The sequence below is a fragment of the Duganella sp. P38 genome (assembly GCF_050859475.1).
Taxonomy (GTDB): Bacteria; Pseudomonadota; Gammaproteobacteria; order Burkholderiales; family Burkholderiaceae_D; genus Rugamonas.
Genome location: NZ_CP193936.1, coordinates 342554 through 453283 on the forward strand (window position 1 = coordinate 342554; position 110730 = coordinate 453283).

The 110730-nt window shown below is 64.0% G+C and carries 105 protein-coding genes, 1 tRNA gene and 9 pseudogenes (2 of these 115 only partly in view); 65 read left to right on the forward strand and 50 right to left on the reverse strand.

Annotated features, from left to right (window positions below; genetic code table 11):
- The 6 genes from ACRQ5J_RS01535 to map form a co-directional block, all read left to right on the forward strand.
- A protein-coding gene (locus tag ACRQ5J_RS01535) for a response regulator (protein WP_432380837.1) crosses the window boundary here: on the forward strand, positions 1-1441 show its final stretch. It extends 2444 nt beyond the left edge of the window; only the last 1441 of its 3885 coding nucleotides appear in the window; its start codon lies beyond the left edge, outside the window; it ends in the stop codon at positions 1439-1441.
- Positions 1442-1588: 147 nt separating this feature from the next.
- Positions 1589-3868, forward strand: coding sequence for a catecholate siderophore receptor Fiu (locus tag ACRQ5J_RS01540; protein ID WP_432380838.1), 2280 nt, complete (start codon positions 1589-1591; stop codon positions 3866-3868).
- A gap of 86 nt (positions 3869-3954) precedes the next feature.
- A complete protein-coding gene (locus tag ACRQ5J_RS01545; RefSeq protein ID WP_432380839.1) occupies positions 3955-4635 on the forward strand; it encodes a Fe2+-dependent dioxygenase in 681 nt (226 codons plus the stop codon).
- 106 nt (positions 4636-4741) lie between these two features.
- A complete protein-coding gene (locus ACRQ5J_RS01550) occupies positions 4742-6022 on the forward strand; it encodes an MFS transporter (protein ID WP_432380840.1) in 1281 nt (426 codons plus the stop codon).
- A 60-nt stretch (positions 6023-6082) separates the two neighbouring features.
- Positions 6083-6295, forward strand: a complete 213-nt coding sequence (locus tag ACRQ5J_RS01555; protein ID WP_432380841.1) for a ParD-like family protein — start codon at positions 6083-6085, stop codon at positions 6293-6295.
- Positions 6292-7062, forward strand: coding sequence for a type I methionyl aminopeptidase (gene map / locus ACRQ5J_RS01560; protein WP_432380842.1), 771 nt, complete (start codon positions 6292-6294; stop codon positions 7060-7062). The genes ACRQ5J_RS01555 and map overlap by 4 nt, the downstream gene beginning before the upstream one ends.
- Here map and ACRQ5J_RS01565 read toward each other — a convergent pair.
- The gene (locus ACRQ5J_RS01565) at positions 7059-7799 is read right to left on the reverse strand and encodes a hypothetical protein (RefSeq protein ID WP_432380843.1); all 741 of its coding nucleotides are present in this window, start codon (positions 7797-7799) and stop codon (positions 7059-7061) included. The genes map and ACRQ5J_RS01565 overlap by 4 nt on opposite strands.
- Positions 7800-7826: 27 nt before the next feature.
- Positions 7827-9656, reverse strand: coding sequence for a glutamine--fructose-6-phosphate transaminase (isomerizing) (glmS, locus tag ACRQ5J_RS01570; RefSeq protein WP_432380844.1), 1830 nt, complete (start codon positions 9654-9656; stop codon positions 7827-7829).
- Between the two features lie 133 nt (positions 9657-9789).
- Between glmS and ACRQ5J_RS01575 the strand changes: the two genes are divergently transcribed.
- Entirely contained in the window at positions 9790-10242 is a 453-nt protein-coding gene (locus ACRQ5J_RS01575; RefSeq protein ID WP_432380845.1) for an Lrp/AsnC family transcriptional regulator, read from the forward strand.
- Positions 10243-10388: 146 nt separating this feature from the next.
- On the opposite strand, the gene ACRQ5J_RS01580 is transcribed toward ACRQ5J_RS01575, so the two are convergent.
- The 4 genes from ACRQ5J_RS01580 to glmU all read right to left on the reverse strand — a co-directional run bounded on the left by ACRQ5J_RS01580 (position 10389) and on the right by glmU (position 14893).
- Positions 10389-11795, reverse strand: a complete 1407-nt coding sequence (locus tag ACRQ5J_RS01580; RefSeq protein ID WP_432380846.1) for a TonB-dependent siderophore receptor — start codon at positions 11793-11795, stop codon at positions 10389-10391.
- Complete coding sequence (locus ACRQ5J_RS01585) at positions 11738-12556, reverse strand: TonB-dependent siderophore receptor (RefSeq protein ID WP_432380847.1); 819 nt, start codon at positions 12554-12556, stop codon at positions 11738-11740. Before ACRQ5J_RS01585 ends, ACRQ5J_RS01580 begins: the two co-directional genes overlap by 58 nt.
- A gap of 66 nt (positions 12557-12622) precedes the next feature.
- On the reverse strand, positions 12623-13129 hold the full coding sequence (locus tag ACRQ5J_RS01590) for a sigma-70 family RNA polymerase sigma factor (RefSeq protein ID WP_432380848.1): 507 nt from the start codon (positions 13127-13129) through the stop codon (positions 12623-12625).
- A 399-nt stretch (positions 13130-13528) separates the two neighbouring features.
- Complete coding sequence (glmU, locus tag ACRQ5J_RS01595) at positions 13529-14893, reverse strand: bifunctional UDP-N-acetylglucosamine diphosphorylase/glucosamine-1-phosphate N-acetyltransferase GlmU (RefSeq protein ID WP_432380849.1); 1365 nt, start codon at positions 14891-14893, stop codon at positions 13529-13531.
- 27 nt (positions 14894-14920) lie between these two features.
- Here glmU and ACRQ5J_RS01600 point away from each other — a divergent pair, with 27 nt between their 5' ends.
- From ACRQ5J_RS01600 to ACRQ5J_RS01620, 5 genes are all read left to right on the forward strand, one after another.
- The gene (locus tag ACRQ5J_RS01600; protein WP_432380850.1) at positions 14921-15817 is read left to right on the forward strand and encodes a DUF6279 family lipoprotein; all 897 of its coding nucleotides are present in this window, start codon (positions 14921-14923) and stop codon (positions 15815-15817) included.
- 52 nt (positions 15818-15869) lie between these two features.
- Entirely contained in the window at positions 15870-16517 is a 648-nt protein-coding gene (gene rsmD, locus ACRQ5J_RS01605; protein WP_432380851.1) for a 16S rRNA (guanine(966)-N(2))-methyltransferase RsmD, read from the forward strand.
- A gap of 228 nt (positions 16518-16745) precedes the next feature.
- Entirely contained in the window at positions 16746-17249 is a 504-nt protein-coding gene (coaD, locus tag ACRQ5J_RS01610) for a pantetheine-phosphate adenylyltransferase (RefSeq protein WP_432380852.1), read from the forward strand.
- Positions 17250-17261: 12 nt separating this feature from the next.
- A complete protein-coding gene (locus ACRQ5J_RS01615) occupies positions 17262-17516 on the forward strand; it encodes a YfhL family 4Fe-4S dicluster ferredoxin (RefSeq protein WP_432380853.1) in 255 nt (84 codons plus the stop codon).
- Positions 17517-17640: 124 nt separating this feature from the next.
- The gene (locus tag ACRQ5J_RS01620) at positions 17641-18231 is read left to right on the forward strand and encodes a chalcone isomerase family protein (protein WP_432380854.1); all 591 of its coding nucleotides are present in this window, start codon (positions 17641-17643) and stop codon (positions 18229-18231) included.
- Positions 18232-18246: 15 nt separating this feature from the next.
- On the opposite strand, the gene ACRQ5J_RS01625 is transcribed toward ACRQ5J_RS01620, so the two are convergent.
- Positions 18247-18432 carry a hypothetical protein gene (locus tag ACRQ5J_RS01625; protein WP_432380855.1) on the reverse strand — a complete coding sequence of 62 codons (186 nt, stop codon included), beginning with the start codon at positions 18430-18432 and terminating at the stop codon, positions 18247-18249.
- Between the two features lie 150 nt (positions 18433-18582).
- Here ACRQ5J_RS01625 and ACRQ5J_RS01630 point away from each other — a divergent pair, with 150 nt between their 5' ends.
- The gene (locus ACRQ5J_RS01630; protein WP_432380856.1) at positions 18583-19563 is read left to right on the forward strand and encodes a LysR family transcriptional regulator; all 981 of its coding nucleotides are present in this window, start codon (positions 18583-18585) and stop codon (positions 19561-19563) included.
- 90 nt (positions 19564-19653) lie between these two features.
- On the opposite strand, the gene ACRQ5J_RS01635 is transcribed toward ACRQ5J_RS01630, so the two are convergent.
- A complete protein-coding gene (locus tag ACRQ5J_RS01635; protein ID WP_432380857.1) occupies positions 19654-21207 on the reverse strand; it encodes a methyl-accepting chemotaxis protein in 1554 nt (517 codons plus the stop codon).
- Positions 21208-21264: 57 nt separating this feature from the next.
- On the reverse strand, positions 21265-21720 hold the full coding sequence (locus ACRQ5J_RS01640; RefSeq protein ID WP_008443393.1) for an Lrp/AsnC ligand binding domain-containing protein: 456 nt from the start codon (positions 21718-21720) through the stop codon (positions 21265-21267).
- Positions 21721-21973: 253 nt separating this feature from the next.
- On the opposite strand from ACRQ5J_RS01640, the gene putA reads away from it, so the two are divergent.
- A complete protein-coding gene (putA, locus tag ACRQ5J_RS01645; protein ID WP_432380858.1) occupies positions 21974-25585 on the forward strand; it encodes a trifunctional transcriptional regulator/proline dehydrogenase/L-glutamate gamma-semialdehyde dehydrogenase in 3612 nt (1203 codons plus the stop codon).
- Between the two features lie 49 nt (positions 25586-25634).
- Here putA and ACRQ5J_RS01650 read toward each other — a convergent pair whose 3' ends face one another.
- The 3 genes from ACRQ5J_RS01650 to ACRQ5J_RS01660 all read right to left on the reverse strand — a co-directional run bounded on the left by ACRQ5J_RS01650 (position 25635) and on the right by ACRQ5J_RS01660 (position 29269).
- The gene (locus ACRQ5J_RS01650; RefSeq protein WP_432380859.1) at positions 25635-26348 is read right to left on the reverse strand and encodes a 5'-methylthioadenosine/adenosylhomocysteine nucleosidase; all 714 of its coding nucleotides are present in this window, start codon (positions 26346-26348) and stop codon (positions 25635-25637) included.
- A gap of 354 nt (positions 26349-26702) precedes the next feature.
- Positions 26703-27923: a putative bifunctional diguanylate cyclase/phosphodiesterase gene (locus ACRQ5J_RS01655; protein ID WP_432380860.1), complete on the reverse strand. Its 1221-nt coding sequence runs from the start codon at positions 27921-27923 to the stop codon at positions 26703-26705.
- A gap of 50 nt (positions 27924-27973) precedes the next feature.
- Positions 27974-29269: a PAS domain-containing protein gene (locus tag ACRQ5J_RS01660; protein ID WP_432380861.1), complete on the reverse strand. Its 1296-nt coding sequence runs from the start codon at positions 29267-29269 to the stop codon at positions 27974-27976.
- Between the two features lie 451 nt (positions 29270-29720).
- Here ACRQ5J_RS01660 and ACRQ5J_RS01665 point away from each other — a divergent pair.
- From ACRQ5J_RS01665 to ACRQ5J_RS01695, 7 genes and pseudogenes are all read left to right on the forward strand, one after another.
- Positions 29721-31330: pseudogene (locus ACRQ5J_RS01665) on the forward strand (GMC family oxidoreductase).
- A gap of 104 nt (positions 31331-31434) precedes the next feature.
- Positions 31435-32203 (forward strand): annotated as a pseudogene (locus tag ACRQ5J_RS01670) (ABC transporter ATP-binding protein).
- On the forward strand, positions 32203-32910 hold the full coding sequence (locus ACRQ5J_RS01675; RefSeq protein ID WP_432380862.1) for an ABC transporter ATP-binding protein: 708 nt from the start codon (positions 32203-32205) through the stop codon (positions 32908-32910). The pseudogene ACRQ5J_RS01670 and the gene ACRQ5J_RS01675 overlap by 1 nt, the downstream one beginning before the upstream one ends.
- 21 nt (positions 32911-32931) lie before the next feature.
- A pseudogene (locus tag ACRQ5J_RS01680) lies at positions 32932-34127 on the forward strand (ABC transporter substrate-binding protein).
- 136 nt (positions 34128-34263) lie between these two features.
- Positions 34264-35148: a branched-chain amino acid ABC transporter permease gene (locus ACRQ5J_RS01685; protein ID WP_432380863.1), complete on the forward strand. Its 885-nt coding sequence runs from the start codon at positions 34264-34266 to the stop codon at positions 35146-35148.
- Positions 35148-36122, forward strand: coding sequence for a branched-chain amino acid ABC transporter permease (locus tag ACRQ5J_RS01690; protein ID WP_432380864.1), 975 nt, complete (start codon positions 35148-35150; stop codon positions 36120-36122). Before ACRQ5J_RS01685 ends, ACRQ5J_RS01690 begins: the two co-directional genes overlap by 1 nt.
- Positions 36123-36129: 7 nt before the next feature.
- Complete coding sequence (locus tag ACRQ5J_RS01695) at positions 36130-38175, forward strand: 3-hydroxybutyrate oligomer hydrolase family protein (RefSeq protein WP_432380865.1); 2046 nt, start codon at positions 36130-36132, stop codon at positions 38173-38175.
- Here the strand turns inward: ACRQ5J_RS01695 and ACRQ5J_RS01700 are convergent.
- Positions 38172-39338: an iron-containing alcohol dehydrogenase gene (locus ACRQ5J_RS01700; RefSeq protein WP_432380866.1), complete on the reverse strand. Its 1167-nt coding sequence runs from the start codon at positions 39336-39338 to the stop codon at positions 38172-38174. The genes ACRQ5J_RS01695 and ACRQ5J_RS01700 overlap by 4 nt on opposite strands.
- Before the next feature lie 124 nt (positions 39339-39462).
- Between ACRQ5J_RS01700 and ACRQ5J_RS01705 the strand changes: the two genes are divergently transcribed.
- The 14 genes and pseudogenes from ACRQ5J_RS01705 to ACRQ5J_RS01770 all read left to right on the forward strand — a co-directional run bounded on the left by ACRQ5J_RS01705 (position 39463) and on the right by ACRQ5J_RS01770 (position 52162).
- Complete coding sequence (locus tag ACRQ5J_RS01705; RefSeq protein ID WP_432380867.1) at positions 39463-40227, forward strand: TSUP family transporter; 765 nt, start codon at positions 39463-39465, stop codon at positions 40225-40227.
- Positions 40228-40488: 261 nt separating this feature from the next.
- On the forward strand, positions 40489-42414 hold the full coding sequence (mnmG, locus tag ACRQ5J_RS01710) for a tRNA uridine-5-carboxymethylaminomethyl(34) synthesis enzyme MnmG (protein ID WP_432380868.1): 1926 nt from the start codon (positions 40489-40491) through the stop codon (positions 42412-42414).
- Positions 42411-43061, forward strand: a pseudogene (rsmG, locus tag ACRQ5J_RS01715) (16S rRNA (guanine(527)-N(7))-methyltransferase RsmG). Before mnmG ends, rsmG begins: the two are co-directional and overlap by 4 nt.
- A 167-nt stretch (positions 43062-43228) precedes the next feature.
- A pseudogene (locus ACRQ5J_RS01720) lies at positions 43229-43932 on the forward strand (ParA family protein).
- Positions 43933-43941: 9 nt separating this feature from the next.
- Complete coding sequence (locus ACRQ5J_RS01725) at positions 43942-44811, forward strand: ParB/RepB/Spo0J family partition protein (RefSeq protein WP_432380869.1); 870 nt, start codon at positions 43942-43944, stop codon at positions 44809-44811.
- Between the two features lie 303 nt (positions 44812-45114).
- Positions 45115-45480: an ATP synthase subunit I gene (locus ACRQ5J_RS01730; protein ID WP_432380870.1), complete on the forward strand. Its 366-nt coding sequence runs from the start codon at positions 45115-45117 to the stop codon at positions 45478-45480.
- A 21-nt stretch (positions 45481-45501) separates the two neighbouring features.
- Entirely contained in the window at positions 45502-46296 is a 795-nt protein-coding gene (gene atpB, locus ACRQ5J_RS01735) for a F0F1 ATP synthase subunit A (RefSeq protein WP_432380871.1), read from the forward strand.
- 58 nt (positions 46297-46354) lie between these two features.
- Complete coding sequence (atpE, locus tag ACRQ5J_RS01740) at positions 46355-46633, forward strand: F0F1 ATP synthase subunit C (protein ID WP_090188637.1); 279 nt, start codon at positions 46355-46357, stop codon at positions 46631-46633.
- A 42-nt stretch (positions 46634-46675) separates the two neighbouring features.
- Complete coding sequence (locus ACRQ5J_RS01745; protein ID WP_432380872.1) at positions 46676-47146, forward strand: F0F1 ATP synthase subunit B; 471 nt, start codon at positions 46676-46678, stop codon at positions 47144-47146.
- A 2-nt stretch (positions 47147-47148) separates the two neighbouring features.
- Positions 47149-47694, forward strand: coding sequence for a F0F1 ATP synthase subunit delta (locus tag ACRQ5J_RS01750; RefSeq protein WP_432380873.1), 546 nt, complete (start codon positions 47149-47151; stop codon positions 47692-47694).
- Between the two features lie 80 nt (positions 47695-47774).
- On the forward strand, positions 47775-49316 hold the full coding sequence (atpA, locus tag ACRQ5J_RS01755; protein WP_432380874.1) for a F0F1 ATP synthase subunit alpha: 1542 nt from the start codon (positions 47775-47777) through the stop codon (positions 49314-49316).
- 59 nt (positions 49317-49375) lie between these two features.
- Complete coding sequence (gene atpG, locus ACRQ5J_RS01760; RefSeq protein WP_432380875.1) at positions 49376-50251, forward strand: F0F1 ATP synthase subunit gamma; 876 nt, start codon at positions 49376-49378, stop codon at positions 50249-50251.
- Between the two features lie 30 nt (positions 50252-50281).
- Positions 50282-51682: a F0F1 ATP synthase subunit beta gene (atpD, locus tag ACRQ5J_RS01765; RefSeq protein WP_072782968.1), complete on the forward strand. Its 1401-nt coding sequence runs from the start codon at positions 50282-50284 to the stop codon at positions 51680-51682.
- Positions 51683-51739: 57 nt separating this feature from the next.
- The gene (locus tag ACRQ5J_RS01770; protein ID WP_432380876.1) at positions 51740-52162 is read left to right on the forward strand and encodes a F0F1 ATP synthase subunit epsilon; all 423 of its coding nucleotides are present in this window, start codon (positions 51740-51742) and stop codon (positions 52160-52162) included.
- Between the two features lie 64 nt (positions 52163-52226).
- Here ACRQ5J_RS01770 and ACRQ5J_RS01775 read toward each other — a convergent pair whose 3' ends face one another.
- The 4 genes from ACRQ5J_RS01775 to ACRQ5J_RS01790 form a co-directional block, all read right to left on the reverse strand.
- The gene (locus tag ACRQ5J_RS01775; protein WP_432380877.1) at positions 52227-52568 is read right to left on the reverse strand and encodes a helix-turn-helix domain-containing protein; all 342 of its coding nucleotides are present in this window, start codon (positions 52566-52568) and stop codon (positions 52227-52229) included.
- Positions 52534-52863, reverse strand: coding sequence for a type II toxin-antitoxin system RelE/ParE family toxin (locus tag ACRQ5J_RS01780; protein ID WP_432380878.1), 330 nt, complete (start codon positions 52861-52863; stop codon positions 52534-52536). Before ACRQ5J_RS01780 ends, ACRQ5J_RS01775 begins: the two co-directional genes overlap by 35 nt.
- A gap of 107 nt (positions 52864-52970) precedes the next feature.
- Complete coding sequence (rsgA, locus tag ACRQ5J_RS01785; RefSeq protein ID WP_432380879.1) at positions 52971-54020, reverse strand: ribosome small subunit-dependent GTPase A; 1050 nt, start codon at positions 54018-54020, stop codon at positions 52971-52973.
- 205 nt (positions 54021-54225) lie between these two features.
- The gene (locus tag ACRQ5J_RS01790) at positions 54226-54996 is read right to left on the reverse strand and encodes an AraC family transcriptional regulator (RefSeq protein WP_432380880.1); all 771 of its coding nucleotides are present in this window, start codon (positions 54994-54996) and stop codon (positions 54226-54228) included.
- A gap of 230 nt (positions 54997-55226) precedes the next feature.
- Between ACRQ5J_RS01790 and ACRQ5J_RS01795 the strand changes: the two genes are divergently transcribed.
- Both ACRQ5J_RS01795 and ACRQ5J_RS01800 read left to right on the forward strand, forming a co-directional pair.
- Positions 55227-55856 (forward strand): glutathione S-transferase family protein, encoded by a 630-nt coding sequence (locus ACRQ5J_RS01795; RefSeq protein ID WP_432380881.1) that lies wholly within the window; start codon positions 55227-55229, stop codon positions 55854-55856.
- Positions 55853-56554 carry a CPBP family intramembrane glutamic endopeptidase gene (locus ACRQ5J_RS01800; RefSeq protein ID WP_432380882.1) on the forward strand — a complete coding sequence of 234 codons (702 nt, stop codon included), beginning with the start codon at positions 55853-55855 and terminating at the stop codon, positions 56552-56554. Before ACRQ5J_RS01795 ends, ACRQ5J_RS01800 begins: the two co-directional genes overlap by 4 nt.
- Here ACRQ5J_RS01800 and speD read toward each other — a convergent pair.
- The 5 genes from speD to ACRQ5J_RS01825 form a co-directional block, all read right to left on the reverse strand.
- Entirely contained in the window at positions 56487-56819 is a 333-nt protein-coding gene (gene speD, locus ACRQ5J_RS01805; protein ID WP_432383565.1) for an adenosylmethionine decarboxylase, read from the reverse strand. The two genes, ACRQ5J_RS01800 and speD, sit on opposite strands and share 68 nt — an antisense overlap.
- A 116-nt stretch (positions 56820-56935) precedes the next feature.
- The gene (locus ACRQ5J_RS01810) at positions 56936-57112 is read right to left on the reverse strand and encodes a hypothetical protein (protein WP_432380883.1); all 177 of its coding nucleotides are present in this window, start codon (positions 57110-57112) and stop codon (positions 56936-56938) included.
- Entirely contained in the window at positions 57109-58578 is a 1470-nt protein-coding gene (locus ACRQ5J_RS01815) for a DUF4178 domain-containing protein (protein WP_432380884.1), read from the reverse strand. The genes ACRQ5J_RS01810 and ACRQ5J_RS01815 overlap by 4 nt, the downstream gene beginning before the upstream one ends.
- 12 nt (positions 58579-58590) lie before the next feature.
- Positions 58591-59628: an SPFH domain-containing protein gene (locus ACRQ5J_RS01820; RefSeq protein WP_432380885.1), complete on the reverse strand. Its 1038-nt coding sequence runs from the start codon at positions 59626-59628 to the stop codon at positions 58591-58593.
- Positions 59629-59640: 12 nt separating this feature from the next.
- Positions 59641-60027, reverse strand: a complete 387-nt coding sequence (locus ACRQ5J_RS01825) for a DUF350 domain-containing protein (protein WP_432380886.1) — start codon at positions 60025-60027, stop codon at positions 59641-59643.
- A gap of 138 nt (positions 60028-60165) precedes the next feature.
- Here ACRQ5J_RS01825 and ACRQ5J_RS01830 point away from each other — a divergent pair, with 138 nt between their 5' ends.
- The 4 genes from ACRQ5J_RS01830 to ACRQ5J_RS01845 all read left to right on the forward strand — a co-directional run bounded on the left by ACRQ5J_RS01830 (position 60166) and on the right by ACRQ5J_RS01845 (position 65723).
- On the forward strand, positions 60166-61677 hold the full coding sequence (locus ACRQ5J_RS01830; protein WP_432380887.1) for a polyamine aminopropyltransferase: 1512 nt from the start codon (positions 60166-60168) through the stop codon (positions 61675-61677).
- Positions 61677-63287, forward strand: a complete 1611-nt coding sequence (locus tag ACRQ5J_RS01835) for an NAD(P)-binding protein (RefSeq protein ID WP_432380888.1) — start codon at positions 61677-61679, stop codon at positions 63285-63287. Before ACRQ5J_RS01830 ends, ACRQ5J_RS01835 begins: the two co-directional genes overlap by 1 nt.
- A 126-nt stretch (positions 63288-63413) precedes the next feature.
- Positions 63414-64256 carry a PPK2 family polyphosphate kinase gene (locus ACRQ5J_RS01840; protein ID WP_432380889.1) on the forward strand — a complete coding sequence of 281 codons (843 nt, stop codon included), beginning with the start codon at positions 63414-63416 and terminating at the stop codon, positions 64254-64256.
- A gap of 12 nt (positions 64257-64268) precedes the next feature.
- A complete protein-coding gene (locus ACRQ5J_RS01845; protein WP_432380890.1) occupies positions 64269-65723 on the forward strand; it encodes an NAD-dependent succinate-semialdehyde dehydrogenase in 1455 nt (484 codons plus the stop codon).
- Between the two features lie 21 nt (positions 65724-65744).
- Here the strand turns inward: ACRQ5J_RS01845 and ACRQ5J_RS01850 are convergent, their stop codons facing one another.
- The gene (locus tag ACRQ5J_RS01850) at positions 65745-66734 is read right to left on the reverse strand and encodes an extracellular catalytic domain type 2 short-chain-length polyhydroxyalkanoate depolymerase (protein ID WP_432380891.1); all 990 of its coding nucleotides are present in this window, start codon (positions 66732-66734) and stop codon (positions 65745-65747) included.
- 192 nt (positions 66735-66926) lie between these two features.
- Between ACRQ5J_RS01850 and ACRQ5J_RS01855 the strand changes: the two genes are divergently transcribed.
- Positions 66927-67529: a glutathione peroxidase gene (locus tag ACRQ5J_RS01855; protein ID WP_432380892.1), complete on the forward strand. Its 603-nt coding sequence runs from the start codon at positions 66927-66929 to the stop codon at positions 67527-67529.
- 2 nt (positions 67530-67531) lie between these two features.
- Here ACRQ5J_RS01855 and ACRQ5J_RS01860 read toward each other — a convergent pair whose 3' ends face one another.
- A complete protein-coding gene (locus tag ACRQ5J_RS01860; protein WP_432380893.1) occupies positions 67532-67957 on the reverse strand; it encodes a hypothetical protein in 426 nt (141 codons plus the stop codon).
- A 36-nt stretch (positions 67958-67993) separates the two neighbouring features.
- Positions 67994-68419: a rhodanese-like domain-containing protein gene (locus tag ACRQ5J_RS01865; RefSeq protein ID WP_432380894.1), complete on the reverse strand. Its 426-nt coding sequence runs from the start codon at positions 68417-68419 to the stop codon at positions 67994-67996.
- A gap of 91 nt (positions 68420-68510) precedes the next feature.
- On the opposite strand from ACRQ5J_RS01865, the gene ftrA reads away from it, so the two are divergent.
- The gene (ftrA, locus tag ACRQ5J_RS01870; RefSeq protein ID WP_432380895.1) at positions 68511-69464 is read left to right on the forward strand and encodes a transcriptional regulator FtrA; all 954 of its coding nucleotides are present in this window, start codon (positions 68511-68513) and stop codon (positions 69462-69464) included.
- A gap of 25 nt (positions 69465-69489) precedes the next feature.
- Positions 69490-69849, forward strand: coding sequence for a DUF1428 domain-containing protein (locus ACRQ5J_RS01875; protein WP_432380896.1), 360 nt, complete (start codon positions 69490-69492; stop codon positions 69847-69849).
- 5 nt (positions 69850-69854) lie between these two features.
- On the opposite strand, the gene ACRQ5J_RS01880 is transcribed toward ACRQ5J_RS01875, so the two are convergent.
- Positions 69855-70919, reverse strand: coding sequence for an aldo/keto reductase (locus ACRQ5J_RS01880; protein WP_432380897.1), 1065 nt, complete (start codon positions 70917-70919; stop codon positions 69855-69857).
- A 117-nt stretch (positions 70920-71036) separates the two neighbouring features.
- On the opposite strand from ACRQ5J_RS01880, the gene ACRQ5J_RS01885 reads away from it, so the two are divergent.
- Positions 71037-71930: an AraC family transcriptional regulator gene (locus tag ACRQ5J_RS01885; protein ID WP_432380898.1), complete on the forward strand. Its 894-nt coding sequence runs from the start codon at positions 71037-71039 to the stop codon at positions 71928-71930.
- Here the strand turns inward: ACRQ5J_RS01885 and pabB are convergent.
- From pabB to ACRQ5J_RS01900, 3 genes are read right to left on the reverse strand one after another with little or no spacing between them, the layout of a single operon-like run.
- Positions 71912-73783, reverse strand: a complete 1872-nt coding sequence (gene pabB, locus ACRQ5J_RS01890) for an aminodeoxychorismate synthase component I (protein WP_432380899.1) — start codon at positions 73781-73783, stop codon at positions 71912-71914. The genes ACRQ5J_RS01885 and pabB overlap by 19 nt on opposite strands.
- Positions 73780-74361, reverse strand: a complete 582-nt coding sequence (slmA, locus tag ACRQ5J_RS01895) for a nucleoid occlusion factor SlmA (protein ID WP_432380900.1) — start codon at positions 74359-74361, stop codon at positions 73780-73782. The genes pabB and slmA overlap by 4 nt, the downstream gene beginning before the upstream one ends.
- A gap of 25 nt (positions 74362-74386) precedes the next feature.
- On the reverse strand, positions 74387-75139 hold the full coding sequence (locus ACRQ5J_RS01900) for an HAD-IA family hydrolase (protein ID WP_432380901.1): 753 nt from the start codon (positions 75137-75139) through the stop codon (positions 74387-74389).
- On the opposite strand from ACRQ5J_RS01900, the gene ACRQ5J_RS01905 reads away from it, so the two are divergent.
- Entirely contained in the window at positions 75138-76037 is a 900-nt protein-coding gene (locus ACRQ5J_RS01905) for a TraB/GumN family protein (protein WP_432380902.1), read from the forward strand. The genes ACRQ5J_RS01900 and ACRQ5J_RS01905 overlap by 2 nt on opposite strands.
- Positions 76038-76058: 21 nt before the next feature.
- On the opposite strand, the gene ACRQ5J_RS01910 is transcribed toward ACRQ5J_RS01905, so the two are convergent.
- Positions 76059-76133, reverse strand: a tRNA-Thr gene (locus ACRQ5J_RS01910).
- A 46-nt stretch (positions 76134-76179) separates the two neighbouring features.
- Complete coding sequence (gene argB, locus ACRQ5J_RS01915) at positions 76180-77106, reverse strand: acetylglutamate kinase (RefSeq protein WP_432380903.1); 927 nt, start codon at positions 77104-77106, stop codon at positions 76180-76182.
- 156 nt (positions 77107-77262) lie between these two features.
- Here argB and ACRQ5J_RS01920 point away from each other — a divergent pair, with 156 nt between their 5' ends.
- Positions 77263-77439, forward strand: a complete 177-nt coding sequence (locus ACRQ5J_RS01920; protein WP_432380904.1) for a cysteine-rich CWC family protein — start codon at positions 77263-77265, stop codon at positions 77437-77439.
- A gap of 21 nt (positions 77440-77460) precedes the next feature.
- On the forward strand, positions 77461-77817 hold the full coding sequence (locus ACRQ5J_RS01925) for a hypothetical protein (protein WP_432380905.1): 357 nt from the start codon (positions 77461-77463) through the stop codon (positions 77815-77817).
- On the opposite strand, the gene ACRQ5J_RS01930 is transcribed toward ACRQ5J_RS01925, so the two are convergent.
- A complete protein-coding gene (locus ACRQ5J_RS01930; protein WP_432380906.1) occupies positions 77818-78966 on the reverse strand; it encodes an extracellular catalytic domain type 1 short-chain-length polyhydroxyalkanoate depolymerase in 1149 nt (382 codons plus the stop codon).
- Positions 78967-78974: 8 nt separating this feature from the next.
- Positions 78975-79388, reverse strand: a complete 414-nt coding sequence (locus ACRQ5J_RS01935; protein WP_432380907.1) for a CopG family transcriptional regulator — start codon at positions 79386-79388, stop codon at positions 78975-78977.
- Between the two features lie 121 nt (positions 79389-79509).
- Between ACRQ5J_RS01935 and ACRQ5J_RS01940 the strand changes: the two genes are divergently transcribed.
- A complete protein-coding gene (locus ACRQ5J_RS01940; protein ID WP_432380908.1) occupies positions 79510-79692 on the forward strand; it encodes a DUF1289 domain-containing protein in 183 nt (60 codons plus the stop codon).
- A pseudogene (locus ACRQ5J_RS01945) lies at positions 79689-80596 on the forward strand (MBL fold metallo-hydrolase). The gene ACRQ5J_RS01940 and the pseudogene ACRQ5J_RS01945 overlap by 4 nt, the downstream one beginning before the upstream one ends.
- On the opposite strand, the pseudogene ACRQ5J_RS01950 reads toward ACRQ5J_RS01945, so the two are convergent.
- A pseudogene (locus tag ACRQ5J_RS01950) lies at positions 80582-81507 on the reverse strand (LysR substrate-binding domain-containing protein). The pseudogenes ACRQ5J_RS01945 and ACRQ5J_RS01950 overlap by 15 nt on opposite strands.
- Before the next feature lie 110 nt (positions 81508-81617).
- Between ACRQ5J_RS01950 and ACRQ5J_RS01955 the strand changes: the two are divergent.
- The 4 genes from ACRQ5J_RS01955 (at position 81618) to ACRQ5J_RS01970 (ending at position 83999) form a co-directional block, all read left to right on the forward strand.
- On the forward strand, positions 81618-82253 hold the full coding sequence (locus ACRQ5J_RS01955; protein ID WP_432380909.1) for an FMN-dependent NADH-azoreductase: 636 nt from the start codon (positions 81618-81620) through the stop codon (positions 82251-82253).
- Complete coding sequence (locus tag ACRQ5J_RS01960) at positions 82250-82789, forward strand: alpha/beta fold hydrolase (protein WP_432380910.1); 540 nt, start codon at positions 82250-82252, stop codon at positions 82787-82789. Before ACRQ5J_RS01955 ends, ACRQ5J_RS01960 begins: the two co-directional genes overlap by 4 nt.
- A complete protein-coding gene (locus ACRQ5J_RS01965) occupies positions 82747-82950 on the forward strand; it encodes an alpha/beta fold hydrolase (protein ID WP_432383566.1) in 204 nt (67 codons plus the stop codon). The genes ACRQ5J_RS01960 and ACRQ5J_RS01965 overlap by 43 nt, the downstream gene beginning before the upstream one ends.
- Before the next feature lie 95 nt (positions 82951-83045).
- A complete protein-coding gene (locus tag ACRQ5J_RS01970; protein WP_432380911.1) occupies positions 83046-83999 on the forward strand; it encodes an NAD(P)H-dependent flavin oxidoreductase in 954 nt (317 codons plus the stop codon).
- Between the two features lie 9 nt (positions 84000-84008).
- Here the strand turns inward: ACRQ5J_RS01970 and ACRQ5J_RS01975 are convergent, their stop codons facing one another.
- The 12 genes and pseudogenes from ACRQ5J_RS01975 to ACRQ5J_RS02030 form a co-directional block, all read right to left on the reverse strand.
- A complete protein-coding gene (locus tag ACRQ5J_RS01975; RefSeq protein WP_432380912.1) occupies positions 84009-85478 on the reverse strand; it encodes an amidohydrolase family protein in 1470 nt (489 codons plus the stop codon).
- An 82-nt stretch (positions 85479-85560) separates the two neighbouring features.
- Positions 85561-86466: a helix-turn-helix domain-containing protein gene (locus ACRQ5J_RS01980; protein WP_432380913.1), complete on the reverse strand. Its 906-nt coding sequence runs from the start codon at positions 86464-86466 to the stop codon at positions 85561-85563.
- A gap of 92 nt (positions 86467-86558) precedes the next feature.
- A complete protein-coding gene (locus ACRQ5J_RS01985) occupies positions 86559-86729 on the reverse strand; it encodes a hypothetical protein (protein ID WP_432380914.1) in 171 nt (56 codons plus the stop codon).
- A 55-nt stretch (positions 86730-86784) separates the two neighbouring features.
- On the reverse strand, positions 86785-87354 hold the full coding sequence (locus tag ACRQ5J_RS01990) for a hypoxanthine-guanine phosphoribosyltransferase (RefSeq protein WP_432380915.1): 570 nt from the start codon (positions 87352-87354) through the stop codon (positions 86785-86787).
- Between the two features lie 46 nt (positions 87355-87400).
- Complete coding sequence (locus ACRQ5J_RS01995) at positions 87401-88654, reverse strand: phenylacetate--CoA ligase family protein (RefSeq protein ID WP_432380916.1); 1254 nt, start codon at positions 88652-88654, stop codon at positions 87401-87403.
- A complete protein-coding gene (locus tag ACRQ5J_RS02000; protein WP_432380917.1) occupies positions 88651-89007 on the reverse strand; it encodes an MmcQ/YjbR family DNA-binding protein in 357 nt (118 codons plus the stop codon). The genes ACRQ5J_RS01995 and ACRQ5J_RS02000 overlap by 4 nt, the downstream gene beginning before the upstream one ends.
- Before the next feature lie 8 nt (positions 89008-89015).
- Complete coding sequence (locus ACRQ5J_RS02005) at positions 89016-89819, reverse strand: ABC transporter ATP-binding protein (RefSeq protein ID WP_432383567.1); 804 nt, start codon at positions 89817-89819, stop codon at positions 89016-89018.
- A 66-nt stretch (positions 89820-89885) separates the two neighbouring features.
- A complete protein-coding gene (locus ACRQ5J_RS02010) occupies positions 89886-91190 on the reverse strand; it encodes an ABC transporter substrate-binding protein (RefSeq protein WP_432380918.1) in 1305 nt (434 codons plus the stop codon).
- A gap of 20 nt (positions 91191-91210) precedes the next feature.
- Positions 91211-92269, reverse strand: a complete 1059-nt coding sequence (locus ACRQ5J_RS02015; RefSeq protein ID WP_432380919.1) for a branched-chain amino acid ABC transporter permease — start codon at positions 92267-92269, stop codon at positions 91211-91213.
- Positions 92269-93165, reverse strand: a complete 897-nt coding sequence (locus tag ACRQ5J_RS02020; protein ID WP_432380920.1) for a branched-chain amino acid ABC transporter permease — start codon at positions 93163-93165, stop codon at positions 92269-92271. The genes ACRQ5J_RS02015 and ACRQ5J_RS02020 overlap by 1 nt, the downstream gene beginning before the upstream one ends.
- On the reverse strand, positions 93165-93983 hold the full coding sequence (locus ACRQ5J_RS02025) for an ABC transporter ATP-binding protein (protein ID WP_432383568.1): 819 nt from the start codon (positions 93981-93983) through the stop codon (positions 93165-93167). Before ACRQ5J_RS02025 ends, ACRQ5J_RS02020 begins: the two co-directional genes overlap by 1 nt.
- A 14-nt stretch (positions 93984-93997) precedes the next feature.
- Positions 93998-95925: pseudogene (locus ACRQ5J_RS02030) on the reverse strand (AMP-dependent synthetase/ligase).
- Positions 95926-96130: 205 nt separating this feature from the next.
- Here ACRQ5J_RS02030 and ACRQ5J_RS02035 point away from each other — a divergent pair.
- The 6 genes and pseudogenes from ACRQ5J_RS02035 to ACRQ5J_RS02060 all read left to right on the forward strand — a co-directional run bounded on the left by ACRQ5J_RS02035 (position 96131) and on the right by ACRQ5J_RS02060 (position 100960).
- Positions 96131-97944 (forward strand): annotated as a pseudogene (locus tag ACRQ5J_RS02035) (aminopeptidase P family protein).
- A gap of 70 nt (positions 97945-98014) precedes the next feature.
- On the forward strand, positions 98015-98191 hold the full coding sequence (locus tag ACRQ5J_RS02040) for a hypothetical protein (protein ID WP_432380921.1): 177 nt from the start codon (positions 98015-98017) through the stop codon (positions 98189-98191).
- 8 nt (positions 98192-98199) lie between these two features.
- The gene (locus ACRQ5J_RS02045; RefSeq protein WP_432380922.1) at positions 98200-98946 is read left to right on the forward strand and encodes an MgtC/SapB family protein; all 747 of its coding nucleotides are present in this window, start codon (positions 98200-98202) and stop codon (positions 98944-98946) included.
- A gap of 1 nt (position 98947) precedes the next feature.
- The gene (locus ACRQ5J_RS02050) at positions 98948-99526 is read left to right on the forward strand and encodes a DUF924 family protein (protein WP_432380923.1); all 579 of its coding nucleotides are present in this window, start codon (positions 98948-98950) and stop codon (positions 99524-99526) included.
- A complete protein-coding gene (locus tag ACRQ5J_RS02055) occupies positions 99526-100353 on the forward strand; it encodes a Rossmann-like and DUF2520 domain-containing protein (RefSeq protein WP_432380924.1) in 828 nt (275 codons plus the stop codon). The genes ACRQ5J_RS02050 and ACRQ5J_RS02055 overlap by 1 nt, the downstream gene beginning before the upstream one ends.
- A 244-nt stretch (positions 100354-100597) precedes the next feature.
- Entirely contained in the window at positions 100598-100960 is a 363-nt protein-coding gene (locus ACRQ5J_RS02060) for a hypothetical protein (protein WP_432380925.1), read from the forward strand.
- Positions 100961-100980: 20 nt separating this feature from the next.
- On the opposite strand, the gene ACRQ5J_RS02065 is transcribed toward ACRQ5J_RS02060, so the two are convergent.
- Entirely contained in the window at positions 100981-101562 is a 582-nt protein-coding gene (locus ACRQ5J_RS02065) for a molybdopterin-dependent oxidoreductase (RefSeq protein ID WP_432380926.1), read from the reverse strand.
- Between the two features lie 43 nt (positions 101563-101605).
- Here ACRQ5J_RS02065 and ACRQ5J_RS02070 point away from each other — a divergent pair, with 43 nt between their 5' ends.
- From ACRQ5J_RS02070 to ACRQ5J_RS02080, 3 genes are all read left to right on the forward strand, one after another.
- The gene (locus tag ACRQ5J_RS02070; protein ID WP_432380927.1) at positions 101606-102202 is read left to right on the forward strand and encodes an alpha-ketoglutarate-dependent dioxygenase AlkB family protein; all 597 of its coding nucleotides are present in this window, start codon (positions 101606-101608) and stop codon (positions 102200-102202) included.
- 74 nt (positions 102203-102276) lie between these two features.
- On the forward strand, positions 102277-103986 hold the full coding sequence (locus ACRQ5J_RS02075) for a methyl-accepting chemotaxis protein (protein WP_432383569.1): 1710 nt from the start codon (positions 102277-102279) through the stop codon (positions 103984-103986).
- Positions 103987-104173: 187 nt separating this feature from the next.
- Positions 104174-104779: an outer membrane beta-barrel protein gene (locus ACRQ5J_RS02080; RefSeq protein ID WP_432380928.1), complete on the forward strand. Its 606-nt coding sequence runs from the start codon at positions 104174-104176 to the stop codon at positions 104777-104779.
- Positions 104780-104887: 108 nt separating this feature from the next.
- Here ACRQ5J_RS02080 and ettA read toward each other — a convergent pair whose 3' ends face one another.
- Together ettA and rarD are read right to left on the reverse strand one after the other, a co-directional pair.
- Positions 104888-106555: an energy-dependent translational throttle protein EttA gene (ettA, locus tag ACRQ5J_RS02085; protein WP_072782810.1), complete on the reverse strand. Its 1668-nt coding sequence runs from the start codon at positions 106553-106555 to the stop codon at positions 104888-104890.
- A 63-nt stretch (positions 106556-106618) separates the two neighbouring features.
- Complete coding sequence (rarD, locus tag ACRQ5J_RS02090; protein WP_432380929.1) at positions 106619-107494, reverse strand: EamA family transporter RarD; 876 nt, start codon at positions 107492-107494, stop codon at positions 106619-106621.
- Positions 107495-107701: 207 nt separating this feature from the next.
- Here rarD and ACRQ5J_RS02095 point away from each other — a divergent pair, with 207 nt between their 5' ends.
- Both ACRQ5J_RS02095 and ACRQ5J_RS02100 read left to right on the forward strand, forming a co-directional pair.
- Positions 107702-109582 (forward strand): potassium transporter Kup, encoded by a 1881-nt coding sequence (locus ACRQ5J_RS02095; RefSeq protein WP_432380930.1) that lies wholly within the window; start codon positions 107702-107704, stop codon positions 109580-109582.
- A 104-nt stretch (positions 109583-109686) separates the two neighbouring features.
- Entirely contained in the window at positions 109687-110577 is an 891-nt protein-coding gene (locus tag ACRQ5J_RS02100) for an FKBP-type peptidyl-prolyl cis-trans isomerase (protein WP_432380931.1), read from the forward strand.
- 39 nt (positions 110578-110616) lie between these two features.
- Here the strand turns inward: ACRQ5J_RS02100 and ACRQ5J_RS02105 are convergent, their stop codons facing one another.
- Positions 110617-110730 carry the 3' end of an ABC transporter permease gene (locus ACRQ5J_RS02105; RefSeq protein WP_432380932.1) on the reverse strand. Its footprint extends 2283 nt past the window's final position, so the window shows 114 of its 2397 coding nt (coding positions 2284-2397); its start codon lies beyond the right edge, outside the window; it ends in the stop codon at positions 110617-110619.

A 110730-nucleotide genomic window follows, 5' to 3' on the forward strand; every position in this document is an offset into this window, starting at 1 on the left:
GGCCAAGGAAATCCGCGCCGCCGCCAACGGCAGGCCGCAGTCGATCGTGGTGATGTTGAACGCCTTCGCCCGCGACCGCATCGAGGAAATCTCGCACGCGCCGGAGGCGGACGTGGTGCTGGTCAAGCCGATCACCAGCTCCAACCTGTTCGACGCGCTGCACCAGGCGCTGGTGACGCAGGGCGAGGGCGAACAGCAGGGCGCCGGCGACAACCATGTCGCCGGCAGCCTGGCCGGCGTGCACTTCCTGCTGGTCGAGGACAATTTGCTGAACCAGGCGGTGGCGCGCGGCATCCTGGAACACGCCGGCGCCACGCTGGACATCGCCGGCGACGGCCGCCAGGCGGTGGACCTGATGCGCGCCCGCGCCGCCGACTACGACCTGGTGCTGATGGACATGCAGATGCCGGTGATGGACGGCTTCACGGCCACCCGCCTGCTGCGCCAGGAACTCAAGCTGACGCTGCCGATCATCGCCATGACAGCCGGCGTGCTTGAATCCGAGCGCGAGCGCAGCCGCGACGCCGGCATCACCGACTTCATTCCCAAGCCGATCGAGGTCGAGGAAATGCTGGGCGTGCTGCAACGCCACCTGCCGGCGCGCGCCCGCCCGCCAGTCCCATCGCCGGCGCCGGTGGCGCTGGCCGCGCCAGTCGCGGCCGCCGTGCCGCCGGAAGACGAACTGCTGGCGGCCATGGCCGCCGCCGCGCCGCCCGCCGCACCGCCGCCGGTCGCGGTCGCAACCTCGGCCACAGCATCGGCATCGAGGCCGGGGCCGGGCGCCGAGGCGCCGACCATCCCCGCCTCCATCCCAGGCCCGGTGCCGGCCATGCCACCGGCGTCTGCCATGCCACCGGTGCCAGCGATGCCACCGGCACCAGCCATGCCAGCGGCGCCGGCTATGTCGCCGGTTCCAGCCATGCCAACGGTGCCGGCCATGCCGCCAGCGCCAGCCATGCCGTCGGTCCCAGCCGTGCCGCCGGCGCCGGTATTTGCCGTGCCGTCGGCAGTGCCGTTCACCGCCGCCGCCCCGGCGCCGCAGCCGCCCGTCACCCGGCTGGTGGCCCCCGCCACGCCCGGCGAAGCCACCGTCTTCAGCATGGACAGCCTGATGCGCGTCATGGGCAAGGACGCCAAAGGCCGCGCCGCCATGTACAAGATGGTGCAGGGCGTGCTGGACACCGGCATGACGCCCGTTGAACAGGCCGGCGAGGCGTTGCAGGAAGGCCGGCTGCGCGACGCCGCCCGGCTGTTCCACGGCCTGCGCGGCGCCGTCGGCGTGCTCGGCGCCAAACGCCTGATCCAGGCCACGCTGGCCGCCGAAGAAGCCATCCACGACCAGCGCGACGACGACATCGACGCGCGCTACCAGGCCGTGCGCGACGAACTGGCGCAAACGCTGGCCCAGGCCCGCGCCTGGCTAACCCAGCAACAATCCTGACCCGCATCCGCAGCTTTTTCGCCACACTTTGCGCAAATCACCACTTCTGTAAATCATATTGATAATAATTCGCATTTGCTTTTACGCGCCGAATTGCTACAATCTTACTGATTTTTACACTTACAACTTTCCAAAACAGAAAGAACCATGGCAATGATCAAGAGCCGTAAACACGCGCAAACGCGCTTCAACCAACACATGAGCGCGGCGCTGGCCGCGATGCTGCTGCCGGTCGCAGCCCACGCCGCTGAAGCGGCCGCGGCCCCGGAAGCCGACCAGGCCAAGCCGCAAACCCTGAAAGAAGTGCAAGTCAACGCCAGCCGCGAAAACGACTTCAAGGCCGAGCGCGCCTCGTCCGCCAAGTACACCGAGAAACTGGTCGACACCGCCCAGACCCTGACCGTCATCAAAAAAGAGCTGATCGAACAGCAGGGCGCCACCACGCTGACCGAAGCGCTGCGCAACACCCCGGGCGTCGGCGCCTTCTTCCTCGGTGAAAACGGCAACACCAACACCGGCGACACCATCTACATGCGCGGCTTCGACGCCTCGGCTTCGATCTTCGTCGATGGCGTACGCGATGTCGGTTCGATCTCGCGCGACACCTTCAACATCGAACAGATCGACGTGCTGAAAGGCCCGGCCGGCACCGACAACGGCCGCTCGACCCCGACCGGTTCGATCAACCTGGTCAGCAAACAGCCGACGCTGGAAAATGCTTACCAGGGCTCGCTGACGCTGGGCAGCGGCAAGCAACGCCGCGGCACCGCCGACATCAACCAGGTTATCAACGCCGACACCGGCACCGCCTTCCGCATCAACCTGCTGGACCAGGACAGCGAAAACGCCGGCCGCGACGTGGTCAAGAACAAGCGCTGGGGCGTGGCGCCATCGGTCGCCTTCGGCCTGAACGGTCCTACCCGCGTCTACCTGAACTACTACCACGTCAAGCAGGACAACATCCCTGACGGCGGCGTGCCGACCATCGGTCTGCCGGGCTACACCGCGCCAGCCACCACCGCCGCCGTGGCCAACATGACCACCGCGCCGATGGTCGATCCGGAGAACTTCTACGGCACCCGCCTCGATCACGACAACGTCACCGCCGACATGGCCACCGTCAAGGTCGAGCACGACTTCGCCGGCGGCGCCAAGCTGGCCAACACCAGCCGCTACGGCCGTAACAAGCAGGACTACATGCTGACCGCGTTCATGATGACCGCTGCCAACATGGGTGGCACCACGACCACCAACTACGACAGCTGGACCATGCGTCGCAGCAATCCGACCTTCAAGGATCAGCAGAACGAAATCCTGACCAACCAGACCACGCTGACCGCCAGCTTCGACACCGGCGCCGTCAAGCACACCGTGGTCGGCGGCATCGAGTTCACCAACGAGAAGCAGACCAACTACACGCTGGCGCTGGCCACCGGCCAGGCCCTGCCGGTCGCCAACTTCTACCACCCGAACGTCAACGACGTCGCCAACGTCAGCTATGCCCGCACCGGCGCCCGCAACCAGGGCGAGATCAGCACCCAGAGCGCCTATGTGTTCGACACCATCAAGTACGGCGACTGGATCTTCAACGCCGGCGCCCGCATGGACCACTTCAACCTGGACTTCAGCGCCATCACCGCCACCAACACCGTGACCGCGATGAGCGTGGGCGACAATCTGTGGACCGGCAAGCTATCGGCGCTGTACAAGCCGACCGCCGACAGCAGCGTGTACGCCCTGGTGGGCAGCTCGAAACTGCCGCCTGGCGCCGGCAACTTCACGCTGAGCACCAGCGCCACCAGCGCCGCCAATCCGAAGTTCGAGCCGCAGGAAACCAAAAACTACGAGCTGGGCACCAAATGGGACCTGCTGGACCAGAAACTGTCGCTGACCGGCGCCGTGTTCCGCACCGTGGTCAAGAACGAGGTCGAAGTCGATCCGACCAACACCGCCGTGGCCTACCAGAACGGCAAGAAGCGCGTGCAGGGTATTGAACTGGGCGTGGTTGGCGCCATCACCAGGGAATGGCTGGTCACCGCCGGCTACACCCGCCAGTCGACCAGCGTCGAAGTGGGCCGCACCATCACCGCCAGCGGCGAGAACCAGCTGACCTACACGCCTAAGCAGGCGTTCACCGCCTGGACCACCTACACGCTGCCGTTCGGCCTGCAGGTAGGCGGCGGCGCCCGCTTCAGCGACAAGCTGGCGCGCGGCACCGACGGCGCCATCGGCACCCCGAAATACGCCGATTCGTACTGGGTCTTCGACGCCATGGCCGCGTACACGATCAACAAGCACGTCGACCTGCGCCTGAATGTCTACAACCTGGGTGACAAAGAGTACGTGCAAGCGATCAACAAATCGGGTTATCGTTACACCCCGGGCACCCCGCGCTCGGCCAGCCTGACCGCGAACTTCAAGTTCTAAGCAGCGGTACCCGATTCCGTGTTGCTGGCCTCGCCGCTACGCTTGCCGCGTAGCGGCGAGGTTTTTTGCTTTGTAGGAGTTTCATCATGATGTTGCACATCCCCGGCGTGCTGACGCCCGAGCAGGTGGCCGACATGCGCCGCCGCCTCGACGCCTCGGACTGGATCGACGGCCGCGCCACCGTCGGCGCGCAGGGCGCCAAGGTCAAGCAAAACCGCCAGCTGCCGGAAACGTCGCCGCTGGCGCTGGAACTGGGCCAGGTCATCCTCGACGCGCTCAACCACCACCCGCTGTACTTCGCGGCGGCGCTGCCGCTGCGCACCATTCCGCCGCTGTTCAACAGCTACGCCGGCGGCCAGCATTACGGCGCGCACGTCGACGGCGCCATGCGCCGCATCCCCGGCAGCGGCCAGTGGGTGCGCACCGACGTCTCGACCACGGTGTTCCTGTGCGAGCCGGACGAATACGACGGCGGCGAGCTGATCGTCACCGACGCCTATGGCGAGCACGAGGTCAAGCTGCCGGCCGGCGACGCCATCCTCTACCCGTCGACCAGCATCCACCGCGTCGAGCCGGTCACGCGCGGGGCCCGCGTGTGCTCGTTCCTGTGGTCGCAAAGCATGGTGCGCGACGACATGCGGCGCGGCATGCTGCTGGAGCTGGACCAGAACATCCAAAGCCTGCGCGCGCGCCTCGGCGACTGCCCGGAACTGGTCGGCCTCACCGGCCACTACCACAATCTGCTGCGGCAGTGGAGCGAGGCCTGACCAGGCGTGCAACGATGCTGGCGTAAAAACAGCGCCAGCTGTTCCGGCAGCGTAGCGGCTGACATGCACTATACTCGCCGTCATTTTCTGCCGATACTGACGCGACATGACCTTCCTCTCCGCTAACCTCGCAGCGCCAGCCCGTATTCGTCGCCGCCAGACCCTGGCCCTGGTGCTGCTGGTGGTCTGCGGCATCATCAACTACCTGGACCGCGCCACGCTGGCGGTGGCCAATGAATACATCCGCGCCGATCTTGGCCTTTCGCTTGGGCAGATGGGCCTGCTGCTGTCGGCGTTCTCGTGGAGCTATGCGCTGTGCCAGCTGCCAGTGGGCGCGCTGGTCGACAAGATCGGCCCGCGCTGGCTGCTCGGCGCCGGCCTGGTGGTGTGGTCGCTGGCGCAGGCGGCCGGCGGCTTTGCCGCCACGTTCGGCTATTTCGTCATCGCCCGCATCGCGCTCGGCATCGGCGAGGCGCCGCAGTTCCCGGCGGCCGCGCGCGTGGTCAGCAACTGGTTCCCGATCCGCGCGCGCGGCACGCCGACCGGCATCTATAACTCGGCCTCGCCGCTGGGCGTGGCGCTGGCGCCGCTGCTGCTGGCACCGCTGATCGCTTCCACCAGCTGGCACTGGGCCTTCTTCGTCACCGGCGCCATGGGCATCGTCGCCGCGCTGGTGTGGGTCGGCCTGTACCGCGATCCGGTGCGCGCCGAATTGACGGCCGAGGAGCGCGCCTACCTTGAGGTGGACGCCGTCAGCGCGGCGGCGCCCAAGGCCGGCTTCGCGTCGTGGCTGGCCCTGTTCCGCTACCGCGTAACGTGGGGCATGATGCTCGGCTTCTTCGGCTCGGTGTACCTGAACTGGGTGTACCTGACCTGGCTGCCGGGCTATCTGCGCGCCGAGCGCCATATGGACCTGGCGTATGCCGGCATCGCCGCGTCGGTGCCGTTCATGTGCGGCTTTGCCGGCGCGCTGATCGCCGGCTGGGCGTCCGACCGCGTGGCGCGCGCTGCCGCTTCGCCGGTCAGCGGCCGCCGCAACGCGGTCGTGGTGTCGACGCTGGGCATGGTGGCCTTTACCATTCCTGCGGCGCTGGTCGACAGCAACGTGGTGGCGGTGGCGTGCATTTCGCTCGTCATCTTCCTGGCCAACGCGTCGTCGGCCTGCGCCTGGTCGCTGGCGACGGTGGCGGCGCCGCCGTCGCGCGTCGCCTCGCTGGGCGCGTTGCAGAACTTCGGCGGCTTCCTCGGCGGTGCGCTGGCGCCCATCCTCACCGGCTATATCGCCCAGACCTGGTCCTTCGTGCCGGCGCTGCTGACCGGCGCCGGCATCGCCTTCCTGGGCGCGATGTCCTACCTGTTCCTGGTGACCAGGCCGATTCCGGAATAACTTGCGGACGCGGCCAGGCTGAATATATACTTCGTATACGTTTCGTATATAGAGGTAGCCATGGGTATTGTGAACATCGACGAGGACCTGCACGACCAGATCCGCAAGGCCAGCGCGGTCTCGTGCCGTTCGATCAACGCGCAGGCGGCGTTCTGGATCAAGGTCGGCATGCTGGCCGAGACCAATCCGACGCTGTCATTCAACGACATCATCGCGCGCGAGCTGCACGCGGCCGGGGTCGATGCGCGCCACCTGAAAGCGGTGGCGACGTGACCAAGCGGCCGGCGGAAATCGCGCTGATGGCCGAGTCGGGCCGCCTGCTGGCCAGCGTCTTCAGCCGGCTCGACCAGCTGGACCTGATCGGCATGTCGACCATGCAGGTCAACGAGCTGGTCGACAGCTTCATCGTCAATCAACTGCAGGCGCGGCCGGCCAGCAAAGGGCAGTACGGCTACGCCTACGCGCTGAACGCGTCGCGCAACCACGTAGTGTGCCATGGCGTGCCGGCCGACAGCGATATCCTGCAAGACGGCGATATCGTCAACTTCGACATCACGCTGGAGAAAAACGGCTATATCGCCGACTCCAGCAAGACCTATCTGGTTGGCGCCGTCGCGCCGGCGGCGCAGCGGCTGGTGCAAATCACCTACGAGGCGATGTGGAAGGGCATCCAGGCGGTGCGCCCGGGCGCGCAGCTCGGCGATATCGGCTATGCGATCCAGCGCTACGCCCAGCGCCACGGCTATTCCGTGGTGCGCGAGTACTGCGGCCACGGCATCGGCCGCGAAATGCACGAGCCGCCGCAGGTGCTGCACTGGGGCCGCCCCAAGACCGGCCTGATCCTGCGTGAAGGCATGGTGTTCACCATCGAGCCGATGATCAACGAAGGCCGCCACGCCTGCCGCACCGAGGACGATGGCTGGACCGTGGTGACCGCCGACGGCAAGCTGTCGGCGCAGTTCGAGCATACGGTGGCGGTCACCGGCAGCGGCGTGCGCGTGCTGACGCTGCGTCCGGGCGAAACCGCGCTGCCGGCTTAGCGCTTGCCGCGGAAGGCGATGCGCTGGCGACTCACACCCTGGGTGACAAAGTCGGCATCGTCCGGAATTGGCGTGACAAAAAAGTCCCACTCAAAAATCGGCAGGAAGTTGAATTTCTTCGAGCGGAATATCCAGCGATTCCGCTTGAGCTCACTGTAACGGTCGCCCTTGAATTCGCGGTGCACCTGGGTGAACGGCAACAGGTGCTCGGCGAAGTCGGGGAAGTGCAGCGAGGGATTGTCGTCCTTGAATTTTTGGAAGCTATCGAACTGATCGCGGCAAATGACCTGGATCGCCGTTTCAGGAAAGTTATTGTGCTCTGTCCACAGGACATGCCATCCGCTCTGCGCCTGATTAATGAAATCGACCAGCCGCTGGCTCAGCAGGAATGCGTCCGACTCGATGTGCACGATCTTGTCCGCACCCAGCTCCTTGGCCACCGCAAGTGAATGCATGAAGCTGCGCCACCAGCCTGGGTAGTCCTTGATGTTCTGCCGGCCCAAATTGTTATCGAAGCGGATAATCAAATGCTCGTCGCGCTCGGCCGCCAACGGCGCGGCTGCCGACACTGTCTTGATGACGTCAGCCGGCGGCAGGAACGGCGAGCCGTCGTCGATCATTATCTTTTTAAACGCGTCCAGCGGCAGGTCGCGGTAGTAATCGAGCCAGCGCTGATAACGGCATTCCCACGCCTTGCTGTCCTTCATGAAGCTGGTACAAAATACGATTGTTTTCATTAATACTTACCATCTACCAGGAGTGTTTTACTCTACCGTCACCGACTTGGCCAGGTTGCGCGGCTTGTCGACATCGGTGCCGCGCGCAACGGCGGCGTGGTAGGCCAGCAGTTGCAGCGAGACCACGTGCAGGATCGGCGACAGCAGGCCGTAGTGTTCCGGCAGGCGGATCACGTGCACGCCTTCGCCCGAGGTGATGCGCGAGTCGACGTCGGCAAAGACGTACAGCTGGCCGCCGCGCGCGCGCACTTCCTGCATATTCGATTTCAGCTTTTCAATCAGCGCGTCGTTCGGCGCCACCGTGACCACCGGCATCTCTTCCGTCACCAGCGCCAGCGGGCCGTGCTTCAGTTCGCCGGCCGGATAGGCTTCGGCGTGGATGTAGGAAATCTCCTTGAGCTTGAGCGCGCCTTCGAGCGCGATCGGGTAGTGCATGCCGCGGCCGAGGAACAGCGCGTTTTCCTTGCGCGCGAAATCTTCGGCCCAGGCGATGATCTGCGGCTCCAGCGCCAGCACCGAGGCGATCGCCACCGGCAGGTGGCGCATGGCTTTCAGGTGCCTGGCTTCCTCCTCGTCCGTCAGGCGACCGTTGACTTGCGCCAGCGACAAAGTCAGCAGGAACAGCGCGGCCAGCTGCGTGGTGAAGGCCTTGGTCGAGGCCACGCCGACTTCGACGCCGGCGCGGGTGATGTAGGCCAGCTTGCATTCGCGCACCATGGCGCTGGTGGCGACGTTGCAGATGGTCAGCGTGTGTTCCATGCCCAGCGCGCGCGCGTGCTTGAGCGCGGCCAGCGTGTCGGCCGTTTCGCCGCTTTGCGAGATGGTGACCACCAGCGTGTTCGGGTGCGGCACGCTGTCGCGGTAGCGGTATTCGGAGGCGATCTCGACGTTGACCGGAATCCTGGCCACCGATTCGATCCAGTATTTGGCGGTCAGGCCCGAGTAGTAGCTGGTGCCGCAGGCGAGGATCAGCACGCGGTCGATCTGCTTGAAGACGTTGTAGGCGCCGTCGCCAAACAGCTCGGGCATGACGCCGGTGACGCCTTCCAGCGTGTCGCCGATGACGCGCGGCTGCTCGAAGATTTCCTTCTGCATGTAGTGGCGGTACGGGCCCAGCTCGGCCGCGCCGGTGTGTGCCTGCACGGTTTTGACGTCGCGCTGCGCCGGCTTGCCGTGGCTGTCGACGATCCACACGCGCCCCAGTTGCAGGTCGACCACGTCGCCTTCTTCGAGGTAGATGATCTGGTCGGTGGTGCCGGCCAGCGCCATGGCGTCGGAGGCAACGAAGTTTTCGCCATTGCCGATGCCGACAATCAGCGGCGACCCCTGGCGCGCAGCCACCACGCGGTGCGGCTCTTCGCGGCAGAACACGGCGATGGCGTAGGCGCCGGTGAGGCGCTTGACGGCCTGCTGCACGGTGTCGAACAGGTCGCCGTTGTACATGTGGTCGACCAGGTGGGCGATGACTTCGGTGTCGGTCTGGCTCTGGAAGACATAGCCGAGCGCGCTCAGTTCGGCGCGCAGCTCATCGTGGTTTTCAATGATGCCGTTGTGCACCAGCGCGATGCGCGCGGCGTCCGCCGACGGCGAGAAGTGCGGGTGGGCGTTGTGCGAGGCCGGCGCGCCGTGCGTGGCCCAGCGGGTGTGGGCGATGCCGGTGAAGCCTTGCAGGTGGGCGTCGTGGATTTGCGCTTCCAGGTCGGCCACGCGCGAGGTGCTGCGCGAGCGTTGCAACTGGCCGTTCACGTGCAGGGCGACGCCGCAGGAGTCGTAGCCGCGGTATTCCAGGCGTTTGAGGCCCTCAACCAAGATGGGAGTGATGTTGCGTTGCGCTACCGCGCCGACGATGCCGCACATAAGTTACCTCGTGAATTTAAGTTTAGAAGTCATCGTAGAGCAGGAGCGATGAAATATGCTTTCCAATTAGATTGATATTTGGCATAAAATTTCAACATACGGAACCAATGAAATAATATTTCACGAAAACTCTATGGATGAAATAGATCGTCGCATTCTGAACGCTCTTCAGATTGATGCCTCGCAAACGAATGCGGAACTGGCTGCTGCCGTGCACGTGTCGCCGCCGACCTGCCTGCGGCGGGTCAAGCATTTGCGCGAAAGCGGGGTGATCCAGCGCGAGGTGGCCATCGTGGCGCCGGAGAAGGTCGGCGCCAGCCTGACGGCGCTGGTGGAAATCTCGCTGGATGTCCAGGCCGCCGAGCGCATGACGGCGTTTGAGGTGCTGGTGGCCGATGAGGCGGTCGTGCTGCAATGCTACCGCGTGGCGCCGGGTCCGGATTTCGTGCTGGTGGTGCAGGTGGCGGACATGCCGGCCTATCACGCGCTGGCGCACCGCCTGTTCGCCAGCCATGCGAATGTGCGGAATGTGAAGGCTTACTTCTCCACTTTCCGCAGCAAATTCGAAACCCGCATTGCTGTGTGAACAAAGTTATACACGCTTATCCAAGCGATAAAAACAGCTTATCCGCATGCTTATACATGGCTTATACAGCGGTTTTCCTCAGCTTATACACCCGCTTCTCCACGTATTTTACACACGGTTAATCACAACTTTATCCACAAGCGGGATCAGAAGCTGACGGTCAGGGTCAGGCTGACATTGCGCGGCTCGCCCCAGAATACGCCGTCGTAGAAGCCGATGTTGCGGTAGTAGTGCTTGTCGGTCAGGTTGCTGATGTTTAATTGGGCACGCAGCTTGCGGTTGATCTCGTACCCGGCAAATACACTCAGCAAAGAATAGCCGCCTTGCCGGATCTTCGATACTTCGCCTGCCGGGGCGGTGGGACGGCCGTACCAGGATTCGCTCCAGGTCGAGCTTTGCGCCTGCACGCTGCCACCGACCTTCAGCCCGGGCAGCACGCTGTCCAGCTTGTACGAACTGGTCAGGCGGACCAGATGACGCGGCTGCGTTGGCTCGCCGCGCTCGCCTTCGGCAGTGGCCACGTGCAGATAGGTGTAGCCGCCGGCGACGTTCCAGTTCGGCGTAATCCGGCCCGAAACGTCGAATTCGACGCCCTTGGCGGTCAGGCCGTCGCCGTCGGCCACGTAGGCGTTGCCGCCATCGGGCAACAGGAAGCCGGCCGGCACCGAACGGTCCAGCACGGCGAGGTTTTTCTTCAGCGTGCGGAACACGGCGGCCGAGGCGTTCAGCTTCTTGTCGAAGAATTCGCCTTTGATGCCGAGTTCGCTGTTGGTGCCGGTTTCCGGGTCCAGCAGGCGGTTGTTCTTGTCCTTCGAGGTTTGCGGATTGAACAGCGAGGTGTAGCTGGCGTACAGCGACATCTGCTGGTTGAGGTCGTAGACCAGGCCGACATACGGCGTGATTTCATCGCTGGTTTTTTGCAGGTTGCTGCTGCCGGTGAATTTGCCGCTGGCGTCGAAGGCGGAATCCTCGGTGCGGTAGTTGCTGATGCGCGCGCCGGTAATCACGGTCAGCGGCTCGCTCAGGCTGAAGCGGCCGGCCACATAGGCGCCTCCCTGCCTGACTTCGGTTTCAGTATGCGTGCCGTCCGGCGTGAAGCTTGGCTTGGGAATATTGCCGGTCCAGTTGCGGTAGTCGGGAATCGCGGCCGGATACAGCACGGTCGAGGTGCCGCCCTGGCTGCTGTTGACCTGTTTGCCGCCGTTCCAGCCGACGATCAGCGTGTGCTGGCGGCCGAGCAGCGCGAACGGGCCGGTCGCATAGAGGTCGTAGTTGTCGTAGATGGCTTTGCCTTCGCCCCAGACGCCGGTCCACAAGCGCATGCCGGCGCCGGTGGCCGGATTCGGATAGCCGGCGCCGCCATTGGCCACGGTGGTGTTGTTGCGGCTGTCGGTGCGGGCGTAGCCTACGTGCAGCTTCCAGCCGTTGCCGAAGCGCTGGTCGATCGAGGCGAAGGCCGTGTGCTGCTTGTTGGCCCAGGTGCTCCACGGCGTGGTCAGCGTGAAGTTGCGCGGCAGGCTGGCCACCGTGCCGTCGAAGTTCCAGTAGGGCACTGCCCCCAGGTGGCGCCGGTCGGCTTGTTGCGCTGGAAGTCGATGCCGGCGGTCAGCAGCGTGCCGGGCGTCAGGTCGGCCTCGACAATGGCCAGGCCGACGGTTTTGCGCTCGTGGTACATGTCCATGTAGGAATCGCGGTCCTGGTGGGCGACCGCCACCCGGCTGCGCACCGCGCCGTCGGCCGTCAGCGGCACGGTCAGGTCGACCTCGGCGCGGCGGTCGTCCCAGCGGCGCAGGGCGATGCTGGCGCTGCCGGCCAGCGTTTTGCCGGGACGCTTGCGCACCATGTTGACGGCGGCCGACGGGTCGCCGGTGCCGCCCATCAGGCCGGTGGCGCCGCGCACCACTTCTACGCGGTCGTACAGCACCGTGTCCGACAGCGGCGCGTTGCTACCCTGCGGCATGCCGTCAATCTGGAAGTTGTTGATGGAGAAGCCGCGCGCGTAGAAGTTGGTGCGCTCGGTATCGGCCTGGCCGATCATGACGCCGGTGGTCAGGCCCAGCGCTTCGTCGATGCGGGTCAGGCCGAGGTCGTCCATGAAGGCGCGCGTGACCACGCTGACCGATTGCGGCGTGTCGCGGACCGACATTTCCATGCGGGTCGAGGTGCGGGCTGAACCGGCCGAATAGGAATCGTCTCCGGTGTTCTGGCCTTTCACTTCGACCTTGGTGATCTGTTCTTCGTCATCGGCGGCAAAGGCCGGAAAGGCGGCGCCCAGCGCCAGCGCCAGTGCGGTGATGTGCAGCTTGTGATGCATCTTGCATTCCCTTTTGTTGTGATTGGTAACCAGTAAGACCGGCGAGATCACAAAAGGGGACAGGCTTTATGCGCTCGCCATCAGACACTGCATGAAGGCGGCAGCCATGTAGCGCTTGACGGTGCGCACGGTGACGCCGAGGCGGACGCCGATGTCGCTGTAGCCGAGGCCCTCCAGCTGCGACAGCAAAAACGCTTCGCGCGCCTTGGGCGGCAGGCCGTCCAGCATGCGGTCGATGTCGTGCAGCGATTCGAGGATCAGCGCCCGTTCTTCCGGCGACGGCGTATGGCAGGGCGGCAGCTGGGCCAGCACTTCGAGGTAGGCGCGCTCCAGCGATTGCCGTTCGGCATAGTTGATCAGCAGGCGGTGGGCCACCGTGGCCAGGTAGGCGCGCGGCTCGCGCATCTGCCGGCAGCAGTGCTCGGGCTGGCACAGGATACGGACGAAGGTTTCCTGCGCCAGGTCGGCCGCATGGTCGGCGCCGTTGACCTTGCGGCGCAGCCAGCCGACCAGCCAGCTATGGTGGGCGGCGTACAGGGTGCTGACGTCGGAGCGGGGCGCGTTCTGATGCACAACTTGCCATTTATTGAATGAGAATTATTCTCATCGTAGCATTTTTGGCACTGGCTGGCCAATTCTGTTGTTTATCCCCCAGTTATCCTCCCACTATCCAAGCGGTTTTCCCCAGCCTTATGCACAGCGGTTTTCTCGGCAGAAAAGTTATCCGCCAGTTATCCGGCGCTTATCCAGCACTTGCTCAAGGGCTTACGCACAGAGTTATGCACATTTGCTGAAAAAGCAGGCTTACGGGCAACGCGCAGGGCGACAGGCAGACGCGGTATACCTCGCTTGCAAGTAAATGGCTTACTTACGCACCTGTTTTCCCGTTGCTATGCAGGGCTTACTCACATATTTATCCACAAATAAAACGGCGCCCGCAGGCGCCGTGGAGCAAGCCGGGAGAGGTCCCGCTTATTTTTTGATCTTGACCGGACGGGTCCAGTTTTCGATGGTGATCTGGCGCGGACGCGAAACCGTCAACTTTCCGGCCGGCGCATCCTTGGTCAGCGTGGTGCCGGCGCCCAGCGTGGCGCCCTTGCCGACGGTGACCGGCGCCACCAGCTGGCTGTCGCTGCCGATGAAGGCGTCGTCCTCGATGACGGTGCGGAACTTGTTGGCGCCGTCGTAATTGCAGGTGATGGTGCCGGCGCCGATGTTGACGCGCGAGCCGATGGTGGCGTCGCCGATGTAGGCGAGGTGGTTGGCCTTGCTGTGCGCAGCCACCTGGCCGTTTTTGATTTCCACGAAGTTACCCACATGGACGTCTTCCGCCAGCACCGTGCCCGGGCGCAAGCGCGCATACGGGCCGATCAGCGATGCCTCGCCGACCACCGCTTCCTCGATATGGCAGAACGGCTTGATCTGCGCGCCGGCCAGGATGCGGGCGTTGACGATGACGTTGTGGGCGGCGATGTGCACGCCGTCGCCGATTTCCACCTTGCCTTCAAACACGCAACCGACGTCGATGGTGACGTCGCGGCCGCAGACCAGTTCGCCACGGACATCGATGCGCGCCGGGTCCAGCAGCGTGACGCCCTGTTCCAGCAAGCGGTTGGCGATGTTGCGCTGGTGGATGCGCTCCAGCTCGGCCAGCTGCACCTTGCTGTTGACGCCGGCGACTTCCCACTGCGCCGCCGGCTGCGCCGACACCACCGGCACGCCATCGGCCACGGCCAGCGCGACGATATCGGTCAGGTAGTACTCGCCCTGGGCGTTCTCGTTCTTGATCGCGCCCAGCCATTGTTTGAGGCGCCTGGTCGGCGCGACCATGATGCCGCTGTTGATTTCCTTGATGGCGCGTTCGGCCTCGCTGGCGTCTTTTTGCTCGACGATGCGCACAATGTGGCCGTTCTCACGGACGATTCTGCCCAAACCGGTAGGATCGTCTTGTTCGACAGTCAAAATGCCCAGCTTGTCGGTGCCGGCGGCGTCGATCAGCGCCCGCAGCGAGGCGGCGCTGGTCAGCGGCACATCGCCGTACAGGATCAGCGTCGGGACGTTGTCGTCCAGCTCAGGCAGGCCCTGCATGACGGCGTGGCCGGTGCCCAGCTGCTGCTGCTGCAAGGCGGCGGCGACCGGCTCCGGCTGCCTGGCGAGCAAGGCCTGTACCGCTGCGGCGCCATGCCCGTAAATCACGCATAATCGGCTGGCGGACAGGCTACGCGCGGTGTCCAGCACATGCTGCAACAGCGGCTTGCCCGCCAATGGGTGTAACACTTTCGGCAGCGCGGACTGCATGCGCTTGCCCATGCCGGCAGCGAGGATAACGACGTTCATAGAGGTGCCAAAAGAGAGTGAGTGTAAATGCAAAAGTCTAACATGCCCCTGCCAGGCCGCCGGACGCTTTACGGCCTGTTGCTGATCGTTCTCATGTCCGTGCTGGCCGCCTGCAGTTCGCTGCGCCTGGCCTACAACAACGGCGATACGCTGCTGTACTGGTGGCTGAACGGCTATGTCGACCTGAACTCGGACCAGAAGGGCTGGGTCAAGGAAGATATCGACAAGCTCATCCACTGGCACCGCCAGACGCAGCTGCAAGACTACATCCAGATCCTGCAGACCGCGCAGCGCCAGCTGAGCGCCGGTCCGAGCCAGGCGGACCTGCAAAACGACTATGACGAAATCAAGAAGCGCACCGAGTCGCTGCTGTTGAAGGCGACGCCGGAACTGGCCGAGCTGGCGCGCTCGCTGCAACCGGAGCAGATCGCGACGCTGGAGCGCAAGTTCGCCGCCAACAACGCCGAGTTCCGCAAGAAGAACATGCGCGGCGACAAGGAAGCGCAGCAGCGCTACCGTTTCAAGAAGTCAATGGAGCAGTTCGAGCTGTGGTTCGGCAACTTCAGCGACGAGCAGGAGGCCCAGATCCGCAAGGCCTCGGACGCCCGCCCGCTGGACAATGAAATCTGGCTCGACGAGCGCACCCGCCGGCAAAACAGTATCCTGGCGCTGGTGCGCCGCGTGCAAAGCGAGAAGCTGAGCAAGGAAGCGACCCAGGCGGAAATTCAGAAGCTGATCAAGGACGGTTTCCGCCGCCTCGACAATTCCGAGCGCAAGGCTTTCTTCGACGCCGCCGAGGAAGCCAATATCAAGCTGGTGCTAACGGTCATCAATCTGTCGACGCCAGTGCAAAAAGCCCATGCGCAGAAACGCATGCAGGGCTGGATCGACGACTTCCGCAGCCTGGCGGCGGACCAGCGATAGGTGGCTCTATGGTATGATGGCCTGTTGAATCAATGACTTAGAACACAGCCTCATGCCAAGAAAGCCGCTCAGCAAGCCAGCCAAACCCGCCAAGGTCCCGGTCCACGGTCCGCAGCACGCCAACCAGGTCCGCATCATCGGCGGCCAGTGGAAGCGCACGCCGCTGCCGGTGCTGAGCGCGCTTGGCCTGCGGCCGACGCCGGACCGTGTGCGCGAGACGGTGTTCAACTGGATCAATCACCAGCGCGACGGCTATTGGGCCAACGCGCAAGTGCTGGACCTGTTCGCCGGCAGCGGCGCGCTGGGCTTCGAGGCGGCCAGCCGTGGCGCGCAAGCTGTGACCATGATCGACAGCAACGCGCAAGTGACGCGCCAGCTGGACGAGATCAAGACCAGGCTCAAGGCCGACAATGTGCAGATCATGCGCGGCGACGCCCTGTCGGTGGCGCAATCGGCCGCAGCGCGCGGCCAGACATACGACCTGATCTTCCTCGACCCGCCGTACCAGCAGAACTTCCTGGAAAAATCGCTGCCGCTGGCCGCCAGGCTGCTGAAAGAGGGCGGGCTGGTGTACGCCGAATCCGGGCTGGCGCTGGAGTTCGCCGACGGCGAGGCGCCAGAGTGGATGGCTGGCTGGGAGATCGTCCGCGCCGACAAGGCCGGGATGGTGTTCTTCCACTTATTAAAATATACAGCCTAAGCCACGTTAAAATACGCAGCCTTAGCCACGTCATTCCCGCGAAGGCGGGAATCCATACTCCGTGTGCCGATGTGGCGTTCCATGGATTCCCGCCTGCGCGGGAATGACGGGTAGGCTAAGTCAACCGTATTAGCGCCTAAAATCGCCTCAAGTTAAGGCAATTTTAAGTAAAACCGCTTTTTCAGGCATAATGCGCGTTCTATATTGGTGCATCTGCAGGGAGCCGCAATGGTAGTAGCTGTTTATCCAGGAACTTTCGATCCGCTGACCCGTGGTCACGAGGATCTGGTGCGTCGCGCATCGGGTCTGTTCGACACGCTCGTGGTCGGTGTCGCTGACAGCCAGAACAAGAAACCGTTCTTCTCGCTGGATGAGCGCCTGGAGATTGCCAACGAAGTCCTCGGCCATTATCCGAACGTCAAGGTGGAGAGCTTCTCCGGCCTGCTGAAGGATTTCGTGCGCGACCACGACGCGCGCGTCATCGTGCGCGGCCTGCGCGCCGTCTCCGACTTCGAGTACGAGTTCCAGATGGCGGGCATGAACCGCTATTTGCTGCCGGACGTCGAAACCATGTTCCTGACGCCGTCCGACCAGTATCAATTCATCTCCGGCACCATCGTGCGCGAAATCGCCATGCTGGGCGGGGATGTGTCCAAGTTTGTATTCCCATCGGTGGACCGTTGGCTGCAGAAGAAAATCGCCGCCAACAAGAACGCCGACCAGCCAAAGTAAGCGAGCTGAATCATGGCCTTAATGATTACCGACGATTGTATTAATTGCGACGTGTGCGAGCCGGAGTGCCCGAACGACGCGATCTACATGGGCGCGGAAATTTACGAAATCAATCCGGACAAGTGCACCGAGTGCGTCGGCCACTTCGACGAGCCGCAGTGCCAGCAGGTCTGCCCGGTCAGCTGCATCCCGTTCAATCCGGAGTTCCGCGAGACCAAGGACCAGCTGTTCGCCAAGTTCGAGCTGTTGCAGGCCGCCAAGGCCTGAGCGTCGTTCCCGCGCAGGCGGGAATCCATGCTGAGTGAGCTGGCACGCGTCCTATGGATTCCCGCCTGCGCGGGAATGACGTGCACGGTGGTATAGTCGGGTCACATCCATACCGGAGACCCTCATGAACCGTAGAACCACCCTGCACGCCCTGGCCGCGGCCGCGCTGTTTGCAGCCATGCCTTCCTTCGCCTTTGCCGCGGTCGACGTGGCCGGGGTCAAATTCGACGACACCATCACAGTCGCCGGCCAGCCGTTGAAGCTGAACGGCGCCGGCGTGCGCACCAAGGTCATCTTCAAGGTCTACGCCGCCGGTCTGTACCTGACGGAAAAGAAAACCACCGTGCCCGAGGTGCTGGCGGCGCCAGGCCCGCGCCGGGTGGCCATCACCATGCTGCGCGAAGTCAGCTCGGACGATTTCGGCAAGGCCTTCACCGACGGCATCAATGCCAACACCAGCAAGGAAGACCGCAACAAGATCCTGCCGCAGATTATGAAGTTCGGCGAAGTGTTCGCGCAGACGCCGGTGCTGAAGAAGGGCGACCAGTTGTCGCTGGACTGGACGCCGAACGAGGGCACCCAGTGCTACCTGAATGGAAAGAAAATCGGGGAATTGATGCCGGATGTGGCGTTCTACAACGCCGTCCTGCGCATCTGGCTCGGTGATAAGCCGGCCGACAGTTCGCTCAAGCCGGCGCTGCTCGGCGAAAAGTAATGCTGCGTCGCAGTATCAGGCCCGCGTCGCCAGCTGGCGGCGCTGTTCGCGGCTCATTTTCGGCTTGACCACCAGCACGGCGGCACGGGCCAGGCCCAGCAGCAGCGGCCTGAACAGCACAATCAAACCGCCGCTCACAGCGATCAGCAGCGCCAGCTTGATGGCGGCGAACACAGAAAAATCTTGTAATGCGGAAATCATGATGGACACAGTTTAGTTGTAGCCTTAGAATCTGCTATAACTATAGTGCGCCGCAACATAACTATCCAATTGCGATTCCCGATAACAATTATGCGTTTCGTGAATGCACTGTGCTATCGTCATTTCTCCAACATCTTTCCCTGAGCCGCCATGAGCTTTCTGACGCTGGACCTGAACTTGCTGCGCGTTTTCGACGCCGTGATGACAGAGCAAAATCTGACACGTGCCGCCGGCCACCTGGCCATGACGCAGCCTGCCGTTTCCAACGCCATCAAGCGCCTGCGCGAGAGCCTGGGCGATGAGCTGCTGATCCGCACCGCCTACGGCGTGAAGCCGACGCCACGCGCCGAATCGCTGTGGCCGTCCGTGCGCAGCGCGCTGGCCAGCCTGGAAGCGGCGGTGGCGCCAGAAACCTTCGATGTGTCCGCCGCGCACGCCACCTTCCGGATGGCGATGGCCGACGCCACCGCCGCCATGTGGCTGCCGTCGCTGATGCGTTCGATCGAGAGCGAGGCGCCGGGCATCAATGTGCGCATGGTGCCGCTGACCACGCGCGAGCCGCGGCCGATGCTGCTGCGCGGCGATATCGATCTGGCGGTCGGCTTCTTCCCGGGCGTGGCGGCGCAGCTGTCGTATGAAACCGGTTCGCCGATCCGTCACGAGCGTTTGTACTCGGGCAAGTACGTGTGCGTGATGCGCCGCGATCACCCGCTGGCCAAGGTCGAGCTGAATCTGGATAACTATTGCGCAGCGAATCACCTGCTGGTGAGTTTCTCCGGCCGTGCGCACGGCCTGGTGGACGAGGCGTTGGCGCAGTTGCAGCGCGAACGCCGCATTCTGCTGACGGTCAACCAGTTCTTCACCGCCGGCCGCGTCGTGGCCAACTCCGACCTGGTGACGGTGCTGCCGCGCCACCTGATCGCGGCAACCGGTATGACCGACGCGCTGGTGCACAAGGAATTGCCGTTCCAGCTGCCGGCGGTCCACCTCGACATGCTGTGGCACGAGCGCGATGCGCGCAGCCCGGCGCACAAGTGGCTGCGCACCCATCTGGAAAAGATGAATACGCAGACGCAGCGCGCGGTGAACACCGCGCCGGCGCCGACCCAGGCGCCAGCCTCAACCCGCTAACCGTCATTCCGCATCGGCGGACCGCCGCGCAGGCGGGAATCCATGCTGAGCACGCGTTCTATGGATTCCCGCCTCCGCGGGAATGACGAGTTAGTGGCTGGAGCGGTAGCCAATGCGGAAACCGCCCCAATGCTTGCCATCCACATAAATCGGCGCGGACAGGTCGTGCATCACCTCGCCGGTATCCCGCTTATACGTCTGTAGCAGGAACGGCTTGGTATTCGAGCCGCAGCGCTTGCCCGTGCGGTCGCTGAAAATCCGCTTGGTACGGTTATTGACGATATCGACATCGTAATTCCCCGTCAACGGCTGCGAAAACTTCTTATTATGCGTGGGGAAATAGCCGTTGTTATCGACCGCGCCGGCATACGCCAGCTGCGGCATCGCCTGCAGCAAGCCTTCCTGCAACGGCGGCAGCACGCGGTCGGTGAAATCGTCAAAGCGGGTCTTGTGCTTGGGCGGATCGGTATCCGGAATCGGCGTGTACTTGCGGTCCCACAACGCTTCCGCCGAAATCTGCCCGCTGGCGATGGCGCGCTCGAAAATCCTGCCGACCTCCGCCGCCGCCCGCTGCGCCGCCACGCGGATATCGTCATGCGAAGTCGCGATCGACGACTCGCCCAGCGCGCCGGTGATGATTTCCGCCCGTTCCGCCAGCGCCATCGCCGAGCTGGCCGCGCGCGGCAATTCCTTCTCGGTGGACAACAAGCTGTCGCGGATGCTGGCGATGGCGTGGGCGATTTCCTCGGTGGTGGCGACGTGCTCGCGCGAGGCGCGCGCGATCTGGCCGATCTCGTCCTCCGACACCCCCGACGATTGCTCGATATTGCCCAACAGCCCGTGCACGGTTTCCACATTGCCGGCCGCCTCGCTGACCTTGACCGCCAGCGAATTCATGCCGGTGGCGGCCTTCTCGGCCTGCTGGTTAATCTCGCGCACCATGGCGCTGATCTCGTCGGTCGCCTCCTTGGTGCGCAGCGCCAGCTGGCGCACCTCGCTGGCCACCACGGCGAAACCGCGGCCCTGTTCGCCGGCGCGCGCGGCCTCGATGGCGGCATTCAGCGCCAGCAGATTAGTGCGCGCGGAAATCTCGCTGATGGCCTCGGTGAAGCCGTAGATTTTGCGGGAGTTGGTTTGCAGCGCGGTCATCACGGCGGCGGCCGTCTGCGCATCCTCGCGCGCGGTGCGGATGCGTTGCAGGCCGTTGTCGGCCTCGGCGCGCCCGGCCACTGTTTCGCCGCGCACCTGGGCGGCGATCTTCGCGGCGCGCTCGGCGTTGGCGGCGATGCGCTCGGTGGTATCGGCATTCTGCGCGGAGCTGTGGACGATGCCGCCGGCGGTGCTGACATCGAGCTCGATTTTCTTTTTGACGGAATCGACGAAGTACGAGGTTTCCGCCGCGCCGATCATGATGGCGTCGATCTCGTCGCCGACGGTATGGGCGAAATGCCGCACGCCGCCCTCGTCGTTGCTCTGGCGCGACGCCCACCAGGCGATGCCGGCGCCGCCCAGCGCGGCCGGTATGGCCGCCGCCACCGGCCCCGCCCCGGCCAGGTTGAACAAGTAAGCGAGGCAGGTTCCACCTGCCGTCGCACCCAAAATCCACAATCCACGTTGCACCAACTTATGCTGCAAAAGCTTCATCTGTCCCCCGTTTAACAACAGGCGCCTTGGGCGTCTCCAAATTTTATTTCTGTGATGCTATTTTATGGGCAACTTGGTGGTATTCTTAACTTCTTCCATCACAGCATAGGTGTGTGTTTCACGGACACCTTTCTGAAGCAGGGTTTTACCCAGGAACTCGCGGTAGGCCGCCATGTCCTTGACGCGGGCTTTGACCAGGTAGTCGAAGCCGCCGGCAACCATGTGGCATTCCAGCACTTCCGGGATCACCTGCACGCTGTGCTTGAAGGCGTCGAACACTTCGGGCGTGGTGCGGTCCAGCACCACCTCGATAAAGACCAGCAGGGACACATCCAGCAACTGCGGATTGAGCTGCGCGGTGTAACCCATGATATACCCGGACTCGTGCAGCTTGCGCACGCGTTCCAGGCAAGCGGCGGGCGACAGATTCACCCGCGCGGCCAGCTCCACGTTGGAGATACGGCCATCGCTCTGCAACTCCATCAAGATTTTCTTGCTGATCTTGTCTAACATTTCCGGGAACTCCCAAATAAATATTATTTGGTTAAATTGTCTCACTAAAAACTATCTATTGCTAGCCCCCTGCATTACCAGAATTAATCCGAAAGAATACGCTCTACAATCGAATCATTAGCAGTCCCCAGAAAATCACGCTCGCCAGCCCCGCTGACGGGCGTGTTTTTGTACGTGGACCGGCTCAAAAAATTCTTTCTGAAAGTTCCCATGCAAGCAGTAAAACACTTCCGGTTTCACCCCGTTCGCCGCCTTGCAGGCCGAGATCCTGCGCGACCCGCTGCCGCTGCGCGCGGCAGTCACGGCGGCCTATCGCAAGGACGAAGTCAGCGCCGTTCAATGGCTGCTCGGCCAGTTGCAAAATCACGACGATGTCAGCCTCCAGCAGGCGCAGCAACTGGCGCACAAACTGGTCAGCCAGGTGCGCGCGCAGCGCACCCGCGCCTCCGGCGTGGACGCGCTGATGCACGAGTTTTCGCTGTCCTCAGAAGAGGGCGTGGCGCTGATGTGCCTGGCCGAAGCACTGTTGCGTATTCCCGACAACGCCACCGCCGACCGCCTGATCGCCGACAAAATCAGCAAGGGCGACTGGCGCAAGCACCTCGGCGAGTCGCCGTCGCTGTTCGTCAACGCCGCCACCTGGGGCCTGCTGATCACCGGCAAGCTGGTGTCGACCTCGAGCGAGGCGGGACTGGGCTCGGCGCTGACCAAGCTGATTTCCAAGGGCGGCGAACCGCTGATCCGCAAGGGCGTGGACCTGGCGATGCGCATGCTGGGCAACCAGTTCGTCACCGGCCAGACCATCGACGAGGCGATCAAGAACGGCCAGGCCAACGAGGCGCGCGGCTACCGCTATTCCTACGACATGCTGGGCGAGGCGGCGCTGACCGAAGCGGACGCGCGCAACTACTACGCCTCGTATGAAACCGCGATCCACGCGATCGGCAAGGCCTCGAACGGGCGCGGCATCCGCAACGGCCCCGGCATTTCGGTGAAACTGTCGGCGCTGCACCCGCGCTACAGCCGCGCCCAGCGCGCCCGCGTCATGGAAGAATTGCTGCCGCGCGTGCGCGAACTGGTGCTGCTGGCCAAGCACTACAACATCGGCCTGAACATCGACGCCGAAGAGGCCGACCGCCTGGAGCTGTCGCTGGACCTGATGGAAGCGCTGGCGCACGATCCGGCGCTGGCCGGCTTCGAGGGCATCGGCTTCGTGGTGCAGGCGTACCAGAAGCGCTGCCCGTTCGTCATCGACTACCTGATCGACCTGGCCAGGCGCAGCGGCCGCAAGTTCATGGTGCGCCTGGTCAAGGGCGCCTACTGGGACGCCGAAATCAAGCGCGCCCAGGTGGACGGCATGAGCGGCTATCCGGTCTACACGCGCAAGGTCTACACCGACGTCTCGTACCTGGTGTGCGCGCAGAAGCTGTTGGGCGCCAACGGCCTGATCTACCCGCAGTTCGCCACCCACAACGCGCAGACGCTGTCGACCATTTACACCTGGGCCAAGCGCGACGGCATCACCGACTACGAATTCCAGTGCCTGCACGGCATGGGCGAGTCGCTGTACGACCAGGTGGTCGGCAAGGACAACCTGGACAAGCCATGCCGTATTTACGCACCGGTCGGTACCCACGAGACGCTGCTGGCCTACCTGGTGCGCCGCCTGCTGGAAAACGGCGCCAACTCGTCCTTCGTCAACCAGATCGTCGACGAGGCGATCCCGATCGAATCGCTGCTGCGCGATCCGGTCGCCACCGCGCGCGAGCAGGGCGGCCTGCCGCACCCGGGCATCGCGCTGCCGCTGGACATGTTCGGCGCCGGGCGCCGCAATTCGGCCGGCTTCGACCTGGCCAATGAAAATGTGCTGCGCGAGGTTTCGGAAGCGCTGGCGACGCCGCGCAGCTGGCACGCCGCGCCGCTGCTGGCGGGCGAACTGAGCGTCGGCCAGCCGGTGCAAAACGTCACCAACCCGGCGCAACGCGGCGACATCGTCGGCCAACTGGTCGAAGCCAGCGCCACCGACGTCGAAGTCGCGCTGACCAGCGCCAGCAATTACGCCATGGACTGGCAGACCACCGAACCGTCGGTCCGCGCCGCCGCGCTGACCCGGGCCGCCGACCTGTTCGAAGCCAACGCCATGGAACTGATGACGCTGGCCATCCGCGAAGCAGGCAAATCGCTACCGAACGCCATCGCCGAACTGCGCGAGGCGGTCGACTTCCTGCGCTACTACGCGGCCGAGGTCGGCGGCGCCAGCAACACCTTGGCGCTCGGTCCGGTCACCTGCATCAGCCCGTGGAACTTCCCGCTGGCGATCTTCACCGGCCAGGTGGCGGCGTCGCTGGCGGCCGGCAACGTAGTGCTGGCCAAGCCGGCCGAGCAAACGCCGCTGATCGCGCACCGCGCGGTGCAGCTGCTGCACGAAGCCGGCATTCCGCGCGCCGCGCTGCAATTCCTGCCGGGCCGCGGCGAAGTGGTCGGCGCCGCGCTGACCGCCGACAGCCGCGTCAAGGGCGTGATCTTCACCGGCTCGACCGAAGTGGCGCAGCTGATCAACCGCACGCTGGCCAAGCGCGCCATTGCCGAAAACGCCGACATTCCGCTGATCGCTGAAACCGGCGGGCAGAACGCCATGATCGTCGACTCGTCGGCGCTGCCGGAACAGGTGGTGCAGGATGCGATTTCGTCGGCCTTCGACAGCGCCGGCCAGCGCTGCTCGGCGCTGCGCGTGCTGTTCCTGCAGGAAGACATCGCCGACAAGACCATCAAAATGCTCAAAGGCGCGATGCAGGAGCTGAAAGTCGGCTCGCCGGACCGTCTGGTGACCGATATCGGCCCGGTGATCGACGCCGAGGCGCAGCAAAACCTGCTGGCCCACATCAACAAGCTGAAGGCGACGGCGGTGGATTACTACTCGCTGGACCTGCCGTCGGAAGTTAGCGCGGCTGGCACCTTCGTGCCGCCGACCGTGCTGGAAATCCGCTCGCTGGCCGAACTGACGCAGGAAGTGTTCGGCCCGGTCATGCACGTGATCCGCTACAAGCGCGCCGACCTGCCGAAAGTGGTGGAGCAGATCAACGCCAGCGGCTTCGGCCTGACGCTGGGCGTGCACTCGCGCATCGATGAAACCATCGACTACATCGCCAGCCGCGCGCACGTCGGCAATATTTACATCAACCGCAACATCGTCGGCGCGGTGGTGGGTGTGCAACCGTTCGGCGGCGAAGGCAAATCCGGCACCGGCCCGAAAGCCGGCGGACCGCTGTACCTGAAACGCCTGCAACGCGGCGCCATCACCGCGCCGGTGCACGACCGTCACGCCACGCCGTCGCTGGACGCGCTGATCGGCTGGGCCAAAGCGCACGGCCACGACCGCGCAGCCAGCCTGGGCGAGCAATACAGCCGTTCGACCATGCTGGGCAGCCAGACCACGCTGCCTGGCCCGACCGGCGAACGCAACACGCTGGCGCTGGTGGCCCGTGGCGCGGTCGCCTGCGTAGCCGGCACGCTGGACGGCCTGCTGAACCAGATCGCCGCCGTGCTGGCGACCGGCAACGTGGCGCTGGTGTCGGGCCCCGGCATCGGCTTGCTGCCGGCCGACCTGCCGGCGGCGGTGAAGGACCGCATCCAGGCTGTTTCGAGCCTGGACAACTGCGAGTTCCAGATTGCGCTGGTCGAAGACATGCTGGCCAAGAGCCAGTACGGCACGCTGGCGGCCCGTAACGGGGCGCTGGTGGGCCTGATCGGCACGACCGAGGAGGGGAGCATACCGCTGTGGCGTTTGCTCGCTGAGCGCGCTCTATGCGTGAATACGACCGCAGCGGGCGGCAATGCCAGCCTGATGACGCTGGAAACCGCCTAACCTCCCCCGTCATTCCCGCGAAGGCGGGAATCCATGCTGAGCTAATGCTTCAAAGGCTCCAAGGATTCCCGCCTGCGCCACAACGACAAAAGTTACGAATCACATCAAAGGCGTAGCGCGAGGCCACGGTTTTGATGAAATGCATAAAGTCAACGGCAGCATCATCGTTGGCGTTGTCCGAGATCGTTCTGATCACGGCAAACGGAATTCCCAGTTCAAAACACACCTGCGCGACCGCCGCGCCTTCCATCTCCACCGCCAGCACATCCGGCAAAGCCGCCTTCAACGCCTGAATCTGCGTCGATTTGCCTATGAATTGATCACCGCTGGCGATCAATCCGCGATGAACGCGCGCAACTGGCGCAGCAGCGCCAGCCAGTTTTTCGGTCAAAGCAACGTCAGTGGCAAAGCTGGACAAGCCCGTCAGCGGAATTTCAAATCGGGGAAACAGCGGGCTGGCATCGAAATCGTGCTGGACCAGCGTATCAGCCACCACGATATCGCCGACTTTAACGTTTTTATCCCCGCTGCCGGCTACGCCGGTAAAGATGATGTGGGTAACTCCGAACTTCTCCACAAGGATTGCGGCTGTCATTGCCGCTGCAACCTTGCCTATACGCGATAAAACGCACACAGCGTCGATTTCCCACAGTTTCCCGGAGGTGTACTCCCTCATGCCGTGAATCTGCTTAGCGGGGCTGTAAAGGGCTTCTATGAGCCCATGCTGTTCTTCAGCCAACGCGCTGATGATCCCTAACCGCATACTTTTCCTTCAGATTTTTGGTTTTACCTGTGGAGTTCCAGCGCTTTTTCCACAACGCGTAGCGAAAAAAGTGAATTTTAAGGCGTTTTTACGTGTTTGGTGGGCAGTTGGAGGTGAAGCAGGCGCGTAGTTCGCGGTTTTAGTTGTTTACAAAAGGTTTATATAAACATAGTGGTAGTAGTAAACGTGTAAGTAGCTGTGGATAACTCGTGTATACTGTTTACAAATCATTTGTTTACAGCGTAAACAACCAGCTGAATAAGCGCTGTATCAGTTCAGGAACAATTTTTGGATAAAATATCGGCCTGTGGTCAAAGTCCATGCTTAGCCACATCTCATCCTGTGGATATCCAGTCACTTATTCACAGGCTCGACCTGTTTTTGTAGTTGTTTTTCCAATTCTTCACCTAAAACCGGCTCGGAAAGCACAAATCCCTGCCCGAAATCGCAGCCGGCGGCCGTCAATGCGCTCAGTTGTTGCTGGTTTTCTATGCCTTCGGCGATCACTTTGATGCCGAGCTTGTGCGCCATGACGATAATTGCCTCACAAATCAGCAATCCGTCGGCCGGATTGATCTTGATGTAGTCCACTTCAAAGCGTTTGAGGAAGGTCAGCGCGCAGCCGGCGCCAAAATCATCCAGGCAAATCTCCATATGCTCGTGTTCGAGTCTGAGATTGTTGTTGGCGGCGTCCAGCAGCAGCTTGTCGGTGACTTCGATGACGATGCTTTTCGGATTGAGTTGCAATTCGTGCAGACAATCCAGCCATTGCCGGTAGTTGCTGCCGTCATCGCGGAACTGCGAGGCCGATTTATTCACACACACCTGGAAGGCCGGCGAGGTCATGGCTTGCAAGCGCAGCGCCTGGCGCGCGGCTTGCTGGAAAACCCAGTCGTCGATGCCGGCGATCATGCCGCTGCTTTCCGCGACGGCGAGGAATTCCGCCGGGTTGAGCAGTCCGCGCACAGGATGTTCCCAGCGCACCAGCGCTTCCGCCTTGACGATGGCGCCGCTGGCCAGGTCGACGATCGGCTGGTACAAGACGCGCAGTTGCTCGTCGGCCACGGCCTGGCGCAATTCGTCCACCAGGCTGATGCGCGCGCGCGACGCTTCCTGCATCGACGGCGCGAAATAATGGAAGCGGTTGCGGCCCTGCTGCTTGGCAGCGTACATGGCCTGGTCGGCGTTTTTGAGTAATTTTTCAGCGTCGGCTGCGTCTTCCGGGTAGAGGGTGATGCCGATGCTGCTCGAAATTTCAGCAACTTCGTCGCCCAGCTGGAACGGTGTGCTCATTTTCGCCAGGATTGCATGCGCCGTGCGGGCCACATCGCCCGAATTGCGCAGTTCGCTGAGGATGACGGTGAATTCGTCGCCGCCCAGCCTGGCCACGGTATCGGTGCTGCGCACGCAGCTGAGCAGGCGGGTTGCCACTTCTTTGAGCAGCAGATCGCCCTTGTCGTGGCCCAGCGTGTCGTTGATTTCCTTGAAGTAGTCCAGATCGACGAAAACCAGCGCCATCGGCAGGTGCGAGCGGTCGGTTTTCTTCATTTCCTTGCGCAGATGCTCGTGGAACATGCGCCGGTTCGGCAAGCCGGTCAGCGTGTCGAAGTTGGCCTGGCGCCAGATCAGTTCTTCCGAGGCTTTTTCTGGGTGATATCGCTGAGCAAAGCGACGTAGCGGAAGGGCTTGCCCTGTTCGTCGTAGACGGTGTTGATCAGGATCGACACCAGGTAGTCTTCATCGTCCTTGCGGCGGTGCCAGAGTTCGCCTTTCCAGTGGCCGCTTTCGGTCACGCATTTGAAAATGTGGTCGAAAAATTCCTGTTCATTGCGGCCGGATGCCAGGTCGTAGGCGCGCTGGCCGACCAGCTCTTTCTCGGTATAGCCGCTGACCACGGAAAATGCCGGATTCACGGTGAGGATCAGGCCTTTTGCGTCCGTCACCATCATGCCTTCGCCGCTGTTCTGGAACAGCAGCGCCATTTCCCGGCTAGCACTGTACAACTTGCGGTAGCGCAGTTCGCGTTCTTCCTGCCGCGCGTATGTGCGCAGCGAGAAATGGCCGGCGCTGAGCATCAACAACAACAATATCGCCAGTCCGCCGCCGGCGATCAGGTAGTTTTGCTGCTGCAGGCGCGCGGTTTCGGTGTCGTTGCTGCCGACGACGACGATCAGCGGCAGTCCATCCACCACGCGGTAGCTGAAAATCCGGCTCAGATTGTCGATCACGCTGACGTTTTTATACGTGCCGGACGGTGCCTGTTGCGCGTGCGCAAACAAGGGCGAAGCCTTCAGATCCAGGCCGAAGGCATTTTCAAAATTCGGCACGCGGGCGATGACTTTGCCGCTGCCGTGGACCAGGCCGATTGAGATGTCCGAATTGAAGCGCGAGTTTTCGAATACCTGCGCGTAGCGTTCCACATTCAAGGGGGCGGCGATCACGCCGAGGAACTCGCCCTTGGCAGTTTCCACCCTGCGGCTCAGGAAAAACAGCTTTTTCTTGCTGACTTTGCCGACAGATGGTTCGCCAATGAAAAGTTGGCCTTGGGCGCTGTTGTTGACGTGGACTTTGAAGTAGTCGCGGTCGGCATACGAGGCGCCGATGACGCTGTCGCCGATGGAAGTGGCGATCGCGTTACCGTTCGGATCGATAAACGTGATCCAGTAATCGCTGTTGAAACTGGAACCGCGCGAAGACAGCAGGGCGGTCATCGTTGCCGGCGAGGTGCTTTGTTTGGCAGGCAGAACCTTGATGGCATTGGCGAAGCCGATCAGCGACAGGTCGACCGACTGGATCGAGTAGCTGACATGGGCTTCCATCGCTTTGACGTAATGCTCGGTTTGCTTCTGGATGAAACGCTCGCGTTCCAGGTAGGAAGTGCGGAACTGGCTGATGACGACAGCAATGGCAAGGATGGCCATTGACGACAGGCCGGTGATCAAACGTCGCCGAAACCGCAGATATGCAGGCGACCGGGGTTTTTTGTGCGGTGAGGACAAAAACTTCTCCGGTTGTAGCTGTTTATTTGACAAGTCCAGTATATCGGAGGTTCTAAGGTTTACACTAAGGATGTAGATATAAAAATAGTGATAGTTGTTAACAACTGCACTTTTCTGTGGATAAGTCACCAATTTGAATTAGAATCAGGCGTTTACGGGCTGCATAAGCCGGCGCGTAAAACCGTGTATGAGCGGAGAACTGTTTTGGGATAAAAAAGTCGTCCCCAAAATTCTTTGTTTACTCACATTTCGGACCTGTGGATATCCCTACGCTTATCCACAGCTGAAAACAGCGGGCATGGCGTTTCCGTGGTCCATGCCGGGCATGCGTTCTATGGATTCCCGCCTGCGCGGGAATGACGGGAGACTGTTTTTGGAATCAGCAGGCGGCTACGACTACATCATCATTGGCGCCGGCTCGGCTGGCTGTGTACTGGCCAACCGGCTCAGCGCCGACAAAGACACCGAAGTCCTGCTGATCGAAGCGGGCGGCCGCGACGATTATGTGTGGATACACATCCCGGTCGGCTACCTGCACTGCATCGACAATCCCCGCACCGACTGGAAGTTCCGCACCGAAGCCGATGCCGGCCTCGGCGGCCGCAGCCTGCTCTACCCGCGCGGCAAGGTGCTCGGCGGCAGCTCCTCGATCAACGGCATGATCTACATGCGCGGCCAGGCCGGCGACTACGACCGCTGGGCCGCACTGACCGGCGACGACAGCTGGCGCTGGGAGTCGGTGCTGCCGCTGTTTAAAAAAGCGAGGACTACCACGGCGGCGCGTCGGAATTTCACGGCGCCGGCGGTTTGTGGCGCGTGGAAAAACAGCGTTTGTCGTGGCAGATACTGGACGCGTTCCGCGACGCGGCGGAGCAGGCCGGCATTCCGAAAGTCGACGATTTCAATCGCGGCGACAACGCCGGCTGCGGTTATTTCGACGTCAATCAAAAACGCGGCATCCGCTGGAACACCGCGAAAGCGTTTTTAAAACCGGCCGCGCGCCGGCCAAACCTGACCGTCATGACCGGCTGTCACGTGGAACGTTTGCAGATCGAAAACGGCGTCTGCACCGGCGTGATTTTTACCGGCGGCGGCACGCAATTCACCGCTACCGCGCACAAGGAAACCCTGCTGGCCGCTGGCGCCGTTGGCAGTCCGCAGATTTTGCAATGCTCCGGCATCGGTCCCGCGCAACGTTTGCATGAGCTCGGCATCAAGCCGGTTGCCGACCTGCCGGGCGTGGGCGAAAACCTGCAAGACCATCTGCAACTGCGCATGATCTACAAGCTGGGAAAAAATGCCCGCACGCTGAATACGATGACGTCCAGCTGGTTCGGCAAGATGCGCATCGGCCTCGAATATGCGATGTTCCAGAGCGGGCCGATGTCGATGGCGCCATCGCAGCTGGGCGCGTTCGCGCGCTCCAGCGCCAGCGAGCCGACGCCGAATCTGCAGTACCACGTGCAGCCGCTGTCGCTGGAAAAATTCGGCGATCCGCTGCATGTTTTTCCGGCCTTTACAGCCAGCGTCTGCAATCTGCGGCCGACCTCGCGCGGCCATGTGCGGCTTGCCAGCGGCGATCCGTACGCACCGCCGAAAATTGCGCCAATGTACTTGAGCACGCCTGAAGACCGCCAGGTCGCCGCCGCCGCTTTGACGCTGACGCGCAACATCGTCGCCGCGCCGGCCATGAAAAAATACGCGCCGGAAGAATATAGACCGGGTTTCCATTACCGTACCGAGGAAGAATTGGCCGAGGCCGCGGGCGCCATCGGCACGACGATTTTTCATCCGGTCGGCACCTGCAAAATGGGCCGCGCCGACGATCCCGCCGCGGTGGTCGACAGCCAGCTACGGGTGAAAGGCGTGGAAAAACTGCGTGTTGTGGATGCGTCCGTCATGCCCTTCATCACCTCCGGCAACACCAACTCGCCGACCATCATGATCGCTGAAAAAGCCGCTCAACTAATCCGCGCCGCTTAAATGTAGATCAAAAATTCATCGTATTTATACTGTATTGTTAGCGAATTTGTTACTGTGTATGATCTAGAAAATTGGTACTTTGAAAAGAATAACAGGGAGACAGGATGTCCGACGTTATCTTGGAAACAAAGCACTTGACCAAGGAATTCAAGGGTTTCACCGCGGTCAATGATGTGAATCTCAAAGTACAGCGCGGCCACATCCATGCGCTGATCGGCCCCAACGGGGCAGGCAAAACCACATGCTTCAATTTGCTGACCAAGTTTCTCGTCCCGAGTTCCGGTCAGATCCTGTTCAACGGCGCCGACATCACGGCCGCCAGGCCGGCGCAGATCGCCCGCATGGGCGTGATCCGTTCCTTCCAGATTTCCGCAGTCTTTCCGCACCTGACGGTGTTGCAGAATGTGCGCATCGGCTTGCAGCGCCAGCTCGGCACCAGCTTTTTTCTGGCAGAGCGAGCGCGCGCTGAACCAGCTCAACGAGCGTGCCATGCAGTTGCTGGCGGAAGTCGATCTGAGCGACTTCGCCGACACCATCACCGTCGATATGCCTTACGGCCGCAAGCGCGCATTGGAAATCGCCACCACGCTGGCGATGGAGCCGGAGCTGATGCTGCTCGATGAGCCGACCCAGGGCATGGGCCACGAGGATGTGCACCGCGTAACCGAGCTGATCAAAAAAGTGTCGGCCGGGCGCACGATTCTGATGGTCGAACACAATATGAAAGTGGTGGCCGGGATCTGCGACAAGATCTCGGTGCTGCAGCGCGGCGCCATGCTGGCCGAGGGCACGTATGCCGAGGTGTCGACCAACGCGCAGGTGATGGAGGCGTACATGGGCACCGAAGCGGCGGTGCTGGAAGGAGCGCACTGATGACGGCCGCCCTGGAAATTTCGAACCTGCAAGCGTGGTATGGCGAATCGCACATTCTGCACAACGTCAACATGACGGTGCAGCCGGGCGAAGTGGTGACGCTGCTCGGCCGCAACGGCGCCGGCCGCACCACCACGCTGCGCGCCATCATGGGGCTGACCGGTGCGCGCAAAGGCTCGATCAAGGTCAACGGCGCTGAAGCGATCGGCTTGCCGACGCACAAGATCGCCCACCTCGGCATCGGCTATTGCCCCGAAGAGCGCGGCATTTTTTCGTCGCTGTCGGCCGAGGAAAACCTGCTGCTGCCGCCGCAGCTGAACGGCGCCGGCAAGGGCATGCAGATCGCGGAAATCTACGGCATGTTCCCCAATCTGCAAGAGCGCAGGCACAGCCAGGGCACGCGGCTGTCCGGCGGCGAGCAGCAGATGCTGGCGGTGGCGCGCATCCTGCGCACCGGCGCGCGCCTGCTGCTACTCGATGAAATTTCCGAGGGCCTGGCGCCGGTCATCGTGCAGGGGCTGGCGCGCATGATCACCACGCTGAAAGCGAAGGGCTACACCATCGTCATGGTGGAACAGAATTTCCGCTTCGCCGCGCCACTGGCGGACCGGTTTTATGTGATGGAACACGGGCAGATTGTGGAGACCTTTGTTGCATCGGAGTTGAGCGCCAAGATGCCGGTGTTGACCGAGCTATTGGGTGTGTAAAACCTTGGTAGGAGACAGACAATGAAAATCAAAGCCATCACACTGGCAGCCGCCGCTTGCGCATCGTTGTCCGCGCAGGCGCAGATTTCCAATGACACCGTGAAGATCGGTTTCATCACCGACATGTCCGGCCTGTACACCGACATCGATGGCGCCGGCGGCGCCGAGGCCATCAAGATGGCGATCGCCGATGCGGGCGGCAACATCAACGGCAAGAAGATCGAGTTCATTTCCGCCGACCACCAGAACAAGGCCGACATCGCCGCCTCCAAGGCGCGCGAATGGTTCGACCAGCAGGGCGTGGACATGCTGATCGGCGGCACCAACTCCGGCGCCAACCTGGCCATGGCCAAGGTGGCGGCCGAGAAGAAAAAATCTTCATCTCGATCGGCGCCGGCTCGGCGCGCCTGACCAACGAGGAGTGCACGCCGTACACGGTGCATTACGCCTACGACACCATCGCGCTGGCGCGCGGCACCGGCGGCGCCATCGTCAAGCAGGGCGGCAAGAACTGGTATTTCATGACCGCCGACTATGCGTTCGGCCAGTCGCTGGAAAAGGATACGTCCGACCTGGTGAAGGCGGCCGGCGGCAAGGTGCTGGGCTCGGTCAAGCATCCGTTGTCGGCGTCGGACTTCTCGTCCTTCCTGTTGCAGGCGCAGTCGTCGGGCGCGCAGATTCTCGGCCTGGCCAACGCCGGCGGCGACGCGATCAACTCGATCAAGGCCGCCAACGAATTCGGCATCACCAAGAAGATGAAGCTGGCCGGGCTGCTGATCTTCATTAACGATGTGCATTCGCTGGGCCTGAACCTGACCCAGGGCATGTACCTGACCGACGGCTGGTACTGGGACCAAAGCGCCGAGACGCGCGCATGGTCCAAGCGCTATTTCGACAAGATGAAGAAGTCGCCGTCGATGCTGCAGGCCGCCGACTATTCGGCCGCCGGCAACTACCTGAAGGCGGTGAAGGCGGTCGGCACCGATGACTCCGACAAGGTGATGGCTTACCTCAAGGCGAACAAGATCAACGATGTGTTCACCAAGAACGGCGTGATCCGGCCGGACGGCCGCATGGTGCACGATATGTATCTGATGGAGGTGAAGAAGCCGTCGGAGTCGAAGTATCCGTGGGATTACTACAAGGTGGTGGCCACCATTCCGGGCGAGCAGGCTTACGCCACCAAGGCGGAGACCAAGTGCAGCTTGTGGAAATAGCGTTATGCCCGCGAAATAACGGCATCGCGAAATAACGTCATTCCCGCGTAGGCGGGAATCCATGGAACGCTGGCTCAGCATGGATTCCCGCCTGCGCGGGAATGACGGTTCATATGATCTTTCTATCTGGATTCCCATGGAAATCTTCGGCTATCCCTTGCCCATGATCATGAGCCAGCTACTGCTGGGCCTGGTCAACGGCTCGTTCTACGCGATGCTGTCGCTGGGCCTGGCGGTAATCTTCGGCCTGCTCAATGTGATTAACTTTTCCCACGGCGCGCTGTACATGATGGGCGCGTTCCTGGCGTGGATGGGCATCGAATACTGGGGCCTTAACTACTGGGTCATGCTGGTGCTGGCGCCGCTGATGGTCGGCGTGTTCGGCGTCATCATCGAGAAGACCATGCTGCGCCACCTGTACCGGCTGGACCACCTGTACGGCCTGCTGCTGACCTTCGGCATCACGCTGCTGGTGGAAGGCGTGTTCCGCTCGTTCTACGGCGTCTCCGGCCAGCCGTTCCAGGTGCCCGAGGCGCTGGCCGGCGCCACCGACCTCGGCTTCATGGTGATGCCGAACTACCGCGGCTGGGTGGTGCTGGCCTCGCTGGTGGTGTGCCTGTCCACCTGGTTCGTCATCGAGAAGACCAAGCTGGGCGCCTACCTGCGCGCCGGCACCGAGAATCCCAAGCTGGTGGAAGCGTTCGGCATCAACGTGCCGCTGATGGTGACGCTGACCTATGGCTTCGGCGTCGCTTTGGCGGGCTTTGCAGGCGTTCTGGCGGCGCCGATCATCCAGGTGCAGCCCCTGATGGGGCAGAACCTGATTATCGTCGTATTCGCCGTTGTGGTGATCGGCGGCATGGGGTCGATCATGGGTTCGATCCTGACCGGCCTGGCGCTGGGCGTCATCGAGGGGCTGACCAAGGTGTTTTATCCGGAGTTTTCGTCGACCGTGGTGTTTCTGGTGATGGTGGTGGTGCTGCTGCTGCGTCCGGCAGGGCTGTTCGGTAAGGAACGATGATGAACAAGAAAATTGGCTACCTGATTGCGTTGGCGATTGCCGTGGCGGCGCCGTTCGTCGGCTACCCGGTGTTTCTGTCCAAGCTGTTGTGCTTCGCGCTGTTTGCCTGCGCCTTCAACCTGCTGATCGGCTTTACCGGTTTGCTGTCGTTCGGCCACGCGGCCTTCTTCGGCATGGCCGGCTATGTGGCCGGCAACGCGCTGAAGCACTGGGGCCTGCCGTTCGAGCTGGGCGTGCTCAGCGGGGTCGCCGCCGGCGCCCTGATCGGGCTGGTGATGGGCGCGCTGGCGATTCGCCGCCAGGGCATCTACTTCTCGATGATCACGCTGGCGCTGGCGCAGATGGTCTACTTCGGCGCGCTGCGGGCAGGGGAGTTCACCGGCGGCGAGGATGGCTTGCAAGGCGTTCCACGGGGCCGGCTGCTTGGCGTGGTCGACCTCAGCAACGACACCACGCTGTACTTCGTCGTGCTCGGCATCTGCGTGCTGGCGTTCGCGCTGATCGTGCGCACCGTGCATTCGCCGTTCGGCCAGGTGCTGAAGGCGATCAAGGAAAACGAGCCGCGCGCGATCTCGCTCGGCTATGACGTCGACAAATACAAGCTGCTGGCCTTCGTGCTGTCGGCCGCGCTGGCGGCGCTGGCCGGCGCCACCAAGACCGTCGTGCTGGGCTTTGAAACCTTGACCGATGTCCATTGGACGATGTCCGGCCTGGTTATTCTGATGACACTGGTTGGCGGCATGGGCACGCTGGCCGGACCTATGATTGGCGCCATCATCATCATCGCGCTGGAAAACAAGCTGGGCGACTGGGGCACGCTGCTCGCCCGCGTCACCGGCATCGAGTGGTTTAACACCATCGGGGAAGCGGTCAACATGGTGGTTGGCCTGATCTTCATTATTTGTGTGCTGTTGTTCCGGCGCGGGATCATCGGTGAAGTCATCGCCCTCGCAGGAAAGAAGAAACCTGTATGAGGACGCTATGCAAATCAAAACCATTGTGCTGGCGCTGGCCGGCATCACACTCGCCGCCTGCGGCTCGCGGCACGAGCACGACCATCCGGAAGACCTGAACAGCAAGCCGGCCTACCTCGGCGACATCAGCAGTACATCCTACGACGGCGCCAGCGACGACTTGCTGACCGCCGGCCTCGGCAAGACAGGACTGGCGGCCGCGCCGCCGGCCTACGCCGATCCCGCCCATCCCACGCCCGCCGAGCTGCGCCGCAACGCCATCCACAGCAATTACCGCGCCGTGCTGGACATTGCCGCCAACAGCGGCTACGGCACGCTGTACGGGCCCAATGTCGACGCCAAAGGCGTGGCCGGCACGGGCGAGGGCAAGATCGCCGGCAGCGAGCATATTGCCTACACCGACGATAACGTCACGCTGATGGTGCAGGTTCCGGCCGGTTTCGACGTGAAGCAGCCCTGCATTGTCACCGGCACGTCGAGCGGCTCGCGCGGCATCTACGGCGCCATCAGCACTTCGGGCGAATGGGCGCTGAAGAACAACTGCGCCGTGGCCTACAGCGACAAGGGCGGCGGCACCGGCCTCTACACTTTCGACGACGATAGCGTGAACTTGCAGAATGGCGTGCGGGCCACGCGCGCGGCGGCCGGCAAGAGCGCCACTTTCGCGCCGCCGCTGGGCGACGCCGAGCGCGCCGCTTTCACCGCCGCCTATCCGGGCCGCATCGCCTTCAAGCACGCGCACTCGCAGCAGAACCCGGAAAAGGACTGGGGCAAGTACACCTTGCAGGCGGTGGAGTTTGCCTTCTACGTGCTGAACGAAAAGTACGGCACGCTGGCGCGCGACAACAAAAGCCACATCGTCACGCTGACGCCGAGGAACACCATCACCATCGCCTCCAGCATTTCCAACGGCGGCGGCGCGGCCCTGCTGGCGGCCGAGCAGGACACCAAGGGCCTGATCACCGGTGTGGCTGTTGGCGAGCCGCAGATCCAGCCCAAAACCAGCAGCGGCTATACGGTGCGGCAGGGCGCGCTGGCGGCGCCGGGGCAGGGCAAGGCGCTGTTCGACTACGCGACCTATGCGGCGCTGTACCAGCCGTGCATCGCCGGACCCGCCGCGCCGGGACGTTGCTCTGCGCTGGCGGCGAAAGGGCTGTTAAATGGCGCCGATGCCACGGCGCAGCAGAATGACGCCAGGGCCCGGCTGCGAGCCTACGGCTGGCTGGAAGATTCCGATCCGCTTCAGGCCGCACACGCCGGCACCAACGTGCTGGTGGCCGTCACCTATGCCTACGCCTACGGCAAGTTTTCTGTTACAGACAAAGTGTGCGGGTTGACATTTGCGCCGGTCAACGCGTCTGGCGCGCCGGTGCCGTTCACGGCCGAGCAAAAGGCGGCCAGCTTCGCCGCGCAGAGCGGCATCATCGGCAGCGTGGTGTATGAGGACGCGGTGGGCGGGGCGCAGGCTTACCAGATCGGCGTTTCGCCCGGCAGCGGCGTTGCCGACCAGTCGCTGGACGCCTTCCTCTGCCTGCGCTCGCTGGCGGTTGGCGTCGACGCGGTCAGCGGCGCCCCGCTGGCCGGCACGCTGGCGACGCAGAGTGCGCGCATCCGCGCCGGTATCGCCGAGGTGCAGGCCGGGGGCAACCTGAAAGGCAAGCCGGCCATCATCGTGCATGGCCGCAGGGATACGCTGATTCCGGTGAACTTCGCTTCGCGCGCTTATGTCGGCCTGAACGCGGCGGCCGAGGGCGCCGCAAGCAGGCTGCGCTATATCGAGGTGACCAATGCCAATCACTTCGACTCGTTCACCAATGCGCTGCCGCAAAGCGTGGTGCCGCTACATCCCTATTTGTTCCGCGCGCTCGATGCGTTGCTGGCCCATCTGCGCAACAGCGCCACGCCCTTGCCGCCGTCGCAGGTGGTACGCACGGTGGCGCGGCTGGATAACACCACGCCGCTAACCGCCGCCAACCTGCCGGCGTTTGCCGCTGCGCCGGCGGCCGCCAACGCGATTGCGGTCAGCGGCACGACGGTCACGGTGCCTGACTAAAGCGCGGCGGCGTAGATCGCCATCGCATCGTCGCGCGTGACGGTGCGAGGGTTGTTGCCCAGCAAGCGGGTCTGGAGCATGGCGTCATCCGCCAGCCGGTCCAGGTCCGCCTCCTTGATGCCGACCTGCTGCAGCGTGCGCTCGATGCCGGTGACAGTGGCGATTTGTTGCATGGCGATAGCCAATGCCTCCGCGCGCGCCTCGGTCGAACCGCTGGCGGCCGGCACGACTATCTCCGCCAGTTCGGCGTACAGGCTGGCCGCCTCGGGCGCATTGAATCGCAGCACGTGCGGCAGCACCAGCGAATTCGACAGTCCATGTGGCACGTGAAAAATCCCGCCGATAGGGTAGGCCAGCGCATGCACCGCCGCCACCGGCGCGTTCGAGAAAGCCTGCCCGGCCAGCATCGCACCGAGCAGCATGGCCTGGCGCGCGGCCAGGTTGCTGCCGTTTTCGCAGGCGGCAATCAGATTGGCCGACAGCAGTTGCAGCGCCTTGCGCGCCAGGATGTCGGATAGCGGATTCTTCTTGTGCTTGCTGGTGTAAGCCTCGATCGCATGCACCATGGCGTCGATGCCGGTGGCTGCAGTCACTTGCGGCGGCAAGCCCATGGTCAGCTCCGCGTCCAGCAATGCCAAATCGGCATAGAGCTGCGGCGCGACCACGCCCATTTTTGTGGTAGCGCCGGTGGTGACGATGGCGATATTGGTTACTTCCGAGCCGGTGCCGGCGGTGGTGGGAATCTGCACCAGCGGCAGCCGCGTGCCCTGCACATTGCCGATGCCGTAGATGGCGCTGATCGGCTGCACGCTGGCCGCCAGCACGGCGATCAGCTTGGCCACATCCATCGAACTGCCGCCGCCGAGGCCGATCACAATATCGGTCTGGAACCTGCGGGCAGCATCCACCGCCTCCAGCACCACGGCCTCCGGCGGATCGGCCACCACCTTGGAATACACCTCGACGGCCAGGCCGGCGGCGCGCAGGCTGGCTGCCGGGGCCTCGACCAGGCCAGTTCTGAGGAAGCCCGGATCGGTGACGAGCAGGGCGCGTTTGGCTGCGGGAAAACGTTGGGCGATGTGCTCGCCGAGCCGTCCGGCGCCGCCCAGTTCGGAGACGATATGGGCGACGGTGCTGAAAGCAAAAGCGGGGAAATCAGTCATGACGTGGCATCCGTTCAGTAGTGAATTCTGCGACAAGCTTACCCCAAGCCATGCCGGATGCGCATAAGCTGGCGCACATTTCTTCCGTACAATAGAGCCTTTGCACGTTGGGGATGACGGGATCATGGTGGACTTCTGGGTGTTGGGTATTGCTGCGTTCGGCGCAGGTCTGGTCGATGCGGTGGTGGGCGGAGGAGGGCTGATCCAGCTGCCGACCATGTTCACGGTGTTTCCCAACATGGCGCCGGCCACGCTGATCGGCACCAACAAGCTGGCCAGCATCTTCGGCACCAGCGTTGCGGCGGTGAGTTACGCGCGGCGGGTAGCGATCGCCTGGTCGGTGGCGACGCCGGCGGCGTTGGCGGCGCTGATCTTCGCCTTCCTTGGCGCCTACACCGTTACCCATGTCTCGGCCGACTTCATGCGCACCGCGCTGCCGGTGGTGCTGGTGCTGGTGGCGATCTATACCTTTGCCAAGAAGGACTTCGGCAGCGTCCACGCGCCTATCCACACCGGCGCCAAGGAGCAGTCGCTGGCGCTGGTGGTCGGCGCGGCCATCGGTTTTTATGATGGCTTCTTCGGCCCCGGCACCGGCAGCTTCCTGGTGTTCCTGTTTGTGCGGGTGTTTGGTTTCGACTTCCTCGGTGCCTCGGCGGTGGCCAAGGTGGTGAATGTGGCGTGCAACTTCGCCGGGCTGGTGTGGTTTGGCTACGCCGGCCACCTGATCTGGCAGCTGGGCCTGACGATGGCGGTGTGTCAGATTGCCGGTTCCCTGATCGGCTCGCGGATGGCGATGAAGCATGGCAGCGGCTTCGTGCGCAAGTTGTTCCTGGTTGTGGTGTCAGTGCTGATCGTCAAGACTGGCTACGATGCGTGGCTACGTTGGTAACACTGTTCCACGTGAAACATTAACCACCCGTCATTCCCGCGTAGGCGGGAATCCATAGAGCGGTCGCATGATCCCAAGCTCAGTATGGGTTCCCGCCTTCGCGGGAACGACGGCGATAGTTGGATGGTATAGGGCACTTCGGTGCCCTTTTTCATTGTTTCACGTGGAACACAGAGAAGAATATTTTTGCCTAAAAAAGTCGCAGCATCAAAAAAACTCTATAATTTGACCTTGATCCCTTCGCTTCACTTTTTCCACACTATGTTATTCCCTACCAAATTCGACGTCATCGTTGTCGGCGGTGGTCACGCCGGCACCGAAGCAGCGCTTGCTTCCGCCCGCATGGGCCAGAAGACGCTGCTGCTTACCCACAACATTGAGACGCTGGGTCAGATGTCGTGCAACCCATCCATCGGCGGTATCGGCAAAGGCCATCTGGTCAAGGAAGTCGATGCACTGGGCGGCGCCATGGCGATCGCCACCGATGAATCGGGCATCCAGTTCCGCATCCTGAACTCCTCCAAAGGCCCAGCCGTGCGCGCTACCCGCGCCCAGGCCGACCGTATCCTGTACAAGGCAGCGATCCGTTCGCGCCTGGAAAACCAGCCGAATCTGTGGCTGTTCCAGCAGGCTGTCGACGATCTGATGGTGGAGGGCGACCGCGTGGTCGGCGCCGTCACCCAGATCGGCCTGAAGTTCCTGGCGCCAGCCGTGGTGCTGACCGCCGGCACCTTCCTCGACGGTAAAATCCACGTCGGCCTGAACAACTACTCGGGCGGCCGCGCCGGCGATCCGCCAGCCGTGTCGCTGTCCGCGCGACTGAAAGAGCTGAAGCTGCCGCAGGGCCGCCTGAAGACCGGCACGCCGCCGCGTATCGACGGCCGCAGCATCGATTTCACCCAGATGACTGAACAGCCGGGCGATCTGGATCCTGTGCCAGTGTTCTCGGTAATGGGCAACGCATCCATGCACCCCGAGCAGATGCCATGCTGGGTGACGCACACCAACAGCAAAACCCACGACATCATCCGTGGCGGTCTGGACCGCAGCCCGATGTACACCGGCGTCATCGAAGGCGTTGGTCCGCGCTATTGCCCGTCGATCGAGGACAAGATTCACCGCTTCTCGTCCAAGGAATCGCACCAGATTTTCCTTGAACCGGAAGGTCTGACGACCCACGAATTCTATCCAAACGGCATCTCCACCAGCCTGCCGTTCGACGTCCAAATCGAGCTGGTGCGCTCGATGAAAGGCCTGGAAAACGCCCACATCCTGCGTCCCGGCTACGCCATTGAATACGATTATTTCGACCCGCGCGGCCTGAAAGCGTCGCTGGAAACCAAGGCCATCAATGGCCTGTTCTTCGCCGGCCAGATCAACGGCACCACCGGCTACGAAGAAGCCGCCGCACAAGGCTTGCTGGCCGGCGTCAACGCCGCGCTGCAAACCCAGGGCAAGGAAGCCTGGACGCCGGCGCGCTCGGAAGCCTACCTCGGCGTGATGGTGGATGACCTCGTCACGCAGGGCGTAATGGAGCCGTACCGCATGTTCACCAGCCGCGCCGAGTACCGCCTGAGCCTGCGCGAAGACAACGCCGACATGCGCCTGACCGAGATCGGCCGCAAGCTCGGCGTGATCGGCGATGCGCAGTGGGAAGCCTTCGACCGCAAGCGCGAAGCGGTGGCCAAGGAGCTGGAACGCCTGCGTTCCACGTGGGTGAATCCACGCATTCTGGAAGCGGCTGAATCGGAGCGCGTGATCGGCCAGGCCATCGAGCGCGAGTATTCGCTGGCCGATCTGCTGCGCCGTCCGGGCGTGGCCTACGACACGCTGATGACGCTGAAAGGCGCCGACGGCCGCGCGCTGGCGGGACCTGGCGAAAGCGACGAGGCGGTCAAGGAACAGATCGAAATCCAGCTCAAATATTCGGGCTATATCGACCGTCAGACGCGTGAAGTCGAGCGTCACGAACACTACGAAAACCTGAAGCTGCCGGAGAATTACAACTACCTGGACATCACCGCGTTGTCGGTGGAAGTACGCCAGAAGTTGCACGCGCAGCGCCCGGAAACGCTGGGCCAGGCATCGCGTATTTCGGGCGTGACGCCCGCGGCGATTTCGCTGCTGCTGGTGCACCTGAAGAAGGCTGGGTTTGGTGGTTTTGTGCAGAAAGATGAGGCGGCATGAAGGTGTTTGACCGTGGCGTAATCGCGGATGTTTTGAAACAAGGCATCGATCAACTGCCGCTGGCGCTGGACGCGGCGCAGGTAGAGAAGCTGCTGGATTATCTGGCCCTGCTGAACAAGTGGAATGCAGTCTACAACCTGACCTCGGTGCGCGATCCACTGGAAATGGTGAAGCTGCATTTGCTCGATTCGCTGGCGGCAGTGCCGGCCTTTGCCGGCGCCGCAAACGTGCTGGACGTCGGGGCAGGGGGCGGGCTGCCGGGCATGGTACTGGCGATCAGCCGGCCGGACATGAGGGTGTCGATGATCGACACGGTACACAAGAAGACCGCCTTCCTTAACCAGGTAAAGGCCGAGCTGGAACTGGGCAATGTGACCGTGTAGTACGAAGAAGGTGCAGGAGCTGGAAGTGAAGACCAAGTTCGACGTCATCACTTCCCGGGCGTTCGCGGATCTGTCGGATTTCGTCAACTGGTCCGGGCACCTGCTGGCGGAGGGGGGCAATACATCGCCCTGAAAGGCACGGCGCCGGCAGAGGAGCGGGAGCGACTGCCGGCACCATGGAAAGTGCAGAAACTGGAGCCTTTGGCAGTGCCGGGGCTGGACGCGGAACGCCACCTGGTGTTCATCAAGCCAGAAACAGTATAAACGGTTTATACGGTATAAATGGTTTATATCATATAAATAGTATAAATCGTTTATATCGTTTATACAGTATAAATCAAAAGCATCAACACACATAAGAATTACATGGCAAAAATTTTTGCGTAGCAAATCAAAAGGGCGGCGTAGGCAAGACCACCACCACGGTTAATCTGGCGGCCGGCCTGGCAAAACTGAACCAGCGCGTGCTGCTGGTGGACCTCGACCCGCAGGGCAACGCCACCATGGGCGCCGGCATCAACAAGGCCGGGTTGAAGGCATCGACCTACGAGGTGATGCTGGGCACGGCCGACGTGGCGGCGGCGCGCCAGCGCTCGAGCCTGGCCACTTCGACGTGCTGCCGTCGAACCGCGAGCTGGCCGGCGCCGAAGTGGAGATGGTGGAACTCGACAACCGCGAACGCCGCCTGAAGGAAGCGCTGGCGCTGGTGGACAAGGAGTACGACTTCATCCTGATCGATTGCCCGCCGGCGCTGTCGATGCTGACGCTGAACGGCCTGTGCGCCGCGCACGGCGTCATCATCCCGATGCAGTGCGAGTACTACGCGCTGGAAGGCCTGTCGGATCTGGTCAACACCATCAAGAAGGTGCACGCCAACCTGAACCCGGACCTGAAGATCATCGGCCTGCTGCGCGTGATGTTCGATCCGCGCATGACGCTGTCGCAGCAGGTGTCGGCGCAGCTGGAGCAGCACTTCGGCGACAAAGTCTTCAAGACCATCATCCCGCGCAACGTGCGCCTGGCCGAAGCGCCGTCGTACGGCGTGCCGGGCGTCACCTTCGATCCGTCGTCCAAGGGCGCGCAGGCGTATATCGCCTTCGGCGCCGAGATGGTCAAGCGCATCAAGAAAATGTAAGGCAATCACATGGCAACCAAAAAACTCAAAGGCCTCGGTCGCGGCCTCGACGCGCTGCTGGGCGGCAATGGCGACATCAACACGGCGGACGCCAACACGCCATCCGAACTGAAGGTCACGCAGATGCAGGCCGGCAAATACCAGCCGCGTACCCGCATGGACGAGGGCGGCCTGCAGGAGCTGGCCGCCTCGATCAAAACCCAGGGCATCATGCAGCCTATCCTGGTGCGGCCGGTCGGCAAGGACAAGTACGAGATCATCGCCGGCGAACGCCGCTTCCGCGCCGCGCAGCTGGCGGGGCTGGAAGTGCTGCCGGTGCTGGTGCGCGATGTCGACGACCAGGCCGCCGCCGCGATGGCGCTGATCGAGAACATGCAGCGCGAGGACCTGAACCCGCTGGAAGAGGCGCAGGGCATCCATCGCCTGATCACCGACTTCGCTTTCACGCACGAGCAGGCGGCCAACGCGGTCGGCCGCTCGCGCAGCGCGGTGTCGAATCTGCTGCGTCTGATGAATCTGGCAAGTCCGGTGCAGACCATGCTGATGGCCGGCGATATCGATATGGGCCACGCCCGCGCGCTGCTGGCGGTCGATGCGGCTACCCAGATCAACCTGGCCAATACGGTGATTGCCAAAAGATTATCGGTGCGGGAAACCGAGAAGCTGGTGGCAAAAACGCTGGAGGAATTGAAGGCGTCGCCGAAGGAGGCGCGTGTCAAGGAAAAGTCCGGTGACATCACGCGTCTGGAAGAAGAATTGTCTGATCGGTTGGCGACGCCGGTGGTGTTCAAGATGGGCGCCAAGGGCCGCGGTCAGATGATTATTGACTTCGCCGATCTGGATATTCTTGACGGCGTGCTCGCTCGTCTGCGCGCCTGAGCCGTCTGCGCACATCACCCGCCTGTGCGCGCAACCCGTCTGTGCGCGTAACCCGTCATTCCCGCGCAGGCGGGAATCCATGCTGCGCTAATGAACACGCTGTCCATGGGTTCCCGCCTGCGCGGGAACGACGGATTTCGATTTGATTCCAACTTGGTGCAAAGACTGCGGAAATGTTTCTAAAAGCGTCTCATTCGTGCACAATATGCTCTGCTGCGGTGCAGCATGTTTGACGTGATACATGAAAGACACATATAATCACGCGTCTTTTGGGGTTTAATCGGTTTTTAAGGAGTCTCGGCAGTGAGTAGTTCGACGAGCATTTCGAAACCGGTGTTCCGCATTGTTGCCCTCCAGTTCGCCATCGCCACTGGATTCGCCTTGCTCGCCTGGAATCTCGGCGGAGTACACAAAGCTTGGTCGGCCGCCTATGGCGGAGCCATCGCAGTCATCGGGAGTCTGATGTACGCGATGATTGTTGCGCGCGGTTCCAACGACGCCAAAATTGCTTTGCGCGCGCATGTGCGCGCCGAAGTGACAAAGATTTTTATCACGGTGGTGCTGTTTGTGGCGGCACTCGTGGTGTTTCAGTCGGCCTCATGGTTATGGCTGATCTTGGGTTTCGCGGTGGCAACCTTGGCTTACTGGTTTTCACTGCTCGCAATTTAATCACCAAAATCTTATATTTTTATGACCACTGAAAACGTCGGGCACGAAGCGCCCACTAATATCGAGTACATTCAGCACCACTTAAGCCACCTGAAATCGGCCGACGGCATGTTTAACCTGGACACGTTCTGGGTTTCGGCCATTCTGGGCCTGGTTTTCCTCGGTGTGTTCTACATGGCCTCGCGCCGCGCCACCGCCGGCGTCCCTGGCAAGCTGCAAAACTTCGTCGAAGCCGTGATGGAACTGGTCAACGACGTGGTCAACTCGGCGTTCCACGCCAAGAGCAAGGTCATCGCGCCGCTGGCGATCACGATTTTCTGCTGGGTCTGGCTGCTGAACGCGATGGACTTCCTGCCGGTCGACCTGCTGCCGAAAATCCTGAGCTTCTTTGGCGTCCACAAGCTGCGCGTCGTGCCGACCGCCGACGTCAACCACACTTTCGGCATGTCGTTCGGCGTCATGCTGTGCATTATTGGTTTCTCGATCAAAGCCAAAGGTCTCGGCGGCTGGGGTAAAGAGCTGCTGACCGCGCCGTTCCACGCGCATGGCTTCATGGCCATCATCCTGGCGCCGGTCAACCTGGTCTTCCAATTGATCGAGTTGCTGGCCAAGCCACTGTCGCTGTCGCTGCGTTTGTTCGGCAATATGTATGCCGGCGAACTGCTGTTCATCCTGATCGCTCTGCTGCCATGGTGGGCACAGTGGCTGCTCGGTGGTCCGTGGGTGATCTTCCACATCCTGGTGGTGACCCTGCAAGCGTTTGTATTCATGGCGCTGACGGTTGTGTATCTGGCCATTGCGGTTGAGAAGCACTAAATTTTCGTTTTAACTTTTTAGTATCTGTAGTCTTTTTTAAATCTTAGGAGAAATTTCAATGCAAGCTCTGATCGCACAAGTACAAAGCATGACCGTTCTGGCAGCCGCTATCATCATCGGCCTGGCCGCTATCGGTACCGCTCTGGGTTTCGCCATTCTGGGCGGTAAATTCCTGGAAGCTTCGGCTCGTCAACCAGAACTGATGCCACAACTGCAAACCAAACTGTTCGTGATCGCCGGTCTGCTGGACGCGATCTCGATGATCGGCGTTGGTATCGCTCTGCTGTACACCTTCAGCAACCCATTCCTGGCCGCTCTGCAAACCGTCGCTCAGTAATCTGCTCCACCCTAGGAGAAACTTTTAGTTAGGAGCATAGGTATGGACATCAATATGTCTCTTCTCGGCCAGATGATCACCTTCGCGGTGTTGGTCTGGGTCTCGATGAAGTTCGTATTTCCATCGCTGAACGCAGCGCTGGATGAGCGTGCCAAGCGCATCGCCGATGGTCTGGCCGCTGCCGACCAGGGCCAGCAAGCCATGGTAGCCGCTGAGAAGCGCGCCGCCGAAGCGCTGTCCGGTGCACGCGAAGAAGCTTCGCAACGCGTTGCCGACGCTGAAAAGCGCGCGCAACTGGTGGCGGAAGAAATCAAAGCGAATGCACAAGCAGAAGCCGACCGCATCATTGCGCAAGCTAAGGCTGAAGCCGAGCAGCAACTGGCGACGGCGCGCGAAGCGCTGCGCGCTCAGGTGGCTGACCTGGCTGTGAAGGGCGCCGAGCAAATCCTCAAGCGCGAAGTCAACGCCTCGGCCCACGCCGATCTGTTGTCGCGCCTGTCTGTCGAGCTGTAATCATGGCAGAAAACGCAACCGTCGCCCGTCCCTACGCGGAAGCTTTGTTCCGCGTAGCCCAAGCAGGTAAGGAATCGTTCACCCTCGCGGCGTGGTCCGAGCTGGTCGCCGAACTGGCCCAGATCGGTGCCCACCCCGAGGTGCAAGCATTCGCCCGCAACCCGAAAGCGTCGGCCAGCGATATCGTCGCCGCCTTCAAGGCCCTGGTGAAATCCCCGCTGAACACGGAAGCCAATAACTTCCTGGCGATGCTGGTGGAAAACGGCCGTATCAGTCTGCTGCCGGAAATCGGCGCGCAATTCCAGGCGTTGAAAAACGCCGAGGAAGGCGCCGCAGACGCCGACATCACCAGCGCCTTCGAACTCGACGCCGCGCAAGTGAGCACGCTGGTCGCGACGCTGGAAAAGAAATTCAGCCGCAAGCTGAACCCGGTAGTGACCGTGGATCCAGCCCTGATCGGTGGTGTACGCGTGGTGGTCGGCGACGAAGTGCTGGACACTTCGGTGCGCGCCAAGCTTGAGCAAATGCGTGTTGCACTGGTCGCCTGAGTTCACGCTCGGCGACCGGCTTAGAACAGATTCTTCATCTCGCGCAAGCTGAGAGAAACCCTATTTAGGAGTTAGTTAGTATGCAACTCAACCCATCTGAAATCAGCGAGCTGATCAAGAGCCGTATTCAAGGCCTTGATGGTGGCGCTGAAGTACGTAACCAAGGCACGGTGATCTCCGTGGCCGACGGTATCGTCCGTATCCACGGCCTGTCGGACGTGATGCAGGGCGAGATGCTGGAATTCCCGGGCAACACCTTCGGCCTGGCAATGAACCTGGAGCGCGACTCGGTCGGCGCCGTTATTCTGGGTGCTTATGAGCACATCTCGGAAGGCGACACCGTCAAGACCACCGGCCGCATCCTGGAAGTGCCGGTCGGTCCGGAACTGCGTGGCCGCGTGGTCAACGCGCTGGGCCAGCCGATCGACGGCAAAGGTCCGGTCGATGCCAAGCTGACCTCGCCTATCGAAAAAATCGCCCCGGGCGTGATCGCCCGCGAGTCCGTGTCGCAACCGATGCAGACCGGCCTGAAGTCGATCGACGCGATGGTGCCAATCGGCCGTGGCCAGCGTGAGCTGATCATCGGCGACCGTCAGACCGGTAAGTCGGCAGTTGCGGTTGATGCGATCATCAACCAAAAAGGCCAGGGCATGACGTGCATCTACGTCGCCATCGGCCAGAAAGCGTCGACCATCAAGAACATCGTGCGCTCGCTGGAAGAGCACGGCGCGCTGGAGTACACCATTGTTGTGGCCGCCTCGGCGTCGGAATCGGCTGCGATGCAGTACATTTCGGCCTACTCCGGCTGCACCATGGGCGAATACTTCCGCGACCGCGGTGAAGATGCGCTGATCGTCTACGATGACCTGTCGAAGCAAGCTGTTGCTTACCGTCAGATCTCGCTGCTGCTGCGCCGTCCACCAGGCCGCGAAGCTTACCCAGGCGACGTGTTCTACCTGCACAGCCGTCTGCTGGAACGCGCAGCGCGCGTGAACGCCGACTACGTGTCGGCCTTCACCAACGGCGCCGTCACCGGCAAGACCGGTTCGCTGACCGCACTGCCGATCATCGAAACCCAGGCTGGCGACGTTTCGGCGTTCGTGCCAACCAACGTGATTTCGATTACCGACGGCCAGATCTTCCTGGAAACCTCGCTGTTCAACGCCGGTATCCGTCCTGCGATCAACGCCGGTATCTCGGTGTCGCGCGTTGGTGGCGCCGCCCAGACCAAGGTCATCAAAAACCTGTCCGGCGGTATCCGTACCGACCTGGCACAGTACCGTGAACTGGCTGCGTTCGCGCAGTTCGCCTCGGACCTGGACGAATCGACCCGCAAGCAGCTCGACCGTGGCGCGCGCGTGACCGAACTGCTGAAACAGAAGCAGTACTCGCCACTGTCGATCTCGCTGATGGCCGCTTCGCTGTTCGCCGTGAACAAGGGCTACCTGGACGACGTCGAAGTCAAGAAAGTACTGTCGTTCGAAGCCGGCCTGCATGCTTACCTGAAGACCAAACAAGCTGACCTGCTGTCGAAGATTGAATCGTCGAAGCAACTGGACAAAGACGGCGAAGCCGCTCTGTCCGCTGCCATCGCCGACTTCAAGAAATCCGGCGCATTTTAAGTTAGCTTGGCGCTCCGGCTGAACCCGGAGCGCCTTCAGCGCAGAAGGAGTAAGGACTCATGGCAGTAGGCAAAGAGATACGTGGCAAGATCAAAAGCGTAGAAAATACGAAGAAGATCACCAAGGCGATGGAAATGGTCGCCGCATCGAAAATGCGCAAAGCGCAGGATCGCATGCGCGCCGCCCGTCCCTACAGTGAGAAGATTCGTAATATCGCTGCTAATCTGGCCAACGCAAACCCAGAGTACACGCACCCGTTCCTGGCCGATGAAGCCAAGGAAACGGCCAAGGCGGTTGGTTTCATCGTGGTCACGACCGACAAGGGTCTGTGCGGCGGCATGAACACCAACATCCTGCGTCTGGTGACGAACAAATCGCGTGAGCTGGAAGCTGCGGGCAACAAGATTGCCGCGGTAGCGATTGGTAATAAAGGTTTGGGTTTCCTGAACCGCGTCGGCGTGCCGGTGGTTGCGCAAGTGACCCAGATCGGCGACACCCCGCACCTGGAAAAACTGATCGGCCCCGTCAAAGTCATGCTGGAAAAATTCCAGAGCGGCGAGGTGGATGCGGTTTACCTCTGCTACACCAAGTTCATCAACACGATGAAACAGGAACCGGTAGTGCAGCAACTGCTGCCGCTGCCAGCTGCCACCAAACAGGCGGACGCAGGTAATCACAACTGGGATTACATCTACGAGCCGGATGCAGCGACTGTCATCGATGAACTGCTGGAGCGCTATGTAGAAGCGCTGGTGTACCAGTCGGTGGCGGAAAACCTGGCGTCCGAGCAATCGGCGCGGATGGTGGCGATGAAGGCGGCCAGCGACAACGCAGGTAGTGTGATCGGTGAATTGAAACTGATCTACAACAAGACCCGCCAGGCCGCGATTACCAAAGAACTCTCCGAAATCGTCGCCGGTGCGGCAGCGGTTTAAACGAATTTAACTATATTTGAAGGAACGAACATGGCTGATGGCAAAATCGTTCAGTGTATCGGCGCGGTGGTTGACGTTGAGTTTCCACGCAACGCAATGCCCAAGGTATTTGATGCCTTGAAGATGGAAGGCTCCGAGCTGACGCTGGAAGTACAACAACAACTGGGTGACGGTATCGTGCGTACCATCGCTCTGGGTTCGTCGGACGGTCTGCGTCGCGGCATGCAAATCCAGAACACCGGCAAGCCAATCATGGTGCCAGTGGGCAAAGCGACCCTGGGTCGTATCATGGACGTGCTGGGCAACCCGATCGACGAATGCGGCCCGGTCGCTCACGACCAGATCGCCTCGATCCACCGCGCTCCACCAGCTTACGATGAGCTGTCGCCATCGCAAGACCTGCTGGAAACCGGCATTAAAGTTATTGACCTGGTCTGCCCGTTCGCCAAAGGCGGTAAGGTTGGCCTGTTCGGTGGCGCCGGCGTCGGCAAGACCGTGAACATGATGGAACTGATCAACAACATCGCTAAAGCACACTCGGGTCTGTCCGTGTTTGCCGGTGTTGGCGAGCGTACCCGTGAAGGTAACGACTTCTACCACGAAATGGCTGACGCCAAAGTGGTTGACCTGGAAAACCCGGCCAACTCGAAAGTGGCGATGGTCTACGGTCAGATGAACGAACCACCAGGCAACCGTCTGCGCGTGGCGCTGACCGGCCTGACCATGGCGGAAGCGTTCCGTGATGAAGGCAAGGACGTGCTGTTCTTCGTCGACAACATCTACCGCTTCACGCTGGCCGGTACCGAAGTGTCGGCACTGCTGGGCCGTATGCCGTCGGCAGTGGGCTACCAGCCGACGCTGGCCGAAGAAATGGGCCGTCTGCAAGAGCGCATCACCTCGACCAAGACCGGTTCGATCACCTCGATCCAGGCCGTGTACGTGCCAGCGGATGACTTGACCGACCCGTCGCCAGCGACCACCTTCGGCCACTTGGACTCGACCGTCGTTCTGTCGCGTGACATCGCCTCGCTGGGTATCTACCCTGCGGTCGACCCGCTGGACTCGACCTCGCGCCAGCTGGACCCGCTGGTCGTCGGCCAAGACCACTACGACACCGCGCGCGCCGTTCAGGGCACGCTGCAGCGCTACAAGGAACTGCGTGACATCATCGCGATTCTGGGCATGGACGAGCTGGCGCCGGAAGACAAGCTGCTGGTGGCGCGCGCACGTAAGATGCAGCGTTTCCTGTCGCAGCCGTTCCACGTTGCTGAAGTGTTCACCGGCGCGCCTGGTAAGTACGTGTCGCTGAAGGACACCATCAAGGGCTTCAAGATGATCGCCTCGGGCGAACTGGATCACCTGCCAGAGCAAGCGTTCTACATGGTCGGCACGATCGAAGAAGCCATCGAAAAAGCCAAGAAACTCAACTAATAGTTGAGTTGTTCGCCGCGGCCGCAAGGCCGCGGCGATCCACCCGATAGGACAGACATGGCAAACACTATTCACGTTGACGTGGTTTCCGCCGAGGAGTTGATCTACTCTGGCGAAGCCGAATTCGTCGCGTTGCCGGGTGAGCAGGGCGAGCTGGGTATCTACCCGAAGCACACGCCGCTGATTACCCGTATCCGTCCGGGCGCGGTGCGCATCCAGATCCCAGGCAAGTCGGAAGAAGAGTTCGTCTTCGTCGCCGGCGGCCTGCTGGAAGTGCAGCCGGGCACGGTGACGGTGCTGGCCGACACCGCGATCCGCGGCGCCGACCTGGACGAGGCCAAAGCGGCCGCGGCCAAGAAGCGCGCCGAGGAAACGCTGGCCAACAACAGCTCGGGCATCGACTACGCGAAAGCGCAAGCCGAACTGGCAGCGGCCATCGGCCAGCTGGCAGCGATCGCCAAGCTGCGCGAAAAGCGCTAGGGCAACGCAACAGCAGCATCAACAAAAAAGGCAGCCTCGGCTGCCTTTTTTATCGATAGCTTTTTTACTTTTGCGTGGCCTCCTTTGGCCGGGCGCGTGTGAGGGTCAGGAAGACTGCGGGCTCGTCGCGCGCGATAGCAATCAAGGGCAGGGCGGCAGTATCTGGCGTGGTTCGTCGTTGTTCCCAATCTTCCAGTGTGGAAGTACTCACACCGAGACATTCGGCAAACTCTGCCTTTGACAATCCTGTATTTTTTCTCGCAGCGATGATGGGGGAGTAGACAACGCGGCCTAGTCCGGCCTCGATCTCTTTTGCAGCTTGTTTCAGCTCTGCATAAAGGTCACGTGTCGCTTCGTACGTTTCAAGTTCTTCATCGCTTAACGGCAGAGATTTTTTCGTAGTCATGGCGTAAATCCTTCAGATTTGCTGGCGTCAGATTGGCGGTCACCGATTTTGCGTAGATGGTGATCAGAATGATCTCCCCCAACGCGTTGCGGGTGAAATAGATGACTCTTACGCCGCCTGACTTTCCTGAACCCTTTTTCCCCCAGCGGACTTTTCTGACGCCGCCGGTATTTGGTATTACAACGCCAGCAAAAGGATTTGCCGCGAGGTAGCCGATGAATTCATTGTAGTCCTCTTCCAGCCAATAGCGCGGCCAGAGGCGAGTGAAATCGGCAAGTTCGACGATGGTATGCATCGATGGACTCTAGCGCGTCGAACCATCGTCGATTTTGATCTGGCACATCCAGATAAAAGATGGGCTTCCATGCTGGGCCGGATGGCGCCGTCGTGCCCACGCTGTTTTTACACTTCGCCTTTCTTTTCCCTCACGCGGGCCTGGGCGGCCCGGTGCAGCACTTTCCACTTCGCCACTTCGGCGACGCGGTCGAGCGGCGTTTGTTCGCTGCGCCGGGCTTCGCGGAGCAGCTTGTGGTAGTTGTGCAGACGGTCGGCGTCCACCACGCCGCGCACCGCGCAGCCGGGCTCGGTGGCGTGGCGGCAGTCGCGGAACTGGCATTGCGAGGCCAGCGCCTCGATGTCGTCGAAGCTTGCTGCGATGCTGGCCTGGTCGGCGTCCGGCTGCCAGCTGCGCAGGCCCGGCGTGTCGATGATGCAGGCGCCGCTCGCGCACCGATGCAGCGAACGTGATGTAGTCGTGTGCCGGCCCCGGTGGTCGCTGTCGCGCACGCTGCCGGTGTGCTGGCCGGCTTGCGCCAGCGTATTGGTCAGCGAGGATTTGCCGGCGCCCGATGATCCCAGCAATACCAGCGTTTGCCCGGCGCCCAGCCACGGCGCCAGTTGCGTGACGACGCTGTCGCTCAGCGTATTGACCGCCAGCAGCGCAATGTTGCGGGGAAGCCGGTCGCGCAATAGCGCCATGCGCTGTTGCGTGTCCGTGGCGACATCCGCTTTGCTCAACACCACCACCGGTTCCACGTTGGCCGTCTTGACGATGGCCAGGTAGCGTTCCAGCCGGCGCGGATTGAAGTCCTTGTCCAGCCCCATCACCAGCAATGCCGTGTCGACATTGCTGACCAGGCTGTGATGACGGCCATCGTGGCCGCGCCGGGCGATGTGGGTCACCGGCGGCACCACCGCGCAAAGCCAGTGCTCGTGGCCGAGCGTGGTGCTGAGCGCCCAGTCGCCAACGGCTGGCGTAGCGTCGTGAACCGAGCGCAGCACGCGGGCGCGGAATTCGTCGTGGCCGTCGTGCATGGTCAGCCAGTCGCGCTGGATTTCAGTGATGCGGGCCAGCCGCGCGTCCGCCGGTGTCTCCGGCAAAAGGTGAAGCTGGCTGGCGAGAGTTTGGGTAAATCCGATACGGCGCAGTGATGCGAAATCGATGTCGATCATGATGTTGATTCCAGTAGGACGAGCGATACCCTTCGCGGCGAGGCGACGGGCGACGAGTACGGGAAGTCAGCTGCGCGATAACGCGCGGATCAACAAGCGGATGGGCGTATCAGGCAGCCGACAGGAGGGCAATGTCTACGTGGCGCATTTTGTGGTCTCCTGTGCTTGAGTGGAGCAGCCAGTGTCGCACCGCGCGGCGCTGGCGTCAATCCTGGCAGCTGCGGCGGTAATCGGCGGGCGGCTTGCCGACCAGTTTTTCGAAATCGGTGGTGAAGTGGGACTGGTCGTAGTAGCCGAGCTGCTGCGCCAGCGCGGCCAGGTCGATATCGCTGCCTTTGGCCAGCAGGTCGGAGGCGTCCAGCAGGCGGTTGCGGCGGATCACCCATTTCGGCGTGGCGCCGACATAGTCCTTGAACAGCATTTGCAGCTTGCGCACGCTGATGCCGACGTGGTCCGCCAGCTGCTGCACTTGCGTGATGTCGGCGTGGTGTTCGATGGTGCGCAGAATTTCGGCGATGCGTTCGGTCACCGGATCGATAGAGGGCAGGGCGCTGCGGATGATGGCGCTGGCGGCGGCCACCATGCCGGCGTCGTCGGCCGCGCCGAGCACGCGTTGCTCGGCCCCGGCGTCGTCGCAATCGAACACGGCCGACAGCGGCAGCTCGCGGTTGGTGGCGCTCTGCACCGGCTGGCGCAGGAAGCCGCGAAACGCGCCCGGCCGGAAGCGCAGGCCCAGCACGCGGCCGCTGCCGCGTAGCGTGTATTCAAAGGCGCCGGTCATCACGCCGAACACCGCTGTGCGGCCGGCGTCGAATACGACATGGATGCACGGCGAGGGCAGGGTGCGTTGCACGTGTACCACGCCGTCCGGCAGCGTCCACGCCACCAGCCAGAAGTGCTCGATAAATGGGGCGAGGTCGGCGTCGGGCAGGTAGCGTTCCAGCCGAAAGACTTTTTCCCCGGCCGCGGGGTTCACCACGCCGCGTGTTGGACGCGGTACACTTTGCAGCGTTGTCATAGATTTGGACTGTCAGGGGCCAGCCGCGTCATTCCCGCGCAGGCGGGAATCCATGCTGAGCTTGCGCTGAGACGTTCTATAGATTCCCGCCTGCGCGGGAATGACGGGGCGAGGTTTTCGCGTTTTTACAAGACCATCATCTTAGCAAGCGTTATCGTGGCTTTTCCACTACCACTTCGGAGAAACACATGAATCAGCAAATTACGTTGTATCACTGCCCGCACTCGCGCTCGACCGGCGTGCTGACCTTGCTGGAGGAGTTGCGCGCGCCGTACGAGCTGCATGTGATGAACATGAAGAAGGGCGAGAACCGCGCCGCCCCTTACCTGGCCGTCAACCCGATGGGCAAGGTGCCGGCGATCCGCCATGGCGACGCCATTGTCACCGAACAGGTAGCCATCTATCTCTACCTGGCCGACCTGTTCCCGCAAGCGAAGCTGGCGCCGCCGCTGGGCGATCCGCTGCGCGGCCCCTATCTGCGCTGGATGGCGTTCTACGGCAGCTGCTTCGAGCCGGCCATCGTCGACCAGTGGATGAAGAACAAGCCAGCCGACAAGCAGGCCTGCCACTACGGCGATTTCGATACCATGTTCAGCACGCTGGTCGAGCAGCTGGGTAAAGGCCCATACCTGCTGGGCGAGCAGTTCAGCGCGCTCGATGTATTGTGGGGCACGGCTTTCGGCTGGATGATGATGTTCGGCTTGGTGCCGAAGCTGCCGGTGATCGAACAATATGTGGAGCGCGTGAACAGCCGTCCGGCCGCCATCGCCGCCCGCGAGAAGGACGCGGCGCTGGCCGCCGAACAGGCCGCCGCATGACCGCAACGCTGGCAGGCCTGCTGCTGGCGATGGGCTTGCCCTCGCTGTTTGCTTTCCTCAAGCGCGGCAAGGGCGCTATCGAGCAATGGCCGCACCTGATCAAGGCGTGGGGCAGCTGCCTGGCCTTGCTGGCGCTGGTACTGCTGTGGGAACGGCGGCCGCTGGCCAGCATCGGCATCGCCTGGGGCAATTATCTGGCCTGGCTGATCGGCGCCGCGCTCGGGCTGACGATCCTGGCCACGTCGGTGATATCCATTCTTCAGGCCAGCAAGGGCGGCAAGCCGGCGCTGCCGGAAGATTCCGCCGAGGGCTTGAACCGGCTGGCCGGCACGCCGGCGTGGTTCCGCTGGGCGGTGGTCATCACCGCTGGCGTTACCGAGGAAATCATGTTTCGCGGCTATCCGGTCGAGCGCCTGCATGCGCTGACCGGCAATCTGTGGATCGCCGCGCTGGTGCCGCTGACGGTGTTTACGCTGGCGCACCTGGGCGGCTGGTCGTGGGGCCATCTGATTGGCGTGCTGTTCGGCGGCAGCTTGCTGACCGGGCTGTATTTATGGCAGCGCGACCTGATCGCCTGCATGATCGCCCACGTGCTGATCGACTCGCTGCTTATCTTCCTGCCGGCGCTGCTCAGGAAACTGGCGGCCCGCGACGCGCGGTGTGCACGTGAGCAGAGCTCGGCTGTAAAGCCTTCTTGATGAGAGCGAGCGCTAACTCCGGCTGCGCGCTGCCGCACATGAAGATGTCGGCGGCGGCAAAGCCGCACTCCGGCCAGGTGTGGATGGTGATGTGCGATTCGGCCAGCAGCACCACGCCGGTGACGCCCAGCCCTACGCCAAATCCGTGGAAGTGACTGAACAGCACGCGTGCGCCGGCCGCTTCGGCGGCGTCGCGCAGCAGGCTTTCCAGCGTCGCGCAATTGCTTAATTTTTCGGCAGAGATGCCGTTCAGGTCGGCCAGCATGTGGTGGCCCGTCGGCGCGTGGGTGGGCAACTGCGCGGCGGCCGGATGTTGCGCCGGCGCCGGTGCCGACGCATGCCCGCGGTCGGTTGAGGCTGCCGGCGGCAGCGATTCGCGCTTCACTTGTGGCCTCCGCCGCCCGAACCGCCGCCCCAGCTGCCGCCGCCACCGCCGGTGTGCGAGCTCCAGGCGCTGCCGCGCGAGGAGCCGCTGCCCGCGCCGCCGCCCATCCGGCTCCAGCTGCTGCCGGCGCTGAACAGCACCACGATAATCGCGTAGATGAAAAATCTAGTCATGCTTGGTCATTATTATCGAGGAAGGTCGCCGGCAGGTAGATCGCCAGCGCGGCGATCGCGCTGAGGAACCAGGTGTCGCCAAAATTGAACAGCAGCGGTATCGCGTTCACCGCCAGCATGAACCAGATGATGTACTTGGCTGTCGTCCGGTGGCGGTTGTTGCCAAACGGCCTGGATCTGGACGGCGCCTTGAGCTTGCCCTTGAAGGCTGGGCCGAACCACAGCGCCAGCTGGTCGGCCGACGCCGGCGACGAGCGCGACCACGTCATTTCCTGCGGCGTGATCTCGGCGGCCAGCCGCAGCTGGCCGGCCTGGAACTCTTCCACCTGCATCCTGTCGCCGACGCTGACGCGCCAGTTGAAGGCGCCCACCGCGTACGTCACCACCGCGTTGTAGTCGTACAGGCGGGAAAAAGTCACTTTATCCACAACCACCTTGCCGGCGCCTGGCGTGTACGCCAGCGGCCAATCGGACAGCACATTGGCGCCCGACCAGCCTTCATCGGTTTCCACCAGCCACGAGAAGCCGGCGCGCGGGCCGTACATCAGGTATTCGTTCCACTGCGTACCTTCGTCGTCGGCGCGGCGCATCATGCCGATGATGGTGAAGTCCTGGTTGTTGATTTTTGCGGTCGCGCCCAGTTCGATGGTCAGCGGCACCTTGGCCACGCGCTCGCCGGCCGCCACCACCTGCGCCTTCGGGCTGGCGGCGTCGATTTGCGTGGCGCACGCCGGGCACACCAGGTTGGCCGTCACGCCCGGCAGGTATTTGATCGGGCTGCCGCAGGCCGGGCAGTCCAGCGCATCGAGCTTGCCGCGATAGCGGCCGGCGGCGCGCTGGATGGTGTCGTCGTCGCGCAGCAGCTGGCATTGCAGGCTGTCCAGCGTGACCGACAGGCCGGTGTAGACGACTGGATCGGGGCCGTCGGAATAATCGAGCGTGATGAATTCGCCGCCACGGCGGAAGTCCGCCACGCGCGCCTGGTAGCCGTCGCCGACCTTGAACGGCAGCTCGCCCTGGCCGCCGACGCAATCGGCCACGCGCACCTCGGCCGCAATGTACAAGCCGCCGCCGATCTTGTAGCTGCGGCCGGGCGCCAGGTCCTCGAAGGCCTGGGTCTGGGTTTCGCCCTGGTATTCGGCGGTGATGGTGTACATGCCGGACGAATCGCCCAGCCACGAAGTTTTGCCGTCGTCAAAGAACAGGAACCACTCGTTCCACATCCCCGCCGAATAGCGCAGCTGGATGCGGCCGACCACGGTGAACGCGCGCCCGCCCAGCACGCCGGCGGTGCCGATCTGGATCGGCGAATAGTCCTCCAGCACGGACGACATCTTGCCCAGGTCCTTGACCGCGCCTTCGTCCTTCAGAACGCGCGTGCTGCAATACTCGCAGACCGCCATGACCGAGGCGTGCGAGCGGAATCTGACTTCCGCGCCGCAGCTGGGGCAGGAAACTATTTGCATGCAGTGCTAGCCTTAGCCGATCAGTTTTTTCAGTAGTTCGGCTTTGCTGCTGTCGTAGTCGGCGGCCGAGATCAGGCCTTTGTCCAGCAGGCCTTTGAGCTTTTCCAGCCGCGCTTCGATCGAGTCTTCCGCTGGCGCGGCCGGCGCCCCGGCCGGTGCGCCGGCTTGCGGCGCCAGCGTGCTGCCCAGCGTCTGGCCGATCACCTGGCCCACCGTCATCCCCGCACCGAGGCCGGCGCCGATGCCGGCCAGGCCGCCCTCGTTGCCGGCCGCCAGCGGAATCGCGCTGGCCACCTGGTATTTGGTGAAGCCGGCCATCTTGTCGGCGCTCATGCCGCCCTTCATGCCGGCCGAGATGCGCTCGTCCAGCGCCGCCTGCAGTTCTTCCGGCAGGCTCACGCTGGTCACGTTGAATTCATCGAGTGCGATGCCGTAACGGGCGAAGGCGGTGGTCAGGTCGCCCTTGACCTGCTGCGCCATCAGCGCCTGGTTGGCCGCCATGTCGAGGAACGGCACTTGCGACGCGCCCAGCGAGCTGGCCATGGTCGCCATCAGGATGCCGCGCAGCTGGTCTTCCACCTCGTCGCGGGTGTAGATTTCGCGCGTGCCGCTGATTTCGGTGAAGAAGGCGCGCGCATTGGTCACGCGGTACGAATACATGCCGAAGGCGCGCACGCGCACCATGTCGAAATCCTTGTCGCGGATGGTGATCGGCTGCGGCGTGCCCCATTTGCGGCCGGTCTGCACGCGGGTGCTGAAGAAGTACACGTCCGACTTGAACGGCGAATCGAACAGCTTGTCCCAGTTTTTCAGGTTGGTCAGCAGCGGCAGGGTTTGCGTGGTCAGCGTGTGGGTGCCGGGGCCGAACACGTCGGCGATCTGGCCCTCGTTGACGAACACCGCCACCTGCGACTCGCGCACCACCAGCTGGCCGCCGTTCTGGATTTCCTGGTCGGCCATCGGATAGCGCCAGGCCAGCACGCCCTCGGTGTCCTCGTTCCATTGCAGTACATCGATAAACTGCTTCTTGATAAAGCTGCCGATACCCATGATGGTCCTCGCTTAGGAAATGCAGGCGCCGTTGATGACGCCGATGGAAATGGAAATCGCGCCCAGCAGGCCGCCGAAGGCGCCGTTGTTCGCTTCAATCTGGTCTTTGGCCATGTTCAGCACGCGCGTGGTGATGGCGTAGGCCAGGCCCTGGATCACCATGGCGCCGAAGGCCCAGGCGAAGAACTGCTGGTAGTCCAGCGTATGCATCAGCGCCGAGCCGATGGTGATGGAAAAACCTATCAGCGCCCCGCCCAGCGATAGCGCGGCCGCGTGATTGCCCTCGCGGATCAGCTTCACCTCGTCGTAAGGCGTCATCCACGTGTAGGCTTTGAAGAACACGGCCAGCAGCAGGGCGGCCAGTAGCAGGTGGATCAGATAATTCAGGACGGCGGGCACGGCGCACTCCGGTAGCGTCATTCCCGCGCGGGCGGGAATCCATGGACGGCGTGCCTGGCCGCTCGGTATGGATTCCCGCCTGCGCGGGAATGACGGATAATAAAATGTTTAGTTTAATATTAATGCAAACAGATAGAAATGAACAAAAAAATTCTGATTCTGTCGGTTTTCGTGGTGGCCTCCTGCGGACTGGCATATGAACTGATCGCCGGCGCGCTCTCCAGTTATTTGCTGGGCGATTCGGTGCTGCAATTTTCCACGATTATCGGATGCTACCTGTTTGCGATGGGTGTCGGCGCGCACTTCTCCAAGTATGTGAAGGATGAAGACGTGCTGGCGCGCTTCGTCGATATCGAGCTGGCGGTGGGCCTGGTGGGTGGGCTGTCGGCGGCGGTGCTGTTCCTCACCTTCTCGTGGATGACGGCGCCGTTCCGCACCATGCTGTACACGATGGTGTTCCTGGTCGGCGCGTTTGTCGGCATGGAGGTGCCGCTGGTGATGCGCGCGCTGAACGCGCGCCAGACCGAATTCAATGAGCTGGTCAGCAAGGTGCTGACCTTCGACTATCTGGGCGCGCTGGCGGTGTCGGTGCTGTTCCCGCTGGTGCTGGCGCCGTATCTGGGGCTGGTGCGCACCGGCTTCATGTTCGGCATGCTGAATGTCGGCGTGGCCCTGTGGACCATCAGCGTGTTTCGCGCAGAGCTGAAAAACGTCACCGGCCGCATGCTGCGCGCCAGCGCGGTGCTGTGCGTGCTGGTGTTCGGCTTCGCCTTTGCCGACAAGCTGACGCACTGGGGCGAGCATGGCCTGTTCGGCGACGAAATCGTCTACGCCACCACCACGCCGTATCAACGGCTGGTCATCACGCGCTGGAAGGACGATACGCGCTTGTACATCAACGGCAACCTGCAATTCTCGTCGCGCGACGAGTACCGTTATCACGAGGCGCTGGTGCATCCGGTGTTGGAGGCGCTGCCGTGGGCCAGGCGCGTGCTGGTGCTGGGCGGCGGCGACGGCCTGGCGCTGCGCGAGATCCTGCGCTACAAGAATATCGAACACGTCACGCTGGTTGATCTGGATCCGGCCATGACGGCCGCCTTCACCCAGCGCGCGGAACTGGTCAAGCTCAATCACGGCTCCTTCAGCGACAAGCGCGTGCGCGTGATCAACGCCGACGCGGCCATCTGGCTTCAGCACAACGACGATATGTTCGACGCGGTCATCGTCGACTTCCCCGATCCGTCCAGTTTCGCGCTGGGCAAGCTGTATTCGGTGCCGTTCTACGGCATGGTGCGCAAGCACCTGGCGGCCAATGGCTTGATGACGGTGCAATCGACCTCGCCGTTCTTCGCGCCGCACGCCTACTGGACCATCGACGCCACGCTGCGCGATGTCGGCATGAAGACCTGGCCTTATCACGCCTATGTGCCGTCGTTCGGCGAATGGGGCTTCATCCTGGCTTCGCCGCAGGCGGCGTACACGCCACCGGCCAGCTACCGCCTGCCGATGCGCTACCTGAACGCCGACACTACGCGCGAGATGTTCATCTTCCCGCCGGACATGAAGCCGCTGCCGATGGCGCCCAATCGTCTCAACACCCAGTCGCTCGTGCACGAATTCGAGCAGGACTGGCGCCAGGTGATCCGCTGATGTTGCGCCGTTCTTTCCTGGTCTGGGCCGGCGCCACCGGCGCCACGGTGGCCGGCAGCGGGCTGGCGTTCCAGCGCTGGCAGGAGGTCACGCCCACGCTGCACTACGTCGGCCGCGACGAGGGCCACTTCCTGCGCGACCAGCGCGCGCTGCCAGCGCCATCGCAAGTTATCCACACCGATGTGGCGATACTCGGTTCCGGCGTTTCCGGGCTTACCGCCGCGTGGAAGCTGAAAAAGCTCGGCAAGCACGATGTGCTGATGATTGACGGCCCGCAGCCCTACGGCAACGCGGCCGGCGGCGCCTTCGGCGAATACGAGTACCCGACCGGCGCGCACTATCTGCCGCTGCCGTCGCCGGAATCCGTGCACGTGCGCGAAATCCTCGCGGACCTTGGCATCATCCAGCAAGATCCCTACGGCGAAAAGCCTCGCTACGACGAGCGCTTCATCCTGCACGCGCCGGAAGAGCGCCTGCTGCACAACGGCCATTGGCAGGAAGGCTTTATTCCCACGGAAGGCGTGGCGCAGTGGGAGCTCGATGAGCACAAGCGCTTCTTCGATGAGGTGCACCGCTTGCGCCAGATGCATGGCCGGGATGGCCGCCGCGTGTTCGTCTTCCCGACCGTGATGTCGTCGGAAGATCCGGAGTGGCTGGCACTGGACCGCATCACGCTCAAGCAGTGGATGGAGCAAAACGGCTACAAGTCGCCGACACTGCACTGGTATCTGAACTACTGCTGCCGCGACGACTACGGCACCCGCTACGACAAGGTGTCCGCCTGGGCGGGCCTGCACTACTATTGCAGCCGCTGGGGACAGGCGGCCAACGCCGGCGACGGCGCCTGGCTGACATGGCCGGGCGGCTTGCAGCCGCTGGTTGCCGGCATCGAGAAGCTGGCGGCGGTCAGGCGCATGGCCGGCACTGCCGTGTCGCTGAAGAAAACGGCGGAGGGTGTCGAGGCGCTGTGCTTCAAGCTGGAAAACGGTAAGCCGGCCAGCTATCTGGTGCGCGCCCGTAAAGCCATTTGCGCCATGCCGACCTATGTGGCCGCGCGGGTTGTGGATAACATCGGCGCATATGGTTTCGACGCGGCCAGGCACGCGCCGGAGTACGCGCCGTGGATGGTGGCGAACTTCCTGCTCAAGCGCTTCCCCGAAGAGTTGCCGAGCCAGCCGCTGTCCTGGGACAACGTGGTGTATAGCGAGCCGGGACTGGGCTACGTGGTTTCGACGCATCAGGATATCCGTGTGCAGCCGCCGCCGAAGACGGTGTTCAGCGCTTATGTGGCGCTGTCCGACCGCAAGGCCAGCAGCGCGCGTCACTGGATGGCGTCCGCCAGGCCGGAGGAGCTGCTGGCGCTGGCCAGCGCCGATTTGAAAACTGCCTACGGCGGACAGTTCGCCTCTTGCGTCGAGCGGGTCGATATCACGCTGCGCGGCCATGCGATGGCGGTGCCGTGGCCTAACTTCCGCAGCAACGCCGGCATGAAGGCGCTGCGCGAGGTGGACGGGCCGATTCTGTTTGCGCACGCTGACTTGTCGGGGTTTTCGGTGTTTGAGGAGGCGGCTTGGTGGGGCATTCGCGCCGGCGGCCTGGCGGCCCGGTAGCCCGTCGTTCCCGCGCAGGCGGGAACCCATAGGCCGCGTGCCTGCCATCTCAGCATGGGTTCCCGCCTGCGCGGGAACGACGGGTGGGTGGCGGCACGGTCGGCGTCAAAGTGCTATGCTGAATCCATGACCCATAATGCCCGCGAGCGCTTTCGCGCCACCCACAAACTCAAGCTGCGAGACAAGGACGCCGACGACACCGCGTTCTCGACCCGCGCCGCCAACCCCAAGCTCGGCAAATCGCGCGCCAAGACGCTGGACCTGGAACGCACCGCCGCGCTGATCGAGCGCATCTCGGCCTTGCAGGACAAGCTGTACGCGCAGCACAAGCAGAAGGTGCTGCTGGTGCTGCAAGGTACGGACACCGCCGGCAAGGACGGCGCCGTGCGCGCGCTGTTCAAGGGCATCAACCCGATGGGCTTGCGCGCGGTGGCCTTCAAGGCGCCCACCTCCAATGACCTGGCGCACGATTACCTGTGGCGCATCCACCAGCACGTTCCGGTTGACGGCGAGATCGCCATCTTCAACCGCAGCCACTACGAGGATGTGCTGATCACCAGGGTGCAGGGCTGGATCGATGACGACGAATGTGCGCGACGTTACGCACAGATCCGCGATTTCGAGCGCATGCTGGCGGAAACCGGTACAGTCATCATCAAGGTGTTCCTGCATATCTCGAAGGAGGAACAGCGCGAGCGCCTGCAGGAACGACTGGACGACCCGGACAAGCAGTGGAAATTCAATCCGGAAGATATCAAGCAACGCGAAAAGTGGGACGACTACCAGCGCGCCTATGAAAAGGCGATCCGCGAGACGGACGCGCCGCACGCGCCGTGGTATGTGGTGCCGGCCAACTCCAAGGTCCATCGCAACCTGGTGATCGCCAGCCTGCTGCTGGAGACGCTGGAAGGCATGGAGCTGAGTTACCCGCCGCCGCATCCGGACCTGTCGTCCTTCACCGTGGAGTAAGGAGAATGCCTGATGCTGCAATTGAAAGACGCGAGCCTGCTGCGCCAGCAGGCCTATATCAACGGCGAATGGACTGACGCCGACAGCGGCAAGACGCTGCCTGTCACCAATCCCGCCACCGGCGAACAAATCGGCACCGTGCCGGTGATGGGCGCCGCCGAAACCAGGCGCGCCATCGACGCCGCCAACGCCGCCTGGCCGGCGTGGCGCAAGAAGCCGGCCGTCGAGCGCGCGCGCATCCTGCGCAAGTGGAATGACCTGATCCTTGAAAACACCGACGACCTGGCGCTGCTGATGACGGCCGAGCAGGGCAAGCCGCTGACCGAGTCGCGCGGCGAGGTGGCGTATGGGGCCTCGTTCATCGAGTGGTTTGGCGAGCAGGCCAAGCGCGTGGCCGGCGACACGCTGGCGTCGCCATGGCCGGACCGCCGCATCCTGGTGACCAAGGAACCGATCGGCGTGTGCGCCGCCATCACGCCATGGAACTTCCCGATCGCGATGATCACCCGCAAGGCCGGGCCGGCGCTGGCGGCCGGTTGCCCGATGGTGCTCAAGCCGGCCGAGGCCACGCCGTACAGCGCGCTGGCGCTGGCGGTATTGGCCGAACGGGCCGGCGTGCCGCCCGGCGTGTTCAGCGTGTTGACCGGCAAGTCGAAGGATATCGGCGGCGAGATGACCGCCAATCCGGTGGTGCGCAAGCTGACCTTCACCGGTTCCACCGAAGTGGGCCGCCTGCTGATGGAGCAGAGCGCGCCGACCATCAAGAAGCTGTCGCTGGAACTGGGCGGCAACGCGCCGTTCATCGTGTTCGACGATGCCGATCTGGATGCGGCGGTCGAAGGCGCCATCGCCTCCAAGTACCGCAACGCCGGCCAGACCTGCGTGTGCGCCAACCGCATCTACGTGCAGGATGGCGTGTACGAGGCGTTCGCGCACAAGCTGGTGGCGGCGGTGGAAAAGCTCAAGGTCGGCAACGGCGTCGAGGAGGGCGTGACGCAAGGGCCGCTGATCGACGCCAAGGCGGTGGAAAAAGTCGAGCAGCACGTGGCCGATGCGCTGGCCAAAGGCGGCCGCCTGCTGTTGGGCGGCAAGCGTCACGCGCTGGGCCACAGCTTCTTCCAGCCGACCGTGATCGCCGATGTCAGCGACGACATGCTGGTGGCCAGGGAGGAAACCTTCGGCCCGCTGGCGCCGCTGTTCCGCTTCACCACCGACGAGGAAGCGGTCGCGCTGGCCAACAACACCGAATTCGGCCTGGCCAGCTACTTCTATTCGCGCGACGTCGGCCGCATCTGGCGCGTGGCCGAGGGGCTGGAAAGCGGCATGGTCGGCGTCAACACCGGCCTGATTTCCACCGAGGTGGCGCCGTTCGGCGGCGTCAAGCAGTCCGGCCTGGGGCGCGAGGGCTCGCACCTCGGCATCGAGGATTACCTGGTGGTCAAATACATCTGCCTCGGCGGCATATAAGGGCGATGGCGGCGCCGCCGCTCAGGCGGTCCACCATGCGCTTGACGGCCGCCATCTGGCGGCCTGTTTTTGCGCGTAGCGCGTGTCGTCGTGCGCCCACCAGTCCCAGCACGCCTTCGGATTGGCCAGGGTGGCCGAGGTTTGCGGATACAGGATCAGCAATCGGTTGTTGTCGGCCCAGGCGTTGTAGCCGGCGCGGCGCACAAACTGGGCGCCGATGTGGTCCGGGCTTTGCTGGCAGCCGTGGAAGGCCACGTGCAGCCGGCAGCCGCCGCCGCTTTCGCACGACGGCGGAATGTACAGATAGCCCACGTCCGCCATGCCGTGCCAAGTCGGCAGCGCGATGAACTCCGATTGGTCGAAGGCGATGAAGCGGCCGGCCAGGCTGGCGCTGCGCGCGGCCAGTGGGCCGTAGATCCAGTTCAGCAATTCGCCGGCGGCGTCGTAGTTGCAGTTGTTGATGTAGGGTGAGCCCAGCACCGAGCAGGCGTTGCCATAGCTGTCGGTGGGCATCGCGTGTTCGGCCGCGAGGTTGCGCTTGTAGGCGATGCGGTTGGCGTCGATGTAATGGCGGTAGTAAGTCAGCAGGTCGTTGCTGACCGCCTGCGGCACCACGCTGTCCAGCGTGCCGGAGAACATCCAGATGCGGTGGCCGGCCAGCGCGCTGGTCGGGTCGATGGTCTGCATGGCGGCGAACCAGTCGGTGATGGCGATCAGGTTCTGTACGCGGGTGCCGCCGGGACGCACGCGGCAGGAGAATAATTCTTCGTTGCAGCTACAGGTGGTGGTGGCGGTGAACACGCTGCCCTGCGCGCAGAAATACGGACCGCCGGCGATGATGCCGGCGCCGATCACCGTGCGCGAGAAGGCCACCTCGAACTGCACCGCCATGTAGGCGCCGGACGAGAGGCCGGACACGCTGACCTGCTGCGCGCGCAGCGCCGGCAGCGGCACCACTTGCGCCTGCGCGGCGCCGGTCCACAACAATATACATAGCCATAGTTTTCGCATGACCGCCTCCCCGTCGTTCGCGCGCAGGCGGGAACCCATGCTGAGACGGCCTTTACGCGGTCCATGGATTCCCGCCTGCGCGGGAATGACGATATGCCGGCGGGGCGCATTTTGCTTAATCCAGGCCAATCGTGCGATGGGAACTAAATTGGACTAGAATGGATTTTTTTCCATTCTTTCCAGCCCGACACCATGTCCAAAACCTTCGCCCTGTGCCTCGTCTCCTCGCTGACCGTGCTGGCCAGCGCCTCCGCGTTTGCGCAAGCGCCAGCTGCTGCCGCGCCAGCCGCCGCCGTGGCGTCGGCGCCGGTCAGTTGCCCGGCCATCCTCAAGCAATCCTTCAAGCGCCTGCAGGACGACGCGCCGCAGGACCTGTGCCAGTACGCCGGCAAGGTGATCCTGGTGGTCAACACCGCCAGCTACTGCGGCTTCACCAACCAGTACGAAGGCCTGGAAGGCCTGTACGCCAAATACGGCAGCAAAGGCCTGGTGGTGCTGGGCTTCCCGTCGAACGACTTCGGCCAGCAGGAGCCGGGCAGCAGCAAGGAAATCGCCGATTTCTGCTACAACACCTACGGCGTGAAATTCCCGATGTTCGCCAAGTCCGTGGTGTCGGGCAAGGAGCCCAACCCGCTGTTCGCCAGCCTGATCAAGGCGACCGGCAAGGCGCCGGCGTGGAACTTCCACAAGTACCTGATCGACCGCCACGGCAATGTGGTGAACAACTTCGGCAGCAAGGTCACGCCGGGTGACAAGCAACTGGTCGGCGCCATCGAAAAGGCGCTGGGCTCCTGAGCTTAGCGCGCGGCCTGGCGCAGCTCGGGCGGCAACTGCCTGACCGGGCAATAGTGGTAGGTGGTGACGTTGCCGGCGATATCCTGCGTGAAGGTCGACGAATTTTTCACCGTCACCTGCTGGTGCTGAATCCGGCGCGGCGCGATGCCGGCGCCGGCGTCGATGCACGACTGCGCCACCGTGTAGACGCTGCCGCGGCGCTTGCCGACCTTGGCCTTGCAGGCGCGGGTGTGGGCGGTGGAAATGCCCTTGCCGTCATAGCTGCGGATGGCGGCGTTGGCCGGCGCGCGGCACTCCGAGCCTTCCGCAACATAGATGCCATGCTTCAAACGATACACGCCGCCGGATTTCGGGCTGGCCGCGGCCGCCATGCCGGCGGCCGCCATCAGCATGGCGAATGCCGCCCATCGTTTGCATGTGTTGTGCATTGCTCATCCTTCCCTTCCGTGACAGACAGCCGCAGTCTATAGCGTCGCCGGCGGATTGTCGCGTACGTTTGCGGCGCTGGTCAGGGCAAAGCCTTCATCGCGCCAGCCGGTGATGCCGCCGGTCATCAGCTTGACCGGCCGGCCCAGTTGCGCCAGCCGCACGGCGGCGCGCGCCGCGCCGTTGCAGTGCGGGCCGGCGCAATACACCACGAACAGCGTGTCGGCCGGGAAGCCGGCGAGCTTCGAGGCGATGATCTTGCGGTGCGCCAGGTCGAGCGCGCCGGGCACGTGGCCGGCTGCGTATTTTTCCGTGCCGCGCACGTCGAGCAGCACGAAGTCCTGCCGGCCGCCGGCGAGGGCGTCGTGCACGTCCCAGCAGTCGGTTTCGTAGCGGAAGGCGGCTTCAAAGTGGGCCAGCGCGGCAGCGCTGTCGGCGGCGGGAACGGCGGTAACGACGGACATCGGTTTCTCCTGTGAGGTGGAGCGCTCATTGTGCGGCCGCGCCGTCGGCGCCAGAAGTGGCGCGTATGCCAATCTACGGTAAGATTGCGCCATGAAAAAACACCTCGTTGTGGCGCTGGCCTACGACCGCCTGTGCACGTTCGAGTTCGGCTGTACGGTCGAACTGTTCGCGCTGGAACGCCCCGAGCTGGGCGTCGACTGGTACGACTTCGCCGTCTGCGCGGTGGAGCAGGGGCCGATCCGCGCGGCTGGCGGCGTCACGCTGCAGGCGCCGTATGCGCCGGAACTGCTGGCGCGCGCCGACACCATCGTCATCCCCGGCTGGCGCGATGCCGACGAACCGCCGCCGCCGCAACTGCTGGCGTGGATACGCGCGGCCCACGCGCGCGGCGCGCGCCTGTGCTCGATCTGCTCGGGCGTCTTCGTGCTGGCCGCCGCCGGCGTGCTGGACGGCCAGCGCGCCACCACGCACTGGCGCTACGCCGACCGCCTGGCGCAACGCTATCCGCGCATCGAGGTGCAGCCCGATCACTTGTATGTGGATAACGGGCAAGTTATCACCGCCGCCGGCTCGGCTGCCGGGCTGGACATGCTGCTGCACCTGGTGCGGCGCGATCATGGCGCCAAGGTCGGCAACCGGGTGGCGCAGCGGCTGGTGGTGGCGCCGCATCGCGAGGGCGGGCAGGCGCAGTTCCTGCCGCGTCCGATGGCGCAGGGCGAGCAGGGCCGGCTGTCGCGGCTGATGGACTGGCTGCGCAGCCATCCGGCGCAGCCGCACACGGTGGCCAGCATGGCCGGGCGCGCGGCCATGAGTCCGCGCACCTTGCAGCGCCAGTTCCAGCAAGCCACCGGACTCGGCCCGGTGGAATGGCTGATCCGCGAACGGGTCGCCATCGTCAAGGACATGCTGGAGGAGCCGGAGGTGCCGCTGGCGCAGATTGCCGAGCGCGCCGGCTTCGGTTCCGAGGAAAGCTTGCGCCACCATTTCCGCCGTCTCACCGCCACCACACCGGGCGCTTACCGCAAACGCTTCGTGCTACGCTAAACGCCTCACCATCAGGGAGGCTGCTATGGCATACGTTGACGGTTTTGTGACACCCGTGCCCAGGAACAATCTTGAGGCGTACAAGAAGATGGCGCTGGCGTGCGGCGCCGTGTGGAAGGAACACGGCGCGCTGGAGTTCCGGGAAACGGTGGCCGACGACGTCAAGCCCGGCAAGCTGACCTCCTTCCCGCAAAGCGTGAACTTGCAGGACGATGAAGTGGTGGTGTTTTCGTGGATCGTCTACGAATCGCGCGCGAAGCGCGACGAGATCAACGACAAGGTCATGAAAGACCCGCGCCTGGCCGCCTTCATGGACCCCGCCGGCATGCCGTTCGACGGCAAGCGCCTGGTGTACGGCGGGTTCGAGATGATCGTCGACCTGTAAGGCCCTCAGCGGCGCTGGGTCACCTGTGCGGCGCCGAAGATCAGCTGCTGCGCCATCGGCCGGCCGATGAAGCGTTCCGGGAAGATCGGCGCCGGCGCGCTGGCGGCGTTCAGGCGCGCCAGCTGGTCGTCGCTGAGCACCACGTCCAGCGCCCCCAGGTTGTCTTCGGCCTGGGCCGCCGTGCGCGCGCCGAGGATCGGCGAGACGACGGCCGGCTGCGCCAGCGTCCAGGCGATGGCCACTTGCGAGCGCGATACGCCCAGCTCGGCGGCGACCTGCCCCACCACCCCGGCGATATCGAGCGAGCGCTGGTTCAGATGGCCGGTGGAGGCGATCACACCCTTGCGGTCGCTGGCGACATCGGCGCCGTTGTCATCGGACAGGTCTTTGCGGCTGTACTTGCCGGTCAGGATGCCGCCGCCCAGCGGCGACCATGGCAGCACGCCCAGTCCCATCGCTTGCGCCATCGGCAGCAGTTCGTGCTCGACGGTGCGCTCCACCAGGCTGTATTCGATTTGCAGCGCCACCAGCGGCGACCAGCCGCGCAGGTCGGCCAGCGTCTGCAACTCGGCCACCCGCCAGGCCGGCGTGTTGCAGATGCCCAGATACAGCACCTTGCCCGCGCGCACCAGATCGTCCAGGGCGCGCATCACCTCGTCCGGGCGGGTGGTAAAGTCCCAGGCGTGCAGGTACAGCAGGTCGATGCGGTCGGTGTCGAGCTGGCGCAGGCTGGTTTCGACCGAGCGCACCAGGTTATAGCGGTGATTGCCGCCGGAGTTGATGTTGGCCGCATCGCGCGCCATGGTGAACTTGGTGGCCAGCACCAGGCGCTCGCGCTTGTCCCTGGCGAAGCCGCCGAGGATGCGCTCGGAGGCGCCATTGGTGTAGTTGACCGAGGTGTCGATGAAGTTGCCGCCGCGGTCGACATAAGCGTCGAAGATGCGCCGCGCTTCGGCATCGTCGGCGCCCCAGCCCCAGTCGGAACCGAAGGTCATCGTGCCCAGCGACAGCGGCGCGACGCGCAGGCCGGAACGGCCGAGCAGGCGGTAGTGGTCAAGTTGGGTCGTCATGCTGAAATCTCCTCGAAGGGTTGCGATGACAACGATTGTCGGCATTCCGGCCCCTGCCGCGGTAGCATGATTTCCCGTCATGCTTGCACGATCGTCCGGATGTGCACATAATGGCTTATGGCCCATCTTGAATCATTCCGCGATGCAATTGCCCGTCACGCGCCAGAAGATGGCACGTTTGCCTGCGCCATTCCGGGCCTGAAGCTGATCCGGTGCGCCGCGCCGACGATGCCGATGCCGGTGGTGTACGAGCCGACCGCCTGCTTTGTCGCGCAGGGCCGCAAGCGCGCCACGCTGGGCGCCAGCGTGTTCCACTACGACCCGAGCAGCTATCTGGTGGCGTCGGTCGGGTTGGCGGTGATGGGCACGGTCATCGAGGCGAGCCAAGCGCAGCCCTACATGAGCGTTCAGCTCGATCTGGACCCGGCGCAACTGGGCGAACTGGCGCTGAGCTATCCGCGCCCGGCCGCCAGCGCGCCGACGACCGGCCTGACGCTCAATCAGATGACGCCCGGCTTGCTGGACGCGGCCACGCGGCTGGTCGCCTTGCTCGATACGCCGGACGATATCGCCGCGCTGGCGCCGCTGGCCCTGCGCGAAATTCTGTACCGCCTGCTGACCGGCCCCAGTGGCGGCGCCATCTGCGCGATGACGCAATCGGATAGCCGGCAGAGCCAGATCGCCCGCGCGATCCTGCGGCTGCGCGCGCATTTCAAGGACGGCTGGCGGATCGATGATCTGGCCGGCGTCGCCGGCATGAGCCGCTCGGCGTTCCACCAGCATTTCAAGGCCATGACCGCCATGAGCCCACTCGAATTCAGAACCCAGTTGCGGATGCAGGAAGCCCGGCGCCTGATGGTGAGCGATGGGCTGGACGCGGCCAACGCCGGCTACCTGGTCGGCTACGACAGCCCGTCACAGTTCAGCCGCGATTATGCGCGCCTGTTTGGCGTGCCGCCGGCCAGGGATGCCGGGCGCTTGCGCTCGGCCAGTCAGGCCAGCGTGGCCTGAAGCGCGCCGCGCAGGGCGTTGCAGACGATGATCTCGTCGGCCGCCTGCAGCATGGCGCGGGTGATGGTGGCTTCGCGCGCCTGCCAGTCCGGATCGTCCAGCAGCACGCCGCGCATCACGCCGGGCAGGATGCCGGCGCTAAGCGGCGGCGTCAGCCATTGGCCGCCGATGCGGACGAAGACGTTGCTGCGGCCGCCTTCGGTCAGTTCGCCGCGCTCGTTGAAGAACAGCGTGTCGAACGCGCCCTGGGCTTCGGCGTCGCGCCAGGCGGCGTCGTAGCGCTGGCGGACGCTGGTTTTGTGGCGCAGGAACAGGTCGGCGCTGCTGGTGCTATCGCCGGCCAGCAGCACGCGCACCGGTTCGGCCAGCGGCGTCAGCGGCGCGTGCTGCACCGAGAAGGCGCCAGAGGGCGCGAGCGCAAGTCGCAGGCGGTAGGCCGCGTGGAGCGGCGCCAGCATCGCGCAGGCAGCGTCCAGATAGGCGTGCGCCGCCTTCTGGTCCCAGGGGAAGCCGAAGTAGGCGGCCGACGCGGCCAGGCGCGCCAGGTGGCGCGCGCGGTGACGCACGCCGGCGGCCGGCGTGGCGTGCATCGTTTCGAAAAGTTCGAAGTCGTTTTGCAGGCCGGTGAGGAAGCGCGCCTTGAGGCTGCATTCGGCGTATTCGCCGGCGGCGTCGCTGTCGAAGACGATGCCGGCGCCGACGCCCATTTCGCCGCGCCGTACGCCGTCCGCGCCGGGCGGCTGCAAGGCCAGCGTGCGGATCGGGACCGACATGCAGAAGTCGCCGACCCTGCCATCGTCGCGCGGATCGAACCAGCCGATGGCGCCGGTGTAGACGCCGCGCGCGTCCGCTTCCAGCTCGCCGATGATTTCCATGGTGCGGCGCTTGGGCGCGCCGGTGATCGAGCCGCAGGGGTAGAGCGCGTCGAAGATGTCGGCCAGCGTGGCGTCGTCGCGCAGTTGCGCGGTGATGGTGGAGGTCATTTGCAGCACGCTGGCGTAGCGCTGCACCTCGAACAATGCCGGCACCTGCACGCTGCCGGTGACGGCGACGCGGGCGATGTCGTTGCGCAGCAGGTCGACGATCATCAGGTTCTCGGCGCGGTTTTTCGGATCGGCGGCGAGGCTGGCGGCGCGCTGGCTGTTGTCGGCCTGCCGCGCCGGCGGCGCCGCCGGCGCCGTGCCCTTCATCGGCCGCGCCGTCAGCTTGCCGCCGGCGTGGCGCACGAACAGCTCGGGCGACAGCGACAGCACGGCGCTGCCGTCGTCCAGCGCGATCAGCGCGCCGTAGGGGACCGGCTGGCGGCCGCGCAGGCGCGCATACAGCGCGTGGATGCCGCCAAACGCGTCAAAACGCAGCCTGAAGGTGTAATTGACCTGGTAGGTGTCGCCGGCCGCGATGTAGTCGTGAATGCGCGCCAGCGCCGCGCTGAACGCTTGCTGATCGATGTTGGGACGGAGGTTGGCCACGCCGGCCGGCCGTTCGATCGGGAAGGAGCGGGCGGCCAGCCAGTCGCCAACTTCGGCGGCGGTCAGCCGCGCGCATTCCTTGAACAGCAGGATCTGCGCCAGCGGCGCGCCGGTTTGCCGCGCCGCCGGCATGGGGGCAGCAGCTGCGGGCGCGCCCCGCGGGGCCAGCCCCAGCAGCGCTGCGCCCAGCTCGTAGCTGCACACGCTGACGGCGTATTCGCCGCGCGCCAGCGCCGCCTGCATCTGCGCCAGCAGCGACGGCCATTGCGCGATGTCGTCGCAGCGCAGCGTGGCGGTGTGGCCGGTGTACAGGCGCGAGCGGCTGCCGGCCTCGGTGGCTTCCGGGCTGGCGTCGTCCAGCAGCGCGAATACTTCGGGGTTCATGCCGGCGATAACAGCAGGGTGATATGCAGCGCCGCATCCTGCGACGGATTGTTTTTGAAGCCGCTCTTGGCGTAACGGTGCCAGCGGCCGATGACAAAGCTGGTCAGCATCGCCGCGCGCGCGGCGGTGTCGGCCTCGTGCGCCTGGCCTTCGCTGGCGGCCAGGCGCAAGGCCTGCTTCAGCGCCAACTCGACGCGGTCGTAGAACTGGTTCATGCGCAGTTGCAGGCGCTCGTCCTCGTTGACCAGGGCGTCGCCGATCAGCACCCGCGCCATGCCCGGATTCTGGCTGGCGAAATTGAGCAGCATGGCGGTGATGTCGCGCGCCTGCGCCAGGCCGTCGCTCTGGCGCTCGGCGATCTGGTTAATCAGGCCGAACACGCTCGATTCGATAAACTCGATCAGGCCCTCGAACATCTGCGCCTTGCTGGCGAAGTGGCGGTACAGCGCCGCCTCGGAAAACTCCAGCTTGCGCGCCAGCGCAGCGGTGGTGATCTTCTCGCCCTTGGGTTGTTCCAGCATCTCCGCCAGCGCCTGCAGTATCTGCAAACGGCGCTGGCCTGGCGGTGTGCTTGCCATATGATCTCGCGGTTAAATGGGTTGGTCAGCGCAGCTGGTGCAGGCGTGACGGCAGGTTCCGGACAGATTTTACTTTGACATCGACATAAGCGGGGCGAATCAGCCGTTTTTGCGGATGCGCCAGGCCGGCCGTGTCGCCGATGGTGAGGTACTGCGTGACCCATGCGGTGCGCATGCCGAGCTGGCGCGCGCTGCGCAGGTTGGCCAGCGTGTCCTCCACCAGCACGCAGCGGCGCGCGGTCAGCTGGTGGCGGCGCAGCAGCTTGCGCAGCATCAGCTTCGACGGCTTGGGGCGCATGTGCCGGTGCACCGTCATCGCCTCCACCGCGATGTGATGATTGAAGTGCCGCTGCAGGCCCAGATGCCTGAGCACCTGCGACGAATAACGGTGCGGCGCGTTGGTCAGCAAAATTTTGCGGCCCGGCAGGCGGCGCAGCAGCTGGCGCAGTCCGCGCTCGGCGCGGATCATGGCGTGGAGGTCGTCGAAGCGGTGGGTTTCATCGAGAAAGTGCGCGGCCTTGACGCCGTGGTGCTTGACCACGCCCAGCGTGGTGGCGCCGTAGCGCCGCCAGTACAGGGTGCGCGTGGCGTTCACCAGTTCATCGCTGGCGGGCGTCACGCCATCTCCCAGCAGACGCGCGAGATAGCTGTTCATGCCGGCCATGATCGCGGGGAAGATGGCGTGCGAAGCGTTGTGCAGGGTGTTATCGAGATCAAACAGCCACACGGGCGAGGAGCGGGTAATATTCACGTCATCTCTACCAACAAAGGAAATCATGCAGCGCCAGATTATAGTGATGTTCTGCAGTTTGTTCCTGTTTGCCTTCGGTTCCGCATGGGCGGCGGAGCCGGGCCCGGCGCCCAGCCGCGGCGCGCTGTTCAACGTGCAGCAGCACGGGCAGACGCTGTATTTGTTCGGCACCATCCACGTCGGCGCCAAGGACTTCTACCCGCTGGAGCCGCGCCTGGCCGACCTGCTGAAGCAGGCGCCGGTGCTGGCGCTGGAAATCGATCCGCTGGGCGATCCGCAAAAACTGGCGCGCGCGGTGCAGCAGCATGGCCTCAGCGCCAAGGGCTGGTCTGGCCTGGCGCCGGCGTGGCGCCAGCGGCTGGAGCGCCTGCTCAGGCAGTACAACATCGACCCGCAGGCGGTCGCGTCGATGAAGCCCTGGCTGCTGGCGACCATGCTGACGGTGAGCGAGTTCGCCGCGCAGGGCTACGACGCCGCGCTGGCGGTGGACGCCCACCTGGCGAAACAGGCGCACGCGGCCGGCCAGAAGGTGGTCGAGCTGGAATCGGCCGACGGCCAGATGGCGCTGTTCGACAAGATGACGCCGGCCGAGCAGCTGACCTTCCTGCAGGAGGCGATCAGCGGCATCGAGGACCAGGAACAGGCCGACCAGGCGCGCCAGATCGCCCAGGCCTGGCGCAGCGCCGACGCCGCCGCGCTGGACGCGCTGGCGCTGAAGGCGGAGCAGGACGCGACCTTCTCCGGCCGTTTCGTGCAGAAGGTGCTGCTCGAAGGCCGCAACCCGGCGCTGGCCGACGGCATCGTCAAGCTGATGGGGCGCGAAAACAACAGTGTGGCGGCGATCGGCGTGCTGCACCTGGTGGGCAAAACGAGCGTGCCGGAACTGCTGCGCAAGCGCGGCCTGAGCGTCGAACGGATTTACTAAGCGGGGAGGGTGCTGCGGAAGTGGTGCCCTTGACGTGGATTGAACACGTGGCCTCTCCCTTACCAAGGGAGTGCTCTACCACTGAGCTACAAGGGCATACAAATGTGGCGGTTTCACCGATTTCCGGCGCAACCGCCTTTTTTCAGTGAGACCGGATCATAGTGCCAAAAGCTTGCTCGGTCAAGACTTCCAGCAACAAAGAGTGCTCAATGCGGCCGTCGATGATGTGGACGGTGTTGACGCCGGACTTGGCAGCATCCAGGGCTGATGAAATTTTAGGCAGCATGCCGCCGGAAATCGTGCCGTCGGCGAACATTTCATCGATTTCGCGCGCCGACAGGTCGGTGACCAGGTTGCCCTGCTTGTCCTGCACGCCGGCGATGTTGGTCATCATGATCAGTTTTTCGGCTTTCAGGATCTCGGCGATCTTGCCGGCGACCACGTCGGCGTTGATGTTGTAGGCCTGGCCGTCCTGGCCGAAGCCGATCGGCGAGATGATCGGGATGAAGGCGTCGTCCTGCAGCGCCTTGACCACGGCCGGGTTGATGGCGTCGATTTCGCCGACGAAGCCGATGTCCAGCGTCTGGCCCGGGTTGTCCTTGTCCGGCATGGCCATCTTGCGCGCGCGGATCAGGCCGCCGTCCTTGCCGGTCAGGCCGACCGCCTGGCCACCGTAGTGATTAATCAACATCACGATGTCCTGCTGCACTTCGCCGCCCAGCACCCACTCCACCACTTCCATGGTTTCCTCGTCGGTGATGCGCATGCCCTGGACGAAGGTGCCTTGCTTGCCGATTTTCTTCAGCGCGTTGTCGATTTGCGGACCGCCGCCGTGCACGACTACCGGGTTCATGCCGACCAATTTGAGCAAAATGACATCGCGCGCGAAGCCGTGTTTCAGGCGTTCGTCGGTCATGGCGTTGCCGCCGTATTTGATGACGATGGTTTTGCCGTGGTAATTGCGGATGTAGGGGAGCGCTTCCGCCAGAATTTGCGCCTTGATCCGTGGTTCAACGGCGGTCAGGTCGTCGGCGTCATTGCCTAGGTTCAGATTGGTCAGTTGGGTCATGGCGATTCCGGTAGAAAGATTTTGGGCGCAATTTTACAGCCTGCGGCTGCACTCAAGCACGCATTATAGGGCCATCCGGTTGTAATTTCCCGCCAGCTCCGCTACGCTGGGGCGATGAGTACTTGTTCCCGCTGCGGCACGCAGTTCTCCTGCGCAATGAAGGATGCCGATCCGGCGGCGCCGGCCCAGCCGTGCTGGTGCACGTTTTTGCCGCCGTCGCTGCCCGTGCCGGCCGCGCCCGGCGCCAGCTGCTGGTGTCCGGCATGCCTCCGGCAGCACATCATTGATCATCCTCAAACAGCCGCCAGTACGCGATCCGACAATAGCGCATAACCCCGCATGGGAGCGCTCAGCATGAACCCGACCTCGCTTGACAAGCAAAACGGCGCGGCGGACGATGGCCACATCGTCCGCATCGTGCGGCTGGAGACTCAAATGGACAACGTCACCAGTGCGCTGACCTCCCTGCAGCGCGCGCAGGAGAATTTGCAGCGCACGCAGGAGTTGCATCATCAGGCCATGCTGGCCGGATTCGAATCCCTGCGTGACAAGATCGATGACGTCCAGCGCTACCTGATCGACCGGCAGGACCGTGCTATCGAGCGCCTGGACCGGCGTATCGACCGGCTGGTGTACTGGATGGCCGGCCTGACGATCGCCAACCTGGGCACGATGGTCGGCCTGATCCTGCGCGCCGCCGGCGCTTTCTGATCAGCTGATGGTGCGGAAGAAGCGCAGCATTTCGCGGCTGGCGTCGGGACCCCTGGCGTCGGTGTAGGTGCCGAGCGCGCTGCCGCCGGACCAGGCGTGGCCGGCGCCATGCACCACCCAGTGCTCGCCGACCGGTAAGCCATCGGCGGTGGTGTGCGTGGTCTGCGTGTAGCGATAGCCGTTCGGCACCGCGCCCGACCGCACCCGCGGCCGCGCGCCGTGGTGGTGGTGCAGCCGTTGCGCCATCACCTGTTCGCCATTGCGCGGATTGACCGTCGTGTCGCTATCGCCATGGAACACGATGATCGGCTGCGCGCCATTGCCTGCCTTGGCCGCCGTGTTGACGCCGCGCTTCATGGCCGACAGTGCCGACGGCAAATCCTGGGCCGACGCGAAAGGCAGGCCCGAGTGCACTCCCACCGCCGCGAACAGTTCCGGGTACAGCGTGCCGACAATCACCGCCATCGCGCCCCCGGCCGACAAGCCCGCCACGTACACCTGGCGCTCGATCACCGGATACGCTTCGATCACCTGCCGCGCAATGCCGGCAATGATCGATGGCTCGCCCTGGCCGCGCTGCTGGTCGATGGCGTTGAACCAGTTCCAGCACTTCGAATGGTTGGCCTGCGCGGTCTGTTCCGGATACACCACCAGCCAGCCCATCTCCTCCGCCAGCTGGTTCATCTGCGTGCCGGCGGCGAAGTCGTCCGGATTCTGCGTGCAGCCGTGCAGCATCACCAGCAGCGGCGCCGCCTGGCCGTGGTAGCTGGCCGGAATGTACAGCTTGTAATTGCGCGTTCCCGCATGGTTGCTATAGCTGCCGCTCACGAACTGCGCGCCCGGCGGCAGCGGATGCGCCGGCGCCGGATGCAGCACCGAGCCGATATCGATCGCCCGCTCCAGGTTGGCGTGCAGGTCCAGCTTGATGCCCATGCGGTTCAACATGTCCTGCGCATAGTCGGCCGGATGGGTGGCCGGATTGATGTGCTGCCGCGCGGCCGTCTCCGTTTCCTGCTGCTGCCCGGCAGCGGGCGCCGCGCCTGCAGGTGGCGGGTTAATATCGCGCATCGGCGGGCGTGGTTGCGGGACGGCCTTGTTCAGCATCTGTTGCGCAGCCGTGCGCATGTGGTGGAGAAAATTGAGTTTCATGGCACTCCTTAATGGATGCGTTGCGCCAGCGCGGTCTTGAGGACGGCGCTGGCGTGCAGCGAGCCGAGTACAAAGATTGATTCGATGGTGGCCAGCGCCAGTTCGACCGAGACGTCGCTGGCGATGCTGGCCAGGCCCAGTACCTGGATTTGCAGCCGCTCGCCGGCCGCCTGGATCGCTTCCAGGTCGGCGCGCGAATAATGCTGCATGCCCAATACCAGGCTCTTGCGCGCCACGGTCTGCCTGACCACCTCGGCGTGCTGGTTCAGCTGGTTGCGGATTGCCGTGCGTATCAGATCGGTACGGTTGGAATAAAACCCTTCCTGTACCAGCAGGTCAATCTGGCCCAGGTCGACCGGGCCGAGGTTGATGGTGATTTTTTCTGAATCGGCAGTCTTCAGCTTGATTTCTTGCCTGGCCACGGTGTCTCCATCCATTTGCCATCTATATGGATGGTGAGTCTACGCCGATGCGGCCCCCGGTCAAGCGGCTTCGCGGCATAATGCAGTCATGAGTGAAGTAAACAACATAAGCGTGTCGCCGGTGCCGTCTCCTTGTGTCAGCCTGTGCAAGATGGACCTGGAGCGGCGCTACTGCATGGGCTGCCTGCGCACCATCGAGGAGATCGTCGCCTGGGGCAAGGCCGACGACGACTACAAGCGCGCCGTCTGGGCCGAGCTGCCGCGCCGGCGCGCCACCATCCACTTCGACGACGAGGAGCGATGAGCGTGTTGCCGGATGCGATACAGGTGCTGGAACGCGGCTGGCTGTCGTCCAACAACATCTTGCTGCTGGGCCGGCACGACACGGCCATCATCGACACCGGCTACGTCAGCCACGCGCCGCAGACGCTGGCGCTGGTGCGCAATGTGTTGCATGGCCGCCACCTGGACCAGATCATCAACACGCACCTGCATTCGGACCACTGCGGCGGCAACGCCACGCTGCAAGCGCACTTCGGCTGCCAGACCTCGATCCCTGCGGCAGAGGCCGACAAGGTGCGGCACTGGGACGTGGACGCGCTTAGCTTCAAGGCCACCGGCCAGCGTTGCGACCGCTTCACCTTCGACGCCACCATCGCGCCGGGCGACGTGCTGCGGCTGGCCGACATGGAGTGGCAGGCGCTGGGCGCCCCGGCCACGATCCGCACGCGCTGATTTTTTATTGCCCGCAGGAGAAGGTGCTGATTTCCGCCGACGCGCTGTGGCAAAACGGCTTCGGCGTGATTTTCCCCGAACTGGACGGCCAGTCCGGTTTCGCCGAGGAACGCGCCACATTGGACCTGATCGCCGGGCTGGACGTGGCGGTAGTCATCCCCGGCCACGGCGCGCCGTTCACCGACGTGGCCGCCGCGCTGGCGCGCGCCCGCTCGCGGCTGGACTACCTGGCCGCCGATCCGCTGCGCAACGCGCAGAACGCGCTGAAGGTGCTGCTCAAGTTCCTGCTGCTGGAACGGCAGCGCATCGCGCTGGCCGAGATTCCCGTGCTGCTGACCTCGATGCCGGTGTTCGCCGCCGCCAACCACCGTTATCTGCGGCAGGCGCCCGATGAATTGGCGCGCTGGGCCGTCAGCCAGCTGCTGCGGGCGGCTGCCGCCCGCGTCGAGGGTGAGTACTTACTCAACGAATGAGGCACGCTGGCGCTGCATGGTTTCCGGCAGCTCGGCCGCGAGGAATTCGATGAAGGCGCGCACCGCCGGCAGCAGCCCCCGGCGCGACGCGTACACCGCGTGCAACTGGTGCGAGGCGGCGCGATAACCGGGGAACAGCGTACTCAACTCGCCGGCCGCGATGGCGCTGGCGCAGGCATTGAACGGCACCAGCGCGATACCGGCGCCGCCTGCCGCGGCGATGGTCAGCAGCTCGACATCGTCGACCACCAGCGCCGGCGTGTAATCGATTTCCACCACCTCCGCGCCGGGACCGGTCAGGCGCCAGCGCGGCGCCTCGCCGTCCTGGCCGCCCTTGCCGAGGCCGGGCATGCCGCGCAGCGCGCCGATGTCGGCAAACGGGCCGCGCGCGGCGATGAAGGCCGGGCTGGCCACCAGCACCTGGTCGCTGACGCCGAAGGTGCGCACCACCAGGTCGGAATCGTCGAGCGTGGTGCGGATGCGCATGGCGACGTCGAAGCCCTCGCCGATGACGTCCACGCGGCGGTTGGTCAGCTCCAGTTCCAGCCGCACCCCGGGTGCGCGCGCAGGAAGCGCGGCAGCAACGGCGCCAGGAACAGATGGGCCACCCCGGCCGGCGAGCTGATGCGTACCCGTCCGGCCGGCCGCTCGCCGGCCTGTTCGGCCACCTCCAGCGCGGCGCGGGCAGCCTCGGTCATCGTTTCGCAATGGGTAAAAAATGCCGCGCCGACATCGGTGACGCGCATCGTCCGCGTCGAGCGTTGCAGCAGTCGCACGCCGAGTCGCTGCTCCAACTCGGCAATGCGGCGGCTGACGCGCGACTTTGGAATGCCCAGCGCGCGGGCGGCGCCGGAAAAGCTGCCGTGCGTTACCACGGCGGCGAAAAAGGCCAGGTCGTTGAAGTCTTCCATGATAGTCCGGTCATTGTCTCATCAGTAGAACAAACTGATCTATTTTAGCGGCTGGTGCGCACAATGTGCCCGGCATATGCTGGAGCTACTTTCTATCCAGGAAAAACAACATGCACATCCTCCACATCGATACCAGCATTTTTGGCGACGCCTCCGTCTCCCGCAGCCTGAGCGCGGCGATCGCCGCCGAGCTGCGCCTGCGTTATCCGGGCGCCGCCTACGTCTACCGCGATCTGGCGGCGCAAGCGCCCGCGCATCTGGACGAGGCGATCGCGGCCGGCTTCCGCCCCAGCGCCATCGCGCAGTTCAGCGCGGCGGACAAGGCCGAGCACGCGTTGTCGGAAACGCTGGTCACGGAATTGCTGGCCGCCGATATCGTGGTGCTGGGCGTGCCGATGTTGAACTTCTCGGTGCCGAGCCAGCTGAAAGCCTGGTTCGACCGCGTCGCGCAGCCGGGGCGGACGTTTCAGTACACGTCGGCCGGCCCGGTCGGGATTGCTGGCGATAAAAAAGACATCATGGCGTCGACGCGCGGCGGCGGCTACGCGTCGGGACCGGCGGCGGCCATGGATTTCCATGAGACTTACACGCGCGCGTATTTCGGCTTCCTCGGCATCCGGCAGTTCCACATCCTGCGCGCCGAGTTGCTGTCCAAGGGACCGGAACTGCGCAGCCAGTCGATCCGCGCCGCGCTGGACGGCGTGCCGGACGCGGTAACGGCGCTGACGGCGCCGGTGGCGGCATGACGGTCGCGGCGATGTGCGCGGCGGTCAGCATCGTGCTGGTGCACGGCGCCTTTGCCGATGGTTCCAGCTGGTCGCCGGTGATCGAAGCGCTGCAGGCGCGCGGATGTCGCGTCGCCGCCGTGCAGAATCCGCTGACCTCGCTGGCCGACGATGTCGCCGCCACCCGCGCGGTGGTCGAGCGCCAGCCGGGCAAGGTGCTGCTGGTCGGGCATTCGTGGGGCGGGGCGGTGGTGACCGAGGCCGGCAACCTGCCGCAGGTGCGCGGGCTGGTGTACCTGTCGGCGCTGGCGCCCGACAGCGAAGAGTCGGTGGCGGACCTGCTCGCCCGCCTCGACGCGCCGATGCAGGGCCTGGCGCCGGACGCCAACGGCCGTATCTGGCTGGATGACCCGGTGGCGTACCGCAAGCTCATGGCGGCGGATGTGCCGGCCGCCACGGTGGCGGTGCTGGCGGCAACGCAACAGCCGATCGCCGCCAGCGCCTTCGTGGAAAAATCTCGCATGCGGCGTGGCGCGACAAGCCCAGCTGGTATGTAATGACGGAGGACGATCAGGCGCTGCCGTTTGCCGTCCAGCGCAAGCTGGCCGCGCAGATCGGGGCCGGGACGGTTGTGCTGAAGACCAGCCACATGTCGCTGGTGTCGCAGCCGCGGCGCGTGGCCGACGTCATCCTGCGTGCGGCGCAAGGCTTGCGATAGACGAAATGTAGAGGGCAAGGTCTATTTCTGGCACGGTCGTACTATTTTCGATCTATAATCGGTCGACCCGATCAACTCACGTCAGCGAGCATGCCATGACCTTGCCTGCAGTCCTGCAAAATCTCACCCTTCCCGTCATCGCTTCCCCGATGTTTATCGCCAGCGGACCCAAGCTGGTGGCGGCCCAGTGCAAGGCCGGCATCGTCGGCTCCTTCCCGGCGCTGAACGCGCGCCCGGCCGAATTGCTCGATGTGTGGCTGACCGATCTGCAAAAAGAGCTGGCCGAGTTCCAGGCCGCCAATCCCGGCAAGCGGGTCGGCCCGATCGCCGTCAACCAGATCGTGCACCAGTCCAACGACCGCCTGGCGCATGACGTGGAAGTGTGCGTGAAGCACCAGATTCCGATCATCATTTCCTCGCTGCGCGCGCCGCCCAAAGAGATGCTGGACGCGATCCACAGCTACGGCGGCATCGTGCTGCATGACGTGATTTCCATCCGTCACGCGGAAAAGGCGCTGGAAGCCGGCGTCGACGGCCTGATTCTGGTGGCAGCCGGCGCTGGCGGCCATGCCGGCGGCCTGTCGCCGTTCGCGCTGGTGGGCGAGGTGCGCAAGTTCTTCAAGGGACCGATCGCGCTGTCCGGCTCGATCGCCACCGGCGACGCGATTCTGGCGGCGCAGGCCATGGGCGCCGACTTCGCTTACATCGGCTCGCGCTGGCTGGCGACCGAGGAATCCAACGTCAGCGACGGCTACCGCGAGGCCATCGTTGAATCGACCGCGGCCGATATCGTCTACACCAACCTGTTCACCGGAGTTCACGGTAATTACCTGAAGAAGTCCATCGTTGCGGCCGGGTTGGACCCGGACGCCCTGCCGACCGCCGACAAGAGCGCGATGAATTTCGGCTCCGGCAGCGCCAAGGCCTGGCGCGACATCTGGGGCGCCGGCCAGGGTGTCGGCCTGATGAACGACATCCCGACCACCGCCGAGATGGTCGAGCGCCTGAAGCGCGAGTACGACGCCGCCCGCGCCCGCCTGGCGCTGTGATTTAGCGATTCAGCGGTCGCGGCTGGCGGCCAGGCTGGCGCGCGCCGCCGGCTTGCCGCGCACCCAGACGGTGTCCACCGTGTCATAGGCGCGCACGTCGGCCAGCGGCGATTCCTTCATCAGCACCAGGTTGGCCACTTTGCCGGCCTCGATGGTGCCGAGGTCCTGGTCCAGATGGAAGCTGCGGGCATTGTTGATGGTGGCCGCCTTGAAAATCTGTTCCAGCGACAGGCCGGCGTTGCGCAGGTTTTGCATTTCGAGATAGCCGTTCAGGCCGGGGATGTTGCCATAAGTCGGCGAGGACGGCGTGTCGGTCGCGAACAGGAAGTTCGCATTTTTGCTGGCTAAATACGCAACCACCTGGCGCTGGCGGCGCAGCGGCGCTTCCATGCCCTGGCGGACCGCCTCGTCGGTTTCGCCTTCTTCCGCCACTTCCTGCTTGAACCAATTGCCTTCGGGCGTCTTCAGCCACGCCAGCATGGCGGGCGGCAGCAGCTTGGGCAGCGCCGGCGAGTTCAGGTAGTCCGGATCGACATAGGCGCGCAAGCCATACAGCACCTGCATGGTGGGCTGGTAGCCGATGTTCTTTTCGACGACTTTATCCAGCAACTGGCGCACTTCTTCCGGCAATTCCTTCGAATTGTTGCGCGCTCCCCAATGCCACATGCCGTGCGCCAGCACCTCCACGCCGCCGTTGACGGCAAAGGTCTGCGATTCCAGCGAGTTGCCATGGGTGACCATGACCAGGCCCGCCTGCCTGGCCAGCCGGCGCACTTCGCCATACATTTCCGGGCTCATCACCGGCAGGTTGCGCTGGCTGCCGAAGCCGCGCTCGTAGTGGGTTTTCAGGCAGATCGCGTGGTCGGCCTTGACCCTCGCCACGCCTTTGGCCGGGGTGTAGTCTTGCGGCTGGTATTCGGGCGGGATGTTGTCCTTCTGCGCCGGGTCATAGATGAAATTGGTGAACATCTGGTAGCGCTTCTGCGGCGCGATGAAGGCGGACGGGTAGCCGTTGGCGATCACCAGCGGCGCGCCGCAGTCGTAAATGTCCGGGTGCAGCGGCATGGCCTTGACGCGGTCGATGAACTCGCGGCTGCCGGCGGCCAGGTCGATCACGGTGGTGTAGCCGTAGTAGAGGTAAGATCGCGGCATTTGCGCGAAGTAGGCGTCGGCCATGGATTTCATGTGCTCCGATTGCTCGAAGCTCATGCCGGGCACGGCGTACAGGTGGACGTGGGAGTCGATCAGGCCGGGCGTCAGGTAGTAGCCTTTGCCGTCGACGCGGGTGGCGCCGGCCGGCGTCTTGCCGCTGGCGCCGCGTTCGACGCGGACGATGCGTTCGTTCTCGATCAGGACGCTGCCGCTTTCGATGCGGTCCAGCTTTTCCGGCGATACCAGCTTGACGTTGGTGATCCAGGTCTGACCGGCACAGGCCGGGGCGCTGATCAGCAGGCTGATTAAAATTTGTGCAAACTTCATGGTGGGCTCCGTGTTGTGAGGCCTCCAGTGTCGGTTTTGCGGACGCTATTGGCGTCGCGGATCATGATTTGGCACCTCTCCGTCATTCCCGCGCAGGCGGGAATCCATGCTGAATCTGCCAGTCGGGCGTTCTATGGGTTCCCGCCTGCGCGGGAACGACGGTTTTTGCGTGCTCCCGGAATTCTCCCGGCGTGACGCCTGCGTATTTTTTAAATGCACGGTTCATCGCGCTTTTACTGTTAAATCCCGCGATCAGCGATAGGTCCAGGATGCTGGCGCTGGCTTGCGCTGGGTCTTCCAGCGCCGCTTTCAGTGCTTCCACTCGGTAGCGATTCAGGAAATCGGCGAAATTGGTGCCGCAATGCGCATTGATCAGCTGCGATAGCTCGTGCGGCGTCATGGCCAGCTGCGCCGCCAGCTCGTCCAGTTTCAGCTCGCCGTTGCGGTAGGGCTGCTCGCGCTCCATGCACGCGCTCAGGCGTGCCAGAAACGCATCGCGTTCAGCGGCGGCAAGTGGTCTGTCGGCATAGCGCGGCCGGGCCGGTGGCAGCGGCTGTGGACGATAGCCCAGCGGCAGCCGCATCGCCGTGTAGGCGGTGGCGAAGACGAACAGCATCAGCGCGCCGCCATCCACCGCTTCCACCGACAGCGGCAGCTCGGCATCGACCGCCGCCATGGCCACCGCCAGCACGCTGAGGCCGGCACTGAAAAGCCAGACGCGCATCAGACGCCGCAGGTCGTTCACCAGCGCCGAGTCCGGCGGCACGCGTTGCACCAGGCCGTGGGCGGCGCGCAGGTAAGCCAGCAGGATCGCCATTTTGACCACCGCAAACAGCGCCAGATACCATGGCCAGCCGTTCAGTGCGCGCATCCAGGCCAGTTTTTCGTCAGCCGACCGCAAGTAGAAAGGCAGCATCGCGAGCGTGGCGAGCGTAAACGGGACAAAATGCAGCAGCGCGCGCCGGCCGAGCGGCTGGTCGGACAGCATGGCGTGCAAATAGAGGTATAGCAGCGGCCCGACCGCCAGCCCGAGCGTGACGATGGCCAGCGCGCTGTGCGGATAGACGCGGTACAGATGATTCAGCCCCAGCCACGCATGGCCGATGATTGCTGAAAAATGAGCAGCAGCGCGGACAGCAGACGGTTGGCCGTGCGCATTTCCGGCTGGCGCGGGTTGCACAGGGCGATGCTGAGAAACACCGCCTGCGCGATGGCGGCAAGGAACAGCCAGGAGATGATCGTATTAACCATCATGCCATCCTGCCATCATCCGCCGCCCGTGGCAATCACGGCGGCGGCGCCGGGATCAGTTCTCGGTCTTGATCGCCCACAGTCCCGGCAGGTTGCGCCAGTAGCCATACGCGTCCATGCCGAAGCCGACCACGAAGCGGTTCGGGATGGTGATGCCGACGATGTCCGCCTGCACCGGCTTGGCCTTGCCGATGGCCTTGTCGCAGAACACGGCCAGGATCACTTCCTTCGCGCCCATGTCCAGCAGGCGCTGCTTGACGTGGGCCAGCGTTTCGCCTTCGTCCAGAATATCGTCGAGCACGATCACGGTGCGGCCGCTGACATTGGAGCGCGGCACCACTTTCCACACCACTTCGCCGCCGCGGTCCTCGTCGCCGTAGCGGCTGACGTGGATGTAGTCGAATTCCAGCGGGAAGCTCAGTTGCGGCAGCAGGTTGCCGGTGAAGACCACCGCGCCGCCCATCACGCCCAGCACCAGCGGGAATTCCTCGCTGTCCGGGTGGTTGAAGCGGGCGTTGAGCGTGTCTGCCATGGCGCTGACGGCGGTGTCGACGTCCTGCTTGGAGTACAGCTCTTCGGCGTTCTCCATCAGGGCACGGGCGCGGTTGTGGTGAAAGTCTTGCATGATATTTTTGTCGGAAACTAAAGTGAAGGCCGGTATTATCCCTCAATTACGCATAATCGCGCACATCCGCGATCACCACGCCGTCGTTCGGCAGGCTGCCGATGGCAACAAACCGCACCTCGCCGCGCAGCTTGGTCAGCATGCGGATCGATTCGACGATGCCGGCATCGCTGGCGCCGGCCGGATCGGCAACCTCGCAGTGCAGCGTCATGGTTTCGTCGGCGATGCGACCGGAAACCACCAGCCGCGCCTTCACGATCTGCGGATGGCGGCGCGCGATGTCCTGCACCTGCGACGGGTGGACGAACATGCCGCGTATCTTGGTGGTCTGGTCGGCGCGGCCCAGCCAGCCCTTGATGCGGGTGTTGGTATGGCCGCCGGGCGCGGCCGGCGCATCGGCCAGAATGGCCGACAGGTCGCCGGTGGCGAAGCGGATCAGCGGATAGTCCGGGTTGAAGACGGTGAGCACCACTTCGCCCACTTCTCCGGGCGGCACCGGCTCGCCGCTGCCGGGACGGACGATTTCCAGTATCACCTCCTCGTCCAGCACCATGCCGGGATCGCGCACGCCGCCGCTGCGCGTTTCGTAGGCGATGCTGCCGATGTCGGCGGAGGCGTACACCTGCAGCACGCACGGCACGCCATGCTCGCCGAACCAGGCGCGCAGCGATTCCGGCAGCGCCTCGGCGCTGACCAGCGCGCGCTCGATGCTGCCGATGTCCATGCCGGTTTCCTGCGCCTTCTCGATGATGAGCTTCAAAAAGGACGGCGTGCCGACGTAGGTGTCCGGCCGCAGCGCCTGGATGGCCTGCACCTGCATTTCGGTCTGGCCGATGCCGGCCGGGATCACCGCGCAGCCGAGGCGCGCGGCGCCGCCTTCCACCATGAAGGCGGCCGGCGTGAAGTGGTAGGAGAAGCAGTTTTGCAGCAGCCCGCCGGCGCGCACGCCTGCCGCGTGCAGCGGCCGCGCGAAGCGCCACCAATCCTGGCTGCGGCCTTCTGGATCGAAGATCGGGCCGGGCGACATGTACACGCGCGCCAGCTGGCGCGCCGGCGTGGTGTTCAAGCCGCCGAACGGCGCGTGCCGCGCCTGCAGCTGCTGCAGGTCGGACTTGCGCGTCAGCGGCAGCGTCGCCAGCGCGGCGCGGCTGTTGATGTCGGCCGCGTTGACGTCGGCAAGGATGCGCGACCATCCGGCCGCCGCCTTGGCGCGCGCCACCAGCTGCGGCAGGCGCGCCATCAGTTCGCGCTCGCGCTGTTCCGGCGGCCGGGCTGCCAGGCTGTCGAGTGTATCGGTCATGTTGATGATCCTTGCAGTTGGCGTTGCAGCTTCCTGGTCAGTTTGGCGAATACCAGTTCATAGGAGCGTTGCAGCAGTCCGGCCGCTTCCGCATCGCTGACGGCCTTGGCGTCTTCGATGCGGACCCATTTTGCGCGCGCCAGGTAAGGCGCGGGAATGATGCCGGGGCGGTCGGTCAGCTCCAGAAAACGGTCGTCGTCGACCTTGAGGCTGATGCCGCGCTGGTGGCCGTCCGCACCCATCACGGCGAACATTTTTTCGCCGACCGAGAACACCAGGTTGTTTTCCCATTTGATGTCTTCCGTGGCGCCGGGCAGTGCGCGGCAATAGGCCTTGGCCTTGTTGATATCCATGCTGTTCCTTATGCCAGCCAGCGCTTGCGGCGCCGGTAGAATTTCATGTCGCGGAAGCTCTTGCGGCCGGCACCGGAGACGCCGAGGTAGAACTCCTTGACGTCCTCGTTGCAGGACAGTTCCTGTGCCGATCCTTCCATCACCACCCGGCCGTTTTCCAGGATGTAGCCAAAGTCCGCGTAGCGCAAGGCGATGCTGGTGTTTTGCTCGGCCAGCAGGAAGGAGACGTTCTCGCGGCTGTTCAAGTCCTTGACGATGCCGAAGATCTCTTCGACGATCTGCGGCGCGATGCCCATCGACGGCTCGTCCAGCAGTATCATCGACGGCCGCGCCATCAGCGCGCGGCCGATGGCGCACATCTGCTGTTCGCCGCCGGAGGTGTAGCCGGCCTGGCTGCCGCGGCGCTCCTTCAGGCGCGGGAAGTAATGATAAACCTTGTCCAGCGACGCCTTCAGTTCCGAACGCGAGGCGCTGCGCGTGTAGGCGCCGGTCAGCAGGTTTTCTTCGATGGTGAGGTGGCCGAAGCAGTGGCGCCCCTCCATCACCTGCGACAGGCCGCGCCGCACCAGTTCATTGGGCGTCAGCTGGTCGATGCGTTCGCCCTTGAACCGCACTTCGCCCTTGGTGACGTCGCCGCGTTCGCCGCGCAGCAGCGTGGAGATCGTCTTCAGCGTGGTCGACTTGCCGGCGCCGTTGGCGCCCAGCAGGGCGACGATCTTCCCTTGCGGGACGTGCAGCGAAACGCCCTTCAGCACCAGGATCACGTGGTCGTAGATAACTTCGACGTTATTCACAGACAGATAAGGAGTCATCATCTCGTCATTCCCGCGCAGGCGGGAATCCATGGAACGCCCGCACACGCCGGGCAAAGAACAATGCTAGCGAACGCACGCCGGCGTAATCTTCTTCTCGGCCGCATAAGCCGCCGAGCTTTCCTCCAGCAGCTTGCGCGTCAGCGCCTTATCGCCGACGATCCAGTTCGGCGTGATGGCGTTCCACTTCTTGCCATCCCACTGCTGCACCTTCACCGCGCCGGAACCCTCATGGTCGTCGCAACTGGTCTTCACCACCGGCAGCATGCCGAGCGCGCCGATGGCTTTTTGCCGCGCCTCGTCGACATTCAGGTTCTCCAGGCCCCAGCGCATTTGCTCGCCGGTGATGCGCTTGCCCTTGCCGAACTTCTCCTGCGCGGTGCGGATCGCCTCCACCCACAGGATGCCGGCGCTGACGCCGCGCATGTGGTACACGCTGCCGATGCGCGCCGGATCGGCGAGATTACCCTTGCCGGCGTCGTACAGTTTCTTGCGTATCTCGTCGAGCACCGGGTAGTTGCCGGGCGTGTTGAAGGTCATCGCGCTATAGCCCTTGGCGGCATCGCCGGTCGGCACGGTATCCTCTTCCGAGCCGGCCCACCACACGCCGAGAATCTTCTCGCGCGGGAAGCCGTTGCGCTGCGCCGTCTTGATGGCGACCGCATTCATCGAACCCCATCCCCACAAAATCACATGGTCCGGGCGCGCCTGGCGTATTTGCAGCCATTGCGACTGCTGCTCGCTGCCGGGCGGCGTCACCGGAATCTTGATCAGCTCAAAGCCGTGCTGCCTGGCCAGCGCTTCCAGCACCGGCAAGGGCTCCTTGCCGAACGCCGAGTCGTGGTACAGGTGAACGATCTTCTTGCCCTTCAGCTTGGCCATGCCGCCTTCCTTGTCGCCGAGGTACTTGATCATGGCGGCGGCCTGGTTCCAGTAGCTGGTAATCAGCGGGAAAACATAGGGGAAGACCTTGCCGTTGGCGGCGTCGGAGCGGCCATAGCCGATCATCGTCATCGGAATCTTGTCCACCGCGAGGCGGTCGAGGATGCCGTAGGCGACGCCGGTGGACAGCGGCTCGACCAGCGTGGCGCCGCCGTTGCGCGTTTTCAGGCGCTCGTAGCATTCCACGCCGCGCGACGGGTTGTACTCGGTTTCGCACTCTTCCCACGCGATCTTGACGCCATTGACGCCGCCGGACAGGTTCACCAGGTTGAAGTAGTCGATAATGCCGCCGTAAAAGCCTGAACCGCCCGCCGCATAAGGGCCCACGCGGTACGAGGGCAGGGCGATGTATTGTTCCGCAGGCTGCGCGTAGGCGCTGCCGCTGGTCGCCAGTGTGATGCCGGCGATGATCGATGCAAGACGTTTCATGGTGTGTCTCCTCTGATTTTTTAATGGGGGAACGGCCACAGACGCAACTTCTCTTTACCAATTTGCCATAGACGCGCCAGGCCGTGAGGCTCGACGATCAGGAAAAATATAATCAGCGCGCCAAACACCATCAGCTCCAGGTTGGAGGCCACGCTGGTCGGCAGCGCGAGGCTGTGCGCGATCACGTTCAACAGCACCGGCAGCAGCACAATGAAGGCCGCGCCGAGGAAGGAGCCCAGCACCGAACCAACGCCGCCGATGATAATCATGAACAGGATGCGGAACGACAGATCGAGGTTGTAGGCCTCCGGCTCCACCGTGCCGAGATAGGCGTAGGCGTACAGCGCGCCGGCCACGCCGCAGTAGAAGGAGCTGACCGCGAACGCCAGCAGCTTGGTGCGCATCAGGCGGAAGCCGATGACCTCGGCCGCCACATCCATGTCGCGCACCGCCATCCACGAGCGGCCGACGTTTGAGCGGACCATGTTCTTGGCCATCAGCGCCATCAGCGCCACCACGCCCAACACCAGCAGGTATTTGCGCTGCGGCGAGTCGAAGGCGTAGCCGAGGATGACGATCGCTTGCGCGGTGATGACGCCGGAGGCGCTGTAGTTGGTCAGGTAGGGAATCTTGGTCAGGCACCAGACCACGAAGAACTGCGTGGCCAGCGTGGCGGCGGCGAGGTAGAAGCCGCGTATCCGCAACGACGGCAGGCCGAATGCGATGCCGACCAATGCCGCACTGAGGCCGCCCAGCGCAAAGGCCAGCAGCACCGGCAGGCCCGGTATGCGCAGCAGGAAGTTGTACGAGGCGAAAGCGCCCACCGCCATGAAGGCGGCGGTGCCGAGCGACAGCTGGCCGGCGTAGCCGGTCAGGATGTTCAGGCCCAGCGCCGCCAGCGAAAAAATCAAAAACGGTATCAGGATCGCCGACAGCACGTACGGCGAGGCCAGCAACGGCACCAGCACGACGGCGAACGCCAGCAACGCCAGCAGCGCGAAGCGGTCCTGCACGATGGGGAAGATCTGGCCATCGGCCTGATAGCTGGTTTTGAATTGTCCCGCCTCGCGGTAGAGCATCAGATTCTCCGGATGATTTTTTCACCGAACAGCCCTTCGGGCCGCACCAGCAGGAACAACAGCGCCAGCACGTAAGGGAACCAGCCCTCGATGCCGCCGCCGACCAGCGGGCCGATATACACCTCGGCCAGTTTTTCCGAGGCGCCGATAATCAGGCCGCCGACGATCGCGCCCGGCATCGAGGTGAAGCCGCCGAGTATCAGCACCGGCAGCGCCTTCAGCGCCACAAACGTCAGCGCGAACTGCACGCCATTGCGCGCGCCCCACAGCAGCCCGGCCACCAGCGCGACGATGCCGGCCACCGCCCACAACACGGCCCAGATGCGCTGCAGCGGTATGCCGACCGCCAGCGCGGCCTGGTGGTCGTCGGCGACGGCGCGCAGCGCGCGGCCCACTTTGGTTTTCGAGAACAGCAGCGCGAGCGTGGTCACCAGCAGGCCGCAGACGGCGGCGGCCATGATGTCGAACCGCGAGACGAGAATGTTGTAGTTGTCCATCAGGTACTGCGACGGCACGTCTTCTATCGGCAGCTCCAGCTTGCGCACCTGTGCGCCGAAGGCCAGCTGCGCCAGTCCCTCGATGAAGAACGCCAGTCCGATGGTGGCCATGAACAGCGTGATCTCCGGCTGGTTGACCAGCGGCCGCAGCACCACGCGCTCAATCGCCAGCCCGAGCACGATCATCACCGCCACGGTGATCGGCAGCGCGATCCACAGCGACACGCCCAGCTTGTCCATGACGCCGACGCAGGTCAGCGCGGCGAAGTACACCATCGCGCCCTGGGCGAAATTGAACACGCCGGACGCCTTGTAGATCAGCACAAAGCCGATCGCCACCAGCGCGTACATCACGCCCGACAGCAGGCCGCCTATCAGTACCTCGAAGAAGAAGTTCATCAGCAGGATACTCCGAGATAAGCGTTGACGACATCCTGGTTGCGGCGCACCTGGTCCGGTGTGCCGTCGCCGATCTTTTTGCCGTAGTCCAGCACCACCACGCGGTCGGAGATGTCCATCACCACGCCCATGTCATGCTCGATCAGCACGATGGTGGTGCCGAATTGGTCGTTGACGTCGAGGATGAAACGGCACATGTCCTGCTTTTCCTCGACATTCATGCCGGCCATCGGTTCGTCCAGCAGCAGGATTTCCGGCTCGGCGGCCAGCGCCCGGCCCAGCTCCACGCGCTTTTGCAGGCCGTAGGGCAGGCGGCCCACCGGCGTCTTGCGGATCGCCTGTATCTCCAGGAAGTCGATGATTTCCTCGGCCTTGATGCGGTGGGCGATTTCTTCGCGCCGCGCCGGCCCCCAGTACAGCGCCTGCATCAGGAAGCTGGACTTTATCTTGAGATTGCGGCCGGTCATGATATTGTCCAGCACCGTCATGCCCTTGAACAGCGCGATATTCTGGAACGTGCGGGCGATGCCGGATTTGGCGGCGGTGTGGCAGTCCATGTTCTTGCGCACCTCGCCGCGATAGACAATCTGCCCCTGCTGCGGGCGATATACGCCGTTGATCACATTGAGCATGGAGCTTTTGCCGGCGCCGTTCGGGCCGATGATGGCGCGGATCTCGTGCTGGCGCACATCGAACGAGATGTCGGTCAGCGCGCGCACGCCGCCGAACGACAGCGAGATGTTCTTCAGGTCGAGGATCACCGGCCCTGTGCTGCGGGGCGCCGCGCCGAAATGGTCTTGCGGCTCGTTCATCCGCATCTGCGTGTCCTCCGTCATGCCACCGCCTGCGCGGCGGCGATCTTCAGGTCGGCCGCCACCACGCCGCTGCGGCCATCCTCGAATTTCACCTGCGTCTCGATGTATTGCGAGGCCTTGCCTTGGTAAAGCGCCTCGATCAGCACCGCATATTTTTCAGCGATGAATTTGCGCCGCACCTTGCGGGTGCGGGTCAGCTCATCGTCGTCCGGGTCGAGTTCCTTGTGCAGCACCAGGTAGCGCTGGATTTGCGTGTCGCGCATCGACGGCTCGGCCGCCAGGTCGGCGTTGACCTGTTCGATGCAGTCGCGCACCAGCCCATACACGGCGGCATGCGCGGCCAGGTCGGTGTAGCCGGAGTAAGCGATGCCGCGCCGTTCGGCCCAGTTGCCCACCGCTTCCATGTCGATGTTGATGAACGCGCATACCTGATCGCGCTGGTGGCCGAACACCACTGCCTCCTTGATGTAGGGGAAGAACTTCAGCTTGTTCTCGACGTAGTTGGGCGCGAAGATGGCGCCGCTGTTCATGCGCCCGACATCGGCCGCGCGGTCGATGATTTTCAAATGGCCGTCGGCGTCGAACAGGCCGGCATCGCCGGTGTGGAAATAGCCCTGTGCGTCGATCGCTTCGCTGGTGGCGTCGGCGCGCTTGTAATAGCCGTCCATCAGGGTCGGCGACTTGACCAGCACTTCGCCGTTGTCGGCCAGCCTGACCTCGACGCCGGGCGCCGGCAGGCCGACGCTGTCGAATTTGATGTGGCCGTCCGGTTGCAGGCAGATGTAGGCGCAGGTTTCCGTGGAGCCGTAGAACTGCTTGAGGTTCACGCCGATGGAGCGATAGAAGCGGAACAAATCCGGCCCGATCGCGGCGCCGGCGGTGTAGGCGACGCGGATGCGCGACATGCCCAGCACATTCTTCAGCGGCCCGTAGACCATCACCTGGCCGAGCGCGTAGCGCAGGCGGTCGGGCAGCGGCACCGGCTTGCGGTCCAGGATTTGCGCACCGCAGCGGCGCGCCACGTCCATGAAGTAGTGGAACAGGCGCTGCTTGAGGGTGCCGGCGTCCTCCATCCGTATCATCACGGTGGTCAGCATGTTCTCGAACACGCGCGGCGGCGCGAAGTAATAGGTGGGACCGATTTCGCGCATGTCGTTCATCACCGTCTCGCCGGACTCCGGGCAGTTGACGGTGAAGCCGGCGCTCATCGCCTGCGCGAACGAGAACAGGCAGTCGCCGACCCAGGCCATCGGCAGGTAGGAGAGGATGTCTTCGGCGTCGCTGAGATGTTCGAAGCCGGCGCCGCCGTCGCCGGCCGCCAGCAGCGCCGCGTGCGACTGGCATACGCCTTTCGGCCTGCCGGTGGTGCCGGAGGTGTAGAGGATGACGGCGGTGTCGCCGCCGCGGCCCCGGCGACGTTGGCGTCGTAAAAGCCGGGATGGGCCAGGTCCCAGGCGCGGCCGAGTTCCTGCAGTCTGGCGACGGACAGCAGCTGCTGCTGGCGGTAGTGGCGCATGCCGCGCTGGTCGTCGTAGGCGATGTGGCGCAGGTGCGGGTACAGCGCGTGAAGCTCCAGCAGCTTGTCGACCTGTTCCTGGTCTTCGACGATGGCGTAGCGGATGTCGGCGTCTTCCAGCACGTAGGCCATGTCGGCGGCGGGGGCGTCCTGGTACAGCGGCACCGGCACGCCGCCGAGGCATTGCGCGGCCAGCATGGCCCAGTACAGGCGCGGCCGGTTGTCGCCGATGATGGCAAGGTGCATGCCGCGCTGGAAGCCGAGCGCGGCCAGGCCGCAGGCGAGGGCGCGCACTTCGCCGTTGACCTGGGCCCAGGTCCAGCTTTGCCAGATGCCCAGATACTTTTCGCGAAACGCGGGTTTCCCCGGCCTGACCCGGCCGTGCGCGAGCAGGCGGCGCGGAAAGGTCTCGTGTTCTGTCTGCACCAGTGTCTCCTGTTGCTGTTTTGTTTTTTATAAGACGATATTAGCGTGACCTGCGTCCGCAGGTGGGCTTTTCGATGCCAATCGGCCTGCTTTTCTATGCTGCATTGCAAAAACCGTTGCTGCCGGCCGGCGTTTCGCCGCCGCTGCCGGTTGGCGGCGCAACAGCCAATCGCGGTATCATAGGCGCAAGCTAGTTAGAATATTTCCCATGGATACTCCAACCCCATCCGAAGTCGCCGAGCGCATGGCCTTGCTGCGGGCGGCGATGCGTCAGCACCACATCGATGCGCTGATGATTCCGTCGGCCGACCCGCACCTGTCCGAATACCTGCCCGCCCGCTGGCAGGGCCGCGAATGGGTGTCGGGATTCACCGGCTCGGTCGGCACCTTCATCATCACGCCGGAATTTGCCGGCCTGTGGACCGACGCCCGCTACTGGACCCAGGCCGAGCAGCAACTGGCCGAAACCGGCATCCAGCTGATGAAGCTGACCTCGGGCGCCAGCGTGCAGTATGTGGACTGGCTGGCCAGCCACCTGAAAGCCGGCCAGACGCTGGCCGTCGACGGCGCCGTGCTGGGCCTGGCCATCGCCCGCCTGCTGCAAACCGCGCTGGACGCCAAAGACGTCACGCTGAAAACCGACCTCGACCTGCTGCAACAGGTATGGCCGGGGCGGCCGGCGCTGCCGGCCGCCCCGGTCTACGAACACCTGCCGCCGTATGCGTCGAAAAGCCGCAGCGGCAAGCTGGCCGACCTGCGCTCGGCCATGCAGCAGGCCGGCGCCAACCGCCACCTGATCTCGACGCTGGACGATATCGCCTACCTGTTCAACCTGCGCGGCGCCGACGTCAGCTTCAACCCGATTTTCCTGGCGCACGCGCTGATCACGCCGACCCGCGCCACGCTCTACGTCGCCGACGGCAAGGTCGCGCCCGAACTGCGCACCGCGCTGGCCGACGAGGGCATCGACGTGGCGCCGTATGAAAGCGCGGCCGCCGCCCTCGGCGCGCTGCCGGCCGACGCCACCCTGCTGCTGGACCCGCGCCGCATCACCTACGGCACGCGGCAGTGGATACCGGCCAAGGTCAAGGTGATCGAAGCGATCAACCCGACCACGCTGGCCAAGTCGCGCAAGAGCGAGCAGGACGCCGCCCACGTGCGCGCCACGATGGACCAGGACGGCGCCGCGCTGTGCGAATTCTTCACCTGGCTGGAGCAAACGCTGGCCAACGCCGAGCGCACGCCGCTGACCGAAATCGACATCGACACACAGCTCACCGCCGCCCGCGCGCGCCGCCCGGCTTCATCAGCCCGAGTTTCGCCACCATCGCCGGCTTCGGCGCCAACGGCGCCATCATGCATTACCGCGCCACCGAGGCGCGCCACGCCACCATCGAAGGCAACGGCCTGCTGCTGATCGACTCCGGCGGCCAGTACCTGGGCGGCACCACCGACATCACGCGGGTGGTGGCGGTCGGCCGCATCACCGAGGAGCACCGGCGCGACTTCACGCTGGTGCTGAAGGGGGTGATCGCCTTGTCCGCCGCCCGCTTCCCGCGCGGCGCCAGGTCGCCGATGCTGGACGCCATCGCCCGCGCGCCGCTGTGGGCGCAGGGCATGGACTTCGGCCACGGCACCGGCCATGGCGTCGGCTACTTCCTCAACGTGCACGAAGGCCCGCAATCGATTTCGCCGTCGGCCATGCCGGAGCCGCAGACGGCGATGGAGCCGGGCATGATCACCTCCATCGAACCGGGGCTGTACCGCACCGGGCGCTGGGGCATCCGCATCGAAAACCTGGTGCTCAACCGCGCCGCCGGCCAGACCGAGTTCGGCGAATTCCTCAACTTTGAAACCCTGACCATGTGCCCGATCGATACCCGCTGCATCGAAACCGCGCTGCTGCGCGACGATGAGAAGCGCTGGCTCAACGACTACCACGCGACGGTGCGCAAGCGCCTGGCGCCGCTGCTGGCCGGCGACGCGCTGGCCTGGCTGCACGCCCGCACGGAGGCCATATGAGCGGCCGCGCCACCGGGCCACCGGCGCCATCGACCGCCTGAAGCGCCGCACCGGCAACGACAAATACTCGATGACGGTGACCGGCAGCGGCCACTTCCTGCTGTCCGAGGGCGCCGGCAACGCGCCGCTGAACGCGCCGATGGAGCTGGACGAATTCGTCGCCTTCGTCAACGCCATCGCGCCGCCCGCGCCCCGGCGCGTCAGCAAACTCGATGTCGCCTTCGAAAAGCAGCTCACCAAAAAATAAGGCTCGCCATGCCCGCCATTGAATTCCTGCAGGCTTACTGGTCGCACTCCGAACTCGCCACCAACGCGGTGATTTTGCTGAATTTACTGGGGGCGCTGCTGCTCGGGCTGCTGGTCGGCTACGAGCGGTCCTACCACGGCCGCGCCGCCGGCATGCGCACCTATGGCCTGGTGTGCATGGCCTCGGCCGCGCTGACCGTGATCGGCGGCTATCCGGGCCACTGGTTCGGCGGCCATGTGTCGACCTACCTGGTGAACTCCGACCCGACCCGCATCGTGCAGGGCATCGTCACCGGCATCGGCTTCCTCGGCGCCGGCGTCATCATGCGCGAAGGCTTCAACATCAGCGGCCTGACCACGGCGGCGTCGATCTGGGCCTCGTCGGTGATCGGCGTGATGGTGGGCGTCGGCTTCTATCTCGGCGCCATGGGGCTGGCGCTGCTGTGCGCCACCTCGATGATTTTCCTGACCAAGGTGGAGGCGTGGCTGCCGTCGCGCCACGCGATCGCCATCACCATGCGCTTCAAGGCCGGCTACAAGCCGCAGGAACCGGCGCTGCGGGCGATGGCGGCGCAGCGCGGCTATGAGATCGCCGGCGGCTCGCTGATGATCGGCAGCGAGGGCGGCATGCAGGAATGGCGCTTCGTCGCCATGGCCTTCAGCAAGCGCAGCGGCGCGCCGATGTCGGTGCTGTCGGCCGAACTGGCCGAATTCGACGGCATCCACAGCTTCCAACTGACACACGCACGCAACTGATATGAATGCACAAGCACAGGCGGTACTCGATTTCTGGTTCGGCGACGCGCCATTGCCGCGCAAGGAGTGGTTCCAGAAAAGCGCGGACTTCGACCGCGCCATCGGTCAGCGCTTCGGCGCGCAGATAGAGCAGGCGCTGGCAGGCGGCCTGCATGCGTGGGACGCCGAAGGCCCGCAGTCGGCGCTGGCGCGCATCCTGGTGCTCGACCAGTTCTGCCGCAACGTCTACCGCGACACGCCGCTGGCGTTTGCCGGCGACCACCAGGCGCTGGCGGCGGCGCTGGACATGATCGACGCCGGCGAGGACAAGTCGCTGGCGCCGTTCCAGCGCGCCTTCGTCTACCTGCCGCTGGAGCACGCGGAGGACCTGGCGCTGCAGGAGCAGGCGGTGGCGCTGTTCACCGCCCTGGCCGCCGGGGAGCCCGGCAATCAAGGGTTGGCCGGCATGCTCGATTATGCGCGGCGCCATCGCGACGTGATCCAGCGCTTCGGCCGCTTCCCGCATCGCAACGACATCCTGCGGCGCGCCTCAACGGCGGCCGAGCAGGCATTCCTTGCCCAGCCGGGATCGAAATTCTGATGGCCGCTACGCTGAATCTGGTCGGCGCCGGCCACGTCGGCCGCGTCTTCGGCCGCCTGTGGGCGCAGGCCGGCGTGTTCGACCTGGGCCAGGTGCTGACGCGCTCGGCCGCCTCGGCGCACGCTGCGGCCGATTTCATCGGCGCCGGCGCCGTGGCCGCGGATTACGCGCAGCTGCGGCCGGCCGCCGTGCACATGCTGGCTGTCGGCGACGACCAGATCGTGCCCGCCTGCGAGGCGCTGGCGCGCGCCGTGCCGCTGGCCGGCAGCATCGTCTTCCATTGCAGCGGCGCGCTGGCCTCGGACCGGCTGGCGGCCGCGCGCGCCGCCGGCGCGCTGGTGGCCAGCGTGCACCCGATCCGCAGCTTTGCCGATCCGGCCGGCGTGGCCGCCCAGTTTTCAGGCACCTTCTGCGGCGTCGAGGGCGACGCTGGCGCGCTGGCCGTGCTGACGCCGGCCTTGCAGGCCATCGGCGCGCAGCCGGTGCCGATCCGCGCCGAGGCCAAGACCGTGTATCACGCGGCGGCGGTGTTTGCCAGCAACTACCTGGTGACCGTGCTGGACGCTGCGCTGCGCGCCTATCAGGCGGCCGGCATTCCGGAAGCGGTGGCGCGCCAGCTGGCGCAGCCGCTGGCGAGCGAATCGATGGCCAATGTGTTCCGCCTGGGCGCGGCGGCCGCCCTGACCGGCCCGATTGCGCGCGGCGACCTGGCCACCGTGGCGCGCCAGCAGCAGGCCGTCGCCGGCTGGGATGACGCCACCGGAGCGTTGTATCAGTCTCTTGTCGCGCCGACCACAGCGCTGGCGCGGCGCAAACAGCAGAAATAGCGCTTCAGCGCTTATCTCCTTGCAAATTACTACTTTACAACTATATTTTAAGTACTTGTAGCCTGCGCCCGGACCTTGTCCGGGACAACAATCTGAAGTTGTAATGCCACGGAATCATAAAATAAGTGCGGGATTAGTCGACAAACCCCGTATTTAGCAATAAGCTTGTTTCCTAGAATGTTTTCTTAAAGAATCAATCTGCAAGCTAATCGGCGCCAAATTTGGATAGAGTAGGGGTAAGAACATGTTATTTCTGAAGAGTACGACCGTCACGAAAGCGCCGGGCATTTACGACGTGGACATCGCCGCCAAGCCGCCAGGCAAGACTTTCGGCGTGTTCCTGGCGACCGATCCGGACAATCCGCCGACCGAGGTGCTGGCGCAGCTGGCCGCGCTCGGCTTCAAGCAAACCTATAGCGGCGGCTACACCCACAAGGACCGCGGCAAGGTGCTCGACCTGCACTTCCAGAAAGCCGGCACCGACCTGTTCGAAGGCTGGAAGGCCGAAGAGCAGGAAGCCAATATGGCTGCCATCACCGCGCTGTTCGGCGGCATCGGCATCACCATCACGCCCCGCGTGATGAGCCTGGCCGAAGCCTACGCTTAAGCCTGCGCTCAGGCCTGTGCTTAAGCCAGCCTGACCTCGATGTGATACAGCGCCCACGGCGCGCCGCCAAACCTGCCCGCCAGCGGCAGGGCGGCCAGCTCGGGCACCTGGTCCGCATCGCACAACGCCCATAACGGGCCGAGTCCGCCCAGCGCCATCGGCGCGCCATCCAGCGTGGTGGCCACGATCCAGCGCTGCGCGCGCGCTTGCGCCACCGTGACCGCGGCAGCATAACCATCCACCGCCCGCAAGATCAGCTGCGTGTCAGCGCGCAGCTGCGCGCCGGCCGCGGCCATCACGTCCAGCAGCAGCGGGCCGCGCAGCGTGTGCGGCTGCGCGTCGTATTCCAGCGTCGGCCGGATGGTCACCGCCGGCAGCGCCGCCAGCGCGGCGTAGTCGAAGGCGTGCGCCGGCCCGAAGCGGATATTGTGCTTGGCCATCATCACATCGCGCGCCGGATCGAACTCGCCGCGGTTGGGCTTGCCGATGGCGCCGGTGACGGTCAGCAGCGCCGGCGCCGGCGCGCTGGCGGCGGCCCGCGCCGGCAGCGCGGCAGCCAGCCCGGCCACGGCGGCCGTGCCCAGGAAATCGCGTTTGTTCATGCGGGGAACTCCTCGAATGCGTAGTGCCGGTATCATACCGCGCATGGACTTATTTGCCGACGACACCGCCCTGGCGCCGATCCCGATCGCGGACGGCGAGCTGTGGTTCCAGCAGCGGCTGGCGCTCGACCTGCCGCCGGACGAAGTGATGCGCCGCCTGCTACAGGAAACCGCCTGGCGCCACGAGGAAATCCAGGTCTGGGGCAAATTGCACAGGCAGCCGAGGCTGTCGGCGTGGCATGGCGAAGCCAGCTATCGCTACTCGGGCAAGACGTTTCACCCCGCGCCCTTCACCGCCTTGCAGCTGCACATCAAGCAGGCGGTCGAGCGCGCCACCGGGCGCCAGTTCAACAGCGTGCTGCTCAACTACTATCGGGACGAGCGCGACAGCATGGGCTTCCACGCCGACGACGAGCGCGAGCTGGGCCGCGAGCCTGCCATCGCCTCGGTCAGCTTCGGCGCGCCGCGCACCTTCACACTCAAGCACCGCACGCTGCCGCGCACGGTCAAGCTGGCGCTGGGCGACGGCTGCCTGCTGCTGATGGCCGGCGCCCTGCAGCAGCACTGGCTGCACGGCATCAACAAGGAGCGCACGCCGCGCGGACCGCGCATCAACCTCACCTTCCGCCTGATTGTGTGAATTACGCCACGCCATAAGGCGCCATGTGCTGCTATCGTATCTTCCTCACCATGGGAGGACCTATGTTTAGCAACATGAAAGTCGGTACCAAACTCATCAGTGGATTCATTTTCGTGGCGGTCGTGGGGGCCATCGTCGCCTGCATCGGCATCGTCAGCATGGGGCAGCTCAACAAGGCGGCGGACCTGATGTACCAGCAGGACCTGCTGGGCGTCTCGTACATCAAGGAAGCCAACATCAACCTGATCTACGCGGGCCGCTCGCGCACCACCTTCCTTGCCGCCACCTCGGCCGAGGAGCGGGCCCGCATCAAAGGCGAGGTCGTCAAATACCTGGATGCCATGGACGACTACCTGGCCAAGGCCAGGCCGCTGTTCGTCACCGAGCGCGGCCAGCAACTGCTGGCCGATTACGTCGCGCCGGCGCAGGAGTACCGGCGCGCCATCGCCGCCGCGCTCGACGCGGCCGACAAGGAGCCGCTGGTGCAGCGCTCCGAGGCGACCAGCCGCGCCCACCTGGCGGCGCGCACGCAGGCGGACGATCTCGACAAGCGGCTCGACGCCCTCACCGCGCTGAAGGAGGAACGCGCCGCCGGCACGGCGCAGGACACGGCGCGGCTGTACCGCTTCAGCCTGACGCTGATGGTGGTGCTGGTGCTGGGCAGCCTGGCGGCCGGCCTGGCGCTGGGCGCGCTGATCACGCGCGCGCTGACGCGCCAGCTGGGCGGCGAGCCGACCGAGGTGGCCAAGGTGGCCGGCAAGATCGCCGGCGGCGACCTCACCGTCGACATCGACGTGCGCCACAACGACAGCCGCAGCGTGCTGTCGGCGATGAAGGCCATGCGCGACAGCCTGGGCGGCATCGTCGGCCAGGTGCGCACCGGCACGGACATGATCGCCACCGCCTCGGCGCAGATCGCCAGCGGCACGCAGGATTTGTCGGCCCGCACCGAGCAGCAGGCCGGCGCGCTGGAGGAGACGGCCTCGTCGATGGAGGAGCTGACCTCCACCGTCCGCGCCAACGCCGACCACGCCCGCCAGGCCAATGAGCTGGCGCGCAGCGCGTCGACGGTGGCGCAGAAGGGCGGCGCCGTGGTGGACGAGGTGATCGGCACCATGGGCGCGATCAACGCCTCGTCGTCGAAGATCGCCGACATCATCGGCGTCATCGACGGCATCGCTTTCCAGACCAATATCCTGGCCTTGAACGCGGCGGTGGAGGCGGCGCGCGCCGGCGAGCAGGGCCGCGGCTTCGCCGTGGTGGCGTCCGAGGTGCGGACGCTGGCGCAGCGCTCGGCCACGGCGGCCAAGGAAATCAAGCAGCTAATCGACGAGTCGGTCAGCAAGGTCGGCGACGGCGCCCGCCAGGTCGACGAGGCCGGGCTGACGATGCGCGAGATCGTCGCCAGCATCCAGCGCGTGACCGACATCATGGCGGACATCCAGGCCGCCAACAGCGAACAGAGCACCGGCATCGAGCAGATCAACCAGGCCATCGTGCAGATGGACCAGGTGACCCAGCAGAACGCCGCGCTGGTGGAACAGTCGGCGGCGGCCTCGGAGGCGATGCAGGAGCAGGCGCGCAAGCTGGCCGAACTGGTCAGCGTGTTCCGCGTGGCGCACGGCGCCGGCGCGGTCGCCGCCGCCGCTGCCGCGCCGGCGCCCAAGCCGGCCATGGCGCGCGCGGTCGCCAAACCGGCGGCCAAGACAGTGCCGAAACTGCCCCGGCCGGCGCCGCGCAAGACTGCCGTTAAGGAATCGACAACGGATTGGGAGGAATTTTAAGCTTGGCTTAAGTTTGGCGCATCTTGAAATTCGCCAATGATCGTTTGGCTTACATCTCGTCACACTTATTACTAATTCGGTCGTGACGTGGATGGGTTGGAGTGCTATCTTGGAACCATCGCAATTCAATAGTAACTGCGATCCCAAGCAAGACCACTTTTAAACTTTTTGCTGAAAGATCAAAATCATGAAAAAAATTATCTTTGCCTTAGTCGCCTCCGCAGCCGCCCTGAGCGGTACCGCCGCCTACGCCCAGTCGAACACGCAGGACGCCGCCGGCACCGGTTACATCGGTGCGGGCGTGGTGGGCAGCCGCTATGACTTCGACAACGCTGGCGCCGGCGCGCTGAGCGGCGACAACAAGAGCGGCACCAAGGCCGCAGGCAAGATCTACGGTGGTTACAACATCGACAGCACCTGGGCGGTAGAGGCCGGCTACACCGACTTCGGCAAGCGCAGCTACAACTACACCCAGGGCGGTGCTGCCGGCGGCTACAACACCGACGCGCACTCGTACTATGTGGCCGGCAAAGGCACCTGGCCAGTCGCCCGCGACTTCGCCGTGTTCGGCAAACTGGGCGTGGCCCGCAACCACAACGAGGTCAACACCACCGGCATCGCCAACGCTTTCGGCAGCGAAAACAAAACCGCGCTGTACGCGTCGGTCGGCGGCGAGTACGCCATCAACAAGAACGTGAAGGTGTCGCTGGAGTATGAAAACTACGGCAAGTCCGACATCGACACCGGCCGCAAAGCCGGCGCCGTCACCGCCGGCCTGCGCTACAACTTCTAAGCGCGCCGCGTAGCCTTCTTCAAGTAAAGGGCCGGCCTGCATTGCAGGCCGGCTCTTTGTCCGTTGCGGCCGGGCGGCCGCTGCGCGCTTGGTTACGCCTGGTTGCGCTTAGTTGGTCAGCGGCTTGTAGCGGATGCGCTTGGGCTTGGCGCCTTCTTCACCGAGGCGCTTCTTCTTGTCGGCTTCGTATTCCTGGTAGTTGCCGTCGAAGAAAGTCACTTGCGAGTTGCCTTCAAACGCCAGGATGTGGGTGGCGATACGGTCCAGGAACCAGCGATCGTGCGAGATCACCATCACCGAGCCGGCGAATTCCAGCAGCGCGTCTTCCAGCGCGCGCAGGGTTTCCACGTCCAGATCGTTCGACGGTTCATCCAGCAGCAGCACGTTGCCGCCCTTGAGCAGCGTCTTGGCCAGGTGCAGACGGCCGCGCTCGCCGCCGGACAGGTTGCCGACGATCTTTTGCTGGTCGCCGCCCTTGAAGTTGAAGCGGCCCAGGTAGGCGCGCGACGGCATTTCGAAGCGGCCCACGCTCAGCACGTCGGCGCCGCCCGAGACGTCTTCAAACACCGTCTTGGCGTCGGACAGCTTGTCGCGGCTCTGGTCGACCAGCGAAATCTTCGCGGTCTTGCCGATCACCACTTCGCCGCTGTCCGGCTGGTCGATGCCGGCGATCATCTTGAACAGCGTCGACTTGCCGGCGCCGTTCGGGCCGATGATGCCGACGATGGCGCCGGGCGGAATCGTGAACGACACATTGTCGAGCAGCAGGCGGTCGCCGAAGCCTTTCGAGACGTTCTTGAATTCGATCACTTCGTTGCCCAGGCGCTCGGCCACCGGGATGAAGATCTCCTGCGTCTCGTTGCGCTTCTGGTATTCGTACTCGCTCAGCTCGTTGAAGCGGGCCAGGCGGGCTTTCGACTTGGCCTGGCGCGCCTTCGGATTCTGGCGCGACCATTCCAGTTCTTTCTGCAGCGCGCGCTGGCGCGCCGACTCGGTGGCCTCTTCCTGCTTCAGGCGGTCCTGCTTCTGGTCCAGCCACGACGAGTAGTTGCCTTTCCATGGGATGCCATGGCCGCGGTCCAGTTCCAGAATCCACTCGGCGGCGTTGTCGAGGAAGTAGCGATCGTGGGTGATGCCGACCACGGTGCCAGGGAAGCGCAGCAGGAATTGCTCCAGCCACTCGACCGACTCGGCGTCCAGGTGGTTGGTCGGTTCGTCGAGCAGCAGCATGTCCGGCTTCGACAGCAGCAGCTTGCACAGCGCCACGCGGCGCTTCTCGCCGCCCGACAGCACGCCGATCTTGGCGTCCCACGGCGGCAGGCGCAGCGCGTCGGCGGCCATTTCCAGTTGCAGGTTCAGGTTGCCGCCGTCGGACGACGAGATAATCGCTTCCAGCCGCGCCTGCTCGGCGGCCAGCGCGTCGAAGTCGGCGTCTTCCTCGGCGTAGGCGGCGTACACGGCGTCCAGCTTGGCTTGCGCCTCGAATGCTTCGCCCAGGCCCGATTCCACTTCCTGGCGCACGGTTTTTTCCGGGTCCAGCTGCGGTTCCTGCGGCAGGTAGCCGATGTTCAGGCCCGGCATCGGGCGCGCTTCGCCCTGGATGTCGGTATCGATGCCTGCCATAATTTTCAGCAAGGTCGACTTACCGGAGCCGTTCAGGCCCAGCACGCCGATCTTTGCGCCCGGGAAGAAGGACAGCGAAATATCTTTCAGGATCTGGCGCTTGGGCGGGACGATTTTGCCCACGCGGTTCATGGTATAGACGTAATTTGCCATTGAGAATCTCAGTGAAGGTACAAGGAAGGACGACAGGATACGATAAATCCTGTCATTCTCCCACTATTTAGCGCGCCGGCCGGCCCACAGCCCCTCGGCCACGTACAGCGCCAGCGCCGCCCAGATGATCAGGAAGCCGACCAGCCGTTCCGGCGGGAACGCCTCGTGGAAGAACCACACGCCGAGGATCGCCTGCATGGTCGGCGACAGGTACTGGATCAGCCCCAGCGCGGCCATCGGAATCTTGCGCGCGCCGGCGGCGAACAGCAGCAGCGGAATGGCGGTGATCGGCCCGGCCGCCGCCAGCAGCCAGCGGGTGCTATCGTACGGCGTGTTGAGGAAGGTGTTCTGGCCGTGCCAGGTCAGCCACGCCACATACGCCAGCGCCAGCGGGAACAGGATCATGGTTTCCAGCGACAGGCCTTCCAGCGCCGCCAGTGCGGCGGTCTTGCGCAGCAGGCCGTAGCTGCCGAAGGTGATGCCTAAAATTAAGGCAATCCACGGCAGATGGCCGGCCTGCCAGGTCAGCCAGGCGACGCCGCCGGCGGCCACGCCGATGGCGATCCACTGGCCGCGCCGCAGCCGCTCGTGCAGCACCAGCACGCCGAGCAGCACGTTGACCAGCGGATTGATGAAGTAGCCCAAGCTGCCGTCGAGCACGTGGCCGTTGTTGACCGCCCAGATGTACACGCCCCAGTTAGCCGTCAGCAGCAGGGCGCTGGCGACGAAGCTGGCCAGCACGCGCGGCTCGCGCAGCACCCTGGGCAGCCATTTCCACTGCTGGCGCACGGTCAGCACCACCACCAGGAAGAGCAGCGACCACAGCATGCGGTGGGCGAGGATTTCCTGCGGCGGCACTTCCTTGATGGCGTGGAAATACAACGGGAACATGCCCCAGCACAGGAAGGCCAGGGTGGCGTACAAAATACCGGGATTCATCGGGGACAGGGCTAAAAGGGATGGTCGGTCTGACATTATCGCTCATCCGTGCACACTCCGCTGGCGGCCATGCTCGCGCTGACCGGGCTGGCGGCGTACACTCTCGGTATCAACCGCCCGGACCGTTTTCATAATGCCAAAATATCCTTGCCTTTTGCATATACATCACCTATTGTGCAATGCACCAAAACAACAACAGGTGCAATCTTGACCGAGCAACACAAGAAAAGCAGTCTGGCGGCGCTGACGCTGGCCGCGATCGGTATCGTCTACGGCGACATCGGTACCAGTCCCCTCTATACCCTGAAAACCATCTTCGATCCCGAGCACGGCCTGGCGCTGAGCGAAGCCAACCTGCTGGGCATCATTTCGCTGATCTTCTGGGGCCTGACCATCATCGTCTCGCTCAAGTACGTGACGCTGGTGCTGCGCGCCGACAACCGCGGCGAGGGCGGCATCATGGCGCTGATGGCGCTGGCGCTGAATTCGGTGTCGAAGGCGGCGCCGCGCTGGCACTTCCCGCTGATGCTGCTGGGCGTGTTCGGCGCCACCATGTTCTACGGCGACAGCGTGATCACCCCGGCCATCTCTGTGCTGGGCGCGATCGAGGGCCTGGAGGTGGCCGCGCCGGGCCTGGAACAGTACATCGTGCCGCTGACCATCATCGTGCTGATCTCGCTGTACGCCATGCAGCGCCACGGCACCGCCGGCATCGGCCGCTTCTTCGGCCCGGTCATGGTGCTGTGGTTCGCCGCGCTGGCCGTCATGGGCGTGATCAACATCGTCGAGGCGCCGCAGATCCTGGCCGCGCTCAATCCCTTCCACGCGCTGCGCTTCATGTATGAAAACCGCATGATCGCCTTCGTCGCCATCGGCGCCGTGGTGCTGGCGCTGACCGGCGCCGAGGCGCTGTACGCCGACATGGGCCACTTCGGCAAGAAGCCGATCCGCGCCGCCTGGTTCATGATCGTGTTCCCGGCGCTGGCGCTGAACTACCTGGGCCAGGGCGCGCTGCTGCTGATGCACCCGGACACCGTCGACAACCCGTTCTTCCACCAGCTGGGCGACTGGGCGGTCTACCCGCTGGTGGTGCTGTCGACGGCGGCCGCGGTGATCGCCTCGCAGGCCACCATTTCCGGCACCTTCTCGATGACCAAGCAGGCCATCGCGCTGGGCCTGCTGCCGCGCATGCGCATCTTGCACACCTCGGCCAGCGAGATCGGCCAGATCTACATCCCGGCCGTCAACTGGCTGCAGCTGATCGTGGTGCTGCTGGCGGTGATCGGCTTCGGCTCGTCCGACAAGCTGGCCGGCGCCTACGGCATCGCCGTCACCGCCACCATGCTGGCCACCACCGTGCTGACCTTCTTCGTCATCCGCTACCGCTGGCACCTGCCGCTGGCGCTGTGCATCGGCGCCACCGGCATGTTCCTGACGCTGGACATCGCGCTGTTCTCGGCCAGCACGCTGAAGCTGTTCCACGGCGGCTGGTTCCCGCTGCTGCTGGGGGTGGTGCTGTTTACCGTCATGCTGACCTGGAAGCGCGGCCGCCAGCTGGTGTTCGAGAACCTGCAAAAGCACGCGATTCCGCTGGAGGAATTCCTGTCCTCGCTGTTCGTGGCGCCGCCGACGCGCGTCTACGGCACCGCCATCTTCATGCGCGGCGAGAGCGACGGCGTGCCGCACGCGCTGCTGCACAACCTGTCGCACAACAAGGTGCTGCACGAGCGCGTGGTGTTTGTCACCGTGCACATCGTCGAGGAGCCGTATGTGCCGGAGGCCGAGCAGGTCAGGATCACCGACCTCGGCCACCAGTGCTACCAGCTCAACATCTACTACGGCTTCAAGGATGAACCGGACATTCCGCGCGCGCTGCAGCAGTGCGAGTGCATCGGCCTGCCGTTCGAGATGATGGAGACCTCGTTCTTCATCGCCCGCCAGACGGTGATTTCGGCGCCGGGGCAGGGCATGGCGACCTGGCGCGAGCACCTGTTCGTGGCCATGTCGCGCAACGCGCGCGGCGCCGCCGACTACTACCAGATTCCGCCCAACCGCGTGATCGAACTTGGCACGCAAGTGGAAATTTGAAGACAAAAATATGTAACTGAATGTAGTGCCGGGAGCGGAAGCGTTGACGTCTGCTAAACTTCTGCGCCGGGACTACCGAATACGAATACTCATCAAAGGTAAATATGAAAGCGATGTTGCAACTTATCGTTGCTGCGGCTTGCGCAGCAACCCTGGTCGCCTGCGGCGGCGGCGATAAAACCCCGGTCGAAGTGGTCGTGGCGCAGCCGGCCTACAAGCTGACCGAGACCAAGGTCGGCACCGGCGACCTGGTGGCGGCGGCCGGCGACACCGTGACCATCAAGTACAACGGCTACCTGTATGACGCCGCCGCCACCGCCAACGGCAACCGCGGTGCCAAAGTCATCAGCACCTACGACAGCAACCTGACCTTCACCTACACGGTCGGCGTGGGCGCCGGCTCGTTCACGCCGAGCACCGGCGCCGGCGCGTTCGGCGTCGGCGTCGGCGCCGGCTGGGACCAGTCGCTGATCGGCATGCGCGCCGGCGGCAACCGCACCGCCATCCTGCCGGCCAACCTGGCCTATGGCGCCAACACGCGCGACGCGGTAACGGTCAATGGCATCACCTACCCTGCGATCACGGCCAACTCGCCGATGGTGTTCGACTTTGAAATGGTGAGCATCTCCAAGGCCGTGTATATCCCGACCACGCCGCCGCCAACTGTCACCACCATCACCGAGGTGACTGTCGGCACCGGCGCCACCGCCACTGCCGGCAAGGCTGTCACCGTGCGCTACACCGGCTGGTTGTACGACGGCACACGCTCCAACTTCAAGGGCACGCAATTTGATACCAATACCAGCTTCGGGTTCACCGTCGGCACCGGCGTGGTCGCAGGCTTCAGCACCGGCGTGACGGGCATGCAAGCGGGCGGCAAGCGCACCGTTATCATTCCAGCCTCGGAAGGCTATGGCACGGCGGGCAGCTCGTCCGGCGCGGTGCCGGCCAATACGGCGATGGTGTTTGACATCGAGCTGTTGACCGTGCAGTAAGCGGCGCGGCGCAAAGAAAGGCAGCTTCGGCTGCCTTTTTTATTCGCGCAGCGCGCGCGCCGGGGCGATGCGCAAGGCGGTCCAGGTGTGGCGCGCGGTGGCGATGACTACTACCAGCACGGCCAGCGCCACCGCCGCCGGCGGCGCCCAGCC

What these genes read in the sequence shown, in the direction of transcription:
- argB (WP_432380903.1), bottom strand. Translation starts at nt 77,106, where the DNA reads ATGACCCAACTGACCAATCTGAACCTAGGCAATGACGCCGACGACCTG.
- ACRQ5J_RS01955 (WP_432380909.1), top strand. Translation starts at nt 81,618, where the DNA reads ATGCACATCCTCCACATCGATACCAGCATTTTTGGCGACGCCTCCGTC.
- ACRQ5J_RS01900 (WP_432380901.1), bottom strand. Translation starts at nt 75,139, where the DNA reads ATGATTTCCTTTGTTGGTAGAGATGACGTGAATATTACCCGCTCCTCG.
- ACRQ5J_RS02050 (WP_432380923.1), top strand. Translation starts at nt 98,948, where the DNA reads ATGAATGCACAAGCACAGGCGGTACTCGATTTCTGGTTCGGCGACGCG.
- ACRQ5J_RS01885 (WP_432380898.1), top strand. Translation starts at nt 71,037, where the DNA reads ATGGCCCATCTTGAATCATTCCGCGATGCAATTGCCCGTCACGCGCCA.
- ACRQ5J_RS01830 (WP_432380887.1), top strand. Translation starts at nt 60,166, where the DNA reads ATGAACAAAAAAATTCTGATTCTGTCGGTTTTCGTGGTGGCCTCCTGC.
- ACRQ5J_RS01675 (WP_432380862.1), top strand. Translation starts at nt 32,203, where the DNA reads ATGACGGCCGCCCTGGAAATTTCGAACCTGCAAGCGTGGTATGGCGAA.
- ACRQ5J_RS02070 (WP_432380927.1), top strand. Translation starts at nt 101,606, where the DNA reads ATGGACTTATTTGCCGACGACACCGCCCTGGCGCCGATCCCGATCGCG.
- ACRQ5J_RS02010 (WP_432380918.1), bottom strand. Translation starts at nt 91,190, where the DNA reads ATGAAACGTCTTGCATCGATCATCGCCGGCATCACACTGGCGACCAGC.
- ACRQ5J_RS01810 (WP_432380883.1), bottom strand. Translation starts at nt 57,112, where the DNA reads ATGACTAGATTTTTCATCTACGCGATTATCGTGGTGCTGTTCAGCGCC.
- ACRQ5J_RS01550 (WP_432380840.1), top strand. Translation starts at nt 4,742, where the DNA reads ATGACCTTCCTCTCCGCTAACCTCGCAGCGCCAGCCCGTATTCGTCGC.
- ACRQ5J_RS02065 (WP_432380926.1), bottom strand. Translation starts at nt 101,562, where the DNA reads ATGAACAAACGCGATTTCCTGGGCACGGCCGCCGTGGCCGGGCTGGCT.
- ACRQ5J_RS01875 (WP_432380896.1), top strand. Translation starts at nt 69,490, where the DNA reads ATGGCATACGTTGACGGTTTTGTGACACCCGTGCCCAGGAACAATCTT.
- ACRQ5J_RS02005 (WP_432383567.1), bottom strand. Translation starts at nt 89,819, where the DNA reads ATGACTCCTTATCTGTCTGTGAATAACGTCGAAGTTATCTACGACCAC.
- ACRQ5J_RS01920 (WP_432380904.1), top strand. Translation starts at nt 77,263, where the DNA reads ATGAAGGATGCCGATCCGGCGGCGCCGGCCCAGCCGTGCTGGTGCACG.
- ACRQ5J_RS01585 (WP_432380847.1), bottom strand. Translation starts at nt 12,556, where the DNA reads ATGCATCACAAGCTGCACATCACCGCACTGGCGCTGGCGCTGGGCGCC.
- ACRQ5J_RS02075 (WP_432383569.1), top strand. Translation starts at nt 102,277, where the DNA reads ATGAAAGTCGGTACCAAACTCATCAGTGGATTCATTTTCGTGGCGGTC.
- ACRQ5J_RS01620 (WP_432380854.1), top strand. Translation starts at nt 17,641, where the DNA reads ATGAACCGTAGAACCACCCTGCACGCCCTGGCCGCGGCCGCGCTGTTT.
- ACRQ5J_RS01990 (WP_432380915.1), bottom strand. Translation starts at nt 87,354, where the DNA reads ATGCAAGACTTTCACCACAACCGCGCCCGTGCCCTGATGGAGAACGCC.
- glmU (WP_432380849.1), bottom strand. Translation starts at nt 14,893, where the DNA reads ATGAACGTCGTTATCCTCGCTGCCGGCATGGGCAAGCGCATGCAGTCC.
- ACRQ5J_RS01820 (WP_432380885.1), bottom strand. Translation starts at nt 59,628, where the DNA reads ATGGGTATCGGCAGCTTTATCAAGAAGCAGTTTATCGATGTACTGCAA.
- ACRQ5J_RS01815 (WP_432380884.1), bottom strand. Translation starts at nt 58,578, where the DNA reads ATGCAAATAGTTTCCTGCCCCAGCTGCGGCGCGGAAGTCAGATTCCGC.
- ACRQ5J_RS01930 (WP_432380906.1), bottom strand. Translation starts at nt 78,966, where the DNA reads ATGAAACTCAATTTTCTCCACCACATGCGCACGGCTGCGCAACAGATG.
- glmS (WP_432380844.1), bottom strand. Translation starts at nt 9,656, where the DNA reads ATGTGCGGCATCGTCGGCGCGGTAGCGCAACGCAACATCACTCCCATC.
- ACRQ5J_RS01705 (WP_432380867.1), top strand. Translation starts at nt 39,463, where the DNA reads ATGGTGGACTTCTGGGTGTTGGGTATTGCTGCGTTCGGCGCAGGTCTG.
- ACRQ5J_RS01925 (WP_432380905.1), top strand. Translation starts at nt 77,461, where the DNA reads ATGAACCCGACCTCGCTTGACAAGCAAAACGGCGCGGCGGACGATGGC.
- ACRQ5J_RS01690 (WP_432380864.1), top strand. Translation starts at nt 35,148, where the DNA reads ATGAACAAGAAAATTGGCTACCTGATTGCGTTGGCGATTGCCGTGGCG.
- ACRQ5J_RS01860 (WP_432380893.1), bottom strand. Translation starts at nt 67,957, where the DNA reads ATGCACAACACATGCAAACGATGGGCGGCATTCGCCATGCTGATGGCG.
- ettA (WP_072782810.1), bottom strand. Translation starts at nt 106,555, where the DNA reads ATGGCAAATTACGTCTATACCATGAACCGCGTGGGCAAAATCGTCCCG.
- mnmG (WP_432380868.1), top strand. Translation starts at nt 40,489, where the DNA reads ATGTTATTCCCTACCAAATTCGACGTCATCGTTGTCGGCGGTGGTCAC.
- ACRQ5J_RS02025 (WP_432383568.1), bottom strand. Translation starts at nt 93,983, where the DNA reads ATGCGGATGAACGAGCCGCAAGACCATTTCGGCGCGGCGCCCCGCAGC.
- ACRQ5J_RS02100 (WP_432380931.1), top strand. Translation starts at nt 109,687, where the DNA reads ATGAAAGCGATGTTGCAACTTATCGTTGCTGCGGCTTGCGCAGCAACC.
- ACRQ5J_RS02040 (WP_432380921.1), top strand. Translation starts at nt 98,015, where the DNA reads ATGACGGTGACCGGCAGCGGCCACTTCCTGCTGTCCGAGGGCGCCGGC.
- atpE (WP_090188637.1), top strand. Translation starts at nt 46,355, where the DNA reads ATGCAAGCTCTGATCGCACAAGTACAAAGCATGACCGTTCTGGCAGCC.
- slmA (WP_432380900.1), bottom strand. Translation starts at nt 74,361, where the DNA reads ATGGCAAGCACACCGCCAGGCCAGCGCCGTTTGCAGATACTGCAGGCG.
- ACRQ5J_RS02080 (WP_432380928.1), top strand. Translation starts at nt 104,174, where the DNA reads ATGAAAAAAATTATCTTTGCCTTAGTCGCCTCCGCAGCCGCCCTGAGC.
- ACRQ5J_RS02045 (WP_432380922.1), top strand. Translation starts at nt 98,200, where the DNA reads ATGCCCGCCATTGAATTCCTGCAGGCTTACTGGTCGCACTCCGAACTC.
- ACRQ5J_RS01880 (WP_432380897.1), bottom strand. Translation starts at nt 70,919, where the DNA reads ATGACGACCCAACTTGACCACTACCGCCTGCTCGGCCGTTCCGGCCTG.
- ACRQ5J_RS01635 (WP_432380857.1), bottom strand. Translation starts at nt 21,207, where the DNA reads ATGAAGCTTTTGCAGCATAAGTTGGTGCAACGTGGATTGTGGATTTTG.
- ACRQ5J_RS01835 (WP_432380888.1), top strand. Translation starts at nt 61,677, where the DNA reads ATGTTGCGCCGTTCTTTCCTGGTCTGGGCCGGCGCCACCGGCGCCACG.
- ACRQ5J_RS01865 (WP_432380894.1), bottom strand. Translation starts at nt 68,419, where the DNA reads ATGTCCGTCGTTACCGCCGTTCCCGCCGCCGACAGCGCTGCCGCGCTG.
- ACRQ5J_RS01575 (WP_432380845.1), top strand. Translation starts at nt 9,790, where the DNA reads ATGGATGAAATAGATCGTCGCATTCTGAACGCTCTTCAGATTGATGCC.
- ACRQ5J_RS01750 (WP_432380873.1), top strand. Translation starts at nt 47,149, where the DNA reads ATGGCAGAAAACGCAACCGTCGCCCGTCCCTACGCGGAAGCTTTGTTC.
- ACRQ5J_RS01745 (WP_432380872.1), top strand. Translation starts at nt 46,676, where the DNA reads ATGGACATCAATATGTCTCTTCTCGGCCAGATGATCACCTTCGCGGTG.
- rsmD (WP_432380851.1), top strand. Translation starts at nt 15,870, where the DNA reads ATGCCAAGAAAGCCGCTCAGCAAGCCAGCCAAACCCGCCAAGGTCCCG.
- ACRQ5J_RS01655 (WP_432380860.1), bottom strand. Translation starts at nt 27,923, where the DNA reads ATGTTCCACGAGCATCTGCGCAAGGAAATGAAGAAAACCGACCGCTCG.
- ACRQ5J_RS01960 (WP_432380910.1), top strand. Translation starts at nt 82,250, where the DNA reads ATGACGGTCGCGGCGATGTGCGCGGCGGTCAGCATCGTGCTGGTGCAC.
- atpD (WP_072782968.1), top strand. Translation starts at nt 50,282, where the DNA reads ATGGCTGATGGCAAAATCGTTCAGTGTATCGGCGCGGTGGTTGACGTT.
- rsgA (WP_432380879.1), bottom strand. Translation starts at nt 54,020, where the DNA reads ATGATCGACATCGATTTCGCATCACTGCGCCGTATCGGATTTACCCAA.
- ACRQ5J_RS01650 (WP_432380859.1), bottom strand. Translation starts at nt 26,348, where the DNA reads ATGCGGTTAGGGATCATCAGCGCGTTGGCTGAAGAACAGCATGGGCTC.
- ACRQ5J_RS01985 (WP_432380914.1), bottom strand. Translation starts at nt 86,729, where the DNA reads ATGGTTAATACGATCATCTCCTGGCTGTTCCTTGCCGCCATCGCGCAG.
- ftrA (WP_432380895.1), top strand. Translation starts at nt 68,511, where the DNA reads ATGAAAAAACACCTCGTTGTGGCGCTGGCCTACGACCGCCTGTGCACG.
- ACRQ5J_RS01975 (WP_432380912.1), bottom strand. Translation starts at nt 85,478, where the DNA reads ATGAAGTTTGCACAAATTTTAATCAGCCTGCTGATCAGCGCCCCGGCC.
- pabB (WP_432380899.1), bottom strand. Translation starts at nt 73,783, where the DNA reads ATGAACCCCGAAGTATTCGCGCTGCTGGACGACGCCAGCCCGGAAGCC.
- ACRQ5J_RS01640 (WP_008443393.1), bottom strand. Translation starts at nt 21,720, where the DNA reads ATGTTAGACAAGATCAGCAAGAAAATCTTGATGGAGTTGCAGAGCGAT.
- ACRQ5J_RS01565 (WP_432380843.1), bottom strand. Translation starts at nt 7,799, where the DNA reads ATGAAAACAATCGTATTTTGTACCAGCTTCATGAAGGACAGCAAGGCG.
- ACRQ5J_RS02055 (WP_432380924.1), top strand. Translation starts at nt 99,526, where the DNA reads ATGGCCGCTACGCTGAATCTGGTCGGCGCCGGCCACGTCGGCCGCGTC.
- ACRQ5J_RS01660 (WP_432380861.1), bottom strand. Translation starts at nt 29,269, where the DNA reads ATGGCCATCCTTGCCATTGCTGTCGTCATCAGCCAGTTCCGCACTTCC.
- ACRQ5J_RS01600 (WP_432380850.1), top strand. Translation starts at nt 14,921, where the DNA reads ATGCAAAAGTCTAACATGCCCCTGCCAGGCCGCCGGACGCTTTACGGC.
- ACRQ5J_RS01545 (WP_432380839.1), top strand. Translation starts at nt 3,955, where the DNA reads ATGATGTTGCACATCCCCGGCGTGCTGACGCCCGAGCAGGTGGCCGAC.
- ACRQ5J_RS02000 (WP_432380917.1), bottom strand. Translation starts at nt 89,007, where the DNA reads ATGGATATCAACAAGGCCAAGGCCTATTGCCGCGCACTGCCCGGCGCC.
- ACRQ5J_RS01970 (WP_432380911.1), top strand. Translation starts at nt 83,046, where the DNA reads ATGACCTTGCCTGCAGTCCTGCAAAATCTCACCCTTCCCGTCATCGCT.
- ACRQ5J_RS01980 (WP_432380913.1), bottom strand. Translation starts at nt 86,466, where the DNA reads ATGCTGTCCGACCAGCCGCTCGGCCGGCGCGCGCTGCTGCATTTTGTC.
- rarD (WP_432380929.1), bottom strand. Translation starts at nt 107,494, where the DNA reads ATGAATCCCGGTATTTTGTACGCCACCCTGGCCTTCCTGTGCTGGGGC.
- ACRQ5J_RS01630 (WP_432380856.1), top strand. Translation starts at nt 18,583, where the DNA reads ATGAGCTTTCTGACGCTGGACCTGAACTTGCTGCGCGTTTTCGACGCC.
- ACRQ5J_RS01845 (WP_432380890.1), top strand. Translation starts at nt 64,269, where the DNA reads ATGCTGCAATTGAAAGACGCGAGCCTGCTGCGCCAGCAGGCCTATATC.
- ACRQ5J_RS02020 (WP_432380920.1), bottom strand. Translation starts at nt 93,165, where the DNA reads ATGAACTTCTTCTTCGAGGTACTGATAGGCGGCCTGCTGTCGGGCGTG.
- ACRQ5J_RS01555 (WP_432380841.1), top strand. Translation starts at nt 6,083, where the DNA reads ATGGGTATTGTGAACATCGACGAGGACCTGCACGACCAGATCCGCAAG.
- ACRQ5J_RS01795 (WP_432380881.1), top strand. Translation starts at nt 55,227, where the DNA reads ATGAATCAGCAAATTACGTTGTATCACTGCCCGCACTCGCGCTCGACC.
- ACRQ5J_RS01905 (WP_432380902.1), top strand. Translation starts at nt 75,138, where the DNA reads ATGCAGCGCCAGATTATAGTGATGTTCTGCAGTTTGTTCCTGTTTGCC.
- ACRQ5J_RS01855 (WP_432380892.1), top strand. Translation starts at nt 66,927, where the DNA reads ATGTCCAAAACCTTCGCCCTGTGCCTCGTCTCCTCGCTGACCGTGCTG.
- speD (WP_432383565.1), bottom strand. Translation starts at nt 56,819, where the DNA reads ATGCTGGCCGACCTGAACGGCATCTCTGCCGAAAAATTAAGCAATTGC.
- ACRQ5J_RS01725 (WP_432380869.1), top strand. Translation starts at nt 43,942, where the DNA reads ATGGCAACCAAAAAACTCAAAGGCCTCGGTCGCGGCCTCGACGCGCTG.
- ACRQ5J_RS01850 (WP_432380891.1), bottom strand. Translation starts at nt 66,734, where the DNA reads ATGCGAAAACTATGGCTATGTATATTGTTGTGGACCGGCGCCGCGCAG.
- atpB (WP_432380871.1), top strand. Translation starts at nt 45,502, where the DNA reads ATGACCACTGAAAACGTCGGGCACGAAGCGCCCACTAATATCGAGTAC.
- ACRQ5J_RS01625 (WP_432380855.1), bottom strand. Translation starts at nt 18,432, where the DNA reads ATGATTTCCGCATTACAAGATTTTTCTGTGTTCGCCGCCATCAAGCTG.
- ACRQ5J_RS02060 (WP_432380925.1), top strand. Translation starts at nt 100,598, where the DNA reads ATGTTATTTCTGAAGAGTACGACCGTCACGAAAGCGCCGGGCATTTAC.
- ACRQ5J_RS01770 (WP_432380876.1), top strand. Translation starts at nt 51,740, where the DNA reads ATGGCAAACACTATTCACGTTGACGTGGTTTCCGCCGAGGAGTTGATC.
- atpG (WP_432380875.1), top strand. Translation starts at nt 49,376, where the DNA reads ATGGCAGTAGGCAAAGAGATACGTGGCAAGATCAAAAGCGTAGAAAAT.
- ACRQ5J_RS01780 (WP_432380878.1), bottom strand. Translation starts at nt 52,863, where the DNA reads ATGCATACCATCGTCGAACTTGCCGATTTCACTCGCCTCTGGCCGCGC.
- ACRQ5J_RS01775 (WP_432380877.1), bottom strand. Translation starts at nt 52,568, where the DNA reads ATGACTACGAAAAAATCTCTGCCGTTAAGCGATGAAGAACTTGAAACG.
- ACRQ5J_RS01540 (WP_432380838.1), top strand. Translation starts at nt 1,589, where the DNA reads ATGGCAATGATCAAGAGCCGTAAACACGCGCAAACGCGCTTCAACCAA.
- coaD (WP_432380852.1), top strand. Translation starts at nt 16,746, where the DNA reads ATGGTAGTAGCTGTTTATCCAGGAACTTTCGATCCGCTGACCCGTGGT.
- ACRQ5J_RS01615 (WP_432380853.1), top strand. Translation starts at nt 17,262, where the DNA reads ATGGCCTTAATGATTACCGACGATTGTATTAATTGCGACGTGTGCGAG.
- ACRQ5J_RS01995 (WP_432380916.1), bottom strand. Translation starts at nt 88,654, where the DNA reads ATGACCGATACACTCGACAGCCTGGCAGCCCGGCCGCCGGAACAGCGC.
- ACRQ5J_RS01700 (WP_432380866.1), bottom strand. Translation starts at nt 39,338, where the DNA reads ATGACTGATTTCCCCGCTTTTGCTTTCAGCACCGTCGCCCATATCGTC.
- ACRQ5J_RS01685 (WP_432380863.1), top strand. Translation starts at nt 34,264, where the DNA reads ATGGAAATCTTCGGCTATCCCTTGCCCATGATCATGAGCCAGCTACTG.
- ACRQ5J_RS01695 (WP_432380865.1), top strand. Translation starts at nt 36,130, where the DNA reads ATGCAAATCAAAACCATTGTGCTGGCGCTGGCCGGCATCACACTCGCC.
- ACRQ5J_RS01800 (WP_432380882.1), top strand. Translation starts at nt 55,853, where the DNA reads ATGACCGCAACGCTGGCAGGCCTGCTGCTGGCGATGGGCTTGCCCTCG.
- atpA (WP_432380874.1), top strand. Translation starts at nt 47,775, where the DNA reads ATGCAACTCAACCCATCTGAAATCAGCGAGCTGATCAAGAGCCGTATT.
- ACRQ5J_RS01840 (WP_432380889.1), top strand. Translation starts at nt 63,414, where the DNA reads ATGACCCATAATGCCCGCGAGCGCTTTCGCGCCACCCACAAACTCAAG.
- ACRQ5J_RS02015 (WP_432380919.1), bottom strand. Translation starts at nt 92,269, where the DNA reads ATGCTCTACCGCGAGGCGGGACAATTCAAAACCAGCTATCAGGCCGAT.